This is a genomic window from Arthrobacter sp. P1_B9 (genome assembly GCF_056406495.1).
This window is the reverse complement of sequence record NZ_JBFUAA010000004.1, coordinates 170,863-281,919: the sequence shown is the minus strand read 5'-3', so window position 1 is coordinate 281,919 and position 111,057 is coordinate 170,863. Positions and strand designations below refer to the sequence as shown.

The following is a 111,057-nucleotide window of genomic DNA, read 5'->3' as shown; positions in this document are numbered from 1 at the left end:
CTCGAGGCAATGAAGGACATGCTGGAGCATTTCGAGGCGCGCACCCTGGACGAGGCCGCGAGCATCGGGTGGGATGCGACCGATATGTGATTTTACCGGGAACCGGGAACCGGGTCGCCGCCGGCAGCGCGGCGCGCGTTCCCGCCGGCTAAGCGGCCTGCAGCGCCTCGAGTACGGCGGCCAACAGGACATCGTTCCGGCCCCAGACGGGATCGAAGATTTCCACGTACCAGGCATCCGCCAGGACCAGGGCCAAGGTCTCGTTGGTCTCGGCTGCCCAGTCCCTGAGCTGGTCCTCCCCAACGGGCCCCTCGCTGCTGCCGAGCAAGGTCGCGACGTCGTCGTCCTGTACGGTCACCGGGATGGAGACGCTGCTCGCCTCACCGGGGTCGTGGACGACCGTCACCAGACCGGTCCTTGCGGACAGGGCCAGGAGTGCCGTCGCCGCCTCCGGGCCGCAGAAGGCCGTCACGTAGGCGCGCTGCGCGTGGCCCCCGGCCTGAACGCCCGGCTGCGATTCCTTGGTGAAGAGCCCGTTGCGGTTTAGCCGGGCGAGCTCTCCGGCGATGGTCGCGGTCTCCTCGTCGAACCCGGGCGCGAAGACGCCCGGCTGGTATTGGCTGTTGCCCTCCAGCCAACGGGCGGTCAGTTCGCCGGCCGCCGGGATGGTGGAGGCCTGCCGCCAGACTTCGCGGTCCGCGAGAAGCCGGCCGAAGCTGTCCCGTTCCGTCGTGAACCTGGCCTCTGACATTTAGGCCTCCTGTGCTGTGGGGTGCGGGGTGGACTGCGCCGTGAGATGTGGGGTGGGGTGCGCCTGCGGGGCGTGGTGCTGCAGGAGTACGGACAACCGTTCGCAGCTGATCCGCAGCGCCTGCAGTTCACGCCGGCTGTAGTCCTCGATGATCGCACGGATCCGCTCGGTGAGGTGCTCGTCGTCGACCTCGAACTCGTGGTTCAGCGTGACCACGGAGAGCCCGTCCGCCGGCCGGATCTCCCAGTCGCCGCCGAGCTCCCGGAACGGGGGCTCGAGGTCCAGCTGGTGGAACTGGGCGCGGTGGCTGGCGGTGTCAAAGACGCGCCAGCAGTGGCTTGAACTGAGTGAGCCGTTGGACACCACGGACGTGCGCAGCTCGTGGCCGGCGTCGTCGCCGCTGACGCGCTCCGAGTACACCGTCAGGCCCTCGAGATAGGGCCAATGTGAGGCGTCGCGCAGCATGCTGAAGACAAGGTCCGCCGGGGCGTTGATGCCGAGCCGGTGCGTGGTCCGGTGCGTTTGCTGGTGCGTGCTCACTGACAAGTTCACCCCTCCTGTGTCGTGCTGTCACCTTGCAGGTCTTCTATGCAGGCTAGGGCAGTTGCGGCCTGCCGTGAACAATTCCGTCCCGTCGCGTCACGCAGGGCAATCTTCGGTAACACAGGGCGTCCGCAGGCAGCGTCCGCGGACGCCGGATGAACGGGTATTACCGCCTGTATCCCTTGGTTTCACCCGGTTTCACGGCGCTTTGACCGGCTCTCCCGGGCCCCGGATAGTTGCTGGCACCAGCACCATTTCAGTCCACTCTCAAGGGGAGAACATGTCCAGTCTTTCGTTTAAATCTGGCGCCGCGGTCGCGTTGGCGGCCACCACTGTCCTGGGTCTGGCGGCCTGCTCTGATCCCGGCGCCGCCGCTGCCGGCGGCCCGTCGGCAGCGGCGTCGTCGTCCACCGGGGTGAAGCAGTTCAACCTCTCGCCGCAGCAGGACCGCGTCAAGGCCACGGTGGATGCCGCGGCCGCCGCGCTCGTCCCGGAAGCCATTAAGAAGGACGGGAAGCTGACCGTGGCGGTGAGCCCGTTTGCGGCGCCGCTGGCCGTTTACGCCACGGACAACAAGACCCCGGTGGGCAACGAGGTGGATATCGCCGTCGCTCTGGCCGAGTCCCTGGGCCTGGAGGCAGACATTGTCCCGACGGCCTGGGCCGACTGGCCGCTCGGCGTCGATTCCGGCAAGTATGAGGCTGTGCTCTCCAATGTCACCGTCACGGAGGAGCGCAAGCTCAAGTTCGACTTCGCCAGCTACCGTGAGGACAAGCTCGGCTTCTACGCCAAGGCGGACAGCAGTGTCACCAAGGTCGAATCGGCCCCGGACGTCGCCGGCAAGCGCGTGATCGTCGGTTCCGGCACCAACCAGGAGGCAATCCTGCTGCGCTGGGATGAGGAGAACAAGAAAAACGGCCTCAAGCCCGTGGAGTTCCAGTATTACGACGACGACTCCGCCTCCCAGCTCGCCATCCAGTCCGGACGGGCGGACCTCACGTTCGGCCCCAACGCCACGGCGGCCTACAAGGCGGCCTCCGACGCCAAGACAAAGCTCGTCGGCCTGGTCGACGGCGGCTGGCCGCTGAAGGCCAGCATCGCCGTCACCACCAAGAAGGACAACGGGTTTGCCGCAGCGGCCCAGGCCGGACTGAACCATCTGATCCAGGACGGAAGCTACGCCAAGATCCTGGACCGCTGGGGGTTGTCCGCGGAAGCTGTCGCGAAGTCGGAGCTGAACCCGGCGGGCCTGCCGAAGAAGTAGGCCGCCCTAAATCCAACGCGGGGTCACATCGCGCCCATCCCGGAGAGGATTATGGGCGCGATGTGACCCCGCGTTGGTTGTCTGAACGGTGCCGAAAGCCAACGAATCCCCGCCGGGAACGTCTGCGGCGGGGACTCGTTGTGCCTGCGTGGTGAAGCAGCGGTGATCGTCTAGGCCTGTGCCGTGACCGAACCTGAATCGATGCCGGCCTCGACGCTGGCACCTGGGCGCACCGGGGTGGCCAGGCCGAGGTTCTCCCGCAGCGTGCTGCCCGCGTATTCCGTGGGGTACACGCCGCGCTCCTGCAGTTCCGGGACGAGGTGGTTGACGATGTCGTCGAGGCCGGACGGGATCAGCCAAGGCGAGATGTTGAAGCCGTCGACGGCACCGGTCCGGGCATACTCGCTGAGCCGGTCCGCGACCTCGGTGTACGAGCCGCTGAAGGTGGAGTCGCCCCGGCTGGTCTTGGCCGAGACGAATTGGCGGATGGACAGGCCCTTCTCCGTGGCCTCGGCCCGCCACTGGTCGGCCAGCTGGCGTGCCTTGGCGCCGTGGAATCCGCTGCCGCGCGTTTCGGAGGTTTCTTCGACCACGGGGTCGATGTCCGGCAGCGGGCCGTCGGGGTCGTAGCCCTGCAGTTCCCGGCCCCAGAACTGTTCGAGGTACGCGATGGCCTGCTGCGGGCCGATCTGCAGACTGCGGACCCAGGCCTTCTTTTCGAGGGCCTCCCGCGGCGTGGCGGCGAGGATGAACTCGCTGGCTGGCATGATCTTCACGTCCTGGGCGCCGCGGCCGGCCCGGAGGGTGCGCTCCACGATGTCGCGGCGGAACTCCAGGGCGTCATCGAGCTGCGGGTGCGCGGAAAAGATGACGTCCGCCTGCCGGGCGGCGAAGTCCCTGCCCTCGGGCGAATCCCCGGCCTGGAACAGCACCGGCCGGTACTGGGCGCTGCGCGGCAACCGCGGGGTGACGTCGACGGTGTAGTGCCGGCCGGTGTGGCGCACCCGCCGGACCGCGCCCTCCGCCGACCACCGCTCGGCGGAGGCTGAGCCCGCGACGGCGCCGTCGTCCCACGCGTCCCAGATCCGCTTGGCGGTTTCCACGAAGGCCTCGGCGTGGGTGTACCGGTCGGCGTGGTCCAGGTAACCGCCGCGCCGGAAGTTGGCGCCGGTCCAGGCGTTGTCCGTGGTGACGATGTTCCAGGCGGCGCGGCCACCGGACAGCAGATCCAGCGTGGAGAGCCGGTGCGCCAGGTCTGCGGGGTCGTTGTACGTGGTGTTCTGGGTTGCGACCAGCCCGATGTTGGTGGTCACCGCGGCCAAGGCGGCGAGGGCGGTCTGCGCGTCGGGACGGCCGGCGACGTCGAGCGCGTGCGGGCGGCCAAGATGCTCGCGCAGCCGCAGGCCTTCGCCGAGGAAGAACGCCGCGAACAGGCCGCGCTCGGCGGTTTGGGCGATGCGCCGGAATGATTCGAAGTCGGTCTGGGAGCCGGACTCGGCCGCCTTCCAGACGGTTCCGGAGTTGACGCCCTGGAAGAACACGCCCAGCTGGAGCTGACCAGAGGGGATGAACCCGGACGCGGTGAATTCAGCGGCGGGGTGGGTGCTGTGGCTCATGGTGGGCTCCTTAGTTTTCCGCGCCGGGGGCGCTGCATGCAGCGGCGTAGCGGCTGGCTGGCCGCGCCAGCCCCAGCTGATCGCGGAATGTGGCGTCCGGGCTGGTGGGGGCGAGGACCCCGCGCCGGCGCAGTTCGGGCAGCACCAGCCGCGTCAGTTCCTCAAGATCCGTGTCCAGCACGGCGGGGTGCAGGCGGACCCCTTCGGCCCAGGCCAGCACCTCGGTGAGCAGATCGGCAAGCCCGGCCGCCGAGCCGATGAACTGTGCGCGCGGGCTCTGCCACGGGGTGTGGCCGTTCAGCCCGGCCAGCCGCTGGGCGGCGGCCTGGCCGCGGGAGTCCAGCACGACGTCGAGCTCGGCGATCAGCGCAGGACCGTTGCCGCCGGCGGCGAGTCCTGCACGCGTCGCCGCGAGCTCGGCGGCCAGGAGCCCGGGCGTCGGGGCCGAGACCAGGAGCGCGTCGGCTGCCCCGGCCGCGACGGCCTCCGCGGCGAGGAGCCCGGCCAGGGCCAGGACGGGCAGCTGGCCCTGGGGCGGCCGCGGAATGATCGACGGACCCTTGACGGAATAGCTGCCGTTTTCGACGTCGATGTAATGCAGCTTGTCGACGTCGAGGTAGCGCCCGGTGGGGACGTCGCGGATCACGGAGTTGTCCTCCCAAGAGTCCCAGAGCCTGCGGCTGACCTCGATCGCATCGGCGGCCTCGCGGGAGAGCCGGTCCCCGCGCAGGGTGTCGCGTCCGACGGCGGCGGCATCGGCCGCGCTTGATGAAGCGGCTACCAGCCAGCCGGCCCGTCCGCCCGAGACATAGTCCAGGCTGGCGAGCTGGGTAGAGATGTGGAACGGCTCGGTGTAGGCGGTGTCCACTTCCGGGATCAGGGCGAGGGAGCGGGTCACGGGGCCGGCGAACGCGGCGCGCTGCAGGGCGTTGAGCCGCGCCGCGGCGTCCGGGTGCCCGGGGTCCGGCAGGCCGGGGTCGGAAAACGTCGCCGCGTGGAATCCGGCGGACTCGGCGGCGAGCACGGCGCCGCGGAGTTGTTCCGGGCCCAGCACGGACGCGGGTGCTGCGCGGGAAACCCGCCACGCGGCCGGGTGGCTGCCGGCGCCGTCGAGCTCCAGCAGGAGCAGGCCGAGTCCGCGGGGCCTGTTCTGGGCGGGATGGGTGCTCATGATGCGTCCTGTCGTTCGTAGGGGATCTGTTCGCCGGCCTCGATGGGCACCGGCAGGCGGTTCTCGGCCGGCGGCAGCGGGCACGTGGCGAGGTCCGTGTAGGCGCACGGCAGGTTCACCGCCCGGTTGAAGTCGAGCCAGACCGTGCCGTGGGCGCCCGGAGCCGCCACGGTGAGCGAGCGGTTGGCCGCGTAGGTGCTCTTGCCCGAGGTCGCGTCAGTGAAAAGGACAGACAGCGTGCCCGGAGTGTGGCCGTTGAATGCGGTGAGGCTCAGGTCCTTGCCGCGGAGCCGGAAGTGGATTTCCCCCGGGGCCTCGTAGACGTGGTGGATTCCTTCGACCGCCGCGCCCACGGTGGTGGGCCGCGGTTCGGCGAACGGGACGAATATTCCTGAAATGGCATATTCAGGGGTGGGGGCGTAGGCGGGCGTCCCGCGGTAGCCGGTGAGCAGGGGGTTCAGGGGATGCCGCGGCCGCACGACATAGCGGCCGCCCCGCTTGGCGAGCTCGATTACGGTATGGCCGGCGCCGGCATCCTCCACCCGCAGATTCAGCCCGTCGCGCTCGGGAATCGGGCCGAGGAACACGGTAGCTCCGGTCCCGTCCGGGTTCAGTTCCTGCCCGCCGCGAAGGACGCGTTCGCCTGCCCCCAAAGCCAGGCGGACGACGTCGTCCTCGACGCTCCACGTGCCCGGCGCGCCGTCCAGCCGGGCGGGCGCGGCATCGAGCCAATGCAGGTGCGTAACGGCGAGGAAGCCGTGGGGGTCGGCACGGTGGCGTTCGTGCCCGGCATGCCAGTCCGCCCAGGCGGCTTGGAATTCATTGTCGGGACGGCGGTCGGGACGAATGTCAGGACGGCCGTCGGTGTCAGTGGGCGTGGACATGAGAGCTCCTGTGGTGGGTGTGGTCGGCCGTGACGCGGGCGGCGTCGGTCTCAGTAGTGCCGGCGAATGCAGGCCGGCCGGCGTACGGGTCGCCGTCGGCCCAGAGCGTGGTGGGCGCGGCGGCGCGGACGGCCGGAATGATTTCCAGGGCGAAGCGCTCGAGGATTTCCAGCTGCTGGGCGAAGGGCAGTGTGGTGGGCAGCGAGATGGACTGCAGGTCGTGGCCGTAGAGCGCGTGGTAGCTGAGGATCTTGTCGATCACCTGCTCCGGGCTGCCCACCAGGGCCGGACCGTCGGCGACGGCGTGGTCGATGTCCCGGTAGGGGGAGTTGTTGCCGGGAACGTTCCGGCCGGTCGTGAGGGCCTCGTAGACCGGGCCGAACTGCCGCTTGGCCTCCTGTGTGGTGTCCGCGATGAACACCCCGCCCGCGCCGGATCCGGAGCCCAGGTACTGGTGCCGGGGATCGTGGCCGTGGCGTGCGTATTCCTCGCGGTAGTGGTCAATGAGCACCTTGTAGTTTTCCCGCGGCTGGATCGCGTTGGCCGTGAACAGCGGATCGCCCCACTGCGCCGCCAGCGCCGCCGAGGCCAGGCTGGTGGCGGAGCCGTGCCAGACCCGCGGCGCCCCGGCGAAGGGCCGCGGCGTCGTGGTGGTGGGCTCCGTCAGCGCGGCGCGGAACCTCCCGGACCACGTGACGTTTTCCTCGGTCCAAAGCCGGCGGAGCAGGGCATATTTCTCCGCAAGGAGCTCCCACTGGTCCGCCAGGTCCAGGCCGAACAGCGGGTACTGCAGCACCTCATTGCCCTTGCCGATCACCAGTTCCAGCCGGCCGCGGCTGAGCTGGTCGATCGTGGCGTAGTCCTCGGCGACCCGCACCGGGTCCAGCACGGACAGCACCGTCACGCCGCTTTGCAGCCGGATCCTGGTGGTGACGGCGGCGATGGCGGCGAGCACGGTGGTGGGGGAGGAGGAGATGAACTCACCCGCGTGGCGTTCCCCGACGGAGAAGCTGTCGTAGCCGAGGCCCTCCGCCCGGCGCGCGGTCTCCACCACCTGGTTGAGCCGGTCCGCGGTGGAGACGATCTCCCCGGTGACCGGGTTCTTCAGGTGCGGGATGATGTCGAGGACCTGGAACCTCACTGGGTCTTCCCTGCAGGGGCTGTCCCGAAGTTGCCCTCAGTGACGGTCGTGGACTCGGGAAGGGCTTCCTCGGAGAGTCCCCAGCGGTCCAGGACCTTGGCGTAGGAGCCGTCCTTGATGGCGGAGTTCAGGGCGTCCGTGATGGCCGGGGCCAGGCCGTTGCCCTTGAGCGTGGTGGCCGCGACCAGGGTCTCGGACGGCCAGCCGGCGTTGACCTTGCCCACCACCTTGAGGTCGTCGCGGGTGTTTTCCCGGTACGTGACGGACGGGTAGGGCGCGAGGTTCAGGTCGGTGCGGCCGGAGGACAGCGCCAGGATGGTGTCGGCGTCGGAGGAGTAGTACTGCAGCACCGCGGGCGCCTTGCCCTTGGCCTCGAGCTCCTTGTTCCAGGCGATCAGGATCTTCTCCTGGTTGGTGCCCGAGCCCACCGAGATCTTCAGCCCGGAGATGTCGTCGGAGCCCTTGATGTTGTAGCCGGAGCTCTTCTTCGCCTCGAAGCCCATGTACGCGGCGCGGTAGCTGGAGAAGTCGAAGAGTTTCACGCGGGCGGCGTTGATGCCCACATTGGAGAACACGGCCTCGAAGTCGCCGGACTGGGTCTTCAACGGCCAGTTCTCCCAGGAGGTCACCTGGACGTCCAGGTCCAGGCCCAGCTTGTCCGCGACCAGCTGGGCCAGGTCCACCTCCACGCCGATCGGGGTCTTGTCGTCCGTGGCGTGGAAGGACAGCGGAATCGCGCCAGCCGTCGTCGCGACGGTCAGCTTGCCGTCCTTGCCGATCAGCGCGGGAACCTTCGCGGCCAGGGACACATCCTTCTCCGCCCGGATCCGCTGCTGGTCCGGCGAAGTGTTGTAGACGACGCCGTTGCGCGCCGCCGTCGTCGCCGGCTGCCCGCCGGATGCGGCAGACGCGCCGGGATCCGCGCAGCCACTCAGGGCCACGGTGCCGGACAGGGTGCCGATGAGGACGACGGCGGGAAGCGCCGCACGCGTCCGCCGGGGACCAGTACGGGGGCGGGCGGTGCGGAGGGCGGAGCTGATTGCCATGGGGTTCCTTAGATGTTGAAAGCGGGTTCGATGACTTTGGAGAAGAAGCTCCGGGTGCGAACTTCGCGCGGGTTGGTGAAAATTTCCTGGGGTGTGCCTTGCTCGACGATCTGGCCCTGGTCCATGAACACCACCGTGTCGGCGACGTCGCGGGCGAAGCCCATCTCATGCGTGACGATGATCAGCGTGGTGCCGGACTTGGCCAGCCCGCGGATGACGTCCAGGACCTCGTTGACCAGTTCCGGGTCCAGGGCCGACGTGGGCTCGTCGAAGAGCAGGATCTTCGGGTCCAGGGCAAGCGCCCGGGCGATCGCGACGCGCTGCTGCTGGCCGCCGGACAGCTGGCGCGGGTAGGCGCCGGCACGGTCCTTCAGGCCCACGCGGTCCAGCAGTTCCAGCCCGCGGTCGCGGGCCTCGGTCTTGGAGAGCCGGGGTTTTCCGGTCCGCGGCGCGACGATCGGTGCCTCGGTGACGTTTTCCAGCGCGGTCAGGTGCGGGAAGAGGTTGAAGTTCTGGAACACCATGCCGATCTCGGTGCGCTGCTTCAGGATGTTCTTTTCGCGCAACTCGTGGAGCCGGCGCCCGCGGACCTCGTAGCCCACCAGCGTGCCGTCGATCGCGATGAACCCGGCGTCGACCTTTTCGAGGTGGTTGATGGTGCGCAGGAGGGTGGATTTGCCGGATCCGGACGGTCCGACGATCACGGCGACACCCCCGGGCTCGACCGTCAGCGTGATGCCCTTGAGGACTTCCGCGGCGCCGAAGGACTTGCGGACCTTCGTGATCTCGACAAGGCCGCGGGTGGTTACGGCGTCCGTGGCAGCGGCCGCGGACGGGGTCTGGGTGGTCGTACGGAGTGCGGTGCTCATCGGGTGCCCCTTTCCTGGTTCGATTCCCGGGCGGCGGGCGTATGGATGGCGAGGAATTTGCGGGCCTTCTGCAGCGGGGTCAGGGGCAGCGTGCGGACCGCGCCCCTGGAGTAGTGCCGCTCGATGTAGTACTGGAAGACGCTCAGGACCGAGGTGATGACGATGTACCAGAGCGTGGCCACGAGCAGCAGCGGCAGGACCTGCTGGGTGCGGTTGTAAATGACCTGGACGGTGTAGAACAGCTCGGAATAGGCCAGGACGTAGACGATCGAGGTGCCCTTGACGAGGCCGATCACCTCGTTGAAGGCGGTGGGCAGGATGGCCCGCATGGCCTGGGGCAGGACGATCCTGGTGGAACGCCGCCAGGCCGGGATGCCCAGGGCGGTTGCGGCCTCGAGCTGGCCCTGGTCCACGGACAGGATGCCGCCGCGGATGATCTCGGCGGAGTAGGCGGCCTGGTTCAGGGTCAGGCCGAGGACTGCCGCGGCGAACTGGCTGATCAGGGTGGTGGTCTGCGCCTCAAAGAAGCGCACGTCCGTGAAGGGGAGCCCCAGGCTGATTTTCTCGTAGAGGTAGCCCAGGTTGTACCAGAGCAGCATCTGCACCAGCAGCGGCGTGGAGCGGAAAATCCAGGAGAACGTCCAGGAGACGGAGACCAGCAGGGGCGACGCGGACAGCCGCATCAGCGCCAGGATGAACCCCAGGATGAAGCCGAGCGCCCCGGAGATCGCCGTCAGTTTCAGGGTCTCCAGCAGGCCGTTCACGATCGACTGCGCGGTGAACCACTGCGCCACCACGCCCCACTCCCAGCGCGGGTTGGTGGCCAGCGACCAGGCAATGCCGGCCACGCCCACGGCGACGACGGCGGTGCCCACCCAGCGCCACGGGTGGCGGGCCGGGACCAGCCGGTAGTCGGCGTAGTCGGTTGCGGCCTTGCGGCCCACCGAACCGGAGCCGACTGTTCCGGCCGGTGCGCGCTCGCCGGCGGGTACGGGTCCTGCGGGCCGGACCTCCGCGGTCTCGGGTGCGGATTCGATGCCGGCGGACGCCGGCTCCGGGGCGGACTGTGCCACCGGGGTTGCTGTTGAACTCATGCGCCACCTCGCTTCTTCCAGTTGCTGTGGGGGTAGTTGGCTGCCAATCTAGGGCCGTGCGAAAACGCGCGGCAAGGCGGCAGGTTGCATACGTTCACGCAGGTTCGCACGGCGTCACACGACGAATTCTTGCCTCGATTTACGTCGCGTTACGCGGGGTGAACGGCCGTGACCGGCGCCTCGACCGGCTCCATTTCGGGTGCCTAGCATGAGGGCTCCGCACCCGAGCCAGGAGACCGTCATGCCAGTGAATGCCCGATCCGTGGTCCTCATCGGCGGCGGCCCGCGCGCGGCCGGGCTGCTGGAACGCCTCGCCGCCAACCGGCCGGAGCTGCTCGACGGCGCCCTGCAGATCCACGTCGTGGAGCCGCACACCCCGGGTGCCGGCAGGATCTGGCGTTACGAGCAGCATCCCGGGCTGATGCTCAACTCCGCGGCGGCGGACGTCACGATGTTCACGGATGCCTCCGTCCAATGCGAGGGACCCGCAGTCGACGGCCCCGGCCTGGCAAAGTGGGCCGCCGGGGTCCTGGACGGGTCCATCGCGGATGTTCCGGAGCTGCCGGCGGAACTCCGGCGCCAGCTGGCCGCCCTCACCGGTGCCACCTTCCCCACTCGGCAGCTGCAGAGTGTCTACCTGGAATGGTTCTTCCGCCGCTCCGTCGCCGCCCTCGGACCGGACACCACCGTCACCGTGCACCGGGACACGGCGTCCGCCGTCGAGCCGGTGCAGCATGAAGCCGACCAGGGTCCGGAACGCTACCGCGTCCGGCTGGCCGGTGGCGCGGTGCTGCCCGCCGACGTCGTGATCGCCTCCCTGGGGCACACGGATTCGCTGCCCAATGAGGAGTCTGCGGCGTGGGCCGGTTTTGCCGCCCGGCACGGTGCGTTCCACGCGGCGCCCAGCTACACCACCGACGTCGACTACTCACCCCTCGCCGCCGGCCAGGACGTGATTGTCTCCGGCATGGGCCTGGCCTTCGTGGACCTGCTGGTCCTGCTCATGGAGGGCCGCGGCGGCAGGTTCGAGGAGCTGCCAGGCGGCGGCCTGCGCTACGTGCCCTCCGGTGCCGAGCCGCGGCTGTGGGCCGGCTCCCGCCGCGGCGTGCCCTACCACTCCAAGATCACGTCCGCCCTGCGCGGCGACGCAGCGGGCGAGCCGGCGTTCTTCACGGCCGACGCCGTCACAGCGCTGCTGGATGCGCCCGGCGAGGTGGACTTCCGCGCCCAGCTGTGGCCCCTGATCGCCAAGGACGCCGGCTACGCGTACTACCGCGAGCTGTTCACCGGCTACCCGGAACGGGTCCGGATGGGCTGGCGGGAATTCGCCGAACGGTTCGCCGCTGCGGACTGGTACAGCCAGGAGCGCCGGCGGCTCGTCGCCGGGTCCGTCCCGGACGCAGGGCTCCACCTGGACCTCGAACGGCTGGACCATCCCTTCGCCGGCCGCGTTTTCGCCGGCCACGCAGACTTCCAGTCGGCGGTGGCAGCGTACATTGGCCGCGACCTTGAGCTGCGCACCGGGCCGGACCATTCGGAAACCCTGGCCCTGTTCACTTCCTTGCTGAAGTCCTACATGGACCTGGGCCGGCTGGTGCCGTCCGAGCGGCTGAACGCGCGGTCGCAGCGGGAGGTCCAGGGCTGGTGGCACGGCTTCTTCAGCTTCGTCGACTCCGGGCCGCCGCCGCGCAGGCTGCGGGAGATGCTGGCGATCCACCGGGCCGGTCTGCTGCAGTTCATTGGCCCGGGACTGGAGATCGAGGCCGCGGAGTACTCGGGCCGGTTCGTCGCCCGCTCGGCCCAATCCGGGATCAGCGTGTCAGCGCCGGCCCTGATCGAGGCCCGGCTCCCGGCGCCGTCGGTGGCCCGCTCCGCGAACCCGCTGCTGCGCCAGCTGCACGCCTCCGGGCTAGGCACTGAACAGCAGCTCCTCACTGCCGACGGCACGCACGCGACCGGACGGCTCCTGGTGTCCGCCCACAACGAGCTCATCAGTCCGGTGGGGGAGCGGCGCGAACGGCTGTTCGGCGTCGGGCCCGGTACTTCCGGCTGGGGCGCCGGCGCCTTCGCCCGGCCCGGCACCAACGCCGCGCCGTTCCGCGAAAACGATGCCCTGGCCCGGCGAGTCCTGAACCTGCTGGCGAACCCCAACAGCGGCCCGGCCGACAGCGGCCTGGCGAACAACGATCAAACGGACGCCGGCCGGGCGGTGCCGCAGGCCGCCGCCGGCGGAAAGGACCCGTCATGACCCCGTCCCCACTACACACCCCGCCCGTGGACACCCCGCCCGTGGACACCCCGCCCGTGGACACCGCCGCGCTGACGGTCCTCAATCTCCCCATGAGCGATCCCAGGGTCCGTCCGCTCCTGGACGAGCTCGCGGTCGAATACGACACCCGCTACGGCAGCCTCTTTGGCCGCGGGGCCGCCGCGGAGGAACTCAACCGTTACCCGGCCGAGGAATTCGCCGCGCCGGGCGGGGCCCTGCTGATTGTGCGCGAGAACGGCGAATCCGTGGCCGGCGGCGCGTTCCGCCGGCACGGCCCGCAGACCGCCGAGTTCAAGCGGATCTGGACGCATTCAGCGCACCGCCGCCGCGGACTGGCCCGGTTTGTCCTTGCCGAGCTGGAGGCGCTGGCCGGCCGTCGCGGCTACCGGAAGGTCTACCTGACAACCGGCCCGCGCCAGCCGGAGGCGAAACACCTCTACCTGAGCACCGGTTACGAGGCACAGTTCGATCTCTCCGCCGACCCGGAAACCATCGGGCCGCTGGCATTCACCAAGGACCTGCCCGCCGCAAACCCCGCCGCGAACCCCGCTGCGCTGCTTGGTCGGCGTGGGCCGGGAACCGGCGCTTCGGGCTAGAGTTCACACAGGGGGTCTGCCCTAAAACAACGTTTTCACGAGCCGCCGCGGACCCGGCGGAGAAACAGCCGGGAGTCATCAGTGCGGCCTGGATCCAAGCCCACCATCCGCGATGTCGCGCAGACGGCCGGGGTCTCCCTGACCACCGTCTCCTATGTGCTCTCCGGCCGCTCCGGCGGTACCACCCGGATCAGCGAAGCCACCCAGGACCGGGTGCACGCCGCGGTCCGCGAACTTGGCTATGTGGCCAACAGTGCCGCCCGGGGAATGCGCCGGGGCCGGACGGAGCTGGTGGCCGTGGCCGTCCCGGACCTCGAGCAGCCCCGGGACAGGGCCATCGCCACGGTGCTGGCCAGGATCCTGCCGGAGCACGGCTACCAGCCGGTCATCCTGCTGGGCGGGAACTGGCGGCAGTTCATGCTCTCCGGCGGAGCCGACGGCGTGATCCACACCAGCGCGCCGAAGACGGACGACGATTCCGGCGCCATGGCAGAGCCCGCTGGCCGCGGCACGCCCCACGTGTTCATCACGGACGACGCCGGGCCCGGCAGCCTTGCTGGCCAGGGCGGACACAAGGTGGTCCCCGCCGGCACGGACACCCCCGAGATCCTGGCCGGGCGCGCCGTCATTCTGCTGCTGGCACAGTTGCGGGGTTAGGAACCTTCGGCTTTCAGCGCGGCCTCCGGTGCCGTGTTCTGGGTTGCGGCCTCCGGTGCGGCTTCCGGGGTTGCGGCCTCCCGGAGGGGACGCCGGGCCAGCCACGCGGCCACGATCGCGCCGGAGACGTTGTGCCACAGGGAGAAGACCGCAGACGGCAGCGCCGCCAGCGCGCCGAAGTGCGCGGTGGCGAGGGTGGCGGCCAGGCCGGAATTCTGCATCCCGACCTCGAAGGCGAGGGCCCTGCGCGCCTTGTCATCCAGGCGCCCCAGCTTGCCGGCCAGGTAGCCCAGACCCAGGCCGAAGCCGTTGTGCAGCACCACGGCGAGGAACACGATGCCGCCCGCGGCGACGATCTTGCTGGCGCTGCCGGCCACGACAATCGCGACGATCAGGGAAATCACGACGGCCGAGGCCCACGGCAGCGCGGGCAGGACCTTGGCCACGAGCTTCTTGAGGAAGAGGCGGGCCAGCAGTCCGGCGATGACCGGCAGGAGGACGGTCTTGACGATGTCCTGGACCATGCCCCCGGCGTCGATGTTCAGGTACGAGCCGGCCAGGAACAGCACCAGCAGCGGCGTCACGATCGGCGCGATCAGGGTGGACACGGAGGCGACGGCCACGGACAGGGCGACGTCGCCCTTGGCGAGGAACGCCATCACGTTGGAGGCGGTGCCCGACGGCGCGCAGCCCACCAGGATCAGGCCCACCGCAAGCTCCGGCTCGAGGTGGAGGCCGACGGCGATCAGCCAGCCGGCCCCCGGCATGATGACGTAGTGCGCCACAATTCCCAGGGCCACGGCCCAGGGCCGCTTGGCCACCGACGCGAAATCGGGCGGCGTCAGCGTCAGGCCCATGCAGAACATGATGATGCCCAGCAGGAAGGGCACGCTGGGGGCGAGGGGTTTGAACGCGCCGGGGAGCAGGAAGCCGGCGAGTCCGGCCACCACCACAAGGACCGGGAAGACCGTCACCGCGATGCGGGCAATCTTTGCCTCGGCGGCGAGGGCGGGATTGGCCGGGACGTCGGCGGCAGTGCCCGCGTCCCGGGCGGTATTCGAAGTTTTAGTTGCCTCAAGCATCCAAGAATGGTGCCACCGGCGTCCACGGGGTGCCACTTCGTGACCACCTGTCGGACAAATATGTCAGATTTTTAGGCCGCCGTGCGGGCAGTGCGGGCGGGAATCCGACGGGTAGGGTTCATTGCGTGGGTGAGCCCGAAAGGCGAACTCCCCACCCCGGCGCGACGCAGCGCCCCACCTTCCCTGATTTCTGCACATTCTTTGACATCTGGAGGCCGTTCGGCCTCCTTGACCACGAACGGAGCCAGCGATGGCCACCAGTATCGACGCGCAGGCCCCGGCCGCCACGCCTGCGCAACTGCAATCGGTCCGAGGCGCCTTGACGTCCCCGCGACGGCTCAAGACCGAGGTTTTGGGCGGCCTCGTGGTGGCACTGGCGCTGATTCCTGAGGCGATCGCCTTCTCGATCATCGCCGGCGTGGACCCGAGGATCGGGCTCTTCGCGTCCTTCACGATGGCAGTGACCATCGCCTTCGTCGGCGGCCGTCCGGCGATGATTTCTGCGGCCACCGGCGCCGTCGCCCTGGTGATCGCCCCACTGGTGAAGTCCCACGGACTGGATTACCTTGTGGCGGCGGTGATTTTGGCCGGCATTTTCCAGATCGTGCTGGGCCTGTCCGGGGTGGCGAAACTGATGCGGTTCATCCCCCGCCCGGTCATGGTGGGGTTTGTGAACGCCCTGGCCATCCTGATCTTTCTGTCGCAGGTGCCCGAGCTGATCGGGGTGCCCTGGCTGGTCTACCCGCTCACCGCGCTGGGCCTGCTGATCGTCTTCGGCCTGCCCAGGCTCACCAAAGCCGTCCCCGCACCCCTCGTGGCCATTGTGGCCCTGACGCTCATCACGGTGACGGCCGCCGTCGTCGTTCCCACTGTGGGGGACAAGGGTGCACTGCCGGATTCGCTGCCCTCTTTGTCACTGCCCAACGTGCCGAACACGTTCGAAACGTTGCAGGTCATCTTCCCGTTCGCGCTGGCCATGGCCTTCGTGGGCCTGCTTGAATCCCTCATGACCGCGAAGCTCGTGGATGACGTCACGGACACGCGTTCAGTCAAGACCCGCGAGGCCTGGGGGCAGGGCGTCGCGAACATTGTCACCGGCATTTTCGGCGGCATGGGCGGTTGCGCAATGATCGGCCAGACCATGATCAACGTCAAAGCCTCCGGCGCCCGGACCCGGATCTCCACCCTTCTGGCCGGCGTCTTCCTGCTCATCCTCGTGGTGGCACTCGGAGACATTGTGTCCCTCATCCCGATGGCCGCGCTCGTGGCCGTCATGATTTTCGTATCAGTTGCCACCTTTGACTGGCACAGCATCCGGCCCGCCACCCTCAGGGCCCTGCCCAAGAGCGAAACCGCCGTCATGGCAGCGACGGTGGTGGTCACCGTTGCCACGCACAACCTGGCAATCGGCGTCGGCGTGGGCGTACTCGTCGCGATGGTCCTGTTCGCCAGGCGGGTGGCCCACTTCGTCACAGTCGAGCGCACCGTGACGGAACACGACGGCGGCCGGGCCACGTATCGTGTGGACGGCGAGCTGTTCTTCGCCTCCGCGAATGACCTCTACACACAGTTCGAGTACGCACTGGACCCCGAACGCGTCGTCATCGACATGCGCGACTCCCACCTGTGGGACACCTCCACGATCGCCGCTTTGGATGCCATCACGGAGAAGTACCGGCAGCACGGCAAGAGCGTCGACGTCGTGGGCCTGAACCAGGCCAGCGCCCTGATGCGCGAACGCCTGGCCGGCAAGCTCGGCGCGGGGAACTGACCGGGCGGCGCGACCGGTCGGGCCGATATTAGGTCACACGTTTGGGTCTTTTTGTTTGCCTTGGTGCGGCCTAGCGTGGATTTACGGCGCCGCCCGTCCGGGTGGCCGGAGCATGGAGGAAATCCAATGACGACGCACGTAGCCGACTGCAGCGTGAGCAATTGCTCCTTCAATGACCACTCCCACTGCAACGCGGCCGCCATTACCGTCGGCGGCGCCGCAGATCATGCCTCCTGCGCGACCTTCATAGACATCGGGGTGCACGGCGGGCTCCCCAAGGTGCTGGCCGACGTCGGCGCCTGCCAGCGTTCCGAGTGCACCCACAACGACCATCTGATGTGCAAGGCGCCCGAAGTTCATGTGGGTCCGGGCGTCGACAACGCCGACTGCCTCACCTACGCCCACACGTAGCCGCACCCGCCGTCCGCGTCCATCGAACATCCGCCCCGCTGGCGCTGAAATTCCCCACCTTTGGTCGCCGCACCCGGCGTGTCGGGCCGAACCGCCGGTGAGGCCCGGCGTCGCTGGTTCAAAGGTGGGGAGAATCGGTGGTGGCAGAGGGCATCCGCTGAGGCAGGCGCGCTAGCCCTGGGTGAGCCGGTACCGTTCGATCTGCTTGAGCCGCCGCAGGAGGCTGTCGCGCCGGGGGTGCGGGACGGCGTCGGCCGGCTCGGCGGTGAGCTCGATGTGTTCGGTGCCGTACTGCCACAGCAGCAGGTCATCGAGCAGCCGGTCCGGCCCGGGGGAGTAGCGGTGGTCCAGGGCCTTGCGGACCTCGGTGATCCGGTTGGCGCTAAGCAGCCCGGCGAGCTGCATGGTCTGGTTGAGGCCGTGGGCGGCCATGAGCTCCGCGGCCCAGCCCCAGTCGTCGTCGACCTTCCGGTCCACGTGCGGCAGCAGGGTCCGCCAGACGTCGCGGATCCGGTTGGGCGTCAGCTGCGCGGCACCCTCACCGTCCATGTCCCAGTAGCCGCGGACCTCCTCGTAGCGTTCGTGCAGGTCCGAGAACGCGCTCTCCACGGTCTCCAGCATGGCGGCCGTCGCGGTGAACTGGCGGTCGAAGTGCGGGGTCCAGGCCCGCGGGTCCTCGGCCTTGAACCGGATGTCGTGCTCGATCTCGCTCCAGGCGTGGGCGAAGACGGTGCGGATCTGGCACTCGAAGAAGTAGCTGCCGTTCGGCGGGACGTCCGGGTTGAAGGCCAGCTGGTAGTCCTTGACGGCCTCGTTCTGGATGGTCCGCAGGATCAGGTGCCGGCTGGAGTAGCCGTATGTGCCGGACTCGATCGAGCCGATGTCCTTTTCCCGGTCCCCCCGGCAGTCAAAGAGCTGGCGCTGGCGCTTGATCAGATTCGCCACCACCGCGTTTTCCGCCGGCAGCTTCGTGATCACACGGATTCCCACCATGTCATTCAGGGTCCGGAACGGGTCCGGGAACTTCAGCACGGGTGGCCCGCCCGGCTCCAGTGGTTCCTCAATGCGGGAAATCTTCTCGCGGAAGGATTCAACGGTCTTGGTGCGTCCGGTGACGAACAACGGCGTGACTTCGGTGTCCTTGAGCATGGTCCGCAGCGTGAGCAGGACCTCCCGGGTGACCAGCTTCAGGGCAGGCCGGACCCGCTCGTACAACTCCACGTTCTCCTGCACGGAATCGCGCAGGCTCACGTCCAAACGGTCCCAGTTGCTCGCCATGGATCCAGCTTACGGCGCACCAACGACACCGGCCCGCAGGCTGGCAACGCCGGGCACGCCCGCAGGCAAGGGCAGCGCAGCCGGCAAGGGCGGGGTCCGGCATGCGAGGGGTCCGGCCTGCGCTGGGCCGCTTGGTGCCCAAGGTAGGCTCAGCATATGGCTGAAATGCGGCGGCGGACTATGATCGCGGCCGCAGCGGCGGTGACTCTGGGGGCAGTCTCCGCCGCCTGTTCACCGGGCCCCAAGGAGGACGCTGTGAAGAGGCACAAGTACCAATATGGCGAGGACCCCAGCCAGTGGGGTGAGCTCTTCCTCCCGGATGTTGCCGCGCCCAAGGGCGTGGTGGTGGTGATCCATGGCGGGTACTGGCGTTCGCAGTACGGCGCAGAACTGGGGGAGCCCCTTGCCAAGGACCTCGCCGCGCACGGCATGGCGGCCTGGAACCTGGAGTACCGGCGGGCCGGCAACGGCGGAGGCTGGCCCAACACGTTCGCCGACGTCCTGGCCGGCATCGACAAGCTCGGTGAACTGGCCGACGAGCACGGGCTGGGACTGGACCGCGTGGTGGCCCTGGGCCACTCGGCAGGCGGCCACCTCGCCGTCTGGGCGGCGGGACGGCGCCGGCTCGCGGGGCTTGGTGCCCCGGACGCGGACCGCCAGCTGACGCGTCGGGGCGACGACGACGGCGCGGTGCAGCTCACCGGCGTCGTCAGCCAGTCGGGGGTACTTAACCTCGCGGCCGCCGAGCGGCTCAACCTCAGCAACGGTGCCGTCAGCAACTTCCTGGGCGGCTCGTCGGAGAAATATCCCAAACGGCATAAATTTGCCGACCCCATGAGTGCGGTGCCGCTGGGCGTGCCCGTTTATGCCGTTCACGGCACGGAGGACGATACCGTGCCGGTGAGCCAGTCCGAGACCTACGCCGGCGCAGCCAAGGCCGCCGGCGCGCCGGTCCAGCTGCTCAAGGTCCCGGGCGACCACTTCGCGCTCATCGACCCAAAGGCACCCGCGTACCGGAAATGCCGTGAACTCGTGCAGCAGCTGCTGGTCTGAAGTCCGCCCGGCGGCCGGGATGGGGCCCCGGTGTCCCTGACGGCATCCCCTGGCCGGCGAAAGCGAATAGACTGGAGCGCAGGTGCGCCGGGAAGTCTGGTCGGCATAGTTCCGTCGACCCCATTTTGAGGATCCCATGAGCGCCCTGCCCCCTTCGCCAACACCCTCTTCACCAACACCGCCTCCTCCTTCGCCGCCCCGCCTCACCATTTTCGGCCGCGGCAGCTATGCCGAGGCCCTGCGGATCGGCGAGATCCTCCGCAAGGAAACTGTGGGCGGCGCCCTGCTGGTCGCCGCGGCGATGGTGGCCCTTATCTGGGCCAACTCCCCGGCCTCGGAGAGTTACTTCGCGCTGCGCGACTTCACCATCGGCTACGCGCCCTGGCATCTGGACCTGAGCCTGGGCGCCTGGGCCGCCGACGGCCTGCTGGCCATCTTCTTCTTCCTGGTGGGGCTCGAACTCAAGCGTGAGTTCGTCGCCGGCGACCTGCGCGAGCCGAGCAAATCCGTGGTTCCGGTGGCCGCCGCCGTTGGCGGTGTGGCCGTTCCGGCGCTTATCTACGCGGCCATCAACCTCTCCGGTCCCGAAACGCTGCACGGCTGGGCCATTCCCACCGCCACCGACATCGCCTTCGCTGTCGCGGTGCTGGCGCTCATCGGTTCCCACCTGCCCAGTGCGCTGCGGATCTTCCTGCTGACCCTCGCCGTCGTCGACGACCTCCTGGCCATCGCCATCATCGCGATCTTCTACACCAGCGATCTCCACCCCGAGCCGTTCCTGCTGGCCCTGCTCCCGCTGGGCCTCTACACGTTCCTGGCGCACAAATACCGGCGGTTCTTCGGCACGCACGCAGCCGCAGCCTGGGTGATCCTGCTGCCGCTCGGCTTCGCGACGTGGGCCCTCGTGCACGCATCAGGCATCCACGCCACCGTGGCCGGGGTCCTGCTCGGATTTGCCATTCCCGTCAAACGTTCGAAGGCCAGCGGCGGCCCTGAAGCCGGCCCGGGCCTGGCGGAGATTTTCGAACACCGGTTCCGCCCCATCTCGGCCGGGATCGCCGTCCCGGTCTTCGCGTTCTTTTCCGCCGGGGTGGCCATAGGCGGCTGGCAGGGCCTCGGTGCCGCCCTGACGGACCCCGTGGCGGTGGGCATCATCGTGGCGCTGGTTGCCGGAAAGCCGGTGGGCATCCTCGGCACCACATGGCTCATCACCAAAGTCACGCGGGCCCGCCTGGACGGGTCCTTCAAGTGGATTGACGTCTTCGGCCTCGCCATCCTCGCCGGCATCGGTTTCACGGTCTCGCTGCTGCTTGCCGAGTTGAGCTTCGGCCAGGGCACTGCGCATGAAGACCACGCGAAGGTAGGGATCCTCGCGGCCTCACTGCTCGCCGCGCTCCTCGCCACCACGGTGCTCCGGACACGCAACCACCAGTACCGGCGTGCGGAGGAGGCGGAACAGGTCGACTCGGACCACGACGGCATCCCGGACGTCTACCAGCAGGACCGCCCCGCAGGCTAGGTTGGCAGGCCAGGCCGACGGGCTATATTTAGGGGTGTGGCGGGAGGGGCCGTCCGGAGGGTCAATGATACCCCAAGGGGTATCATGATTGAGCTGGAATACGCGCGCCGGGCCGTCTGGCGCCCGCGAAAGGAACAGGCATGAAGAGCATTTCCGTCAAGGACCTGGCCGCCCTGGGCGATGCCACCGAAATCGTCGATGTCCGCGAGGAAGACGAATACGTCGCCGTCCGCGTTCCCGGCGCCCGGAGCATCCCGCTCTCACGGTTCGTCCAGTCCCTCGCCGAGGTCCCGGCCAGCGGCACGGTCTACGTCATGTGCGCCGCCGGGGGCCGCAGTGCCCAGGCCGCCACCTACCTGGAGGACCAGGGATACGACGCCGTCAACGTCACCGGCGGGATCATGAAGTGGCAGGACGAGGGACACCCCGTCAACCGGGGCTGACCTTCAAGGGCTGACCGCACCGGAGGGACCATGGAAGTCATCGTCATCGAGACCCCGCAGCTCGGGGACCGCAGCTACCTGGTCCACGACGGCTCGGTGGCGCTGGCGATCGACCCGCAGCGCGACACGGACCGCATCGAGGCGGCCGCCCGTGACGCCGGGGTAGCCATCACGCACGTGGCCGAAACGCACATGCACAATGACTACATCACCGGCGGGCTGATCCTGGCCCGCGCCCACGGCGCCAGCTATCTCGTCAACGCCGCGGACGCCGTCGGGTTCGAGCGCACTCCCATCACGGACGGCCAAACGGTCCGCGTGGGCTCGCTTACGGTCAAGGCGGTCGCCACGCCGGGGCACACGCATACCCACCTGTCGTTCATCGTGGACGACGGCGGGAAGCAGGCCGTCTTCTCGGGCGGCAGCCTCCTGTATGGCTCGGTGGGCCGCACGGACCTTGTCGCCGAGGCGGACACCGTTGGCTTGACCCACGACCAGTACGCCTCGGTCCGTCGCCTCGCCGCCGAGGCCGGCCCAGACGCGGCGCTGTTCCCGACCCACGGATTCGGCTCGTTCTGCTCCTCCGGACCCGCCAGCGGTGCCCGGTCCTCCACCATCGGCGAGCAGCTTGCCGCCAACCACGCCCTGACGGACCCCGATGAGGACCACTTCGTCCGCCAGCTCATCGCCAACCTCACGGACCACCCCTCCTACTACGCGCACATGAGCCCGGCCAATGTCCGGGGCCCGGGCCCTGCCGAGCTGGCCGTTCCGGCATCGCTCGATGCCGCCGAACTCACCCGGCGCCTGGACGGCGGCGAGTGGGTGGTGGACCTGCGCCGGCGCGTGGCGTTCGCCAACAGCCACCTCAAGGGCAGCGTCAGTTTTGAGTATGGCTCCGGCTCCAGTTTCACCACCTATCTCGGCTGGGTGCTGCCGTGGCGCGAACCGCTGACCCTGGTGGGCTCGCGGGAAGACGTTGAGAACGCCATCCGCGACCTCGCCCGGATCGGCATCGAATCCCCCGACGCCGCGCTCGGTTCCGAGCCGCACGCCCTCGCCCCGCAGGCCGGCCTCGCCTCCTACCCGCGCGTGGGCTGGGACGGCATGCTCGCCGGCCGGGCGCCTGAGGACACTGTCCTGGACGTGCGCCGGGCCGACGAATTCGCTGCCGCCCGCGTGGTGGGCGCGGTCAACGTGCCGCTGCACGAACTGTTGCTGCGCCTCGGCGACATTCCCGCCGGGAAACTTTGGGTGCACTGCGGCTCCGGGTACCGTGCCGGGGTCGCCGCCAGCCTCCTGCAACGGGCAGGCCGGGACGTGGTCCACATCGACGCCAGGTTTGCCCATGCCGCGTCCGCGGGGATCGCGCTGGACACCACTGCGGCCTGAGCGCCGGCAGTGATGCCGGCAGTGACGCCGGCAGGGCGGAAGCGGGTCGGGGCGCAACACACGGCACCGGAGCGCATTCTCTGGCAGAGTATGGTCATGCTCACAGTTATTGGCGAGGGGCTGGTTGATGTTGTCCAGCGGTCCTCCGGCGTCCAGGCCCATGTCGGCGGCAGCCCCCTCAACGTGGCGGTGGGGCTGGCGCGGCTGGACCATCCGGTCCAGTTCATCGGCCGCTACGGCCGCGATGCGTATGGCGAGGCCCTGGCCGCGCACCTGAAGTCGAGCTCCGTGCTGCTCCCGCTGGGACCCGACGAGCTGCCCACCAGTGTGGCCTCCGCCCTGATCGACGACGCCGGCGCCGCCACGTACACGTTCGACCTCGCCTGGGAGCTTCCCGGCGTCGCGGCGCGACTGCCGTTCCTGCTCCAGGGAACCACGCTGCTGCACACCGGTTCGATCGCCACCATGCTGGCGCCGGGCGCCGCCGACGTGTTTGCCGCCGTCGAGCGCGCCCACCCGTCCGCCACCATCAGCTTCGACCCCAATTGCCGTCCCAGCATCATCCCGGACGTGGACTACGCCCGCGGGCAGGCCGAAAAGTTTGTGCGCCTCGCCGACGTTGTGAAGGCCTCCGACGAGGACCTCGAATGGCTCTACCCGGGCGTGGACCCGCTGGACTCGGCCCGCCGCTGGCAGGCGTTGGGCGGTTCCGAAGGGCCGGCAATGGTGGTGGTGACCCGCGGCAGCAAGGGGCCCTGGGGCATCAACGCCGCCGGTGAGGCGCAGTTCCCGGCCCCTGAGATCAACGTCGCGGACACAGTCGGCGCCGGGGATTCCTTCATGGCCGCGCTCCTGTCCGGCGTGGTGGATCTGGGCCTGGACGGGGCACAAAACCGCAAGGGCCTGCGCGAACTCTCCGCCGAAAGCCTCCGCGATGTCCTCGCCCATGCCTCCCGGGCAGCGGCGGTCACCGTGTCCCGCGCCGGCGCGAACCCGCCCACGCGCGCGGAACTGGCACGGATGGAAATGGGGGCCCAGCCCCTGCAGTGAGTGAAAGGCAGCCATGACACGGCACGATGTTCCGGTGTTCCCCGTCCGCAGTGAATCCTACGCGGAGGGCCAGACGCTCCCGGCCGCCCAACGCAGCGGCAAAATGCGCGCCGGCGGCCGGGACGAATCCCCGCAGCTGAGCTGGAGCGGCGCCCCGGCCGGCACCAAGGGCTACGCGGTGACGATGTTCGACCCTGACGCCCCGGGGCGCGGCGGCTTCTGGCACTGGGCCGTGCTGGACGTCCCCGCCGACGTCACCTCGTTGCCGGCAGGAGCGGGCGCCGAGGGCGGCAGGCTCCTTCCCGCGGGCGCCATCCAGTTGAAGAACGACGCCGGGTTCCATGGCTACCTGGGCGCCGCACCGCCTCCCGGACACGGGCCGCACCGGTACGTCATCACCGTCCACGCGCTCGACATCGCACCGTCCGGACTCAACGAGCACACCGCCCCGGGCAGCCTGGAGGCGAAGCTGTCGCAGCACACCCTGGGCCGGGGCACGCTGACCGGCATCTTCGAACGTCACTGAGGCCGCCGCCGCCCGCCGAGCCTGTCGCCCCGGCGCACGTAGACTGGCACTATGCGGCTGGTAGCAAGTGACATTGACGGAACGATCCTCGGCCATGACGGCAAAATCAGCGACCGGACCGTCCGCGCGTTCCACGCCTGCCGCGACGCCGGGCTGGAACTGGTGTTCGTCACCGGACGGCCGCCGCGCTGGCTCCACCCCCTGCAGGACCAGTTGGGGCATACCGGAACGGTCATCTGCTCCAACGGCGCCGTCGTGTGGGACCTCGAGGCCGACCGCCTGCTCTCGGCGCGGACACTGGACCTCGACGCCATGTTCGAGGCCCGCCGCATCATCAAGCGGCTGCGTCCGTCCGCGCTGTTTGCCGCCGAAACCCTGACCGGCTTCCATCTGGAACCGGGCTTTATCGAAAACGGCTCGAGCGAACTGCTCGCGGAATTCACCCCGGCCCCGCTTCACACCACCCTCACGGAGGCGGACGCCGTGGCGAAGTTCCTGGCCATTGTCCGCGAAGGCACCGCCGACGAGTTCCTCGCCGAGGTGACGCCCGCCGTCGCCCATCTGGCCGCCGCGACGCACTCGGCGCCGAACATGGCCCTCCTCGAGCTGTCCCTGCCAGGCGTGAACAAGGCCGTGGCCCTGGCTGAATATGCGTCGTCCCTCGGCATCGGCGCCGCGGACGTGGTGGCATTCGGGGACATGCCCAACGACATCGAGATGCTTCGCTGGGCCGGGCACGGCTACGCGATGGCCAGCGGCCACCCGGAAGCGATCCGGGCCGCCGGCCGGCAGGCCCCGCACTTCGACGACGACGGCGTCGCCCAGATCCTCGAGTCAAAGCTCGCCGAACTCGGCGTCCGGCTGCCCTAAAACCCCGGTCCCGCACCCGCTCCCCACGCCCGCCCCGGCCCCGGGTCCCACGCCCGGCCCAGGTCCCCCCACCGGTCGCCCGGTTCCCGGCGGACACCGGATTCCCAGCTCGCGGTCAACTGGCGTTCACCTTGGCCTCCTAGGCTGGAAGCTCGCGACGAAACGTTTGACCGAGAATGGGGACATCATGGCCAGGCACCGCATCAACAACACGGACGAACAACCCCTGCACCCGGTGGAACCGGACCGGCACTGGAGGCAGTTGCGCCAGGGCGACCGCGTCAGCGTCCGGCTCGCCCCGGGCCTTGAGACCGGCGGCCTTGTGGACGCCGTGACGGCGGACCACAGCGTCGTTTGGGTCGACCTCGACGGCGGCCGCGGCCGCACGCTGCTGCACTGCAGCGACGGCGTCGAAATCCGCCAGCAGGCTCCTGACACCCCGTCCCACTGAGGCCCACTGAGGCCCGCTGACCCGGCCCGCCAGTGCCGGCCCGCAAGCCCCGGTCCCGGCAGACCAAGGTACGCTTCAGGAGTGACTGACCTGCACCCCTACTTTGCCCCTCGCGGGGATCGCGACGGCGGCCCGGAGGGCGCCGCCACCCCGGCCTCTGGCAGTTCCCGGGCGCCGCTGGCGCTGGCCCACCGGGGCTTCTCACTGGACGGGCTGGAGAACTCGATGGCCGCGTTCCGCGCCGCCGTCGACCTCGGGTTCCGGCATCTGGAGACGGACGTGCACACCACGGCCGACGGCGTGTTGGTGCTCTTCCACGACAAGACCCTGGACCGGATCACGGAGGGTCGGGGCCAAATCGCTGACCTCCCGGCCTCAACCGTGGCCCGGGCCAGGATCGGCGGGACCGAACCGATCCCGCGGTTCGATGAGTTGATCGCTGCCTTCCCGGACGTCCGGCTCAATATCGACGTCAAGGACTGGAACTCCGTGGGCACCCTGGCCTCGGCGATCGAACGCCACGGACTGCACGACCGCGTGCTGGTGGCCAGTTTCTCGGACCGGCGGCGCCGGGCAGTGCTGAAGCAGCTGAGCCGTCCCGCCGCGAGCTCGGCCGGCATCGTGTCCAACGCCGTGTTCGTCCTGCTGGGCCCCGTGCTGCCGACGCCGCTGATGGCCGCCGTGGTGCGCCGGGCACTGCGCGGAGTCCACGCCCTGCAGGTCCCCGTCCGCTACGGCGCCGTGCCGGTGGTGACGCCGGGCTTCATCCGGCGGGCACACCGGCACGGGCTGCAGGTCCACGTCTGGACAATCAACGAGCCCGCGGAAATGCACCGGCTGCTTGACCTTGGCGTCGACGGGATTGTCACGGACCGCGCGGACCTGCTCAAATCGGTCCTCCAGGAGCGCGGGACCTGGTCCTGAAGGGTCGCTCCGCTCAGGCGGAGAGTTCCATCATGAGTGGCGGCAATTCGTCGGTGAGCTCCCGGGCGAGATAGCCCAGGCCGCCCAGCCGGCTGGCAAGGCGGTCTCCGGCCGCAGCATGCAGATGCGTTCCCCAGCAGGCGGCCTGCGCGTTGCCCGTTCCCCTGGCGCGGAGGCCGGTGATGGCGCCGGAGAGGACATCCCCGCTGCCCGAGGTGCCCAGCCCGCTGTGCCCTGTGGTGATCTCCCAGAGGCCGGCCCCGGACGTGGCAGCCCTGCCGGTGCTGCGGGGTTCTGCGATGGCCCCCTGACACGTGACCACGGCCCCGTATTTGTCGGCAACCTCAGGGAGCTGGCGGTGCAGGTCCTCGACCTCCCGCCCGAGCAGGATGCCCGCCTCCGTGACGTTCGGGGTCAGGATCAGCCGGCCGGCCCACGGCGCCAGTTCGGCTTCGAGCTCCGGGACGCTGGCCAGGGCAAAAGCATCCAGGACAATGCACGGCGGGCTGCCCGGGGTGGACTGAAGGAGTTCGCGCAGCAGCGCCGTGGTCTGGTCCTTGTCGTCCAGGCCCGGCCCCACCAGGACGGCGTCGGCGGTTTCCAGCTCGGCGGCCAGGGACCCGGCGGCGGAACCGACCACGGTCCCGGCCGTCGTTTCCGGCAAGCCAAGGACGCCGGCTTCGGGCAGGGCGATGGCGAGCGGCACCGCCACGGACTCCGCCACGGCCAGGGTCAGCCGGCCAGCGCCCGCGCGGAGGGCGGCGACGCCGGCGAGCAACGCCGCTCCGGGCGTCTTGCGCGCGCCGCCGATCACCAGCACGGAGCCGCGGTCATCCTTTCCGGAGCCGCCGTCGGGGAGCGGCCAGGCCCGCAGCAAAGCAGGGGTGACGGCCTCGGCCTGGGGGCGGCGTTTCGCTTGCCGGGAGTTAGCGGGGGTGGACATCGGCGTCTCCCGAGTGCTGGGTTACCGGGACACCTTCGCTCGTGAGGTGGTCGGCCATATTGAACCCCTCCAGCTGCCATTCCCCCCGGCCGCCGGGCCGGATGAAGCGGCTGACGGAGGCGTTGAGGATGGTGGACGCGGCCGCGATGTCCAGCAGCTGCTCCTCCGAGAGCCCCTCCAGGATGTAGCGGATGAGCAGGATCACGGCATCGTGGCAGATCAGCAGGACGCCCCCGCCCGGATGCCTGGTGTCGAGGTCGGCGAGCAGCGAGCGAAGCCGCAGCACGACGTCCGCCCAGGACTCGCCGCCCGGGGGCCGGTAGTAGAACTTGCCGAGCCACCGCCGCCGGCCGGCCTCCTCCGGGAGGCGGGCTTCCACCCCGGCCGAAGTGAGCATGTCCAGGATGCCGAGCTCACGGTCGCGCAACCGCTCATCGATCAGGATAGATGTTTGCCAGCCGCCGGTCTGGACGGCGAGTTCCGCGGTCTGGCGTGCGCGCAGGTAGGGCGAGGACCAGACTGGCGTGCGCCGGCCGTCCGGGTAGTCCGCGAGGAGTCTGCCCAGGGCCAGCGCCTGCTCCCGTCCCGTGTCCGACAATCCGACGTCCGCGTCCCGGGCCGGGACGTCAATGACATGCGCGCCGGCCTGCTGAGCCAGCGTGGCGGCAACGTTGCCCTGGCTTTCACCGTGCCGCACGAGCAGTAACTCGCTCACGCCCGGAACGCCGTGTCCATAGTGGCTCACCGTTCCCCCATCCGTTGCTTTCCAACGTCGTCCTCTGCCGGGCGGGCCCGGGCTGGAATATGTGTGGCAGAAAGGTTACTCCCGGTGGCGCGGATTTGTCCCCTGCACCGGCGATCGAGCAACACCGGGGCCGCCGGGCTGGCAGGATAGAGCCATGCGCATCCTCATCGCCCCGGACAAGTTCAAGGGCTCCCTCACCGCCGTCGAAGCCGCCGCGGCCATTGCCGAAGGCGCCCTGCGCGTCTACCCCGAGGCCGACGCCATCCAGTTTCCGGTGGCCGACGGCGGCGAAGGGACCCTCGAGGCGGCCGTCGCGGCCGGCTACGAGGAACGGCTCAACGCGGTCGTCGGCCCGATCCTGGCCCCGATCGGTGCCGCGTGGGCCATCCGGGCGGATGCTTTCGGCGGGGCCACCGCGGTGATTGAAACGGCGCAGGCCTCAGGGCTGGCGCACATGGAGCCCACACCGGCCAACGCCCTGCGCGCCCACAGCTACGGCTGCGGCCAGCTGATCGCCGCCGCACTGGACGCCGGTGCCACGGAAATCGTGCTGGGCGTAGGCGGTTCGGCCATGAGCGACGGCGGCAGCGGGGCCCTCCGCGCCCTCGGACTCAAGCCGTTGGACGCCGCCGGCAACGTGGTGCCCCTCGGCGGCGGGTCGCTTGCCGACGTCGCGTCCGTGGACATCAGTGGCCTCGACCCGCGGCTGGCCGGGGTGAAGTTCAGGATCGCCGTCGACGTCCAAAACCCGCTGTTCGGCAGCGACGGCGCGGCACACGTGTTCGGCCCGCAAAAAGGCGCCGACGCCGATGCGGTGGAACTGCTCGACGCCGGCCTGCGCAACTGGGCCTCGGTCCTGCGCCAGAGGACCGGCCGGGACGTCAACGTGCCCGGCGCCGGAGCGGCCGGCGGGTTCCCGGCGTCGTTCCTGGCCTTCAGCACGGCCGCCCTGGAAGGCGGCTTCGAGCTGGTGGCCGGCCTCACCGGGCTGGACGCGAAACTCGCGGTGGCTGATTTGGTCATCACCGGAGAAGGCTCCATGGACAGCCAATCGCTGACAGGCAAGGCGCCGATCGCCCTCGCCGATGCCGCCCAGGCCCTTGGCATTCCGGTGGTCGTGGTGGCCGGCCGGATCCTCGTCACCCCGGAGGACCTTGCCCGTCACGGCGTGGTGGCCGCGGCGCAGCTGCTGGACGTCGCCGGCAGCCCCCAGGACGCAGTAGCAAACGCCGCAAAGTACCTTACCTGGGTCACCAGCCAGGTCCTCGAAGGCGCCTGACGCCCCTGCTGGCCGGCTGCGCCGGCCAGCTTGCCGCCTAGGCGCCGGTCTCGTAGTGCGGTTCGGCCACGGGTTTGGACTCGGGGGAGCCCTTCTCGCGAAGGTAGACCGAGGCGCCCACCAGGACCGCGACGGCGAGGAACTCGCTTTGCCAGTTCTGGAAGGACTCGAACCAGAATCGGCTCGTCGCCAGATAGCCCAGCACCGTCACGGTGGGCTGGCCGTGCGCCTGCTGGTCACTGTTGTAGTCCTCCGCGCCGCCAACCGCGTGCAGGGCGATCGACGCCAGGAACAGCAGGAGGAACATGATCGAAAGCGAGTGTTCATAGAGCTTGAGGACCCAGCCGCCGCGCCGCACCGGCCACGGCGTGGACTCCTTGAGCTTTGCCTGCCGGGGATCCTCGTCTTGCGGGGCGGTCCGGCCCACCGGCTTGGACTCGGAGGACCCTTTCTGGAACAGGAAGACGGTGAGGATGACGTACATGCCCATCTGCAGGAATTCCGACTCCCAGTTCTCGAAAGTCGCCTCCAGGAAGTTCCCGGTGCCAAGGTACTGCAGGACGGTCACGGCAGGTTCGCCGTGGGCAAGCTGCTCGTCGCTGTAGGTGCTTGCCCCGCTCAGGACCATGCCGCCGAAAAACACGACGAACAGCCCGATGTTGGCCAGAAGCAGTCCATGTTCCTTGACCCACTTGCCCATGGTTCCCGTGCCTGCGGTGTGGCGCTCATGTGAAACGTTTGTCATAGCGACTCCTCTTTGCGGGCCCGTCGACGGATCCAGGCAGGGACAAGTACCAGCAGCAGCACCAGCACGGCGAGCAGCCCGACGCCGGCGATCACGCCCGCCGTCCGGCCTACGGTGACATCGAAGATCAGTGAGGTGGTGCCCACGCTCAGCAGCCCCACCCCGGTCAACGAAAACCTGACGATGATGTCCGCGCTGCTCACGAGGGCCTGCTTCAGCCCTTGCCGGAACAGCCGGCGGTGCACGCTCACGGGCAGCAGGATCGTGGCCGTGGTCAGGGCGGCCAAGACGACGTTGGCGAGATACAGGCGGGTCTGGTAGTCATCGAGCGTCTCGAAGCGCGACTGGAACGGCAGCGTCAGGAGGAAGCCGGCGAGAATCTGGACGCCGGTCTGCAGTACGCGCAGTTCCTGCAGCAGTTCGACCCAGTTGCGGTCCATCCGCTCCGCAACGGACTCGTCCCTGCCGTCGTTCTTCGGCACTACTGGGCCAGTCATCGGTACTCCTCGGCAAAATCCTGAAACCAAGGCCGCCACAACATGCGGCCCCACCCTCAACCTAGGCTTGAGAGTTGCCAAAAACAAGTTGGTACTAAGCTTGCTGACGATATTGTGGTTAGGGTAGAAACTGATTACTTCGCTGGGATGGATTCAGCGGGCCCAGGCCCCATGGGACCGATGAACATCCTGGAAACCGACACGTTGTTAGGCGGACTATGAGCGACTCAAGCGAACGGCAGGATCAGCCCAAGCAGCCCGAACAGCCGCGCGATCCGCGCGCCGGCTACCATTCCGGCCCGTTCCCGGAACAGGTCCAGAAGCAGCCCGGCCTCACCGCGCCCATGGAGCCCAAGCCGGACCACGGCGAGGAAAGCTACCGCGGCAGCGGTGCCCTGAGCGGCAAGGCCGCCCTGATTACCGGCGGCGACTCCGGGATCGGCAGGGCGGTGGCAATCGCCTTCGCCCGTGAGGGGGCCGACGTCGCCATCTCCTACCTGCCGGAGGAAGAAGACGACGCGCAGGACACCGCCGAGTGGATCCGAAAGGCCGGCCGCAAGGCCCTGCTGCTCCCCGGCGACGGCCGCAGCGAGGACTTCGCGGCGGACATCGTGAAGGCGACGCTGGCCGAATTCGGGCGCCTCGACGTCCTGGTGCTCAACGCGGCCTACCAGAAGAACCGCGAGAGCTTCGAATCACTGCCCACCGAAGAGTTTGATCGAGTTTTCAAAACCAATCTGTACTCCCTGCTCTGGACGGCCCGTGCCGCGGTCCCGCATCTGGAAGCGGGTGCGTCGATCATCACCACCGCGTCAATCCAGGCCTTCAACCCGTCCCCGGGGCTCATCGACTACGCCATGACCAAGGCGGCCCAGGTGGCTTTCACCAAAGCCCTGGCCCAGGAGCCCGGACCCAAGGGGATCAGGGTCAACGCCGTGGCCCCGGGTCCCATCTGGACACCGCTGATTCCGGCCACCGAATGGCCCGACAAGCTCCCGTCCTTCGGCCAGGACACGCCCCTGCAGCGGGCGGGGCAGCCGGCGGAGCTCGCGGCCGCCTATGTCCTTCTCGCCTCCGACCACGGTTCCTACATTTCCGGAGCCGTGCTTCCGGTCACCGGAGGCAAGGGTCTCTGAACCCGCTCCGGACCCGTCCACTGCCAGCTAGTCCCATTTCCAGCATCAGTTTCCAGCACCAGGAGGAATGACATGACTGAAAACCAGCAGGATCCCAAGACCGTCACCGAGGAAGCGGGCGGCTACGGCACGCCGACCGCCGAGCAGGAGATGGGCGGCGATGGGAAGAAATTTGCCCAGCCCCGCGAGGAGGAGGCCTTCGACGCCGCCGGGCTGAACCAGGACAGCCCCGACGGCGAGACGTATCCGGCCGGCGCGCCGGACCTGAGCCAGTTCGGTGCAGAAGACCAAGACAGTGCAGGAGAACCCGGAGCAGGACGCTTCGGAGGAGCGGAGGAACAAATGAGTTCAGAAAACGCCAGCGCAACCCCCGGCTTCGACCCGGACGCCTCGGAGAATTCCGAGGCGGCAGTGCCGTCGTCGGAAGCGGAGATGGACGGTGCCAACACGGAAGAGCCCGACGCCGGGCGGCCCTTCTCCTCTGAGTCCGGACAGGACGCGGCGGGGCTGCCGGACGGCTCCGGGACGGACCTGCCGGAGAACAAGTCGCCGAAGGACCGCGACGATGACAAGGACGCCTTCGACGCCGGCTAGTCCCGGGCCCGTCGCGCCCCGCCGCCACCGGCGCTGCCGGCCGTGACAGCGAAAAGGCCGGACTCCTGCCCCTGGGCGGAGTCCGGCCTTTCTCGTCGGGCGGGATTGCCCGCTCGCCGCGCGCTTCCGGGCGGCGTTCTTTAGCGGCGCTTCTTGGGGGAGCGCTTGACGGCTGCCTTGACCGCGGCCGTCGAAGCCGCGGCCGGCGTGGGATCTTCGGTTTCCGGTTCGGCCACCGTGCCGCGCACCTTCGCGATCGCCTTCATGCCGTGGTAGATCACCAGGGCGGCGGCCGAGCCGAGCGCAATCCCGGTGAACTTCAAGTCGCCGATGGTCCAGGTGTAGTCGGCAATCCCGACAATAAGGGCGACGGCGGCCGTGGTCAGGTTGATCGAGTTGGAGAAGTTCACCTTGTTCTGGACCCAGATTTTCACGCCCAGCACGCCGATCATGCCGTACAGCATCGTGGCCGCGCCGCCCAGGACGCCGGCGGGGACGGTGGCGATAAGCTCGCCAAACTTCGGCGAGAAGCTCAGGATCACCGCGAAGCCGCCGGCCACCCAGTACGCCGCCGTCGAATACACCTTGGTGGCGGCCATGACGCCGATGTTCTCGGCGTAGGTGGTCGTCCCGGACCCGCCGCCAAGACCGGCAAGTACGGTGGCGGCGCCGTCGGCCAGCAGCGCGCGGCCGGAGACGCCGTCGAGGTTCTGCCCCGTCATGGCGGACACGGATTTCACGTGGCCGATGTTCTCTGCCACCAGCACCAGTACGACCGGCACGAAGAGGCCCACGACGCCCAGGTGGAATTCGGGGGTCTGGAAATGCGGCAGGCCCACCCACCCAGCACTGTCCACCTTGGAGAAGTCCACCTCGCCCCGGATCATCGCAACAAGGTAGCCCACCAGGACACCCACCAGGATGCTCAGCCGGCCCAGCATGCCGCGGAACAGCACGCTGACCACGATGATGACGGCCAGGGTGATGAAGGCGGTGACGGGGGCCTGGTCGAAGTTGGCCTTCGCCGCGGGTGCCAGGTTCAGGCCGATCAGCGCCACGATCGCGCCGGTCACGATCGGCGGCATGACCCGGTTGATCCAGCCGGCGCCGAACTTCTGCACTACGGCGCCGACGACGGCGAGGGTCGCGCCCGCCAGGACCACGCCGCCGAGTGCCCCGGGGACGCCGAACTGCTGCTGGGAAGCCATGATCGGCGCGATGAACGCGAAGCTGGAACCGAGGTAGCTGGGCACCCGTCCCTGCGTGATGACCAGGAACAGGAGCGTGCCAATGCCGGAGAAGAACAGGGTGGTGGCTGGCGGCATGCCCGTGATGATCGGGACCAGGAAGGTGGCACCGAACATGGCCACAACATGCTGCATCCCGATCCCTACCGTCAGGGGCCAGGTGAGCCGCTCATCCGGCCTGACGACCTCACCGGGGCGGACGGACTTGCCGTTGCCGTGGAGCTTCCATTTGGTGCCGAGCATGCTCATGCCGGGAGCCTTTCAGAGAATGTGGGGCGGGCGGGAAGGAATCTTCCCGAGCAACTTTACCGCGCAGCATTTACCGGCCGTCCCGTCGGGCCGGCGTGCTGCGGGCCGGGCCGGTGTGCCCGAGGTCACAGGGCGCAGCGGGAAGCAGGCGCCGTCCGTTGAAGTTGCAACTATTGACAGCAGGAGACGCCGGCCGCCCAAGAGTGCGCCGGCCCAGCGAAAGGGATGCCCATGACACTCGCCCACGATGAAGCAGTAATCGAGGCAGCCGCCGTCGACGCCATCTTTGCCGAAGCCCGCACGGCGAACGCCTTCACCGGCGACGTTACCGACGAGCAGGCCCGCGCGATTTACGAACTGACGAAGTTCGGCCCCACGGCGTTCAACTCCCAGCCGCTGCGCGTTACGTACGTGCGCTCCGACGAAGCCCGCGCCACGCTTGTTGATGCGCTGGCCGCCGGAAACCGCGCCAAGACGGCATCAGCGCCGCTCGTCGCGGTCCTGAGCTACGACACCGCGTGGCAGGAGCAGTGGGACGCGTTCCTTCCCGGCTACAACGCCCCCAAGGCCATGTATGACGCCGCGCCGGATCTCGCCGCGGCCACGGGCAACAACAACGCCCACCTGCAGGCCGGCTACTTCATCCTCGCGGTCCGCACCCTGGGCCTCGCGGCAGGTCCCATGACCGGTGCCGACTTCGCCAAGATCGACGCCGCGTTCTTCCCCGACGGGAGCCAGAAGAGCTTCCTGGTGGTCAACATCGGCCAGCCCGGGGCAGACGCCTGGGGCGAAGCTAAGCCGAAATTCGCCTACGAGGACGTCGTCCGCACCGTCTAACAACCCCCGGCACCGTTCTCTCCGGCACTGTCCTCCCGCGGAGGTGCCTGCGGCACTGTCCTCCCGCGGAGGTGCCTCCGGCACCATGGGGGACAGGCCGGAGGCACGCGGGATGCGATTCTGCGGTTCAGCGCAAGGCCCACATCCAAGGCCACTTCCCATTTTAGTCCGCGCCGTCGCCGCCGGCACTGTGAGTTTGCGGCGCCTGCCCGGCCCCGGAGGCGCCGCGGCGTGGCACACTTTTCCCATGCGGAACCTGATCGCGGTGGCCTTCGTGGAACCAGTAGCCGAAGGGCTCGAGTTTCCCCGGGATGACTGGCCGCTGCATCTCACCCTGGTCAAGTTCGACGTGGTCAAGGCCGGCGTCGTGAAGTCCGACGTCGTCGAACCCGGCCAGGAAACCCGCGCCGAACCCGCGCCGGGCACGCCGCCGGCCGCGGGCGATCCGCTCGCCGACCACATCGCCGCCCTCATGGCGGACCCGGTGGCCGCTGCCCTGGGCTGCCGGATCAGCGTGGGCGGCGAAGCCGGGTTCGGGCGCGCAGGGTCAATCCCGGTCAACCTGATTGAACCCAGCGACGAGCTGCAGGTCCTCCACAACGAGCTGGTCCGGATCGTGGATCAGCTGCCCGGCCGGATCTCCACGCCTGCCTACACCCTGGAGGGGTACCGGCCGCACGTCTCGCACCACGGCGACAAGCGGCTCCGGCAGGGCGACACGTTCGCGCTTGACCGAATAGCGCTCGTGGACATGGCGCCCGACGGCGGGCACGCCACGCGCCGGATCCTGAAGTTGTGGACCGCCGGCCAGGCGTAGGCGAGGCGCCAGAACGGCGTCTTGGGAGGGCCCGGCGTCATATCCGCGACGCCGGCGCTGGATTCCTGCGGACCGGGTGCCATACTTGGGTCAACTTCGGCAGCTATTCGACGGTTATTCGAAGACGAAGTGAGTATTTCGGGCAAGTCACAGCGGACCGGGGGGACCACTAAATGATGCTTGACGCCGCGACACTGCGGGTTGCCTTGGCGCTTGTCGACCTCACACTGCTCATGCTTTTCTACTTCATTACGTTCCGGCGCACCCGGTCGCACTACAGCGGCTGGTGGTGCATGGCGCTCCTGCTGTTCCTGGTCGGCAACGCCGCGTACCTGCTGGAGGGTACGGCGCAGCAGGGGTGGGCCATCCCTGCCGGCAACGTCCTGCTGGTCGCCGGTGCCGCCAGCATCTGGGCCGGCGGACGATCCCTCCGTGCCCCCTCCCTCCGGCCTTGGCAGCTCGCGGCCGGTCCTGCCGCCACCGCCGTCGCTTCCTTCCTCGGCCACCCGGCCACCAACGTCTGGGCGGGAGGCCCGGTGTACCTGGGATTCATGGCCGTGTTGATCGGCCTGGCATCCCGGGAGCTGTTCCTGCTCGAGCGCGACTACTCGCGCGTCCACCGTCCCCTCGCCGTGGGCGCCGGCATCCTGGCCGTGTTCTACCTGGGCCGCCTGGTCGCTTTCCTGGCGAACGGACCGGACGGTGCGGTCTTCACGTTGGTGTTCGGCTCCGTCCCCATGACCGTCTTCTCGACGATCACGCTCGTGGTTGCTTCCTTCACCATGGCCGAGCTGAGCTACGAACAGCAGACCCAGGATCTCCGGGCACGGGCCACCGTGGACGGCCTCACGGGCCTGCTCAACCGTTCTGCGTTCCTGGACCTCGCCGAAAACGAACTGCGCCGTTTGCGCCGGACCGGCACCACGGCATCGATCATCCTCGCGGACCTGGACCACTTCAAGGCCATCAACGATCAGTTCGGCCACTCGGCCGGAGACTCCGCTCTGCAGGCCTTTGCCAGGGCCTGCTCCGGCACCGTCCGCTCCACCGACCTCGTGGGCCGTTACGGCGGCGAGGAATTCATCCTCCTGCTGCCTGGCGTCACGCCGGACCGGGCACGGGAAATCGCTGCCGACATCAGCGTCCGGCTCCATCAATCCGGCTCCGCAGTCATTCCCCGGCTGCCCACCGTGAGCTACGGTATCGCGTCCACCGGCGCCGGCCCGGGCGGCCTCGACGCCGCAGTGATCTCGGCCGACGCGGCCCTCTACCAGGCAAAGACGCTTGGCAGGGACCGCGCCGAGTTGGCCACCGGCGGCTGAACTACGAGATAACCCCGTCCACCAGCGCCTTCGCCTCGGCCTGGACCTGCTTGAGGTGCTCGGCACCCTTGAAGGACTCGGCGTAGATCTTGTAGACGTCTTCCGTGCCGGAGGGCCGGGCCGCGAACCAGGCGTTTTCGGTAACGACCTTGAGGCCGCCAATCGCGGCGCCGTTGCCCGGCGCCTCGGTCAGTTTGGCCGTGATCGTTTCGCCGGCCAGTTCGGTCGCGGTGACGTCCGACGGCGAGAGCTTGCCCAGCGCCGCCTTCTGCTCCCGGGTGGCGGCCGCGTCGATCCGGGCGTAGACGGGGTCGCCGAACTGGTCGGTGAGGCCCTTGTACAGCTGCGACGGTGATTTGCCCGTCACCGCCGTGATCTCCGAGGCCAGCAGAGCCAGCAGGATGCCATCCTTGTCGGTGGTCCAGACGCTCCCGTCCATCTTGTTAAAGGAGGCACCGGCGGATTCCTCGCCGCCGAAGGCGCCCTCTCCGGACAGCAGCCCGGGGACGAACCACTTGAAGCCCACGGGCACTTCAACAAGTTTGCGGCCCAGGCTCTCGGCCACGCGGTCGATGATGGATGAGGAAACCAGGGTCTTGCCGATCACGGACTGCGGGTTCCAGCCGGTCCGGTGCCGGTACAGATAATCGATGGCGACGGCGAGGTAGTGGTTCGGGTTCATCAGCCCGCCGTCCGGGGTGACGATCCCGTGGCGGTCGGCATCGGCGTCGTTGCCTGTGGCGACGTCGAACTTGGCGCCGTCGGACATGCGGTTGATCAGGGACGCCATCGCCGACGGCGAGGAGCAATCCATCCGGATCTTCTCGTCCCAGTCCAGCGTCATGAAAGCCCACTGCGGGTCGACGGTGGGGTTGACCACGGTGAGGTTCAGGTGGTGGCGCTCACCGATCTCGCCCCAGTAGTCCACCGACGCTCCGCCCATCGGGTCGGCGCCGATCCGGACGCCCGCCTCGCGGATCGCGTTGAGATCCAGTACCGAGGGAAGGTCGTCGACGTAGCTGCTCAGGAAGTCGAACTTGCCGGTGGTCCCGGCGGCCAGGGCCTCGGCCACCGGAATCCGCTTGACGCCGCGCAGGCCGTTTTCCAGCAGCTCGTTGGCGCGGTTGGCGATCCAGCCGGTGGCGTCGGTGTCCGCGGGGCCGCCGTGCGGAGGGTTGTACTTGAATCCGCCGTCGCCCGGGGGGTTGTGGCTGGGGGTCACCACGATGCCGTCGGCCTGCGGCGCGCCAGGGGCGGCATTGCGGTTGTGCGTCAGGATGGCGTGGCTCAGGGCAGGGGTGGGCGTGTAGCCGTGGCGGGCGTCGATGAGGACGTGCACGCCGTTGGCGGCCAGCACTTCAAGGGCGGAGTTTTGTGCGGGCTCGCTCAGGCCATGGGTGTCCTTGGCCATGTAGAGGGGGCCGGTGATGCCCTGGCCTGCCCGGTATTCCACGATCGCCTGCGTGATGGCGAGGATGTGGGGTTCGTTGAAGGACGCCTTCAGGCTCGATCCCCGATGCCCGGAGGTGCCGAAGGCCACCCGCTGGCCCGGGTCCGAGAGGTCCGGCGAAATGTCGTAGTACGCATCCAAAAGCGCAGTGAGGTCAACAAGGTCTTGGGGTTGGGCAACTGTGCCCGCGCGGCTAGCCATGGCACCAGCATGCCAGACGAGGGCGGGGTGCAACACGGTTTCGCGCCAAACCCGCTCCTGTGACGAAAGAAAACCAGCCAATAGGCCCGGTCCCAAGCCAACCGTGCGGCGGTACTCTGGATCCAGAGACTTCTTGAGGGGACAAGCCATGACTGAACAGCCAAAACAAGGCAAAGACGAGACCCCGGAGGGCTACCAGCCGACCCTGCGCCTCCCGGACCAGCAACCCGACGTTCCGCCGGGGCAGGCACCACCCGCCGGCCAGGACCAGGGACCGTCGGCGACGCAGCAGTTCGCGCAACCCGAATCCCCGCAGCAGCCCTACCCGGGCCAGCAGCCTCACGCAGGCCAGCAGCCCGACACGGGCGAGCAGCCCCACGTCGGACAGCAGCCCTACACCGGACAACAGCCCTACACCGGCCAGGCGGCACCTGACCGCGGCCAGTACTCAAGCCCGTACCCCCCGATCTACGGCCAGCCGGCCGCCCCGTACGGCCAGCCGGCCGCCCCGTATGGCCAGCCGTCGCCGTATGCCCAGCCGGGCAGCCCCAACGCCTACGGCCAGCCCGCGTACTACGGCGCGCCGCCGTCGCCCAAGAGTCTGAGCATCGCCAGCATGTGCTGCGGCATCGCGGCACTGGTGGGATTCGGATTCTTCCTGCTCCCACAGCTGGCCGCCGTGATCCTGGGGCACCTGGCCCTGCGGCGCGAACCGGCCGGCCGGGGCATGGCGATCGCCGGCCTGGTGATGGGTTACGTGGGCATCGCCGTCACGATCCTGGTCCTGGTCATTTTCGGACTGGTCATCGGCACCGCGCGCAACAGCGGGTACGGAGCCTAGGTCTGCCCAGTGGCGCCGGAGCCGCGCCTGGTCAGGCTGTCAGCGCAGCCACCAGGGGCTTCGCGTTGGCCTCAAGCCAAGCGCGCCGGCGGTTGATCTGGCCGCCCACGCCGTCCTGCCACATCCGCGCCCAGCCGCCGCCCAGGGCGGCGGCGTTGTGCCGCATCCGCTCGTAGCTGAGCGCCGCGGCGTCGATCCCGGCGCCGGGCAGCCGGCGTCGTTCATCCTCGCTCCAGCCGTAGGCATCGGCGAAGATGCGCAGCCGGCGGAACGGATTCTGGTCTTCCCAGCCCGGCCACCTATCTGACGGGTCGCGGAGCGGCACCCAGAGCATGGCGGTGTTGAGCGAATCGTGAAGTGCCGTGGCGGGTCCGGCGAGGTCGAAATCCACCAGTCCCGCGGCCAGGCCGCCCCGGACCACCACATTCTGGGGTGTCACGTCCAGGTGGCAGATGAGTCCGGCGGCGTCGGTGGGGTTCGGCCGGACCGGCCGGGGCGGAAACGCGTGGGCCCGCGGCACGAAGCCGGCGGACGCGGTGTGCAGACGCCGCACCAGGCGGGCCACGGAGGCCAGCAGGTCCTCGGACTGCACCCAGGATTCCGGCGGCGACCCGGCGCAGTCTCCCGGCACGAAGGTCAGGACGTCCCGGCCCTGCGGGTCGCGGCCGAGGAAGCGGGGGGAGCCCTCAAAACCGGCGTCGTCCAGCCAGTCGAGGTACTCGGCGACGGCGAGGGATTGCGGCTGGTGCGGGCGGCGGATAGTTCCGCCAACCCGCACCACGCCGTCGGTGACATCGCCTGCCGGCATGAGTTCGACGTCGGACGCCTCGCCGGGGGCGGGGGTGTAGACGCGCGAAGCAACCGGAACGCGATGGGCGGTGCTCATCGGGTCAGCGTACGCCGCCCATGAGCTTCTTGATCGCCGGCGAGGCGACCGCCAGGCCCACAGCCAGCAGCATTGCGGTTCCGCCGATGCCGATGAAGTAGGGCAGCTCGTCCTGCGGGTTGTACAGGCCGGACAGGATGCCGGCCAGGGTGGTGCCCAGGGACACCGAGAGGAAGAACAGTGCCACCATCTGGGTGTGGAAGGCCTTGGGCGCCAGCTTGGTGGTCACAGACAGGCCGATGGGGGAAAGGAACAGCTCTGCAAGCGTGAACAGAAGCAGGATTCCAACCAGAGCCAGCAGAGGGGTCTTGCCACCGCCGGCCAGCGGGATGAACGCCAGGAAAGCAAGGCCCATCACGAACAGGCCGATCGAGAACTTCAGGGCCGAACCGGGCTGCTTGCGGCCGAGCCGGGTCCAGAGGGCGGCCATGATGCCGGCGAAGATGATGATGAACACCGGGTTGATGGACTGGACCCAGGCGGCAGGCATTTCCCAGCCGAACAGGTTCCGGTCCAGCTTCTCCTCCGAGTACACGGCGATGAAGGTGAACTGCTGCTGGAACAGGGCCCAGAACGCCGCGGAGGCGATGTACAGCGGGATAAACGCTGCGACCCGTCCGCGCTCGGTGGGGGTGACCTTCTTGCTGCTGAAGATCAGCGCGAAGTACAGCACCGACGCGCCGATTGCGGCGTAGGCCATGGACATGGCCAGGTTTTCGGCGTTCACCGTGCCGGTCACGAGCAGCACTGCGATGATCACGGCGATGCCGGCGAAGACGAGGCCGTAGCGGGTGCGCTGGGCGGCCGGGAGCGGGTTCGGTACCCGGTGTGCTTCTTCGGGCAGCTTCTTGCGGCCCAGCGAGTAGATGACAAGGCCAATGGCCATGCCGACGGCGGCGGCGCCGAAGCCCCAGTGGAAGCCCTGGCTTTCCTGCAGCCAGCCGGTGACCAGCGGGCCGATCAGCGCACCGGCGTTGATGCCCATGTAGAAGATGGAGAACCCGGCGTCGCGGCGTTCGTCCTTCTCCCCATACAGGCTGCCGACGAGGGCGGTGGCATTGGCCTTCAGGCCGCCGGAGCCGACGCCCACCAGCACCAGCCCGGCGATCAGGCCGGGTATGCCGGGCACGAGTGCCAGCCCGATGTGGCCGGCCATGATCAGGACGGCCGCGCCGAACAGCACCCGCTCGGACCCGAAGAGCCGGTCCGCGAGCCAGGCGCCGAGGATTGTGGAGAGGTAGACGCCGCCGCCGTAGGCGCCGACGAGGCCGGCCGCCAAAGCTTGTGGAATCTCAAGGCCACCCTGGGCAGCCGTGAAGTACATGTAGTAAAGGAGGATCCCCTGCATTCCGTAGAAGGAGAAGCGCTCCCACATCTCTACGGAGAAAAGGCTGGCCAGCATCTTTGGGTGGCCAAAAAACGAGGTGTCGCCCGGTGTCTTGGTGGGGGGACGTAACGAGGGATCGCCCGGCGTTATAGCGGGGGGATTGGATAAATGAGTTGTGCTCATTTACTTAATGGTGACATTGTGACGCGCGATTGTCACATTCGAGCAGGCCCGAGGCAAGCAACCGCGGCCGTGTTTTGCCTCTCTTTCCGCCTGTTTCGCGGGGCGTTCCGGGCTGGGCTGCTGTGTCCTAGACGGGCTCGCCGGCGGGCTCCTGGGCGGGCTCGCTGGCGTCGAACATAATGATCTGCCGGATGGCGTGGCCGTCTGCCAGCTGGTCCATGGCCCGGTTGATATCGGCCAGGGCGATGCGGTCCGAGATCAGCTCCTCGACGGGCAGTTTCCCGTCCCGCCACAACTGGGCGTATTTCGGGATGTCCCGCGACGGGACGGCGGAGCCCAGATAGCTGCCCACGATCGTCCGGGCTTCGGCGGTGACGGTCAGCGGCGCCAGCTGGGCGCGGGCCTCGGGGGAGGGCAGTCCCGCCGTGACGGTGGTGCCGCCGGGGGAGGTGGCGGCAAAAGCGGTCTCGAACGCGCGGGGATTTCCCGCGCACTCGATCACGAACCTGGCTTTGACCCCGGCGTCGAGGACCTGCTGCGGGGTGTATGTCTCGTGGGCGCCGAGGCGGCGGGCGTGATCGAGTTTCTGCTCCAGCGTGTCCACAGCGACAATCCGCGAGATTCCTTGCGAGACGGCGGTGATGAGCGCCGCCATGCCCACCCCTCCGAGGCCGACGATCATGATGCTGTCCTGCGGGCGGGGCCGGGCCGCGTTGAGCACCGCGCCGCCGCCGGTCAGCACGGCGCAGCCCAGCACTGCCGCAATGTCCGCGGGGATGTCGTCGTCCACCGGCACGGCGGAAGCGCGGTCCACGACGGCGTGGGTGGCGAAGCCTGAGACGCCAAGGTGGTGGTGGACGGGCTCGCCGTCGCGGCTCAGGAGCCGGGATCCGTGCAGCAGGGTCCCGTCGTTGTTGCTCTTGGACCCTGCCGTGCAGGGCAGCCGGCCGTCCTCGGCGCAGTTCGCGCAGTTCTCGCAGCGGGGCAGGAAGGACATGACCACGCGCTGGCCGGGCTGCAGGTCCGTGACGCCGGAACCGACCGTCACGATGCGGCCCGCGGCCTCGTGGCCCAGCAGCATGGGAACGGGCCGGACCCGGTTGCCGTCGACGACGCTCAGGTCCGAATGGCAAATCCCGGCGGCCTCCATCCGGACAAGGATCTCGGTGGGCCCGGGAGCCGCCAGTTCCAGCTCGGAGATGCTGATCGGCCTGGACTCCGCGAAAGGGCGGGGGCGGCCGATTTCCTCAAGTACTGCACCGGTGATCTTCATCGATCCTCTTTCGCGGCCTGGTCGGGTTTGAGTGAACGATAGCCGCCTGCCGCCGCCAGCGTCCATTTGGGGGCTGGGGGGTACGACGGCGGCCGCGGGCTTGGGGTGCCCGGGGGTGCGTGTGTTGGCTGAGTTCCTGGGCCGCACCGGGGGACATGCCCGTTCTTGGTGCCCGGGGGTGTGCGTTGGCTGAGTTCCTGGATGCCTGCTGGGGACATGCTCATTCTTGGTGCCCGGGGGGGGGGTGAGTGTTGGCTGAGTTCCTGGGCCTCACCGGGGGACATGCTCATTCTTGGCGCCCGGGCGTGGACATGATGGCATTTTGTCCACCCGCCTCGGCCACGGGCGGATATGTCCGTGATGAGCGCTGGACATGTCCATTGCGCGGCGTGAAGGGCGGGCGGGTCCGGTGCGCGGCGTGCGGAATGGGCATGTCCCGACTGGTGGAGGACGGACATGTCCGGTGCCCGATGTGAGTTCCGGACATGTCCCCTGCGCGGCGTCAGGAGTGGGCATGCCCACGGGTGAGTGCCGGGTCCACGGCTAGAAGCCCAATTGGGCGGCCACCTGCAGCAGAAGCCCCTCGGAGCCCATCGGCCCGATCACCTGGATGCCCATCGGCAGGCCGGAACCAGGGGCGCCGCCGGTCCAGTGCACCGGGATGCTGATGGCCGGCAGCCCGCAAACGTTGACCATGGATGACCAGGGAGCGTACTCGCACTGTTTGCGGTAGTCGCCGTCGGCGTCGCCCGCCCATTCCGCGGCCGGCCAGTAGCCTCCGCCGTGGGTCGCGCCCGTGAACCAGCCCACCGGGCGGGGTGTCTGCGCCAGGGCCGGCGTCACTATGAGGTTCCATTGGGCGTACTGGACAATCGTGTCCTGCTGGAACTGCCGGAGGAACCCGAGGGATTCGTTGAGTTTGGCTGCACTGCGCTGCTGTGCCCGCCGGCGGAAAGTCCTGGTGAGCGGCGTCAGGAGCGCCTCGCGCTGCGGCGAGATGCGCGCGCTGCCAATGCCGGCCGTCCAGGCTGTGGTGAAAGCATCCGGGTAGCGGTTGTCGTAGCGAATCGCGGCTTCCATCGTCTCATGCCCCGCCGCCTCCAGCCGCGAGATGCCGTCCGCGAGTGCGTCGAGCGCCTCACTGTCCGGGATGAAGGGAAACTTCGCTTGCCACGGGCTGTCGAGACTTATGCCGATCCTCAGCGGGCGGGGCTCCCTGGCGGTCAGTTCGAGATAGCCGGCGTGCGCCCGGCCGCCCATGCCCGGACCGCCCGCACCCTGTTCGCCCGCACCCTGATTGTCCGGGCCCGGCACCAGAGCATCCAGCAGCAGCGCGGCGTCGGCGGCGGAGCGGGCGAGCGGTCCGGCAACCACGAGCTGCGCGGGATCGCCTGAGCTTTCCCCGGCCGGCAGAAGCCCACGTCCGGGCTTCAACCCGACCAGTCCGCATGCCGCGGCCGGGATCCGCACGGAGCCCCCGCCGTCGGACCCTGGGGCGAACGGCAACAGCCCCGCGGCCACCGCGGCAGCGCTGCCGCCCGAGGAGCCGCCCGAACTGCGGCTGAGTGCATACGGATTGCGCGACGGCGGGGCGATCCGGTTCTCGCTGTAGGCGGTCAGGCCGAACTCCGGGACCTGTGTCTTGCCCAGCGAGAGGACCCCGGCGGCCTTGAGCGCGGCGGGAACTGCGCCGTCGGCCAAGGCCGGCTTGCGTTCCAGGGCCGCGCTTCCATGCGTGGTGACGACCCCTGCCACATCCGTCAGGTCCTTGAAGGCGACCGGCATTCCGTGCAGCAGGGGCAAGGCGCCGCCGTTCCGGCTCCGGAGGGCGTAGCGCCGGTCAGCTGCCGTGGCGTCTTTCCGCGCCTGTTCCGCGGTGACCGTGATGAAGGCACCGAGGTGCGGATTCTCGGCTTCGATCCGGTCCAGGAAATGATCGGCGGCGGCCCTGGCGGACAGCTCCCCGGAACGGAGCGCATCGCGGAGCTCGACGGCGGAGAGTTCGTGGATTTCAGCCAAGGAGGCAGGACTCCGGCCGTACGTGGGGCCGCGCGGGCCAGCTGCCCGGGGGACATGCCCCTTCCTGGGTCCGGCGGAAGGACACGTTGGCATCATGCCCAGCGCGCGCGGCCAGGGGAGGGCATGTCCCGTGGCGGGGGCCGCGGACCGGCCGCTCCGCGGGGTGTTCGGCAGCCATGAGGTCTCCTTTGCGGTCCCCAGAAGCGTAACGTGCCGCCAGCGGGGGTGCGGTGCCAGCGGCGGGGGATACGCTGGGATCGGAGCTTGAATTCTGCGGAAAGGGTCAACATGAGCGACTTCCAGAGCGTAAGCGTGTCTGGCATCCCCGATGGTGCCAAGATCGTGGACGTCCGCGAGGACTATGAGTGGGCTGCGGGCCACGCCGAGGGTGCCCTGCACATTCCCATGGACCAGTTGCCGGCCCGGATCGAGGAGCTGGACCCGGACGAGGACGTCTACGTCATCTGCCGCACCGGCGGCCGCTCCTTCCGGGCCACCCAGTGGCTGGTCGGAATGGGATATTCCGCCGTGAATGTGGCCGGCGGCATGGACCAGTGGGTTGAGGCCGGCATGCCGCTGGTGTCCGATAACGGCCTCAAACCGGTTGTCCTGTAACTGAAGAAGGAAGAAACTGATGCCCGCACCGACGCTCACCTACACATTCCTCGGACCCGAGGGCACCTTTACCGAAGCGGCCCTGATGCAGGTCCCGGACGCGGCGGAGGCCATCCGCATTCCGTCCTCGAATGTGAACACGGCGCTGGACAAGGTGCGGGACGGCTCCGCCGATGCGGCCATGGTACCGATCGAAAACTCGGTCGAGGGCGGGGTCACCGCCACCCTCGACGCCATCGCCACCGGCCAGGAACTCCGGATCCTCCGCGAGGCCCTGGTGCCCATCAGCTTCGTCCTGGTGGCCAGGCCCGGCGTGGCGCTCGGGGACATCCGGCGCGTCTCCACCCACGGCCACGCCTGGGCCCAGTGCAGGCTCTGGGTGGACGCCAATATTCCCAATGCGGAATACATTCCCGGTTCTTCCACCGCCGCTGCCGCCATGGGCTTGCTGGATGGCGACGGCGCCCACTACGACGCCGCGATCTGCGCCCCGATCGTGGCCACCGAGCAGCCGGGCCTGAAGGTGCTGGCGGAAAACATCGGCGACAACCCCGGAGCCGTCACCCGGTTCGTGCTGGTGGGCCGCCCGGGCGAACTGCCGGCCCCCACCGGAGCCGACAAGACCACTGTCGTGGTGCCGCTGCCCGAGGACCGGCCGGGTGCGCTGATGGAGATCCTGGACCAGTTCGCCACCCGCGGCGTAAACCTGAGCCGGATCGAATCCCGGCCCACCGGGCAGTACCTGGGCCACTATTTCTTCAGCATTGACGCCGACGGCCATGTCGCCGACGCCCGGGTGGCCGACGCGCTCGCAGGTCTTCACCGGATCAGCCCGGCCACCCGCTTCCTCGGGTCCTACCAGCGTGCCGACGGCCACCGGACCAGCGTCGCGCCGCATACCTCCGACCAGGCATTCCGCGCCGCGCATGCGTGGGTGAAAGACATACTGGGCGGCGCATCCGCTGTGCCGGAATATACCCCGGGGGCTTCGCCCAGAGCGTAGGCAAATGCCATAGGGCGCACTTCCACGCCCTCCCAACTGTGCGTATGCTTACCTGATCCATATTGGGGAATTCCCCTACGGGAGGGAGCGGGTCATGTCAGGCACCAGCACAGAAAATGACGGCCAGGGAATGATTGTCAATCCCAAGCCGACAGCTGAAAATCAGGACTGGGACGGCGACGACGCCGACCGCGCGGACCGCCTGCGCTTCGAAGAGGAGCAGGCAATGATCCGTGAGCAGTCCGAAGCCCGGGCCGCCAAGGCTGCGGCCGAGGCGAAGAAGGCGGCAGAGGCCAAGAAGGCCGCCAGCGCCTAGTCCCTCGCTCCTGGCGCACTCCAGCCTGGCGCGCTCCAGCCGCCGTCGGCCTAGCGGCCTTTGGCGCCGTCCTTTACCCTCACCAGCAGGGATCCGGGGTCCACCTCGACGGTGACCATCGTGGCCTCGCCGGAAGGATCGCCGTCGACCTGGGTGGGCATAGGTTCCGGGCACCGGATGGTGATCTTGCCGCACCGGTAATACGTCATGACCGGCAGGTCCTTCTTGTGCTTCAGGACGATCTTTGTGTACATGGCCAGCCAGCCGATCGCACTGCGCGGGCTCATCACCACCACGTCCAGCATCCCGTCATCGATCATGGCCTGCGGGATGAAATCGATTCCCCCGGGGATCAGGCCGCAGTTCGCGAACAGGACGCTGCGGATCTTCCGGGCCTGCTCAGGCTGGCCATCCAGCGCGATGGAGACCTTCTTGCGGCGCCCCAGAAGGTGCCTGGCCCCGGCTTCCGTGTACGCCAGCCAGCCCACCGCCCTCTTCAGGCCGTCAAGGGTGTCGCTGACTACTTCGGCGTCCATGCCGATGCCCGCAATCACCAGGAACGTGTGTTGCGCTGACTCCCCGGTGAGGGAATTTTCCAGGGTGAGCCGCGCCGTATCGATGAACCGCTGGTGCCCGAACAGGGCGGCCTGCACGTTGCCGGGCAGGTCGTTGACCTCCAGATGCACATTGCGGGCCAAGAGGTTTGCGGTGCCCAGCGGGATCACGCCCATGGCGGTGTGCGTCCCGGCGAGGACCTCCGCCACCACACGCACGGTACCGTCGCCGCCGCCGGCCAGGACGACGTCGGCCCCGTAGGCCACCGCAGCCCGCGCCTGCGAGAAGCCGGGATCCTCTGCGGTGGTTTCAAAGACGCGGGGCGCCGGCCAGCCGGCCGCCGCGCACGCTGCCTCAATCAGGCCCCGGGCCTCGGCCGACTTGGCCTTGATGGGGTTCAGGACCACGGCCACCTTCTGGCGGCCCGGGCCCGGGCTGTGGGTTTCCTCCCACACGGCACGGCGGGTGTGCTTGGCCTTCAGCCGGCGCACCCCCCACCAGCTGGAGACGGCAAAGACCAGGGCCCCAGCGATGACGAGGTAGAGCAGCCAGTCGCGCATTGTGATCCAACAGTATCCCGCCAGCGCATGCAGGCCGGCTTGCCGGGCAACCGTGACCGGATTGGATACTCTTGTCTGGTGATCGACGTAAAAGACCTCAGCGAAAATCCGGACAAGTTCCGTGCCAGCCAGCGCGCCCGAGGCGCCGACGAATCCGCGGTGGACGCGATCATCGCAGGGGACTCGGCCCGGCGGGCAGCCCTGATCCGGTTCGAGAACCTGCGGGCCGAGCAGAATGCGTACGGCAAGAAGGTCGCGCAGGCCAAGGGCGAAGAAAAGCAGGCCCTCCTCGCCGAGGTCAAGGCTCTGGCGGCCTCCGTCAAAGCGGCATCGGCCGAGGCCGATCTCGTCCAGGCCGCCCAGGACGAACTCCTCCGGACCATCCCCAACCTGATCGAGGACGGCGTCCCGGCCGGCGGTGAGGACGACTACATTGTGGTCAAGACGGTGGGCACGCCGCGCGAATTCCCCGACTTCGAGCCGAAGGACCACCTCGAGATCGGTGAGCTGATCGGGGCCATCGACATGGAACGCGGGGCGAAGGTTTCCGGTTCACGCTTCTACTTCCTGCGCGGCGTCGGCGCCCGGCTGGAAATGGCGCTGCTCCAGATGGCCATGGAACAGGCGATCGACGCCGGTTTCGTCCCCATGATCACGCCCACCCTGGTCCGCCCGGAAACCATGCAGGGCACCGGCTTTGACGTCAAGCACGACGCCGAGATCTACCGTCTCGCCGAGGACGACCTGTACCTCGTGGGCACCTCGGAGGTGGCCCTCGCCGGCTACCACGCCGACGAGATCCTGGACCTTTCGGCCGGCCCCATCCGCTATGCGGGCCAGAGCTCGTGCTACCGGCGCGAGGCGGGCTCGCACGGCAAGGACACCCGCGGCATCATCCGGGTCCACCAGTTCAACAAGGTGGAGATGTTCATCTACACCACGGTTGAGGACGCTGCCGCCGAGCACGCCCGCCTGCTGGCATGGGAAGAGGAGATGCTGGCCAAGTGCGAGCTCCCGTACCGCGTCATTGACACCGCCGCCGGCGATCTGGGCAATTCCGCGGCCCGGAAGTTTGACTGTGAGGCCTGGGTCCCCACCCAGGGCGCATACCGGGAGCTGACCTCGACGTCGAACTGCACCACGTTCCAGGCGCGCCGGCTGAACATCCGGGAACGGGTTCTGAACGAGGACGGCGCGCCCAAGGGCACGCGGGCAGTCGCCACGCTCAACGGCACCCTGGCCACCACCCGCTGGATCGTCGCCATCCTGGAGCACCACCAGAACCCCGACGGCTCCGTCAACGTCCCCGCCGCCCTGCAGAAGTACCTCGGCGGCATGACGGTCTTCCCCGTCCTCTAACCCCGATCCGACCCCAGCCAGGCCTCCGATGGCCGCCGGGTAAACGCCCACAACGGGGACATTCCGTGGGTGTTTACCGCAAGTTCACGCCTCGCTGTGGCGTGTGTCCTAGCGGCAGTCGGGGGTCTCTGCTCTACTTGTGAGATGACAACAATGACTGAATCCTCAGTCGCCGGCAACGATGACCGGCGCACCACACACCAGAACACGACAGACCAGAACACGACAGACCAGAACACGGCGGCCCCGGCCAGCGCGGCCCGGGTGGGAAACTCCCGGAACCGGGCCGGCGACAAGATGCTGATCGCCCTGGACGTCGATGGCACCCTCGTGGACCACGACGGGCACATGTCGGTTCCCGTCCGCGAGGCCGCCCAGGCCGTGGTGGCCGCAGGCCACCACGTCATGATCGCGACCGGCCGCTCGCTCAACGCCACATTGCCCGTCATCGAACACATCGGGATCGAGAACGGTTACGCCGTGTGCTCCAACGGCGGTGTGATCCTGCGCGTCGACTCCGGCCTGCCCGAGGGCTACGAAATCCTCCACAAGGCAACGTTTGACCCCGGGCCGGTCCTTCGCGCGCTGCGCAAGCGGCTGCCCTCGGCCAAGTACGCGCTCGAGGACGGGGACGGCAACTTCCTGTCCACGGAACGCTTCCAGGACGCCAGCTTCGGCGTCGAAGCGGTCGGCGTCGACTTCCAGACCATGCTGGAGGCAACCGCCGTGCGCGTGGTGGTCTTCAGCTCGGAGAATACGCCCGAAGAATTCAACACCGCGATCCGCCACATCGGGCTCGCCGGCGTCACGTATTCGGTGGGCTGGACGGCGTGGCTGGACATCGCCGCTGCCGGTGTCACGAAGGCCAGCGCACTGGAACAGCTCCGCGACCGGCTCAGCATCGAAACGCACCGCACTGTCGCCGTCGGCGACGGCCGCAATGACATCGAGATGCTGACCTGGGCGCGCCGCGGCGTGGCCATGGGCCAGGCCCCCGTTGAGGTGATTGCCGCCGCTGACGAAGTGACGAAATCGGTCTACGACGACGGCGCCGCGCACGTGCTTCGCAGCCTCCTCTAAGGCCTCAAAGGCGCGGCCGGGTCGGGCGGTTCCGGGGAGGGGCCGGGACGGCTAGCGGACGTCGAGGATGAGGCCCAGGAGCCGCGCCGCAGCGGGCCGGGCCGCGTGTTCTTCATTCCACTGGGACCGGGCCACGGCCTTGCTCACGGCCTGGGTGGTGATCCCGAGTTCCTCTGCGACCGCCTTCTGCTGACCCCGCACCCCCGGGGTGAGCAAGTCCAGTACGCGCCATTCCGCGTGGCTGCGGTCGTGCACAATGTGGCCCAGGAGGCGCAGCACGGCTTCCGCCTCTGCGGCAAGATCGGCCAGCGGACCCTCCACGGCCACCCGGACGCGGTCCTTGTGGTTCCGGAGGCGATCCACCGCGCGCCGGGCATAGATCAGCCCGTGCCCGGAGGCGTCCTTGATCTGGTTCGGCAGGGGTTCATTGACCGGGCCCACGCCAATGCCCACGTACCAGCTGCCGCTGCGCAGGGCGATCATGGCCGCTTCCACCGTCTGATGCGGACAGTCCAGGATCCCCTGGACCTCATCCTCGACGGAACGGTCGAAATCAAGGCGCGCCGGAATGTGCCGCAGGTCCTTGAGGAGCTGCGGCACGCGGTCGCCGTCGCGCCGGCTGTCGGTTTGATTGATGGTCAGCGTGAACATTCTGATGACACACTACCTGCTGGCACTTGCGGGGCAAGTTGTTGGCGGGCGTGCTGTGCCGGGGCCGTAACAGAGGCGGTTACCGGGAAGCGAGGCCGGAAAGCTGGCCGGAGGGCAGGTGGATCCAGCCTTCGGTGAGGGCCGCCGCGGCGTGCCCGGGCCCGGGCCGCAGCGTCGCGCCGACGGCGACGGCCCGCGCGGACAGGGAGGCGATGAGGGCATCGAACATGTCATCGGACGCCGCAAGATCGGCCCGGTACTCCGCCAGGTCCAGCCACGGCGCCTTCACGGCCAGGTCCGCCACCGCTGAGGACAGCATTTCCGCCTCCGGCGCCCCGCGCCCCTTGTAGCCGCGGGCATGGATCCCCCAGAGCTTCAGCGACGCCGCCGGGTACACCTCGGCAAGCCGGCCGCTGCCGTCCCTGGCCTGCGGACCGTACTCCCTTGCGATCTTCGCCTGAATCACCGCGCAACGCATCGCCGGGTGGGCCAGCCGGTCCGCGGAGACGCTGAGCGGGATCATGCCGGTGTTGCCGGTGACGAAACGGTCGGTGTCGCGGTAGGCGAGCAGCCGGCGGCCCTCGATCCCGTCATGGTCCAGCACCGGATGGGGTTCGAAGCTCAGGTGCCCGGCGATGAAGGGAAGAAACGCGTCCGGCCAGCCGAGGGGGGAATCGATCCCCGTCATGGCGCTGGTGTCGAAGAGGCGGAGGATCTCCTCGTCGCCCACGTTCAACGACAGATGCGCCAGGCGCGCCGCACCGCCATCCCATTCGATGACGGCCGCCGCCGTCTTCTTCGCGGCGGCAGCGAGGTCGACGCCGAGAGTCCGCATCACCGCGCCCCAGCCACTTGAATGACCGCCAATCGAAAAACGCCCAACAAAAACGCGGGGTCACGTACCGCCCGTTCCGGAACCCCGGATGGGCGGTACGTGACCCCGCGCTGGAGTGCAGGAACGGTCAGTGGCCGGCTGCCGGAACGTAACGCTTGATGGAGGCCGCCAGTTCGGCTTCGGCGGCGGCACGGTCGCCCCAGCCCTCGGCCTTGACCCACTTGCCCGGCTCCAGGTCCTTGTAACGGGTAAAGAAGTGCTCGATTTCCTTGATCAGGAACTCGCTGACATCGCTGATCTCTTTGATGTGGTCGAACCGGGCATCGGTCGGGACGCACAGGACCTTGGCGTCGCCGCCGCCGTCGTCGGTCATGTTGAACACGCCGATCGGGCGGGACTCGACGATCACGCCGGGGTAGAGGTCGAAGTCCTGCAGGAGCACCAGCGCGTCCAGCGGATCCCCATCCTCACCCAGGGTGTTCTCGAAGAAACCGTAGTGGGTGGGGTACTGCATCGACGTGAACAGGACGCGGTCCAGGCGGACGCGGCCGGTCTCGTGGTCGACTTCGTACTTGACGCGCGATCCCTTGGGGATCTCGATGGTCACGTCATGCTTCATGGAATGCTCCTTGACGAATTCAGGGGGTTCGCGGCACGTGCATAAGGGCTGTCGGTGCCGCCGACTACTATTGAGGATATAGCGAGAGGCGCTGGTTTCAGGAACTAGTGGGGACATTTCAGGACTAAGGACCAGCAGCAGCATGAAACCGAGAACCAGCCGCGAGGGTACCCGGCCGGCGCCCGGCATGTGTCGCAGGATGCCCGCGCTGCTGCTCCAGACCCTCCTCGTGGTGGCCGTGGCAGTGCCCGCCGGCATCGCCATCGCCCCGGCATTCCTCGGCCATGACAGGTCCTCCGACGCCTCGCAGACAGCACCGCCCTGGCAGCAGATCCCCGCAACACTGAGCCCTCCCGGCAACAGTTCGGGGGCAGTCGGGCCCCTCAGCGCTTCCGCGCCGGTTCCGGCCGGGGCACCCCTCGCCGCGCAGCTGAACCAGACCCTTAAGCCCGACGGCGCCGGCACCTTCACCGGCATCGTCCAGGACGCCGCCACGGGGCAGGTCCTCTTCGACCGGGCTGCCGACGAGGCCCGCGTTCCGGCGTCGAACATGAAGCTCCTCACAGCCGGCGCGGCCCTGCGCGTCCTGGGCCCCGACCGCCGCTTCAGCACCCGGGTGCTGGCAGGGCCGACCCCCGGCTCAGTGGTCCTGACCGGCGGGGGCGATGTCCTTCTGGGCGCCGGGGAATCGGCCCCGGGCGCCGTTCTGGGCCGCGCCGGGCTGACCACGCTCGCGAAGGCCACTATAGATGCCCTCAAAGCCGGCGGCGTCACCGGCACGGTGAACGTCCTGCTGGATGACTCCCTCTTCAGCGGCCCCTCGCTCAGCCAGGCGTGGAGCCCAGAGGACGTCGCCGCCGGGGAGATGGCCCCGCTGTACCCGCTGGCGCTGAACTCCGCGAGGTTCGATCCCGCCAAGACCACCGGACCCCGCCCGCAGGACGCCGCCATGACCGCCGCCGAGGTGTTCGCCGCCCGGCTCACGGCGGCCGCGGCGGCCGGGGGGCTGTCCGTTGCCCCCGGCGTCGCCCGGGGCCGGACCGGTGACGCGCCGGAGGGCGGGCACGCCAAAGTCCTGGCCGAGGTCCAGTCCGCCACGGTGGGGCAGCAGGTGGACATGATGCTGCAGACCTCGGACAACTACCTCGCCGAGGTGATGGGACGGATGACCGCCCTCGGCGTCGGCCGGCCCGGCAGCAGCGACGACGCCATTGCCGCCGTGCTGCAGCAGGTCAAGGACATGGGCGTTCCCACTGACTCGCTCCGGGCCGCGGACGTCTCCGGCCTTGCCCTGGCCAACCGGGTCTCGGCCCGGCAGCTCACGGACGTGGTCCGGGCCATGACCTCGGGCACAGACCCCCGGCTGCGCGCCGCCCTGAGCGGGTTCCCGGTCGCCGGGCTCACCGGCACCCTGGGGGACCGCTACACGGATGCGGCCTCGGCCGCGGGCGCCGGGCTGGTCCGCGCCAAGACGGGCACACTGAACACGGTCATTGCGCTTAGCGGTTCCGTGGTCGACGCCGACGGCCGGCTCCTGGTCTTTTCCTTCGTCGGCAACGGGCTGACCCCCGGCGCCGCGAACAAGGCCGCACTGGACCGCTCCGCCGCCGTCCTCGCCGGCTGCGGCTGCCGCTGACGGCGCCGGCCGGCCGGGACCCCGCGCCGGTCTGGCCCTTCGCGCCGGTCTGGCCCTTCGCGCCGGTCTGGCCCTTCGGCCGGGGTTCATGGAGCCCCGGCCGGTTCGCCGGTCAGCGAAAATTAAGGCGCATTGTCGGGGCCCTGTGATCTGATGGACCCCATGGAGTCCTCTGCAAGCGAGACATCAAGCGAGACATCACCCAAGACGCCGAGTGCGGCATCGGTCCAGGTCCCGGATCTCATCAACTGGGAGCTCGCCGCATCCACGGCAGCCCGGCTGACGCCGGCAGGCCCCGTCCTGGGCAGCGCCGAGATCGGCGCCGCCGTCGAAAATCTGCGGCTCATGGCGGACATTTCCGTGCCGCACGTCCACCACATCACCGGACTGGACGCCGCCCGGGACCTGCGCGACTCCGAGGTCCTCGTCGTGGACCGGGCCTCATGGGCCAAGGCCAACACGCAGAGCTTCGCCGTCATGCTCAAGCCCGCCATGGGAAAGCTGCTGGAGGGCCGTGGTTCCCTCAGCCCCGGAGCTGCCGGGGTCAGCGCGGCCATCACCGGCAGCCAGCTCGGCGCCATCCTGGCCTTCCTTTCGAGCAAAGTCCTGGGCCAGTACGATCCCTTCTCCGCGCTGGCCGAAAACTCCACGGCCCCCGCTTCCGGACGGCTGCTGCTCGTAGCGCCGAACATCATCTCCGTGGAACGCGAACTGAAAGTCGAACCCGCGGACTTCCGGCTCTGGGTCTGCCTCCACGAACAGACCCACCGGGTGCAGTTCGCCGCCGCACCGTGGTTGCGGCACCACATGCTCCAGGAGATCGAAAACCTCAGCGGACTGTTGCTGGGCAATGTCGATTCCCTGATGGAACGGGCCTCGGCGGCCGCGAAATCGCTGAAGGACCGCGCGGCACCCGGCGCCGCGCCCGGACGCGGCGCCATCCTGGACCTGCTCCAGAACCCGGAGGAAAAGGCGGCCCTGTCCCGCCTGACTGCCCTCATGAGCCTGCTCGAAGGTCACGCCAATGTGGTCATGGACGCCGTGGACGCCAGCATCGTTCCCTCGGTGAAGACCATCCGGCAACGTTTCAACGACCGCGGCCAGGACCGCGGCATGATCGAGAAATTCATCCGCAACCTGCTCGGCCTCGACGCCAAGATGCGCCAGTACAGTGACGGCGCCAAGTTCGTCCGGGAAGTGGTGGCCGCCGCCGGCATGGGAGGCTTCAACAAAGTCTGGGAGTCCGCGGACCACCTCCCCAGCGAACCCGAGATCCACGACTCCCGGCTCTGGCTCGACCGGATGGGCCTCTAGCCGCCATGACTGCCCCCGACGGCGCCGGTTCGACCTCGATTTCCAGCGGACGACGCCGGCCCGGCCGCCTCGCGCCGGTGGTCGGCACGGCACGAAAAATGCTGCAGGACGCCCTCGCCGCGGCCGGCTACCCGGACCGCGTCCTGGTTGCCTGCAGCGGCGGGCCGGACTCGCTGGCTCTCGCCGCCGTCGCCGCCTATTTCGGGCGCCGGGGCCACGTGGACGGCCATCCTGTCTCTGTCGGCGCCGTCGTCGTGGACCACCAGCTGCAGCCGGGCTCGGCCGGGGTCGCGGCCACCACGGCCCGCACCCTCGAGGAGCTCGGGCTCTCTCCCGTGACGATCCGGGCTGTCGACGTCGCCTCCAGCGGCGCGGGCCCAGAGGCCGCCGCCCGGGACGCCCGCCATGCTGCCCTTGAGGCCGCCGCGGATGAGGCAGGTGCAACCGCCATCCTGCTCGGCCACACCCTCGATGACCAGGCCGAACAAGTGCTCCTGGGCCTGGCGCGCGGGTCGGGCACCCGGTCCCTCGCCGGGATGCGGCCGGCCCGCGGCCGGCTGCTGCGCCCGTTCCTGGGCCTGCGGCGTGCGGACACCCTGGAGATCTGCCGGGTGGAGGACCTCGAGCCCTGGCACGACCCGTCCAACACCGATCCCGTGTACGCGCGTTCCCGGACCCGGGTTGAGGTGCTGCCCCTGCTGGAGGACAAGCTTGGCCCCGGCGTTGCCGAATCGCTCGCCCGCACGGCCGCGATCCTGCAGCTCGACGCCGATTACCTGGAGGACGTGGCGAACGACACGTTCGAGCGGCTGCGCCAGCAGACAGGGGAGGAGATCAGCCTTCCGGAGGCCGGGCTGAGGGACCTGGCCCCGGCCGTGAGGTTCCGGGTGATCGCCAAGGCCGCCGCCGCCGTCGGCGGTCAGCAGCCCAGCTACCAGCGGCTGCTCGCGGCGGAAGCGCTCCTGCGCCGGCAGGGATCGGCCGGCCCGGTGGAGCTTCCCGGCGCGGTCAGCGTCTACCGGCTCTCGCTCGCGCAGCTCCTTGCGGCGGAGCCGTCCGCCGCAAGTGTTCCCCGCGAAGCCGCCCGCTGTGGGAAGCTTGTATTCCGGCCTCAACAGCCGCCCCGAAATTAGTCGCACCCCGCATCTACACAGGAGCCATTGGTGGATTCAAACGACGTCCAGGCAGACCTCAAACACGTTCTCTACACCAAGGAACAGATCCAGCAACGGATCACCGAACTCGCGGCGCAGATCGACAAGGACTACGAGGGCCGCGACCTCCTGATCGTGGGCGTGCTCAAGGGCGCCGTCATGGTCATGGCGGATCTGGCCCGTGCGCTGCACACCCACGTCTCCATGGACTGGATGGCCGTGTCCTCGTACGGCTCGGGCACGCAGTCCTCAGGCGTGGTCCGCATCCTGAAGGACCTCGACACCGACCTCATGGGCAAAGACGTCCTGATCGTCGAGGACATCATCGATTCCGGCCTCACGCTGTCCTGGCTCAAGACGAACCTGGAATCCCGCGGCACGGCGTCGGTGGAAATCTGCACCGCCTTCCGCAAGCCGACGGCCGCCAAGGTTAAGATCGACGTCAAGTACGTCGGCTATGACATCCCCAACGAGTTCGTGGTGGGCTATGGCCTGGACTACGCCGAGAAGTACCGCAACCTGGACTTCGTCGGCACCCTGGCCCCGCACGTCTACGAGTAAATCGTTCACGCGATGGCAACCCCGCCCGGGCCCCGGGCGGCCGGAGGCCCGGCCCCGCTACGCCCACAGGGAACTTTTGCCCTTTGCCGTGCGTGAGGTAGTGCGACGGTGTATAGCTAGAAGCTGACGCAGCACCACACGCGCGCAGACCGGTCGCCGTGCAGCACTACCAGGAGGGACGGGGCCAGCCCCGAACAGATGAAAGCTAAGAGTTTCTTCAAGGGCCCCGGCATCTGGATTGTCGTCGTGGTGGCCATGCTGCTGCTGGCATTTGCCACGCTTGCGCCGGGCGGCGCCAGCCGGATTGACACCGACAAGGGCCTTGAGCTGCTGACAGCCGGCGGCAAGGTTGAACAGGCCAAGATTTTTGACGCCGAGAACCGGGTGGACCTGGTCCTGAAGGACAACCTTCAGGTCGACGGGCAGGACAAGGGCAAGAACGTCCAGTTCTACTTCGTCAACGCCCGCGCCCAGGACGTCGTCAAGGCCGTCACGGACTCCAAACCGTCCGGCGGCTTCACCGACCAGCCGATCGAAAACAACTGGTTCTCCGGGCTCTTCTCCCTGCTGGTGCCCGTGCTGTTGCTCGGCGTCCTGTTCTGGTTCCTGCTCTCCCGGATGCAGGGCGGCGGGTCCAAGGTGATGCAGTTCGGCAAGTCCAAGGCCAAGCTCGTCAACAAGGACATGCCCCAGGTGACCTTCAGCGATGTCGCCGGCGCCGATGAGGCCGTCGAGGAACTCGAGGAGATCAAGGAATTCCTGCAGGAACCTGCCAAGTTCCAGGCCGTTGGCGCCAAAATCCCCAAGGGCGTGCTGCTCTACGGCCCTCCGGGCACCGGCAAAACCCTCCTGGCCCGCGCGGTTGCCGGCGAGGCCGGCGTACCCTTCTTCTCCATCTCAGGCTCCGACTTCGTGGAAATGTTCGTCGGCGTGGGTGCCTCCCGTGTCCGCGACCTCTTCGAGCAGGCCAAGTCCAACGCGCCGGCGATCATCTTCGTCGATGAGATCGACGCCGTCGGCCGGCACCGCGGCGCCGGAATCGGCGGCGGCAACGACGAGCGCGAGCAGACCCTGAACCAGCTGCTGGTGGAAATGGACGGCTTCGACGTCAAGACCAACGTCATCCTGATTGCCGCCACGAACCGCCCCGACGTCCTGGACCCGGCCCTGCTGCGCCCGGGCCGCTTCGACCGGCAGATCGGGGTTGAGGCCCCCGATTTGATCGGCCGCGACCAGATCCTGCAGGTGCACGCCAAGGGCAAGCCGATGGCTGCCGGCGTCGACCTCAAGGCTGTTGCCAAGAAGACCCCCGGCTACACGGGCGCGGACCTGGCCAACGTCCTGAACGAGGCCGCCCTGCTGACGGCCCGGTCCAACGCCAACCTGATCGATGACCGCGCCCTGGACGAGGCGATCGACCGCGTCATGGCCGGCCCGCAGAAGCGCAGCCGGGTCATGAAGGAACACGAACGCAAAGTCACCGCGTACCACGAAGGCGGCCACGCCCTCGTCGCGGCTGCCCTGCGGAACTCCGCCCCGGTCACCAAGATCACCATCCTGCCCCGCGGCCGTGCCCTCGGCTACACCATGGTGGTCCCGGAAAACGACAAGTACTCCATCACCCGCAACGAACTGCTCGATCAGATGGCCTACGCCATGGGCGGCCGCGTCGCCGAGGAACTCGTCTTCCATGATCCGTCCACGGGCGCGTCGAATGACATCGAGAAGGCCACCGGGATCGCCCGGAAGATGGTCACCGAGTTCGGCATGAGCGAACGGGTCGGGTCCGTGCGCCTCGGCCAGGGCGGCGGCGAGCCGTTCCTGGGCCGCGACGCCGGCCACGAGCGCAACTACTCGGACCAGATCGCCTACATCGTCGACGAGGAAGTGCGCCGCCTGATCGACGGTGCCCATGATGAGGCCTACGCCATCCTGACCGAAAACCGGGATGTCCTGGACGAGCTGGCGCTGGAACTGCTCGAACGCGAAACACTGAACCAGGCCGAAATCGCGCAAATTTTCACCAACATCCGCAAGCGCGACTTCCGCGACGTCTGGCTCTCCAAGGAGACCCGCACGCTTCAGACCGCCGGCCCCGTGGAGTCACGCCGCGAAAAGGCGGAGCGTGAAGCCCAGGAGGAAGCCACCCACGCCCGGCTCGAAGAGCCCTTGGATGCCCAGCCCCCGCATGCCCAGGGCGTCGGCGGGCAGGAGTCCTTCCAGGGCGGTGCAACAGATATCGGGACTGATGGTCATCCCGGCTAGGCTTCTTCTGTGACTTCTAACTTCGACGACGACGTTCCCGCCCCCGCCGCTGCTTCGGCGGGGGACGGGGGAGCCCCGCATTCAAAGTCCAAAGTGGACCGCCCCAGGATCGAAGCGGCAGTACGGGAAATCCTGCTGGCGATCGGTGAGGACCCGGACCGCGGCGGCCTCCTGGACACCCCGAAGCGGGTGGCCAAGGCCTACGTGGAAATGTTCGCCGGCCTGCACCACGACCCCGCCGAGATCCTGGCCACCACCTTCGACCTCGAGCACGAGGAACTCGTGCTGGTCAAGGACATTCCGTTCTATTCCACCTGCGAGCACCACCTGGTGCCGTTCCACGGGGTGGCGCATGTGGGCTACATCCCGTCCCACGACGGCAAGGTCACGGGCCTGAGCAAGCTGGCGCGCGTGGTGGACATGTTCGCCAAGCGCCCGCAGGTCCAGGAACGCCTGACCACCCAGATCGTCGAGGCCCTCGTCACGCACCTCAATCCGCGTGGCGCGATCGTCGTCGTCGAATGTGAACACCTGTGCATGTCCATGCGGGGAATCCGCAAGCCCGGCGCCAAGACCGTCACCAGCGCAGTGCGCGGGCAACTCCATGACCCGGCCACCCGTGCCGAAGCCATGAGCCTCATACTCGGAAGGTAAGAACACAGACCATGGACTCCCTAGCTGCAGCCCCGGGCACCGGCCCCGCCACTTCGCCCCTGCCCATCCTGCGCAAACCGCGCCCGGCGGCGAAGTTCCAGGACCTGCCCACGGACCGGACGCTGGTGATGGGAATCCTCAACGTCACCCCTGATTCCTTCAGCGACGGCGGAGCCCACGCGACGGCGGACACGGCGATCGCGGCCGGGCTGCGGATGTTCTACGCCGGGGCGGACATCATCGACGTCGGCGGCGAGTCCACCCGCCCGGGTGCCACGGCAGTCGGCGCTGACGAGGAACAGCGCCGGGTCCTGCCGGTCATAGAGGCCCTGGTCAAGGCCGGCGCCCTGGTCAGCATCGACACCACCCACGCCGCGACGGCTGCCGCGGCCCTGAAGGCCGGCGCCGCGATCATCAACGACGTCTCGGGCCTGACCATGGAACCGGAAATGGCCGAACTCGCCGCCCGCACCAAGGTCCCCTACATCCTCACGCACCGCCGCGGCGACGCCAGCACCATGAACTCCCTGACGGACTACCGTGACGTCGCCGGGGAAGTCGTGACCGAGCTCGCCGGCGTCCGCGACAAGCTGTACGCCGCCGGGGTCGCGCCGGAACAGATCATTGTGGACCCGGGACTGGGCTTTGCCAAGAATGAGGGCCAGAACTGGGAGCTCCTGCAGCACCTGGATGTCCTGCAGGCCATGGGCCACAAGGTCCTCGTCGCCGGCTCACGCAAACGCTTCCTCGGCAGCCTCCTGACCGTGGCCGGCAAGGCCGCCCAGCCGGTTGAACGCGACGCCGCCACCGCCGCCATGACCGCCATCAGCGCCTTCCGCGGCGCCTGGGCTGTGCGCGTGCACGACGTCGGCGCGAGCCTGGACGCCGTCAAGGTCGCCGCCCGCATGGTTCCCCCGGCACCGGCCGGTTCCGCCCACGCCGGCACCAACTGATCCGGCCGGCACCATGGATCAGATCACGCTGAGCGGCGTCACCGCCGTCGGCCATCACGGTGTGTTCGATTTTGAGCGCCGCGACGGGCAGCCCTTCGTCGTCGACGCGGTGCTGCACCTGGACTTCAGCAAAGCGGCCGCTTCCGACGACGTCCTGGACACCGCGCATTACGGCGAGGTGGCCAACTGCATCCGGGACTGGATCACGGGTGAGCCGCTGAACCTGATCGAGGCCCTCGCGGTGCGGATTGCCGAGGACATCCTGCAGAAATTCGCCGTCGACGCCGTGGACGTCACCGTGCACAAGCCCAAGGCCCCGATCGAAGTCGACTTTGGCGACGTCGCCGTCAGCGTGCACCGGAGGCGGACGTGAGCCCGCTCTACACCCGTGCCGTGATCGCGCTCGGCAGCAACCTGGGGGAGCGCAGCGACACCCTGTCCGCCGCCGTCGCAGACCTCGTCGACCCGCCGGAGGTGCGCCTGCTGGCCATCTCGCCGATCGTCCAGACCAAGGCCGTGGGAGGCCCGCCGGACCAGCCCGACTTCCTGAACATGGTGATTGCCGTCGAGACGTCGCTGCCGCCGCGCGGGCTGCTCGAGCACTGCCACGACGTGGAGCAGAAGCATTTGCGCGTGCGCGAGGTCCGGTGGGGGCCGCGGACCCTGGACGTGGACATCATCACGTACGGGGATGTGGTCAGCTCCGATCCCGAGCTCACCCTGCCTCATCCCCGGGCCGCGGAACGGGCGTTCGTGCTCTATCCGTGGTCGCTGATCGATCCCGCTGCGGAGCTCAACGGCGAACGCGTGGGCGACCTCGCGTCGAAAGCCGCCGATTTCGCCGGCCTTGCCACCTTTGACGGCTTCCAGAACCCCGCCGCAGCGGAAGTCACTGCCACGGAGATCACCGGCGTGCCCGGTGCGGCGGAGCGGCCGTGAAGCTGACCAGCCCCCTGCTCCTGCTGGCCATCTGCGTGGTCCTGGCCGTGGCCGGCTGGTTCGCCACCATGCTCTCCGGCCGCTACGGCCTGGCCACCCCGGTGCTGCCGCTGACGGGCCTGGTGACCATGGGCGTGATCGTGGCCCTCACGCTGGTGCTGGGCATCCGCGTGCTCCGGTGGCGCAACGGCAAGAAGAAGAAAATCCTCAACCCCATCCTGGCTGCCTGGACCCTGGTCCTCGCGCAGGCCTGCGCCTACACCGGGTCGGTCCTGCTGGGCTGGCACGCGGGAATCGTGGTGGAGCAACTGCGGCTGTGGAACCTGCGCAGCAACCAGGAGATCACCTGGCAGGCCCTGGCCATGGCTGGCGGCGGACTGATCATGGTGATCGTCGGGCTCGTCGTCGAGCGGTTCTGCCGGATTCCCCCCGAGGACGGCGACGCCGAATCCCGGCCCGGCGTGCAGGGAAAGCGCAGCAAGCCCTCGGCGGAAGGCGAATATGCCTACCGAAGCGATTGATCCTCCGGGCATCGACTGGCTCCGGGTCTCCCCGAAGTACGTCACGGTGCGCCTCGCGGGATGGGCGCTGGGAACCCTGGTCGCGATGGCCCTGCTGTCGCTTCCCCTAATCCTGGTGCTGACCGGCGGGTGGACCTGGCTGCCTGTCTGGCTGGCCGTCGCCCTGCCCGCTGTCGCGCTGCTGCTGGCCCTGTGGCGGCTCGCGCTGATTCCCCGGCAGGTGCGCTCGATCGGCTACGCCGAGCGTGATGATGACCTCCTGATCCGGCGCGGCATTTTCTTCCAGCGCACGCTCGTGGTTCCTTACGGGCGGATGCAGTACGTCGACATCGCGGTGGGCCCGGTCGAACGCCAGCTGGGCCTGTGCACACTGAAACTGCACACCGCGGCCGCCGCGACCAGCGCCGAGATTCCCGGGCTGCCCGCGAGCGAAGGCGCCCGGCTCCGCGAACAACTGTCCGCCCGCGGCGAAGCCCGGCTGGCCGGGCTGTGACGGGAAGGCCGTGACGGGATGGCGCTGACACCGGAGGATGCCGGGCGCGCCGCCGACGGAACCGCCGTCGGCTCCGGTATCGAAGGAACTGCCGACGCCGGCTGGCTGCGCGTGCACCCCGCGTCGCCCTTTGTCCGCGGCTGGGTGGCGCTGGCTGCACTGCTGTTCTTTTTTGGACGCGACAGTTTCGAACGGTTCCTGCAGGGCGGCCCGCTCTTCGACGAGCGGCTGGCCGGACGGGCGCCCTGGCTGCTGCTCGGCGGCGGCGCCCTGATTCTGCTGACCGTTCTCGGCTACGTCCTGAGCTGGTACTTCACCCGCTACCAGGTGGCCGGCGGCTACGTGCGCGTCAACACCGGTTTCCTGTTCAAGCAGCAGCGGCAGGCCAGGCTGGACCGGGTGCAGGCGATCGACGTCGTGCAACCCCTGCTGGCACGGATCTTCGGACTGGCTGAATTGCGGTTCGAAGTCGCCGACGCCGGCCAGTCCGCGGTGCGCCTGGCGTACCTGCGCGCGGACGAGGCCCGGCAGCTCCGCGCGACAATCCTGGCCCGAGCCTCCGGTGCCGCGGGCGGGACGCCGGCGCGGGAGCCGGGAGACCCGGAGTCCGGAGAGCCGGCGGCCGCCGCCGTGGAAGCCCCCGAACAGGCCGTGCTCACCGTGCCGCCGCCGCGCCTGGTGGGCTCGCTGCTCCTGAGCGAACAAAGTGTCGTGATCCTGGCTGGCGGCATTGCCTCGGTGATGCTCTCCGCCGTCACGGAAAACCGGAACTTCACGGTCTTCCTGATCCCAGCCGCAATCGGGCTCATCGCCTCCTACTGGTCCTCGTTCAACAAGGGCTACAACTTCACCGCCGCCATTTCCCCGGACGGCATCCGGCTGCGCTACGGCCTGCTGGACACGCAGGCGCAGACCGTTCCGCCGGGCAGGATCCAGGCGCTGAAGGTCAGCCAGCCGCCGCTGTGGCGGATGTTCGGCTGGTACCGGATCCAGGTCAACGTGGCCGGCTACGGCCTGGCCGGCAGCGCCGGCGAAGGATCGGCCCGGACAACGCTGCTTCCGGTGGGATATCTTGGCGACGTCATGGACATCCTCTCCCTGGTGCTCCCGGATCCCGGGACCCAGGACCCGGTGGGGCTGTTCACCGCGGGGATCACCGGCCTCGCGGACCCTGCCGGGACCCCGGGCAGCCCAGCAGGGAAGGCCGCCGACGGCGGCTTCGTCACCAGCCCGCGCCGGGCCCGGTTCCTGGCGCCGCTGGGCTGGCGCCGCAACGGCTTCGCGGCAACGGAGACCGCCCTGCTCCTGAGGTCGGGCCGCTGGTGGCGGAACTTCGTGGTGGTGCCGCACCAGCGCACCCAGTCCATGGCGCTCCAGCAGGGCCCGCTCGCCCGGCGGTTCCGGGTGGCCGACCTGGTCCTGCACACCACGGCGGGTCCGGTGGCCCCGCGGCTCATCCAGGCCGGCCTCGACGAAGCCCGGGCCCTGTTCGATGCCCAGTCGGCCCGTGCCCGTGCCGCGCGCAAGCACCAGAAGAGCGAACACTGGCTGGAGCCGGCGGCCCAGCCGGCCGCACCACCCGCAGAAGGCCACCAGGAAGGCCCGCATCATGGCTAAACCAGGACGCCTCGGCGTCGGAATTATTGGCGCGGGGAAGGCCGGCGCCGTCCTGGGGGCGGCGCTGCGCGGAGCCGAGCACGCCGTCATCGGGGCGTCCGCCGTTTCGGACGCCAGCAAAGAACGCGTCGAAACGCTCCTGCCCGGCGTCCCGATCCTGGACGTGCAGGACATCGTGGAGCGGGCCGAACTGGTCCTGCTCGCCGTCCCGGACGATGCCCTGGGCCCGCTGGTGAACGGATTGGCCAAGCTCGGCGCCTGGCAGCCAGGCCAGCTCGTGGCGCACACCTCCGGGCGCTTCGGCGTCGGGATCCTGCATCCGGTCCGCGCCGCCGGTGCCGTGCCGCTCGCGCTGCACCCGGCCATGACGTTCACGGGCATGAGCCTGGACCTCACCAGGCTCCTGGACTGCACCTTCGGCGTCACGGCCGACGCCGCGATGCTGCCGATCGCCCAGGCACTCGTCGTCGAAATGGGCGCCGAGCCCGTCGTGATCGCCGAGGCCGACCGCGTCCTCTACCACGCTGCCCTCGCGCACGGCTCCAACCACCTGGTCACGCTCGTGGCGCAGGCCTCGCAGCTGCTCCGCGACGTCGGCGTCGAGGCCCCGGACCGGATGCTGGGCCCGCTGCTGCGCGCCACCCTCGAGAACGCCCTCGCCTCCGGCGAAACGGCCCTGACCGGGCCCGTGGCCCGCGGCGACACCGGCACGGTGGCCGCGCACGCCGGCGCCCTCCGCGAGTACGACGGCGGCGCCGCCGGCGATATTCTTGAGGCGTACCTGGCCATGGCCCGGGCGACAGCCCGCCGGGCAGGAAGCCGCGGACTGCTGAAGCCGGAACAACTCGACGGCATCGAACAGGCGCTCGGCGGCCCCGGCCAGAACGGGACGCCCGCCCCGGAAGGACCCTGACATGGCAATCCAACTCGTCACCACTGCTGCCCAGCTCCGCGCCGCAAGCGCCCGGCTGCTGGCACAGAAAGGCGGCACGTCCCAGGGCCTCGTGCCCACCATGGGCGCCCTGCACGAGGGACATGCCCAGCTGGCCCGGACGGCCGTCGCCCAGAACGACGTCGTGGCGGCCACCATCTTCGTCAACCCGCTTCAGTTTGGCGAGGCCGCGGACCTCGAACGCTACCCCCGGACGCTCGACGCCGACCTCGCGCTGCTCGACGCCGAAGGGGTGGACCTGGCGTTCGCGCCGGGTGTTGAGGAGGTCTACCCCGGCGGGGCACCCCTCGTGCGGATCACGGCGGGACCCCTGGGCGAAAAATGGGAAGGCGCGTCCCGGCCAGGGCACTTCGACGGCGCGCTGACCGTCGTCGCGAAACTGCTCCACTACGGCATCCCTGGGGCCGGCGTGCCCGGTGGCGGCCAGCCCGCGTACCGCGCCTATTTCGGCCAGAAGGACGCGCAGCAGCTGGCCCTGGTCCAGCGCATGGTGGCTGACCTGAATTTTCCCGTGGAGATCGTGCCGGTGCCCATTGTGCGCTCGGCCGACGGCTTGGCGCTGTCCAGCCGCAACCGCTTCCTCTCCGAAGACCAGCGCGAGGCGGCCCTGGTGCTCTCCCGCGCACTGCGGCTCATCGAGGAGCGCGCCAACGCCCATGAGCCGCTGGACATCGAATCGGCGCAGACCCTCGTCCGGTCCCAGCCGCTCGTGGAGCTGGACTATTTCGAGGTAGTGGATCCGCGCACCCTCGAGCCCCTCGCGGAGAACTGCCGGGACACCCCGTTCCGCGGCGAGGGGCTGGCGATTATCGCCGCCACGGTCGGCCCCGTCCGCCTCATCGACAACGTGCCCCTGAATTCCTAGCCCCAGCCCCACCACAAAGCAACGCGGGGCCAGATACGGCCCATGCCGCCGCCCGTCATGGGCCGTAACTGACCCCGCGTTGCTTTCGCGGTGACGGGAATGCCCCCGGGCCCTAGACTGTTGGAACCTGCAGCAGCGCCGACGCTCGCCGGACCCACACCAAACTCCCTGAGGGAATTCCCATGTCAACAGACGTCTCTTCCAACGCCTCTGGCGATCCCGCACCGGGCGGTGCCCCCGCCGTCGCCGGATCGGCCACCCCGGCCGCGCCGGCCGCATCCAGCGCGCCCACTGCGCCGGCAAAGATGCCCCGGGAGTCCGTGGCCATCATCGCCACGCTGCTGGTGGCCACCTTCGTCGTGATCCTCAACGAGACCATCATGAACGTGGCCCTGCAACGGCTGATGGTGGACCTGAACATCGATGCGCCCACCGTGCAATGGCTGTCCACCGGTTTCATGCTCACCATGGCCGTCGTGATCCCCACCACCGGATTCATCCTGCAGCGGCTGACCACCCGTGCCGTGTTCATGCTGGCCATGGGACTGTTCTCCGGCGGCACCCTGCTGGCCGCCCTCGCGCCGGGCTTCGAAGTCCTGCTGCTGGCCCGCATCGTCCAGGCCGGCGGCACCGCCATCATGCTGCCGCTCCTGATGACCACCATCCTCACGCTCGTGCCGCTGGAGCGCCGCGGCGCTGTCATGGGCAACGTCAGCATCGCCATTTCGGTTGCGCCGGCACTCGGCCCGACAGTTTCCGGCCTGATCCTCCAGCATTTTTCCTGGCGGTTCATGTTCGTCTTCGTGCTGCCGATCGCCCTAGCCGCGCTGGCCATCGGGGCCAGGTACCTGACCAACATCGGTGAGACCGAGAAAACCAGGCTCGATGCCCTCTCCGTGGTGCTCACGGTCCCCGCCTTCGGCGGCCTGGTGTACGGCTTGAGCCAGATCGGCGGCGGCCAGGCCGGCTCCCGCACCCCCGCCGTGGTGGCACTGGCCGTTGGCGTGCTGGCCCTGGCAGCGTTCGTTCTGCGCCAGCTGAAGCTGCAGAAGACCGGCGGCCCCCTGCTGGACCTGCGCGCCTTCACCTTCCGGATGTTCACCGTATCGGTGCTGCTGCTGGTCGTGGCCATGATCGCGCTCTTCGGCGCGGTGATCCTGCTGCCGTTGTACCTGCAGGAGATCCGCGGCCTGACGTCCCTCGAGACCGGCCTGGTGCTGCTGCCCGGCGGCCTCGCCATGGGCCTGCTGGGGCCCTTCATCGGCCGCGTATTCGACAGGGTCGGGCCCCTCCCACTGACAGTGACGGGCTCGATCATGATGGTGCTGTCCCTCTGGCAGTTCTCCATGCTGGACGCCACGTCGCCGCTGGGGTGGATCATCGCCCTGCACGTGGCACTGAGCCTGGGCCTGGCGCTGCTGTTCACCCCCGCCTTCACGACCGGGCTGAACCCGCTGCCGCCGCACCTGTACTCCCACGGCTCGGCCATCATGAGCACACTGCAGCAGGTGGCCGGTGCCGCCGGCACGGCGCTGCTGGTCTCGATCTACGCTTTCGTGGCCGTTGCCTCGGGCATGGTCGCCGGCATGCATGCTGCCTTCCTGACGGCGGCCGTCATAGCCATCGCCGCCGTCGTGCTGTCCACCATGATGCGCAAAACCGAAGGCGCGGCACACCCGGCCGCCCACTAGCTGCAATTAACAAACAACGCGGGGTCACTTAGCGCCGGTCTGGACCTCCGGAATGGGCGCTACGTGACCCCGCGTTGCTTGTAGGGCGTTGCGTGTTGCGGGTCAGCCTGCGTAAAACGCGCTGAGCTCGGCGATCAGCTTGTCCGGCGCCTTGTTGACACCGTCATGTCCCATGCCGGGCAGGATTGTGTAGCTGGAGCCGGAGAGGACATCGTGGATCTGGGCGCAGGCCACCCCGAAATAGGCCGGGCTCTTCTCGCCCACGATGATCAGCGTTTCCAGCGGCAGTTCCAGGAAGGGTTCGGCCGGCATGTCCGCGGCGATGATCGCCTTGATCTCGCGGACGCCGGTCTGCATGAGGTCGCGCAGCTGCTTGCCGATCGGGGTGCCAGCCGAAAGCTTGTTCGCCAGCGTCAGCATGGACAGCGGCATCCGGGACAGGGCGCTGCCGGTCTCCAGGCCCTTGAGCAGGACGGCGAGGGCGCGGTCGTCGTCGCCGGCTGCGGTCGCCCGCTCGTATTCGGGCGTCCAGTCCGCCGTGACGCTGTGGTTGACGGACACGGCGGGGTCGTACACGGCCAGCCGTTCCACCGGCAGGGTGCGGGCCGCGTGCAGGGCCACTGCCCCGCCGAAGCTGTGGCCGAAGACGTCCGTGCTGGCGGTGTGCTTCATGACGGCGTCGAGGTCGTGGATGTCCACGTCGAGGGTGTAATCCTCAGGCTGCGGGGAGGACGAGCCGCGGCCGCGACGGTTGAAGGTGTGCACCGGCCGCCCCAGTGACGCGCTGAGTTTCTGCGCGAAACGGGTGTAGTCGGCGGCCGTCACCATCGAGGCCGGCACGACGACGATGCCCGAACCCGCCGAGGCGAGCTCGGCGCCCGTGCTCAAAAGCTCGATCGTTCCGCCGTTGGGGGTTCTGATGTTCTCGCGGGTCATGCTCCGAGCCTAGCCGAGGCCACGCCCCAGTGCAGTAAGCCGCGGTGCACTATGGCGCCAGTCAAGTAGGGCGCAGTCCACTATGACCGCAGTCCAGTATGACCGCAGTTCAGTTGTGGTCCCGTCGCAGTGGCGCTGCATGATCGCGCCGGCGCTAGTTGCCCAGCCGGCCGCCGGAGACCTCGAGGTAGCAGGCGCCGCAGAGCGACTCGTACCAGACGTCCTGGCCATCGATCGCAACCTGGTTCCCGTCGAACACCACGTGGTCCCCGATCCGGCGCGTGTTGAAGATGGCCTTCCGTCCGCAGCGGCAGATGGTCTTGAGCTCTTCGAGGGTGTGCGCGATCTCCAGCAGGCGCAGGGAACCGGGGAACGCGCGGGTCCGGAAGTCGGTGCGGATGCCGTAGGCGAGGACGGGGACGTTGTCCAGGACCGCGATGCGGAAGAGGTCGTCCACCTGCTCCGGTTCCAGGAACTGGGCCTCGTCCACCAGCAGGCAGGCCACCGGCGGGGTGTCCACGTGCTGCAGCAGGGCGTCGGGATCGTCGCCGTGGGCCTGGGCGGTGAACAGGTCGCGGGCCGACGCGCCGGCGGGGATCAGGAAGTCCACCGAACGGGTCATGCCCAGGCGGGACACGACGTCGGAGTCGCCCTTGGTGTCCACGTCCGGCTTGGCCAGCAGGACCCGCTGGCCGCGTTCCTCATAGTTGAAGGCCGCCTGCAGAAGCCCCGTAGATTTGCCGGAGTTCATGGCGCCGTAGCGGAAGTAGAGCTTGGCCAAGGGGGTCCTTTCGAAAGGGTCGCCCCCGATTCTAGCGGTCGGTCGCGTCGCAGCCCTCAGCGGCCGGGCCCACTGCGCCGCCACCGGGCCGGCACGCCCGCGGCTGCAAGGCTGCCGGCCAGGCTGACGGGCGGCGGGGTCGCTGCCCCGGGCCCGCCGTGGAGGAACCGGGCCGTGCGGAGGGCCAGCCGGCTTCCCGGCCGGATGGGGCCTTCGTGGAGCTGCCCTGGGACCACGGCGAAGCTGACCGCGGGGACGGCGTCGGCAAGCTGGTGGCTCGTGTCGGCGAAGTAGCCGGGGCTCCAGCCGCCGCTGAGCATGAGGGTGGGGGTGGTGATGGCGGCAAAATCCTCGAGTTCGGCGTCGGCATCCAGTACCGCGCGCATCTCGGCGACGGCCGTGGGCAGCAGTTGCCGCATTTCGGCGCCGAGCCTGGTCCGGGCCGAGAGGATGCTGAGCATGCGCAGCGCGCCCAAGGGCAGCATGGACACCGGGCCGGCCGTCTCCAGGCCTTGCACCAAATGCGCCCAGGCGTGGTCGAGTTCGCCGGCAGCCACGGACCTTTCCAGTTCGGGCCGCCAGCGCTGGGTGAGGTTCCCGGAGAGGCTCACGGCGGCGTCGTAAGTCACCATCCTGCGGATCGGCAGGCGCCGGGCGGCCTCGAGGGCCACGAACCCGCCATAGCTGTGGGCCACGACGTCGCTGGCGCCGGTCTCGCGGAGCACGGTTGCCAGGTCGGCCACCTCGGTGGCGGCGGAATAGTCGGCTGGCTGGTGCGAGGAACCTGCGCGTCCGCGGCGGTTGTAGCAGTGCACCGGCTGGTCCAGCAGCCGGCAAAGTTTTCGGGCAAAGGACCGGTAGAGCGCATCGGTGATCAGGGTCCCGTGCACGACGACGACGCCGGATCCTTCGCCGCGGGACGCCACGGCGGCGTCGGACGCGGCTGTTCTGCCCGGTGCGTGCCCCGCCGGGCGGATGGTGTGCAGCTCAAGGTGTCCCTTGCCGTCGTCGGTCCTCACTGTCCATGTCTCCACAACTTCGAGTCTATTCCCGCACCCCGTCCGCCTGGCTGCCGCCCGGGCAGAACCGGGCCGGGACCTTCCCGGACGCAAATCGACGGTAAACTTGGGGATTGTGACTTCCCAAAACACCCCCACCCCGAACAACGCCGCCGAGCCGCATGATGCCAGCGAACAGACCCGCATCCGCATGGAGAAGCGCGCGAAGCTGATCGAACGCGGCGTCGAGGCATATCCGGTGGGTGTCGAACGCACGCACTCGCTCACGGAAATCCGGGAGAAATACGCCTACCTGCAGGCCGATGAAACAACTGGCGACGCCGTTGGCGTGACCGGCCGCATCGTCTTCATCCGCAACACGGGCAAACTCTGCTTCGCCACCCTCCAGGAGGGCGGCCTGGACGGGAAGGCCGTGCGGCTGCAGGTCATGCTGAGCCTGGCCAACATCGGTGAGGAGGCGCTCGCGGAGTGGAAGTCTCTCGTGGACCTCGGCGATCACGTCTTCATCAAGGGCGAGGTCATTTCCTCACGCCGCGGCGAACTCTCCGTCATGGCGGATTCCTGGACCATGGCCTCGAAGGCGCTGCGCCCGCTGCCCGTGCTGCACGCCGGGCTGAACGAAGAAACGCGTGTCCGCCAGCGCTACGTGGACCTCATTGTCCGAGACGAAGCCCGCGAGATGGTGTACACCCGCGCCGCGATCACCCGCTCCATCCGCGAAACCCTGCACCGCCAGGGCTACGTTGAGGTGGAAACCCCCATGCTGCAGCTGGTTCACGGCGGCGCCACGGCCCGTCCCTTCGAGACGCATATGAACGCCTTCGACCAGAAGATGACGCTGCGCATCGCTACCGAGCTCTACCTCAAGCGCACGGTGGTCGGCGGGATCGACCGCGTCTACGACATGGGCCGGGTCTTCCGCAACGAGGGCGTGGACTCCACGCACAGCCCCGAGTTCACCACCCTGGAGTCCTACGAGGCGTGGGCGGACCAGTTCGTCATGGCGGACCGGATCAAGGAGATCATCCTGGACGCCGCCGACGCCGCCGGTGTGGGCCGCGTGCTGCAGACCGAAGCCGGGGAGATCAACCTCGACGGCGAATGGACCTGGCTGGCGGTCTACCCGGGACTGTCCGACTTCGTGGGCCAGGAAGTAACCCCCGACACCCCGGTTGCCGAGCTGCTGGAGCTGGCTGCCAAGCACGAGGTCAAGGTCGACGCCGCCTGGGAAGCCGAGAAGCTCGTCGTCGAACTCTTCGGTGAACTGGTGGAGCCGACGTTGCTCAACCCCACGTTCGTCTACGACTATCCGCCGTCCGCGCAGCCGCTGGCCCGCCAGCACCGCGAAGACGGCCGCCTGATCGAGGCCTGGGACCTCATCATCGGCGGCATGGAGCGGGGCACGGCGTTCTCCGAACTGATCGACCCGGTCATCCAGCGCGAACGCCTCACCGAACAGTCCCGCCGTTCCGCCGCGGGTGACGTGGAGGCAATGCAGCTGGACGAAGACTTCCTCCGTGCGCTCGAGTATGGCGCGCCGCCCATGGGCGGGATCGGCCTCGGCATCGACCGGCTCGTGATGCTCTTCACCGGAGCCGGCATCCGCGAAACGATCCTCTTCCCCCTGTTGAAGCCCGAAGGACACTGAGCATGGACTATATCGCCGTATTGCTGCCCCCCATCGTGGTGGGCCTGCTTTTCTGGTTTGCCATGAAATCCATATTCAATGCCGACAAATCAGAGCGGCAGGCAGAAGCCCGCGCCCATGCCGAGGCCGAAACTAGGGCCAAAGGACCGGAATCCGGGACCCTGGGAAGCTAATTACCCGAAAGAAGTAATAGTTCCCTATTGCCGCCTTAGGTTTTCCTTTGGACAGAGTTTTGCGCTTTGACTCCCTGCTGTAACGCGGAGGATACTTATTCCAGATACATCCTGCTTTTCTAAACGCTCGATCTTTGGAAAGAGAGTCCTTTATGGCACAGAAAGTAAAAATCATCCTCGTTGATGATCTGGATGGGGGATCCGCGGACGAAACTGTCCGGTTTGGCCTTGACGGCGTCAGCTACGAAATTGACCTGTCGTCAAGCAATGCATCAGAACTGCGCTCCGCGGTGGACCGATTTGTGACGCACGCGCGCAAAACGTCAAGCGGACGCGCCACGCGCACGAAAATTTCCAGCGGACGGAATCAGGACTCTGCCCAGATCCGCCAGTGGGCACGGGACAACGGCTATGCGGTAAACAGCCGCGGACGCATCCAGGCTGAAATTCAGGAAGCCTACCAAAAGGCTAATTCCTAGCAGGGCCCGGCGTCAGGCCGCAGTGCCGGGCCCGGCATGTGGGCGCAGTATCAAGCCGCAATCACGTTTCATGCCGTCGTAATCGAGCGTCTGTCAAATGCCAATGCCCCCGTTATCTGACGGGGGCATTGCCATGCCGGCGTCGGTGCGCCCGTCCGGCAGATCGGCCCGCCCGTCCGGCGATGAACAGGCTCCGCCGCCCATGTTCCTCCCCTGCAGCATTTCCAGGCATATGTCCCGCACGAAGTGAACCATTTGCCGACGGTGGCCGCTATGGGGCCAGGCTTAGCGGCCATCTTCGTCAATTCGGGCACCTTTGCCATGCCGACGGCGCCCTTCCGGCGGTGCGCCCGTCCACCCGGCTGGCCCGCTTAGCGGCCGGTTGCGCCCGTCCGGTGGGGTTCCGGGCGGTTCTTGCCCCTTGTCCGGGACCCGGTCCTGGCGCGGTTGCGCAACCCTCCGGTTTCCCCTGTGGCGAACAAGCCCCAAATCTGGAACCCGGCCACGTAGCATCAAAGTACGTCGTAGCTAGGAGTGTGGCGAAATGTTTGAGCGATTTACGGACCGTGCCCGTCGCGTAGTTGTGCTTGCCCAAGAAGAGGCACGCATGCTGAACCACAATTACATTGGTACCGAACACATCCTCTTGGGTCTGATCCATGAGGGTGAAGGTGTTGCCGCCAAAGCCCTTGAATCCTTGAGCATTTCGCTCGACGGTGTCCGCGAGCAGGTCCAGGAGATCATCGGCCAGGGCCAGCAGGCGCCCTCCGGCCACATCCCCTTTACCCCCCGCGCCAAGAAGGTCCTGGAGCTCTCGCTGCGCGAGGCGCTGCAGCTGGGCCATAACTACATTGGTACCGAGCACATCCTCCTCGGCCTTATCCGGGAGGGCGAAGGCGTTGCCGCCCAGGTGCTCGTCAAGCTCGGCGCAGACCTGAACCGGGTCCGCTCGCAGGTCATCCAGCTGCTCTCGGGTTACCAGGGCAAGGAAGCCACGGGCGCCGGTGTCGGCCCCGGGCAGGCTGAGGGGACCCCGGCCGGGTCCGTTGTCCTGGACCAGTTCGGCCGCAACCTGACCCAGGCGGCGCGCGAGAACAAACTGGACCCCGTGATCGGCCGCGAGCAGGAAATGGAACGCGTCATGCAGGTCCTTTCCCGCCGCACCAAGAACAACCCCGTGCTGATCGGTGAGCCCGGCGTCGGCAAGACCGCCGTCGTCGAGGGCCTGGCCCAGGCGATCGTCCGCGGGGACGTCCCGGAGACCATCAAGGACAAGCAGCTGTACACGCTGGACCTCGGGTCCCTCGTGGCCGGCTCCCGCTACCGCGGCGACTTCGAAGAGCGCCTGAAGAAGGTCCTCAAGGAGATCCGCACCCGCGGCGACATCATCCTGTTCATCGATGAGATCCACACCCTGGTGGGCGCCGGTGCCGCCGAAGGCGCCATCGATGCGGCCTCGATCCTGAAGCCCATGCTGGCCCGCGGCGAACTCCAGACCATCGGTGCCACCACGCTGGACGAATACCGCAAGCACATCGAGAAGGATGCCGCGCTGGAGCGCCGCTTCCAGCCGATCCAGGTCAAGGAACCCTCCGTCGCGCACGCGATCGAGATCCTCAAGGGCCTCCGCGACCGGTATGAGGCACACCACCGCGTCACCATCACCGACGGCGCCCTCGCCTCGGCGGCGGCCCTTTCCGAGCGCTACATCTCGGACCGCTTCCTGCCGGACAAGGCAATCGACCTGATCGACGAGGCCGGTGCGCGGCTCCGCATCCGCCGCATGACTGCCCCGCCGGAGCTCAAGATCATGGACGAGAAGATCGCCGCCATGAAGCTGGAGAAGGAATCCGCGATCGACGCGCAGGACTTCGAAGGCGCCGCGTCGCTGCGCGACAAGGAGCAGAAGCTCATTGCCGAGCGCGCCGAAAAGGAACGCCAGTGGAAGACCGGCGGCATGGACGACATCTCCGAAGTTGATGAAGACCTCATCGCTGAAGTGCTGGCGAACTCCACCGGCATCCCGGTCTTCAAGCTGACCGAGGAAGAGTCCTCGCGCCTGCTGAAGATGGAAGACGAGCTCCACAAGCGCGTGGTCGGCCAGAACGAGGCCATCAAGGCCCTGTCCCAGGCGATCCGGCGCACCCGTGCAGGCCTCAAGGACCCCAAGCGTCCGGGCGGCTCGTTCATCTTCGCCGGCCCCACCGGCGTCGGCAAGACCGAACTGGCCAAGGCCCTCGCCGAGTTCCTGTTCGGCGAGGAAGACGCCCTGATCACCCTGGACATGTCCGAGTACTCGGAGAAGCACACGGTGTCGAGGCTCTTCGGTGCCCCTCCGGGCTACGTGGGCTACGAGGAAGGCGGCCAGCTGACCGAGAAGGTCCGCCGTCGTCCGTTCTCCGTGGTCCTGTTCGATGAAGTGGAGAAGGCGCACGCCGATCTCTTCAACTCGCTCCTGCAGATCCTGGAAGACGGCCGCCTGACCGACTCCCAGGGCCGCGTGGTGGACTTCAAGAACACCGTGATCATCATGACCACGAACCTCGGCACCCGGGACATCTCCAAGAGCGTTGCCACCGGCTTCCAGTCCGGCACGGACACGCAGACCGGCTACAACCGGATGCGGGCCCGGGTCACGGAAGAGCTCAAGCAGCACTTCCGCCCCGAGTTCCTGAACCGTGTTGACGATGTTGTGGTCTTCCCGCAGCTGACGCAGGACGAGATCATCGAGATCGTGGACATGTTCGTCGCCCGCCTGGAGAAGCGCCTCAAGGACAAGGACATGGGCATCGAGCTCACGTCCGCGGCCAAGGTGCTCCTGGCGACCCGCGGCTACGACCCCGCCATGGGTGCCCGGCCGCTGCGCCGCACCATCCAGCGCGAGATCGAGGACCAGCTCTCCGAGAAGATCCTCTTCGGCGAACTGCACTCCGGCGACATCGTCGTGGTGGACGTCGAAGGCGAAGGCGACGACGCGAAGTTCACCTTCGCCGGCAACGCCAAGCCGCGCATCCCGGAGATCGCTCCGAGCGTCTAAGCACCATCAACAACGGCCCCGCTGCCCCGAAAGGGACGGCGGGGCCTTTGCGTTGCCCGCCGTCGTGAACCATTTGCCAGAGATGGCCGCTATGGGACCTGGCTTAGCGGCCATCTTCGGCGGGCGGTGGGCGGTGTCCGTGCTGAAGCGCCAGGGCCCGTCCCGCATGATTCGGGAGCCCTATCTGAAAGCAATGTTTCACTCTTAGTGAACGTTTTGTGATCGATGCCACATACGGTGTTGAATCGGTGCATGGCTGCTAAGGACTCAGAGACCCTGAGCGAACAACCCGAGACCCCCTTCCACGATCTGGACCACTACCTCGCGATCCCCAGAGTGAGCGGTTTGACGCTGAGCCCGGACGGCGCCCGGCTGGTGACCACAGTGGCGACACTCGGCGCGAAGGGCGCCGAATACTGCACCGCGCTGTGGGAGGTGGATCCGGGCGGGGCCAAACAGGCCCGCCGGATCACGCGCAGCGCCAAAGGGGAAGCCGGTGCGGTGTTTGCCGCCAACGGCGACCTGTACTTCACCTCGGCCCGTCCCGATCCGGAGAGCCCCGAGGCCGACCCGGTGAACGCCCTCTGGATCCTGCCGTCCGACGGCGGCGAAGCCCGGGTGGCCTTGTCCCGGGCCGGCGGAATCGGCGGGGTCCACGCCGCCAAGGACGCCGACACCGTGGTGGTCGCGGCCTCGGTCCTGGCCGGCTCCACGGACGAGGACAATGACGAGGAACGCCGGAAAGCGCGCAAGGACAACAAGGTCGCGGCCATCCTGCACAGCGGCTACCCAGTCCGCTACTGGGACGCGGACCTGGGCCCGGCGCAGCCGCGGCTGTTCGCCGTCGAACCCGGAGGCCCGTTGGAGGCCGGAAAGCCGGCCACCGTCGACGCCGCGCCGCCGCTGAATCTGCGCAACCTGACGCCCGACGCCGGAACGCGGCTCAGGGACGCCGAATCGGTGCTCAGTCCGGACGGCACGACGATCTACAGCAGCTTCGCCAAGCCCCTCGCCAACGCCGATTCACGTTCCGTGCTGGTCGCCATCGACGTCGCCACCGGCACCCGCACGGTCCTGCTGGACACGGAAGGCCTGAGCTACTTCCCGGGCCCGGTCAGCCCGGACGGCCGGAGCCTGGTGGTGGTCAGCGAAAGCGACACCACGCCGCTGGCGGCGCCGCAGGTCAAGCTGCACCTCCTCCACGTCACTGGCCCGGCGGCAGGGGGCAGCGCCCTGACGCCGCTCGCCCATGACTGGGACCGCTGGGCCCGCCCCGCCGCATGGCTGCCGGACGGATCGGCCCTGCTGGTCACCGCCGACGAGGACGGCGCATCGCCGGTATTCCGGATCGGTGTGGCCGGAGACCCGGACGGGGCGGCCCAGGTACTACGCCTGACGGCCGACGCCGCGGCGTACACCGACGTCGTCGTCGCACCGGACGGACGCAGCGCCTACGCCCTGCGCAGCTCCTACGAATTCCCCGCCGAACCTGTGCGGATCGACCTCGCCTCCGGTGACGTCGTCCGCCTGCCCGCGCCCGCGGAACGCCCGCACTTCAAGGGCACGCTGGAGCGCGTGGAGACGACGGCGGCCGACGGCGCCCGTGTGCCCGCGTACCTGGCCCTGCCCGAGGGCGCGTCCGCCGCGGCCCCGGCCCCGCTGCTGCTCTGGATCCATGGCGGCCCGCTGGGATCCTGGAACGCCTGGACGTGGCGCTGGAACCCGTGGCTGCTGGTGGCGCGCGGCTACGCGGTGCTGCTCCCGGACCCTGCCCTTTCCACCGGCTACGGTCAGGACCACATCCAGCGGGGCTGGGGGGAATGGGGCAAGGCTCCGTTCACCGACCTGATGGCCATCACCGACGCCGTCGTGCAGCGCTCCGACATCGACCAGACGCGCACGGCCGCCATGGGCGGCTCGTTCGGCGGGTACATGGCCAACTGGGTGGCCGGGCAGACGGACCGCTTCAAGGCAATCGTCACGCACGCCAGCCTCTGGGCCCTGGACCAGTTCGGCCCCACCACCGACGCCGCGCAGTACTGGCTCAAGGAGATGACGGCAGAGATGGCGCTGGAGAACTCCCCGCACCTGCACGTGGAGAACATCCGCACTCCCATGCTGGTCATCCATGGCGACAAGGACTACCGCGTGCCGATCGGCGAGGGACTCCGGCTCTGGTACGAGCTGCTCGCCAAGTCGCAGCTGGCGGCGGACGGAAACGGTGAAACGGACCACCGTTTCCTGTATTTCCCGGACGAGAACCACTGGATCCTGCAGCCGCAGCACGCCAAGGTCTGGTACGGCGTCGTGGAGCACTTCCTGGCCAGGAACCTGCTGGACAAGGACGTTCCCGTCCCCGACGAACTAGGTCTCTGACGGCCCGGGGCCGTGCCGGCAGGGAGCCGGCCGCGCCCGGGGCACCCGTAAGATTGGGCTGTGACTGAGACCGTGACTGAGACCGCCACTGAGACGATCCGCATCCGCCCCGCCCGCACCGACGACGTTGGCGCCATCAAGACCCTCGTGGCGCCGCTGGCTGACCAGCGGATCCTCATGGCCAAGGAAACCGTGGCCTATTACGAAAGCCTGCAGGAGTTCCGGATCGCAGAATCCGAAGACGGCGAGGTGATCGGCTGCGGGGCGCTGCACGTCATGTGGGAGGACCTCGCCGAGGTCCGCACACTGGCGGCCTCGGACGCCTGGCGCGGCAAGGGCGTGGGCCACGCGCTGGTGGAGCGCCTGCTGGAGGATGCCCGCGCGCTGGGAGTCTCCCGGGTCTTCTGCCTGACGTTCGAAGTGGAGTTCTTCAAGAAGCACGGCTTTGACGTCATGGCTGACCAGACCGCCGTCGACCCCGTGGTGTATTCCGAGCTCCTGCGCTCGCACGACGAAGGCGTGGCCGAGTTCCTGGACCTGGCGCGGGTTAAACCGAACACGCTGGGCAACACCAGGATGATCAAGGAGCTGTAGCCCCCGCCGGGTTGCGGCTGCGCCCGGGCCAGCGAGGGCTGCGCCCCGGCCGGCGAGGGCGGCCCCGGTCGGCGAAGGCGGCGTCCCGGCCGGCGAAGACGGCGCCGGCGTCGGCGGCCGCCAGGAACTCGACGTCCACGCAGGGCTTCCCTTCAATAAATTTGATGGATAAACTGATGCCGGCCCAGGGGGTGGGCCGCCATACTTCCGGAGGCAAAAAATTGCACAAAGCCGTGATTTTTCCCGATCTCTCCGCAATCCACAGGTCAATCGCCAGCGCTCCGGCAGGGCCGCCGGACCAGCCGCTGGAAGCGCTGCCGCCCGAGCCCGCCAACCACTCCTCGCCCGGCGCCGGCGCCGGCGTGACGGGGCAGACCGCCGGGGCGGTATCTGCCGCGTCAGGACCGCCGGCCGCGTCCCGCGCCCGCAAGGGCCGGCTCACCGCGCCGCCGTTCTCATGGCTGGGCGTGGATGCCTGGCCGCATTCTCCGGCGTGGGCCGACCAACAAGCCTGAAGCGCGTGGGTTCGGAACGCACGGCCACAACCCCGCCGCCCCGGGATTCGCAGCCCGCCAGGGAGCCCGGGCCGGGGGAACGGGGAGCCTACCGCCGGCCGTGCCCCGGTAGTAGGGTCTAAGCAAGCAGCCAGGACACCATCCAGGGAGCACCGCCATGAAGAAACTCATCAATGATCCCAAAGCCGTGGTCGACGAGTCAGTGGAAGGGTTCGGGCTTGCTCACGCCGACCTCGTGACCGTCTTCCCGGACCCGAAGTACATCGTGCGCAAGGACGCTCCCGTCGCAGGGAAAGTCGGGCTCGTCTCCGGCGGCGGCAGCGGACACGAGCCGCTGCACGGCGGGTACGTGGGCCTGGGTATGCTCGACGCCGCCGTCCCGGGCGCCGTGTTCACCTCTCCCACTCCGGACCAGATCCTGCCGGCCACGCTGGCCGTAAGCGCCGGCGCCGGCGTCGTGCACATCGTGAAGAACTACACCGGTGACGTCCTGAACTTCGAAACCGCCGCCGAACTCGCGCAGGCCGAAGGCGTCGAGATCCGCACCGTGCTCGTCAACGACGACGTCGCCGTGGAGGATTCGCTGTACACGGCCGGGCGCCGGGGCGTTGGCGGCACCGTCCTGGTCGAGAAAATCGCCGGTGCGGCCGCGGAGCGCGGTGACAACCTGGACGCCGTCGCCGCGATCGGTGACCGCGTCAACCAGAACGTGCGCAGCATGGGCGTGGCGCTGTCCGCCTGTACCGTTCCGCATGCCGGGGTGCCCAGTTTTGAGCTCGAGGAAAACGAGATCGAGATCGGCATCGGCATCCACGGCGAACCGGGACGGCACCGCATCCCGATGGAAAACGCCGACGGCATCACCGACCGGCTCCTGGATCCGGTGGTCAGCGACCTCGGCCTTGCTTCCGGGGACCAGGTGCTCCTGTTCGTCAACGGCATGGGCGGCACCCCGCAAAGCGAGCTGTACATCGTCTACCGCAGGGCCGCGCAGAAACTGGCCGAGCAGGGCGTCACCGTGGCCCGCTCCCTGGTGGGCAACTTCATCACCTCCCTCGAAATGCAGGGCTGCTCCATCACTGTCCTGCGCCTCGATGACGAGATGACAACGCTCTGGGACGCTCCAGTGCACACTCCGGCCCTTCGCTGGGGCGTCTGACCGTGGGCTTGGACGTCGGCTGGGCGGTGCGGTGGCTGACGCTTTCGGCGCAGGCCATGGCGGAACACCGGGTGGAACTGATCGAGCTGGACCGGCCCATCGGGGACTCGGACCACGGCGAGAACATGGACCGCGGCTTCAGGGCCGTGATGGACAAACTTGCCGAGGCGCCGCCGGAAACCCCGGCCGCGGCGCTGAAACTGACGGCCATGACGCTGATGTCCAAGGTTGGCGGGGCGGCCGGCCCGCTTTACGGCACGGCGTTCCTGCGGGCCGCCACGGCCCTGGGTGAGAGCTCCGACGTCGACGCCGCCACCCTCGCCGCCGCGCTGCAGGCCGCCCGCGACGGGATCGTCGCCCGCGGCAAGGCCGAATCCGGCGACAAGACCATGGTGGACGCCTGGACTCCCGCGATCGAGGCGGCCGCCGCAGCGGCTGGCGACGGCGACGGGGACGTCAGAAAGGTGCTGCTTGCCGCGGCGGAAGCCGCCGAAGCCGGCGCCGTGTCCACGGATCCGATGCTCGCCCGCAAGGGCCGGGCCAGCTACCTGGGGGAGCGCAGCATCGGCCACCGCGACCCCGGAGCGGTCTCCAGCGCGCTGATTCTGCGCGCCGCGGCCGGAGCGGCCGAATGACAGTCCGGCTTGTGGTCGTCTCGCACAGCTCCAAGATCGCGGACGGCGCCGTCGAACTCGCCGCGCAGATGGCTCCCGACGTCCTGATCCTCCCCGCCGGCGGCACCGACGACGGCCGCATCGGCACGAGCCTGGACAAGGTCATGGCGGCCCTGGAGCAGGCTGCCGGTGACGGTGTGGTGGTGCTCGCCGACCTCGGCTCCGCGGTGATGACGGCCGAGTCCGCTGCGGAGTTTGCAGCCGATCCAGGCTCGGTGCTGATTGCTGACGCGCCCATCGTCGAAGGACTCGTCGCGGCCGCGGTGGCTGCCCAGGCAGGGGCCGAAGCGGCAGCGGTGAAGGACGCGGCCGAGGCCGTCTACCGGCCCCCCGCCCATCCCGCGGAGGCGGGGCATGTGCACCAGCAGCCGCCGGACGCCACCGGGGACTTTGTGCTCGTCAACCAGACCGGCATGCATGCCCGGCCGGCAGCGAAGATCGCCGGAGGCCTGTCCGCCATGGACGCCGAGGTGACCGTGAACGGCGCCGATGGCGCCTCCATGACCGAGCTCATGATGCTTGCCGCCGGCAAGGGAACCGTCCTGCACGTGGAGGCCAGCGGCCCGGACGCCGCCAAGGCTGTCGACTACCTTGAACGCCTGGTCGGCTCGGGGTTCGGAGAACCGTAAGCGCTAGGGTGCCTGGCGGAGGCCGGCCGCGTCGAGCACCACGCTGGCGGTGATGAAGGTTCCGCACTGCTCACCAAACGGGTGTGCCGCCCGGGGCGTGAACGCCGCGGTCCTGGCCGGCAGCGGGTTCCCGGCGGTGTCCGTGCCCGTGGCCGTCACCTCGATCCGGCTGGCGCTCAGCGTCTCCATCATCAGCATTCCGGTCAGGGTGCCGTCGGGCGAAGAAGTGGCCGAGCAGACGCCGTCGCCGCCGTAGGGGCCCGGCTCGCAGCCTTGGTCCACGGCCGTGCTCCCGGGAACCAGTTCGAGGTCCGCCTCCTTGCAGCGGCCGTCCTGGCACGCGGCCAGATGGATGGTCCGCACTGACGGGGCGTACTCCCGGTCCACCGTGAGCGACACAACGGGCGCCTGGGCGATCGCCGGGCAGGCGGCCTCCGGCCGGCACGCGACAGCCACGACTGCGGTGAGGACCAGCACGGCCGCGGCCGCCAGCTTGCGCATGCTCCAGCGTAGATCCTCAGCCCGGGAGCCGGAAGCCGCCCTGGTGCAGTTCGGCGAGGCCGTCGCCCAGCAGCCCTGCCATCGCCCGTTCCAGCTGCTCGGGGGCCGCGTTGAGCCGGTGCAGGGCCGCGAGCGGAATGCCGATGCCCTGCGGTTCGAAGCCCAGGTCCGCGGGAGCCTGGTGGAACAGGACCGGCGCCACGGGCTCCTCGGCCGCCCGCAGGACGGCCATCACGGCGCCGCGTACGTGCCGGTCCGTGCCGTGCCAGGCCTGTCCCTTGGGCGTGTACGTCGGCGCCGGCTCCCCGGCCGCCAGCCAGGCGCAGGACTCCCGGACAGGGCACTGGCCGCACTTGGGGGTCCGCGCAGTGCAGACCAGGGCGCCGAGTTCCATGACGGCGGCGTTCCAGCGCACCGAGGCGCCGGGGCGTTCCGGAAGCAGCGATGCCGCCAGCCGCATTTCGGCGGCGGTCAGGGCCTGCGCCGGCAGGGCAGAGCCGGTGACCAGCCGCGCGTGGACCCGGCGGATGTTCGTGTCCACCACCGTTTCGCGGCATCCGTAGGCGAACGCGGCGACGGCCGCGGCCGTGTAGCTGCCCACGCCCGGCAGGTCCAGGAGCTCGGTGTAGGTGCCGGGGACGGCCCCGCCGTGGCTGTCCCTGATGGCGACGGCGGCAGCATGAAGGCGCAGGGCGCGCCGGGGATATCCCAGCCGGCCCCAGGACCGGACGGCCTCCCCGGCGGGTTCGCCGGCCAGATCTGCCGGTTCCGGCCAGCGGCGCAGCCACTCCTCCCAGACCGGCAGGACCCGGACCACCGGCGTCTGCTGGAGCATCACTTCGCTGACCAGCACACCCCAGGGCGAGCAGTCCGCGGCCCGCCACGGCAGATCCCTGGCGTTGGACGCGAACCAGTCATCCAGGGCCGCATGGAGCGCTGGGAGATTGTCGGCACGGCCGGGCGCCCCGGCGGGCAGGGGGTCCCGCGGTGCCGCGGCGGATACGGGGGGCGTGGGGGTTAGAGTTTCGATCCATTCAGCGTAATAGATCGGGGTAACGGATCGGGACGGCGTCAGGTCCCGCGGCGTGGTCGGGCGCCATAGCCCGCGCGGTTCTCTAGGCTAGAAGAATGGTCAGGCAAGGCACTTCAGGTACGGGCGGTTCGCGGCCGAAAGGTTCGGCCCCGGGGCAATCCGGGCGCAAATCCGGACGGCCCCCGCTGCGCCGGGTCTACCGCCGCCGCCGGCTGTTTGCAGGGGTGGTCCTGCTGCTCGTCATCGCCGTAGCCTTCGGCGGCTTTGTGGCGGTCTCGAATGCCATGGGCGGAGGCCAGTCTGCCGGCGCCCAGCCGTCCGGGGCAGGAGCGTCGCCGGCGGCCAGCCCGGCTGGCTCCGCGTCGGGGAGCCCGACGGCGTCCGGGGAGGCTTCGGCCTCACCCACGGCCACATCGGGGGAGGGCTGCGAGCAGAATCTGATCACCGTTACGGCCGCCACCGACAAACAGGCTTACGCCGCCGGTGAGAAGCCGCTGCTGAGCCTCACGGTGACCAACAACAACAAGGTCCCGTGCGAGGTCAACATCGGGACGTCGCAGATGGAGTACATGATCACCAGCGGCTCGGACCGGATCTTCTCCTCCAAGGACTGCCAGGCGGAGAGCGCGGACCTGATGAAGACCATTGCTCCGGGCAAGAGCGAGACGGCGAACTTCCCGTGGCAGCGCAACCGCACGGTGCAGGGCTGCGAGCCCGTCGAGGCCACGCCCGGTGCCGGCGGCGCCTACTACGTCTTCACCGCGCGGCTGGCGAACAAGAACAGCCCCAAGGCCGTGTTCCAGCTCAGCTGACCCGCATAACTCCTGTTACCCCCCCGATTACCCCCCGGTGGGCTTGTGGAGGGGGTTAGAGGAAGCGGTCCAGCAGGCTGGCCTCGGCCATGCGGCTCAGGCCCTCCCTGACGGTCCTGGCACGCTGGTCACCGATCCCGTCGACGGTCATGAGGTCATCGATTGTTGCCGCCATCAGGAACTGCAGGCCGCCGAAGTGGTCGACGAGCCGGTCGGCGACGGCCTTCGGCACGGCCTTGAGCCCGGAGAGCAGGCGGTAGCCGCGCGGCTGCACGACGGCGTCGAGGTTGGCCTCGCCGCCGGCGAAGCCGACGATCCCGGCGATCTTGCCCAGGTCGATCAGCTCGGTTGGGCCCAGGCTGACGAGGGCCTTGACCGCTTTGTCGATGTCCTCCGCTGTTGCGGCCGGCCCGGAGTAGTCGCGGATGATGACGTCGCTGCCCGGGCCGCGGCCGACGGTGAGCTCGTCCAGCTGCAGCGAGAGCAGGCGGCCGTCCTCGCCCAGTTCCAGGACGTACTGGGAGATTTCCTCGGAGATCCTGCGCACCATTTCCTGGCGCTGCAGGGTGACCGCGACGTCACGGACCGTCACCATGGCCTCGATTTCCAGGGCCGAGAGCGAGCTGGTGACCTGGTCCAGGCGCGAGCGGTAGCGTTCCAGGGTTGCCAGGGCCTGGTTGGCGCGGGCCAGTACCTTTTCGGAGCCCTCCAGGACGTGGCGCAGCCCGTGCACGTACAGCGCGATGATCTGCATTGACTGGCTGACCGAAATGACCGGGACGCCCGTCTGGATGGCCACGCGTTCCGCGGTCCGGTGCCTGGTGCCCGATTCCTGCGTTTCGATGCTCGAATCCGGGACGAGCTGGACCGCCGCGCGCAGGATGTTGCTGGCATCCTTGTCGCAGACGATGGCGCCGTCCATCTTCGCCAGTTCCCGCAGCCGGGTGGGGGAGAAGTCGATGCCGATCTCGAAGCCGCCCGAACAGATGGACTCGATGGTCCTGTCGATGCCCAGCACGATCAGCGCGCCGGTCCGGCCGCGGAGGATGCGTTCCAGGCCGTCGCGGAGGGCTGTGCCCGGTGCCACCCTGGCCAGGGTCGCCTTGAGCGCATCTTCAGGGCTCCGAGCCATAGATTTCCCTTCAAAGGTGCAGGGACGAGCCTGCAAGTGCGCCGGATTCCAGGGTCTCCCGGCAGGATCAAAGTACTCAGTTCCCCGCTCTCCCCATGATAGGGGTAAAGCAAGGCCACTTCCGCACAGGCAAGCCTTAAAGTGGTCCATTGCGGCGTGCCGCCGCGGCCCTCCTGAAGGGCTGCCCGGGGCGCCGTCCGTGACGGCATTTTGGCGCCGCAAGGCCGCAGCTTCGCGCCCGGGCCTCGCGCGGCTTCATGCGCGGTCCGGCCGCAGCTTCGACCGTGGTCCGCGGCCTGCGATAAACTTGGATCCTTGGGTGTACCGCGGGCTCTCCGCGCCGTGACCCGTCCACTGTCGCAGCGAAAGTAGCATCGTGTCTCAAGAAGTCCTCAGCCCCGCCCGAGTCCAGGAGATTCACAAGCAGGCGGCCCGGCGCCGGACTTTCGCGGTCATTTCGCACCCCGACGCCGGCAAATCCACCCTGACGGAGGCCCTGGCGCTGCACGCAAAGGTGATCGGCACGGCCGGCGCCTCCAGCGGAAAGGCCAACCGCAAGGAGACGGTCTCGGACTGGATGCAGATGGAAAAGGACCGCGGCATCTCCATCAGCTCTGCCGCTTTGCAGTTCGCCTACCGGGACACCGTCATCAACCTTCTGGACACCCCGGGCCACGCCGACTTTTCCGAGGACACCTACCGCGTGCTCGCGGCCGTGGACTGTGCCGTCATGCTGGTCGACGCAGCGAAGGGCCTGGAAACCCAGACCATGAAGCTCTTCGAGGTCTGCAAGCAGCGCAACCTGCCCATCATCACTGTCATCAACAAGTGGGACCGGCCCGGCCTGGACGCCCTGGCGCTGATGGACGAGATCACCGAGCGCACCGGCCTGCAGCCGATGCCGCTGACCTGGGCTGTTGGCATCTCCGGCGACTTCCGCGGCGTCTGGGACCTGCGCAACGACCGCTTCGCGCAGTTCAAGCGCAACAACGCCGGCGCCAACATCGCCCTCACCGAATACTTCACCCCCGACGAGGCCGCCGCCAGCCAGGGCGACGATTGGTCCAACGCCGTGGACGAGGCCGGGCTGGTCATCGAATCCAACCTGGCGTTCGACGTCGCGGCCTTCCACGCCGGCAAGGCGACGCCGATCCTGTTCAGCTCGGCCGCGCTGAACTTCGGCGTCAAGGAAATCCTCGACGCCCTCGTCGACTTCGCCCCGCCCGCTGCCCCGCGGCCCGACGTCGACGGCGACCCCCGCCCCGTGGATGCCCCGTTCGCCGGGTTCGTCTTCAAGGTCCAGGCCGGCATGAACAAGGCCCACCGCGACCACGTTGCCTTCATCCGTGTCTGCTCCGGCATGTTCGAGCGCGGCATGGTGGTCACCCAGACCCGGACGGGGAAATCCTTCGCCACCAAGTACGCCCAGCAGGTTTTCGGCCGCGAACGCGAGGTGATCGACGAGGCCTTCCCGGGCGATGTGGTGGGGCTCGTGAACGCCTCCTCCCTCCGGGTGGGGGACAGCCTGTTCCTGGACCAGCCCGTGGAGTTCCCGGCGATCCCGCTGTTCGCCCCGGAACACTTCCAGGTGGCGCGCTCCAAGGACCCGAGCCGGTTCAAGCAGTTCCGCCGCGGCATCGAACAACTCGAGCACGAGGGTGTCATCCAGGTGCTCCGCTCCGACATCCGCGGTGACCAGGCGCCCGTTCTTGCCGCCGTCGGCCCCATGCAGTTCGAAGTGGTCGAGGACCGCATGGCGCACGACTTCAGCGCCCCGATGCGGCTGGAGCGGCTCCCGTATTCCATGGCCCGGATCTCGACCGCCGACGCCATGCCGGCGCTGGCCAACGTCCCCGGCGCCGAAGTCCTGTTGCGCTCCGACGGGGAATACCTGGCCCTGTTCAACGACGTCTGGGCCCTGCGCCGGATCGAAAAGAACCACCCTGACCTCACCCTGGTGCCGATCGGGACCCACAACCCCGCAAAATAGCCCAAGGCGGCGGACCGAAAGGGTCCCGGGAAGTCTTCCGGAATCCGGTTTCCGCGTTATGATAAGTAAGCTTGCTTATGGTGCGGGTGCCGGGATTTGTCCCGGCTTTGGACTGATCCGCCCGCTTCCAGCGGCGGCCCCATTAGAGGGACCACGTAGACCTTTGACAACCATGGACCCCGGTTTCCTGCTCAGCGGGCGCTACCGGATCGAAGAACTCATTGGCAGGGGCAGCCAATCGAGCGTGTACCGTGCCACGGACGAGGTCCTGGGGCGTGAAGTGGCAGTCAAACTCTTCCGCGACGGGACAGTGGACGAAGAGCGGACCCGCAGGCAGGCCGATGAGGTGCGGATCCTGGCGGGGATGGCCCACCACGCCCTCGTGACACTGTTCGACGCCGGCACGGACCTTAGTGACCCGACCCGCCGGCTCAGTTATCTGGTGATGGAACTCGTCCGCGGCCCCGACCTGCGCCGCCGCTCGGCCGAGGGCCCGCTGTCGGCGGCCCACATGGCGCTGATCGGACACGATCTCGCCGACGGTCTTGCGCACATCCACCACCACGGCATCATCCACCGGGACGTCAAGCCGGCCAACATCCTGCTCGTGGACTACAGCGTCGAGGACCGGCGCGCCCGCGCCAAACTCAGCGACTTCGGTGTGGCCATCACCATCCGCGAAGGCCACCACGGCGACCCCGATGACAGCTCCGGCACCCCGGCCTACCTCAGCCCCGAACAGGCGGCCGGCGAACCGGCTGGCCCCGCCAGCGACATCTATTCGCTGGGGCTGGTCCTGCTGGAAGGCCTGACCGGGAAAATGGCCTATCCCGGCGCGCCGGTGCAGTCCGCCCTTGCCCGGCTGCTCCACGACCCGGACGTCCCCGAAGACATCGCGCCCATGTGGGCGGCCCTGCTGACCTCCATGCTGGACAGGGATCCGGCCGCCCGCCCGCCGGCCCGGGAAGTGTCCCTGGCCCTGCGCCAGGAAGTCATCAACGGCACAGGACGCCGCCGCCGGGACCCGGCCGCGCTGTTGACCGACGAAGAAGGGCGCATGCGTGCGGTCGAGCGGTACCGGATCCTGGACACTCCCGCGGACGGCGTCTTTGACCGGATCGCGGCGTTGGCCGCACGCATGTTCTCGGTGCCCGTGGCGATTGTCAGTGTTGTGGACCATGACCGCATCTGGTTCAAGTCCCACCACGGCACGGATGTCACGGAAATCGGCCGGGACCCCGGATTGTGCGCCTCCGCCGTCCTGCAGGGCGATGCCTGGATTGTCCGGGACGCCGTCAACGATCCCCGGACGCTGGCCAACCCCCTCGTGGCAGGCGAGTTCGGCCTGCAGTTCTATGCCGGGGTGCCGCTGCGCACTCCGGACGGCTACAACCTGGGCACCTTCTGCATCCTGGACCGTGAACCCCGCGAGTTCAGCGATGAGGACACTGCCGCGCTGGAGGACCTGGCGGCGCTCGTGATGCACGACCTGGAGCTGCGGCTCCACAGCCGGCGGGCGCTCGCCGGGTAACCTGCGGTCCGCCGGCGGGCGCTCGCCGGGTAACCTGCGGTCCGCCCGACGGGCTTGGCCTACCGCCGGCCGGCGTGCAGGGCCAGTTCGAGTTCGAAGCGCGCCGTTGGGTCCTCGAGGGCGTCGCCAAAGAGCTCGCGCAGCTGCGCTGCCCGGTAGCCCACGGTCTGCGGGTGGATCCCGAGCTCGGCGGCCACGGGCGCCCGCTGGCCCCAGTGGCGCAACCAGGAGAGCAGGGTTTCGGCGAGCCGGTCGCGCTGTGCGGGCCGGAGCCCTTCCAGCGGCGCGAGCCGGCGGTTGGCGAGTTCGGTGATCGCCGAGGGTTCTGCACCGAGAATCACCTGCGCCAGGTGCTCGTCGGCCCAGATCGGGGGGTCATCCGGTCCCTCCCGCGGAGGCAGTGCTGCGGCGGCCAGCACGGCCAGCCGCAGCGAATCCGGAACCCTCTCCCAGCCCCCGGCCGGTCCCACGGAAGCGCCGCGCCCCTTCAGGGCACGGTCCAGGTCGTCCCGGGCGGAGCGCGACATCCGCGCCGGCACCAGGGCGACAACATCGGTCTCGCGCTCAATCACAAGGGTGCCCGGGCCCAGGCGCAGCCGCAGCCCGGCCGCGCGGTCCAGCGGCAGCGTCACCACCGCCATGCGCTGGGGCAGGGACCAGTCCGCCATCGCCGCCGTCTGGCGCAGCGCCGCCTCGTCGGCCTGGCCGAGCAGGAGCAGGTCCAGCAGTTCGGTGCGCCGCCGGTCCACTGCTCCGGCCCGTTCGGACTGCTCAAAGGCGTAGGCCTCGGCGCTGACCGCCGACAGCTCATCGATGTACGCGAGGATCGATTCGCCCAGATCCACCACGACGCCCTGGCCCAGATGATGTTCCACTGAGACTTTGGACATCTCCCGGAACGTCACGCGGGCGCCCATCCGGTAGGCGCTCAGGAGCGCGTCCATGCTCCGCCCCTGCCGGAACTCGCCGCTGCCCAGCCCGGCCACCAGGTCCCGGCTTTCCTCGGACAGCGCCGGCAGCCGGGTCCCGGGCAGTTGCAGGAAGCGGTCCAGTGCCGCGGCCACGCCCCTGCGCAGCCCCCTGCCAAAGCGCCCCTCGATCGGCCTGGCGTACGCCGGGACGAGCTGCGGGACGGCTTCGATGATGGCCTCCACAATGCCGGGCATCCGCGGCCGCAGCATGTCGCTGACCTCCCGCGGCAGGGCCAGCCAGGGAGGATCGTAGGCGGGGGTGGGGCCGGCAGGCTCCCGGGCAGGGGATGTGTTCATGAACAGTCCGATGAGTTGTTGCGGCGGGATAGTTTTCTTGAGTCGATCGTATGCCTTGGGTGAAGAAGTATGGCGCAATCTGACATAAGCTTGATGAATGATCCGGCTCCGTAAGCTGGCGCGCGCCGCATCTCTACTGACCACCCCACTAGCTCCAGAAGACATTCTGTCGCTGTTCAATCCTGTGTTTTCCGCCCGCCAATTGCGCGGCGTAGTCACCAGGGTGGTTCCAGAAACGGCCGATTCCGCCACCATTTTCTTCCGTCCCGGCCGCGGCTGGCAAGCACATCTTGCCGGCCAGTGGGCCCGTATTGGCGTCGAGCTCGACGGTGTCCGCCACTGGCGGTCCTACTCGCTCAGCGCCCCCGCCGGACAGGACCCGGCAATCACCGTGACCGACATGGGCGCCGTCTCCGGGGCCCTCGTGCGCGGCACCAAGCCCGGCGACGTCCTGTTCCTGGCGCCCCCGCAGGGCGATTTCGTCCTGCCCGAGCATCCGCGGCCGCTGCTCATGCTCACGGCCGGCAGCGGGATCACCCCGGTGATGTCGATGATCCGCACGCTCGTTCCGCACCGCCCGGATTCGGACGTCGTCCTGATCCACACAGCCCGCACCGCCGCGGACACCATCTTCCGTGAAGAACTCGCCGAGCTCGCCGACCAGTTCCCCAACCTGCGCGTCACGCACTGGTTCACCGGTGAGAGCGGACGGCTGGACTTCACCTCGGCCGCCGACCTGGACCGGCTCTGCCCGGACTGGCGCCAGCGCGCCGCCTACGCATGCGGTCCGGAAGGGTTCCTCAACGACGCCGAGGCGCTGTGGGAGGCCGAAGCGGAGGACGCCCAGCAGGCCGCGGCCAGCTCGGGCACCCTGACCATCGAACGCTTCAGCACCAGCCTCGCCGGCGGCGCCGGGCACGACGGCGGCCTGGTCACCTTCGAGGCCTCCGACCGTGAAGTCGAGGCCGATGGCGACACCCCGCTGCTCGATGTCGGCGAGGACGCCGGCATCCTCATGCCCAGCGGCTGCCGGATGGGTATCTGCCACAGCTGCCTCATCCCGCTGCGGGCCGGCCACGTCCGTGACCTGCGCACCAACGAAGTGCACGGCGAGCCCGGCCAACTAATCCAGACGTGCGTGTCGGCAGCCGCCGGCCCCGTTAACCTCGACCTCTGAGGAGTATCACCGCATGACGATTGTTTCCAACAAACCGGACCTTTCCGACGCCGACACCCCCGCCACCAGCGGTTCAGCCGACACAGCGAAGGTCGTCACGGTCGCGAAGACGCGGCCCGGCGCCCTCGCCGAGACCGGCAGCCCGCTGCTGCGTCCACCCGCGGCCGCCCACCTCTCCGACGAGCAGGTGGCGGAGCTGGGGCGCGAACTCGACGCCATCAAGGATGACATCCTCGCCAAGCGCGGGTCCGCCGATGCCGCCTACATCCGCCGCATGATCAAGATCCAGCGCGGCCTGGAGCTCTCCGGCCGTGCCCTGCTCCTTGTCAGCAAGAAGAAGCCCGCCTGGTTCGCCGGCACCGCGCTGCTGAGCTTCGCCAAGATCCTGGAAAACATGGAACTTGGGCACAACATCCTGCACGGGCAGTGGGACTGGATGCGGGACCCGGACATCCACTCCACCACCTGGGAATGGGACTTCGTCACCCCCGCGCGCTCCTGGCAGCACACCCACAACGATCTCCACCACCGCTGGACAAATGTGGTCGGCAAGGACAACGACATCGGATACAACCTGCTGCGGATGGATCCGGACCAGAAATGGACGCCCTTCAACCTGGGCAACCCGCTGTACAACGCGCTGCTGGCACCGGTCTTCGAGTGGGGCATCGCGATCTACGACCTCGAACTGGTGGACTACAAAGAGGGCCGGAAGTCCAAGGAAGCCCTGACCAAGGACCTGAAGGCCCTCGGCCGCAAGGCACTGACGCAGTTCACCAAGGACTACGCCGCCACTCCCGCCGTCGCCATGCTGACCGGTTCCGGCAAGCAGGCCCTCTACGGCACGCTGACCGCCAACGCCGTCCGCAACGTGTGGGCGCACGCAGTGATCTTCTGCGGCCACTTCCCCGAAGGCACCGACACCTTCACCGAGGAAATGGTAGAGGGCGAGACCCGGGGTGACTGGTATGTGCGGCAGATGATCGGCTCGGCCAACATCTCCGGCTCCAAGTTCATGCACCTCATGACCGGCAACCTCTCGCACCAGATTGAGCACCACCTGTTCCCGGACCTGCCCTCGAACCGCTACGCGGAGGTGCAGCCGAAGGTGCAGGAGATCTGCAAGCGCTACGGACTGCCGTACACCACGGGTCCGCTGCTGAAGCAGGTCGGCTCCACGTGGGCGAAGATCTTCAAGCTGGCCCTGCCGCCCAAGAAGGCCTAGCAAATCCAGGCCGGCTCAGCCGGAGCGAAATCATGAGAGGGGTGTCTGCCATCGGGGCAGGCGCCCCTCTTCGTTGTGCCGGGGCGGGGTCAGGATTTGCCCGCCATGCCGAGGACGTGGGCCAGCCGCGGATTGCCGGGAAGCACCGAAAAGCCGAAGCGCTCGATGCCCTGCACGCTCAGGCCTGCCGCGGCGATCATGGCTGCGGTGTCACGGTTCGGGTGGCATCCGCCTGCCATCCGGCCCCACAGCGGTGTGAGCAGGTCTTCGGCGGCCCCCAACAGGCGGTGCGCTGAGCGGACATGTTCGTAGAACAGCAGCAGGCCGCCGGGGCGCAGGACCCGGACCACCTCCGCCAGGGCGAGGGGCGGGTCCGCCACGCTGCAAAGCACCAAACTGGAGACGACGACGTCGGCCGAGTCATCCGCCGCCGGCAGCGCTTCCGCCACGCCGTCCCTCACCGTGACGGGCACAGGCGCCTTTCCGGCGGCGGCGAGGGCCAGCGCACGGAGCGTGGGGTCCGGTTCGAGGGCCAGCACGCCGGACACCGTGGAAGGGTAGAACGGGAAGGTGGCCCCGTAGCCCGCCCCGATTTCGATGACGAAGCCGTGCGCCGGCGCGACGAGCCGGCGGCGGTGCTCTGCTGCGCCGCGGGCGTCCATCCGCGGACCCACCCGGGCATACGATCTCCCGAATGATGACTCACGGCGGGTGGTTTCCGGCATGGGGGCCTCCGCCAGCTCAGCTGACCGCGGCCGGGTTGAGCTTGAGCCTGCGCAGCAACTGGGCGTTCAGGGCAACCACAATGGTCGACGCCGACATCATCACGGCGCCCGCGGCGGGGGACAGGACAATTCCGGCGAAGGCGAGGACACCGGCAGCCAGCGGCACCGAGATGATGTTGTATCCGGTGGCCCACACGAGGTTTTGCCACATCTTCCGGTAGCTCGCCCTGGAAAGATCGAGCATTGACAGCACGGCCCGCGGATCGTTGCCGGCCAGGACCACACCGGCGGATTCCACGGCCACGTCCGTGCCGCCGCCAATCGCGATCCCCACCTCCGCCCGTGCCAGCGCGGGGGAGTCGTTGACGCCGTCGCCCACCATGGCCACCTTCAGCCCGCGGCCCTGGAGCTCCGCCACTTTCTTGTCCTTGTCGGCGGGGAGCACCTCGGCGAACACTTCGTCGATGCCGAGCTCGGCGGCGACGGCGTGCGCCACCTGCCGGGCGTCGCCGGTGACCATGGCCACCTTGATGCCGCGTGCCTGCAGGGCCCGGACGGCCTGGCGGGACTCGGGCCGCACGGCATCCTCGAGGCTGACAGCACCCAGGACCCTGCCGCCGTCCACGACATGGAGCACCGCTGCGCCGCGCTTCAGCCAGGCGCCGGTCGTGGCGGCCAACTCCGGCGGCTCCTGCAGACCCAGCTCCCGGAGCAGGGCCGGACCGCCCACCTGGACCGTGCGGCCGTCGACCGTGGCGCGGACTCCGCGGCCGGTCAGCGACGTGAACCCGTCCGCCGTCGGAAGCTTCAGTCCCCGTTCCCGGGCGGCGGCAACGATTGAGCGGGCCAGGGGATGTTCGCTGTCGGCCTCCACGGCGGCCGCGAGTGCCAGCACCGTATCCTGCGCGGCGTCTTGGCCGGTTGTTCCCGCGTCTGCGGCGCCGACTTCCTTGAGTTCCGGTTCGCCCCTGGTCAGGGTTCCGGTCTTGTCGAACAGCACCACATCGACTGTCCGCATGCGCTCCAGCGCCATCCGGTTCTTGATCAGGACGCCCGCCCGGGCGGCGCGCTCGGTGGAAATGGCGATGACGAGCGGGATGGCAAGGCCGAGGGCGTGGGGGCAGGCGATTACCAGGACCGTCACGGTGCGGGTGACCGCGTCTCCTATGCTGCCCATCAGGGTCCAGAAGATGAACGTCAGGACGCCGGTGCCGGCTGCGAAGTAGAAGAGGAAGGCCGCAGCCCGGTCGGCCAGGGCCTGGGCCCGGGAGGAGGACGCCTGCGCCTCGGCCACGAGGCGCCGGATCCCGGCGAGGGCCGTGTCCTCGCCGATGGCCGACACCCGGACCCGCACGGAGTTGTCAGTGGCGATGGTTCCGGCCACCACGGGATCCCCCGGGGCCCGCAGGACGGTTTTTGATTCGCCCGTGATCATGGATTCGTCGAATTCGGCCTGCCCGCCGCTGACGGTGCCGTCGGCCGGCATCCGGCCGCCGGGGCGGACCAGGATGGTGTCCCCGGCGCGGAGTTCGGCGAGGCTGACGGTCTCCGTGCCGGCGGCCGTGACGCGTTCCGCTTCGTCGGGCAGCAGCGCCGCCAGGGCATCCAGCGCACCCTGCGCCGAGCCGAGGGCGCGCATCTCGATCCAGTGGCCCAGCAGCATGATGGGGACCAGCAGCGCCAGCTCCCACCAGAAGTCGAGATCGAAACCGCCGATGCCGAGGCTGGTCACCCACGAGGCGATAAAGGCGACGCTGATGGCCATGGCAATCAGCAGCATCATCCCCGGTTTTCGCGTCTTCAGTTCATTGAGTCCGCCCTTGAGGAACGGACGGCCGCCGTAGAGGTAGATCGCCGTGCCGAACACCGGCGGGATCCACGCTGAGCCGGGGAAGGCGGGAGGAGCGTAGCCCAGGAGTTCCGCGAACATGGGGCTGAAGAAGACCACCGGCACGGCCAGGGCCAGTGACAGCCAGAACCTGTCCCTGAACATCGCGACGCTGTGCCCGGCATGCTGGCCGTGGCTGTGTACCGTGTGCTCATCCGCGGCGGAGCCCACGGCATGGTTGCCGTGCGGCGTCCCGCCCGGGCTGTGGTTCCTGAGGCCCTGGTCCGCGCCGGGGCTGCTGTGCCGGTGTTCCATGGTGTGTGCTCCTGACGGATGCTCAGTCATCTGCGGCTACGCCAAACATACCCCCGGGGGGTATCTTTGGCAAGAGGGCATTTCCAGCCTCAGCGGACCTCGATAACGCCCATCATCCCGAGGTCCCAGACCACCAGACCACCCGGCATTTGCGGCGTCAGCTGATCAGCAGTCCCAGGGCCTCGGCCAGGTGGCCGACCTCGCGGACCGAGAAGCCCGCCGGAACCGGTCCGTGCCCGTTGGGGCTGGCCGGTACCACGGCATGGGTGAAGCCGAGCCGGTGCGCCTCCTGGATGCGCTGGTTGATGCCGGGCACCGGGCGGACTTCGCCCGCCAGGCCCACCTCGCCGAAGGCTATGAGCCGCTGGGGGAGCGGCTTCCTGGCCTTGGCCGAAGCCACCGCCAGGGCCACTGCGAGGTCCGTGGCGGGTTCGCTGAGCTTGACCCCGCCGACCGTTGCCACGTATGAGTCGTCCTTGTTCAGCAGGCAGCCGGCGCGCTGCTGCAGGACGGCCAGCAGCATCGCGACGCGCGAGCTGTCGAGCCCGCTGGTGGCGCGGCGGGGCTGGGAGCTGGCGCTCTCGGCGAGCAGCGCCTGCACCTCGGCCAGCAGCGGCCGGCGGCCCTCCAGCGTGACCGTGATGCAGGTTCCCGAAACGGGCTCCTTGGTCCGGGAGACGAACAGCCCACTGGGATCGGCGAGGCCCTCGATGCCGTCCTCGTTCAGATCGAAGCAGCCGACGTCGTCGGTGGGTCCGTAGCGATTCTTGACCGCGCGCAGCAGCCGCAGCCGCGAGTGCCGTTCGCCTTCGAACTGGCAGACGACGTCCACGAGGTGTTCCAGCAGCCGGGGCCCGGCGATGGAGCCGTCCTTGGTCACGTGCCCGACCAGCAGCGTGGTCATGTTGCGGCGCTTGGCCGCGGCGATCAGGGACGCCGCCACCTCGCGCACCTGGGACACGCCGCCGGCGCTGCCCTCGACGTCGGCGCTGCTGAGGGTCTGCACGGAGTCCACCACCAGCAGGCGCGGCTCCAGCTTCTCCACCTGCCCCAGGGCCTGCCCCAGGTCAGTTTCGGCGGACAGGTACAGGGATTCGGCGACGGCGTCGATCCGGTCCGCGCGGAGCTTGACCTGGGCCGCGGATTCCTCACCGGTGATGTAGAGGACGTCCTGCGCCGTGCGGGCGAACTTGGCCGCAACGTCCAGCAGCAGCGTCGACTTGCCCACCCCGGGCTCGCCCGCCAGCAGGATCACGGCGCCTGGCACCAGCCCGCCGCCGAGCACACGGTCGAGTTCATCCACGCCGGTGGGCAGGAAAGCGGCGGTAGTGGCGTCGACGTCGGCGATCCGGCGGGCCGGTTCCAGGACCGTCGTGGCCGCCGTCGTCCGGGCGACGGCGGTGCCGGTCTCCTCCACGCTGCCCCACGCCTGGCACTCGCCGCAGCGGCCCACCCACTTGGCCGTCGTCCAGCCGCATTCGGCGCATTTATAGCCGGGCGCCTTCGGCCCCCGGGAAGTCTTCGTAGCCATTGGTCCACACTATCGGGGGCCAGCGACAACAAGCGCGCCGTGCGCCAGCTGCAGCAGCTACAGCGGGGGCAGGATGTCCCGGGCTTCCTTGGAATCCAGTCCCGCGGCCTCGAGCAGGTCCACCATGAGCGGGCGGAACAACATGACCACCGTTTCGCCCTCCAGCCGCTGGACGTCCAGTATCCGCGGATGCAGCCGGACGGCGATCTCGCGCAGCTCCGAGCGTGCTGTCCGCAGGTGGGCGCGGCGGGCGCCGTCGTGGACTTCCGCCAGGCCGAGCGAGAGTTCGTCGACGGCGGCGGCCGTCTCCTGCAGGACCTCGGCGATGTTCTGGGTGGCCTCGTCCGAGAGCGCCGCATGGTTGATGGCGCTGGTCAGGCGGCGCGCAAAGACCCGGCTGTTGCGCAGCGCAAGATCGATGTAGTCCAGCGACTGCTCCATCTGGTCCAGCTCGTCCCGGTGCCGCCGGTAGGCTGGGGCCAGGGTTGCCACTTCGCCGGAGGCACGCAGCGACTGGCGCATGGCGTCGACGAGCGGCTGGCAGTTCCGGCCCCGGATGAGGGCATGCCAGGCCTGGGTGGAATCGCTGTAGCTCAGCGCCGAGGCGCATTCCCGCAGCACCTCGGCGAGCTCGTGCAGGAGCTTCTTGACGTCGCTGCGGGGTTCACGCCGCGGATCCTTGGGAACGAGGACGGTCATCAGCAGCGCGAACACTCCGCCCACCACGGCGTCGATGCTGCGGGTGAACGGGCCCCCGATCGGTGCGGGCAGGAGCACCACGAGGACCGACTGCAGGCCCAGTTGCGTCGTGAAAATCGTCCCGCTGTCCAGGAACCTGGCCAGCAGGATGGAGAAAAGGAGCACGACGGCGGCCTGCCAGATTCCGGAGCCCAGCCAGTGCAGCAGCAGGTCTCCGACCACGATTCCGAGCGTGCAGCCCAAGCCCACCTCGATGACGCGGCGCAGTCTGGGGTCGCGGGAAAAACCGAGCGCAATAAGGGATGACGTGGCCGCAAACAACGGCCCGCTGTGACCCAGGACGTATTCTGCGAAAGCGTAAGCGCCCACGGCGCAAGTGGTCATCTGGATGGCCGGGCCCAGGGAGTTCCGGCTCCGGACAAAGCCGGTGCGGACCCGGCCGCGCAGGAATCGTGCGCTTGCGGAGAGTCCAGTCGCGGAGGCCATGCCCTCCAGTCTATTTGCTGCGCCGGGACGGCCGGCACGGCAGGACACGGCACGGGCCGCGGGCCGCGGGCACTGTGTGGCTGATACGACTGTGACGCACAGAACACAATGGCGGCCCGGCATATGTAAGCCAATAGTCCCGCGTCGTTCACCGGCCGTTCACTTTGGTCCGCAATTCTCTTCACCTGGGCCACTTACGGTCGGTAAAGGTACAAACCCGTACGCATCCCTGCGGGCCTTCTCCAGGCCCGGCACTCACAGCCCTGGAAGGGGTACAACTCAGTGAAGGCTCTCCGCTTCGGCCGCAACGCGGCTATCGCTGTAATCGCCGTCGGCGCACTTGCGCTGACCGCCTGCGGTTCGGACAACGCAACCAACACGGCCCAGACCGCGGCGCCGTCCGCCTCGGGTCCCGCGGTCACCGGCACCCTGACCGGCATCGGTTCTTCCGCCCAGGGCGCAGCCATGGATGTCTGGAAGACCAACTTCGCTACCGCGAACCAGGGCGCAACTGTGCAGTACTCCCCCGACGGTTCCGGCGCCGGACGCAAGGCGATCCTCGACGGCTCGGCCCAGTTCGCCGGCTCCGATGCCTACCTCAAGGATGACGAACTCGCCAGCTCCAAGGAAAAGTGTGGTCCCGACGGAGCCATTGACATTCCGGTCTACATTTCCCCGATCGCCGTCGCCTTCAACGTCCCTGGCATCACGGACCTGAAGCTCGACGCCGCCACCGTCGCAAAGATCTTCCGCGGCGAGGTCGCCAACTGGAATGACCCCGCCATCGCGGCCATGAACCCGGGCGTCCAGCTGCCGGACCTCAAGGTCACACCGGTGAACCGCTCCGATGACTCGGGCACCACCACCAACTTCACCGACTACCTGTCCGCCGTAGCCCCCTCCGTGTGGACCGACAAGGCAGCCGGCGTCTGGCCCGCCAGCCTGAAGGGCGAGAACGCCAAGGGCACCTCCGGCGTCGTCAAGACTGTCACCGACACCCCCGGCGCCGTGACCTACGCCGACGACTCCGCTGTCAGCGGCAAGCTCGGCACCGCGCAGATCAAGGTCGGCGACTCCTTCACGAAGATCTCCGCCGAGGCAGCTTCCAAGGCAGTCGACCAGGGCAAGCCGGTCGAGGGCCGCAACGCCAACGACCTCGCCATCAAGCTGGACCGCACCACCACGGTCGCGGGTGCCTACCCGATCGTCCTGGTGTCCTACCACATCGTCTGCACCAGCTACGACACGCAGGCCACCGCTGATCTGGTCAAGGCCTTCGTCAAGTACGCCGCCTCCGACGCGGGCCAGCAGGCCGCCGCCGACGCCGCCAAGTCGGCGCCGCTGTCCAAGACCCTTCAGGACAAGGCAATGGCTGCCGTCGACACCGTCAAGGCCAAGGCCTAGGGATACGCTGCGCCGCGAGGCGAAGTGGAAAAAGGCATAGTGGAAACACAGGCCTGATCGAGGTTCCCTGCATCATGGCGGCCGTCACCGGCGGCCGCCATGGAGCAGGGAACTGACGCGTTTGTTCCATACATCAAGATTTGCCGGGCACCGGCCGCGGAGGCCTCCGCACCCGGCGCCCGGATCCCATCCAAACCGAAGGACCGTGAAGTGACCACCACCTCCCTGACCAAGTCCCGGGGCGCAGGCCACGCCGGTGACAAAGTCTTTTCCGCAGCCACCTTGGCAGCAGGGTGTTTGATCCTCGTCGTGCTCTTCGGCGTGGCACTGTTTCTGGTGATCCAGGCGCTTCCCGCCCTCGTGGCTCCGGCGGACAAGATCCAGGGCGGCGAAGGATTCTTCACCTACATCTGGCCGCTCGTCATCGGCACCCTCATCGCCTCGGTGATCGCTCTCGTGATCGCGACGCCGATCGCGATCGGCGTCGCGCTGTTCATTTCGCACTTCGCGCCGCGCAAGCTCGCCTCCGGCCTGGGTTACGTGATTGACCTCCTCGCCGCCATCCCGTCCGTTGTCTACGGCGCCTGGGGCGTCGCGTTCCTGGCCAAGGAAATCTCGCCGTCGTACAACTGGCTGGCCGAGAACATGGGCTGGCTGCCGATCTTCCAGGGCCCCGCCTCCGCCACCGGCAAGACCATCCTGACGGCCGGCATCGTGCTCGCCGTCATGGTCCTGCCGATCATCACCTCCCTGACCCGCGAAATCTTCCTGCAGACCCCCAAGCTGCACGAAGAGGCCGCGCTGGCGCTCGGGGCCACCCGCTGGGAGATGATCCGGATGACCGTGCTGCCGTTCGGCCGGCCGGGAATCATCAGCGCCGTGATGCTGGGACTGGGCCGGGCCCTCGGCGAGACCATGGCCGTCGCGCTGGTGCTGTCCTCCGGAGCCCTGACCGCCAGCCTGATCCAGACCGGCAACCAGACCATCGCCGCCGAAATCGCCCTGAACTTCCCCGAGGCCAGCGGGCTCAAGGTCAGCACGCTGATCGCCGCGGGCCTGGTGCTGTTCGTCATTACCCTCGGAGTGAACATGATTGCCCGGGGAATCATCAGCCGGCACAAAGAATTCTCGGGAGCCAACTAAATGACCTCCACCCTGACTCCGGTACGCAAGCGCTCGGCGCTGACCAGGGGCCAACTGCCCAAGGCCGCGCCGTACATCGTCCTGGCCGTTGCCTTGATCCTCGGCGCCGCGATCCTCGCGCTGATCGGCTTCAATGCCTTCGGCTGGGGAATCGTCTCCGCCATCCTCTTCGCCGCCGGCCTGGTGGGCTGGAGCCTTATTGTGGAAGGCGCCCGCAAAGCCAAGGACAAGCTGGCCACCTGCCTGGTTGTGGGGGCCTTCCTGGTTGCCCTGCTGCCCCTGTTCTCGGTGATCTGGACCGTGCTGATCAATGGGCTCCCCGGGCTCCTGGATCCCGGTTTCCTCACCACCTCCATGAACGGTGTCACCGGCGCCTTTGACAACAAGACGGTCGAGGAAGGTGCCCCCCTGCTGGGCGGCATCTACCACGCGCTCATGGGCACCTTGCTGATCACGGTGCTCGCCACCCTCATCTCGGTCCCCGTGGGCCTGCTGACCGCGATCTACCTCGTGGAATACGGCGAGGACCGCGCACTGGCCCGGGCCATCACCTTCTTCGTGGACGTCATGACCGGCATCCCCTCGATTGTCGCCGGCCTGTTCGCCGCCGCCGCGTTCTTCGCGGTGGTCGGCCCGGGCACCAAGACCGGCGCCGTCGCCGCCGTCGCACTGTCGGTGCTGATGATCCCGGTGGTGGTCCGCTCCAGCGAGGAAATGCTCAAGATCGTGCCCAACGAACTCCGCGAGGCCGCCTACGCCCTCGGCGTCCGCAAGTGGCGGACCATCCTCAAGGTGGTTCTCCCGACGGCGATCTCCGGCATCGCGTCCGGCATCACCCTGGCGATCGCCCGCGTGATCGGCGAAACCGCGCCGATTCTGGTCACCGCCGGATTCGCGACCACCATCAACACCAACGTGTTCAGCGGCTGGATGGCCTCGCTGCCGACCTTCATCTACACCCAGATCCTGAACCCCACCTCGCCGTCCAACCCGGATCCGTCCTCCCAGCGGGCCTGGGGCGCGGCCCTCGTGCTCATCATCCTGGTGATGCTGCTCAATCTTGGCGCCCGCCTGATTGCCCGCATGTTCGCCCCCAAGACAGGCCGCTAGGCCACGGCCGCGTCCGCCGCCCCTACCTCCAGCAAGTGAAGGAATACCATGTCTAAGCGCATCGACGTCAAGGACCTGAACGTCTACTACAGCAAATTCCTGGCCGTCGAAGGCGTCAACATCAACATCGACGCCAAGTCCGTCACGGCCTTCATCGGCCCCTCGGGCTGCGGCAAGTCCACCTTCCTGCGCACCCTGAACCGCATGCACGAGGTCATTCCCGGTGCGAGGGTTGAGGGCGAAGTGCTGCTGGACGGGGACAACCTGTACGGCCCCGGCGTCGATCCGGTCACCGTCCGGTCCCAGATCGGCATGGTGTTCCAGCGCCCCAACCCGTTCCCCACCATGTCCATCCGGGACAACGTGCTGGCCGGCGTGAAGCTGAACAACACGAAGATCTCCAAGGGCGAGGCCGATGTCCTGGTGGAGCGGTCCCTGCAGGGGGCCAACCTCTGGAACGAGGTCAAGGACCGTCTGGCCAAGCCCGGCTCCGGGCTCTCCGGCGGCCAGCAGCAGCGCCTGTGCATTGCGCGCGCGATTGCCGTTGAACCCCAAGTGATCCTCATGGACGAGCCCTGCTCCGCCCTGGACCCGATCTCGACGCTGGCCATTGAGGACCTCATCAACGAGCTCAAGGACCAGTACACGGTGGTGATCGTGACGCACAACATGCAGCAGGCGGCCCGCGTGTCGGACAAGACGGCCTTCTTCAACATTGCCGGCACCGGCAAGCCGGGCAAGCTGATCGAGTTCGGCGACACCCCCACGATCTTCAGCAACCCGACCGAGAAGGCCACCGAGGACTACGTCTCCGGCCGCTTCGGATAACCAACCGAGTCCTACAGGCCGGCCACCGTCGAGAGCGCCAACTGCAGGACGAACGCGGCGGCGGCGGTGACAACCGGGGTCGCTACCCAGAACACCAGGATGCGGATCACCAGCCGCCGGTCGGTGCCCGGGAAACTCTGGTTGGCGCCGGCGCCAAGGGTTGCCGCCGTCACCGTGTGCGTGGTGGAGACGGGCCAGTGCAGCCCGATCGCGCCCACCAGCAGCATCACCGCGCTGTACATCTGCGCGACGAATCCGCGCAGGGGATCGACCCGGGTCAGCCGGTAGCCGATGGTGTAGGAAATCCGCCACCCGCCCGCCAGGGTTCCCGCCGACAGCAAGACGGCCGTCAGCAGGGCCACCCACGCCGGCACTGAACCGCCGTCGGAGAGACCGGCCGCCAGCAGCGCCAGGATCACCACGGCGCTGGTGCGTTGGCCGTCCTGCAGCCCGTGCCCGAAGGCGACGGCGCCCGCGGCAATGGCCTGGGCCCGCCGGGAGCGGGTGTTGACGACATTGGGCGGCGTGTACCGGGCCGCCCAGCCCGCGGGCCAGACCAGCAGGAACGACCCCGCATAGGCGATCACCGGTGAGATCAGCAGCGGGAGCACCACCTGGGACAGGAGCGAGGCGTCAACGCCCATGACGGGGTTTCCGCCGACGGCGACGCTCGCGACCCCCGCCCCGGCGAGGCCGCCGACCAGGGCATGGGTGGAGGACGAGGGAATGCCGCGCCACCACAAGTAGACGCCCCAGAGGATGGCGCTCAGCAGCGCGGCCAGCAGAATCGTCAGGCCGTTTGTGCCCGGCGGCAGCGACAGCCACGCCTGGCTGACGGCCAGCGCCAGGACGGCGCTCAGCCCGGCACCGATGAAGTTGAACAGGCTGGCCAGAATCACCGCCACAGTTGGGGTCAGCGCCCGCGTCCGCACGGCCAGCGCCACCGACGAGGACGCGTCCCTGAACCCGTTGAGGAATGCAAAGGCCCCGGCGCAGAGCAGCACCAGGGCAAGGAAGAAGAGCACCACGTCAGGATTCCTTGACGATGATGCTGCCCACCTGGGTGGCGATCCGGCGCATGTCCTTCGTGACTTCCACGAGCTGGTTCGCGACGTCGCGGTTGCGCGCGTACTGCATGGCCTTCATCTCGTGGAGCATGTCCGCGACCCAGACCCGGTGCGTGCGCTCGGCACGCTTGGCCAGGCGCAGGATCTCGATCCAGTAGTCCTCGAGGTCGTCCAGATTGTTCAGCCGCCGCATCGCATCGACCGTTAGTTCGGCCTGGCGGCTGATGATTTCCAGCTGGTCGGCGGCCCGCCTGGGCAGCCGTTCGAGCTTGTAGAGGGAGACGAGCTCGGCGGCGGCGTCGAGCTTCTCCATGGCCTCGTTGAGGAACCGGGACAGCGTGTACATGTCCTCGCGCGGCAGCGGGTTCACGAAGCTGGTGCGCATGTGGGTCAGGAGGGCAAAGTGCAGCTCCGCGGATTTGGCCTCGTGGTTGTGCATGTCCTCCACCAGCCGGGCATGCTCGCTGGCCGGGGCGCCGAGGATCTCCGAGAGTGTTCCGGTCCCCAGCACGATCTGGCGCGCCATTTGGGAGAGCAGGTTCAGTCCGGCGGACTCCTGGGGGAACAGGCGCAGCTTCACGTGGTGTCACCGGTCTTCCGGGAGGAGGTTCGCGGGTGGAGCCGGCCGGCCGTGTGACTTGACGGTGACCAGTGCATACGCATCACTTTACCGTCCCCGGCGGGTCCGGCCCGGCCCGACGCGGCGTGTGACGGCGCAGGTGAAAACCGGGCGAACATCAGGGTAAGAAGGCATGAAAATGGTGCCGAACCGGATACGCCTCTCGGCGGTAGGCCGCTCTAGGCGGCTAAATGTTGAAGCCCGGGGGTTTCGCGGTTCGGCACCGCTTTTAGTTTTCTACGTAGGTTCATGCAAGTCAACATTGACAGCCTGCCCGCGTCGTGCGTGTCCTGGGTGCTGCGGGCCCGTCATCCGGGCCCCTGCCGCCAGGCCCCTCAGTCCAGCTCGCCCAGCCGCCACGCGTTGGCGGCGTGCTCGAGGTCCTCGGCCGTCTTGACGAGCAGATGCGAGTTGCGGGTGAGTTTGCTGGCGTGGTTTTCGTTGCTGTGCTCGGCGTTATCCGCAAGCGTTGCCTGGCCCAGGGCCACCACGCGGCAGAACGCTGCGGAGCGTTCCAGGGCGACGTCGAATTCGCCGTCGAACGCCCCGGAGAGGATGGCGTCCGCCATGGATTTCATCTCATCGGCGCCGGGCGGTTCGGCCGCGCCGGCGACCACATGCGAAACCTGGGCCGTGTCCTTGCCCGCCTTGAAGTAGACGGAGATCCGCTCGGGATCCTGGATGGTGGCGGCCCGCAGGGCGTACAGACGCCACAGCGCGCCGGGGAGGGACCGGGCGGGGCTTTCGGCCCACATTTCGGCGATTGCTTCCAGGCCCTGCTCATCGGCGAGTTTGACGAGCCGTTTGGTGACTTTAGGATCGTCGCTGTCCCGGCCGCGGCGCACGAGAGCCTGCGCGGCCAGATGGGCCGCCTCCGAGACGCGGGCAGGATCGGCCCCTCCGGCGAAAGGCTCAAAGTCGATCGGTGCGAAGGGTTTCGGCTTGTGGTGCCGCGGGCCGGGGGCGCTTGATCCTGCTTGCTCGCTCATGCCCCCACGCTACTCCAGTGCCGCAAGGGAATCGAGGATCGGTGCGCGCTGCTGCCGCAGACGCCGGGGGCCGACGCCGCCGGTGCGGCCAACGTGAAAAAAGCCGGCCCGGGTCTGGGGTACAGTGTTAACGTCCAGAAATGGACTGGGCCGAAACGCGCTGCATCAGCGGATTTATCCGCTGGTTCGGGGCTGTCGGCTGGGGCCTTTAGCTCAGTTGGTAGAGCATCGGACTTTTAATCCGTGGGTCGTGGGTTCGATCCCCACAGGGCCCACTCTTTTAGCGAAGAGTGGAAAAACCCCGGTTTCCTGGCAACAGGAGGCCGGGGTTTTTTTGTGCCCGCCGCCGGGGTCCAGTCCGGGCGGTTCGGGGCCCTAGCCGCCAGGGCTCCGGGGCCCTGGGGCCGTGTGGCTGCAGCCACCCGGATTGCACGGCTGGCTAGTTACCAGTTCCGCTAGGCTTGGCGAATGGACTCCCACGGCGCCTCCGGATACTGGTATGGCCCCGATGACAGCCTGGATCCTCCGGCGGCGATCCTGCAGGCCCTCCGCGACTATCGGATCTCGGAGGTGGCGACCAGGCGGTCCACCCGCGATTCGATGGGCATGGGTGAGACGGACCTGCTGGCTTTGCGCTACCTGCTGCGGGCTAAGGCGACAGGCGAACGGGTTGGCCCGAAGGATCTCAGCCGCGTCCTGGGCATCACCACCGCTTCCACAACGTCCCTGATCGACCGGCTGGTAGCAAGCGGGCATGTCCGGCGGGAGCCGCACCCGACGGACCGGCGCTCCCTTGTGATCGTGCCGACGGTGGCGACGGACTCCGAAGTCCGCGCCACGCTTGGACACATGCACCGGCGCATGATGGAGGTGGCAGAGTCCATGAGCGCGGAGGACGCCCGCGTGGTCATTACTTTCCTCCGCCGGATGAGCGCGGCCATCGGCGCCGAGCGGCATAACTAGCTCGTTTAACTAGTTATATGTATGCTTACTACTTGTTTTTTAGATCTCAACGAGAGTAGGCGCCGTGGCTGAATCCGCAACCCTGACCGGGGACCCTGCGACAGTGCTCCCGCCCGGCGCCCCGCTGCACTGCGGCGCACCCATGCAGTGGACCTCGCCGGAGCCGGCGATGCCCTCCTACTCGTTCGGGCCCGCGGACCCGTCCCTCGATCTTCCGGCCCTGTGGCGCTGTCCCTGTGGCTTCCAGCTCGACGGCGGTATCCAGCCGGGGGACGGACTCCACTTCGCCGACGGTTTCCAGGCGGAGAGCGTGTTCCAGCCGGAGGGAGGGTTTCAGTTGGGCGGGATCCAGCTGGATGGGGGCGAACAGGGCGTCCATCAGGCTGCTGCGGGGCTTGCCGCGGCCTGCTGACCCGGCGGCCTGCTCTTCGCCGCAGCACCGCGTCAGCCGGGCGCCGGCTCCTCACCCCCGGTGCGCCAGCCGGGGCCGGGCCGGCACCAGCGCCGTGGGGGAGGCCACCTGCAGCCGGTCCGCAGGGATACCCGGCAACCCTGATGCCGCGTCCAGAGGAAACGTCACGATGTCGCCGGAGCGTTCGTGGGCGACGTGCAGCAAGCCGTCGCGGACCACGTGGTGCCGGGGCCAGTCGCCGCCGCTGGGGACGTCGGCCACCGGACGCAGCGCCGCGCCCCCGGCCTCCACCTCCAGCACGCAGACCCGGTTCGAACCGCGGACGCCCACATAGGCGTACCTGCCGTCGGCCGCCAACGCGATCTCTGCCGCCGAATCATCCGGCTGCGCCCCGGCGGCGCCGGCGGGCCCGACGAATCCGAGCCGGAAGTCCCCGGAGTCCGGCGACAACCCGGCCACAGCCACCTCGATTGAATACTCGGTCACCACAAAGACATGGCCGCCCTGATGCTGGACCAGGTGCCGGGGGCCGCTGCCCCGCGGCAGGACCACCTCGTGGTCCAGGGCCGGCCCCAGAGCCAGCCCCGGTCCGGATCCGACATTCCAGATCCGCAGCAGGTCGTGGCCGAGGTCGGTGGTCATCACCCTGCCGTCGGCCAGCATAAGTGCCGCATGAGCGCGGCTCGGCCGTTTTTCCCGTTCGCCGGGGCCGCCGCCGGGAGTCTCACCGTACGGGTCGCGCGATTCGACGCCGGCCGTCCGGTCAACAATGCCGCCGTCGGCGTCGAGCTCATAGAACAGCACCCGGCCGTCGCCCCAGCAGCAGACAACGAGGAAACGGCCGGAAGGCTCGACGGCGACATGGCAGGCCGCGTCACCGGCCGGCCACGCCGGGCCCGCGGGCTCCAGTCCAAACGCGCCGGCCCGGCGGTAGGCCCGGACGGTCCTGGCCTGCTCGGCCACGGCATAGACCACAGGGAGAGACGGGTGGACCGCCAGGAAGGACGGCGAGTCGGCCGCCGCCGCAACACCCAACCAGCGCAATGTGCCGTCGGCCGCCGCGGCAACCGCGCCGATCCCCGTGCCGCGGCCGCCGGAATCTGCCGTGTAGGAGCCGGTCCAGATGAGATCGTGGGCAGGGAGGGAGTCCATGCTGCCATCCTGCCAGCCGCCGCCGCCAAGGCATCCCAAGCAGGCGTCACAATCCGCCGCCGCAGTCCGCCGCAAAACCCGGACTAATCACAGCAGACCCAATCACAGCTGGCCGCGGGCGGCTTCGGTAGCATGGGGCAATCGAGCAACTGCAGCAAAAGGAGGTGGGTCCCGTTCACGCAAGTCCAGAAAGGATGCCCGCCCAGCAGTGCCGGCCTCGGCCAGCTCACGGTGAGGGCGTCTGACACCCGACCGAAAGGCGCACCCATGCCAGTAATCCGCCATCTTTCCCCGCACGAGATACTCACGGCCAGGCTCCGGGCAGCCGGCTGCGTGTTTGCCGAAGACGAGGCCCGTCTGCTGATCGACGCGGCCCCGACCCCGGAGGCGCTCGAACGGATGGCCGGCCGGAGGGTCGCCGGCCTTCCCCTTGAACACATTCTCGGTTGGGCGGAATTCTGCGGACTCCGCATCGCGGTCGACACCGGAGTCTTCGTGCCCCGCCGCCGGACGGAATTCCTCGTCCGGCAGGCCGCTGCGCTGCTGGACGCAAGCCGCATGGCGCGGGGCGACGCCCCGGCACCGGTCGTGGTCGATCTGTGCTGCGGGTCCGGCGCTGTCGGTGCGGCGCTCGCGGCCCTCGCCGGCCCCGCCGAACTCCACTGCGCCGATATCGACCCCGCGGCTGTGTCCTGTGCACGCACCAACGTCCTGCCCCTGGGCGGGGAGGTCCACGAGGGTGATCTCTATGCTCCCCTCCCGGCGGGCCTCCGGGGCCGGGTCCGGCTGCTGGCCGTCAACGCCCCCTACGTTCCCTCGGCAGACATCGAAACCATGCCGCAGGAAGCGCGCGTCCACGAGCCGCGGGCCTGCCTCGACGGCGGCGCCGACGGGCTTCAGGTGCAGCGGCGGGTCGCCGCCGGCGCACGGCAGTGGCTGGCGCCCGGCGGCCACGTACTGATAGAGACCAGCCGCCGGCAGTCCGCGCAGACGGCCGGAATCCTCCGCGGGCACGGACTGGCGGCCCGGGTGCTGCGCTCGGAGGAACTGGGGGCCACCGTGGTGGCCGGCGAGCTGCCGCCCTCCGGCGGGCGGTAGCCGGCAGGGGCGGCGACGGTGGCCCCTCAAAGAACCCCTAGGGCAGTTTGTCCCCGTCCACGTTGGTGGCGGGGCCCGCCGGGGTGGCACCGCCCTCGTCCGACCAGTCCTGGCCCGTCTGGTCGGTGAGCGCAGGGTCGGAATGGACGTCGCGGGCCGCGGGTGCCGGCGTTCCGGGCGTGGCTGCTCCCGGTTTTCCTGGCGTGGCCGCAGACGTGCTTCCGTGGCCGGCATCGCGGTGGACAGCGGAGCTTATGACGGTACCAGCGCGGCGCGCGGCTTCGCCGAGATGCTCGGAGACCTCGGGGGCTTTGTCTTTGACCGTTTCTGCTGCCGCGGCCACCTTGTCCTGGACCGGCTTGCTGTGCCAGAGCTCTGCCGACCTGGCCTTGAGCTTGTCATAGGCTGCGCGGCCTGACCGCGATCCCAGGACGTACCCTGCTGCCAGTCCGGTGGCGAAAAGAAATTTGCCCTTCATGCTGTGCTCCTGCTCCCTGACGTAGGTGAAAAGTAGACGTTGTTGAACAGTTCGTGGACAGTGGGTGGCAGTGCCGGACCATGCGGCCGGCGGGCCGCCTTGCTGTCAAAATAGTGCAAAAAACCGGCCCCGGGAATAACCCAGGGCCGGTTTCCGGTCAGCTTCCGTGTTAGCGGGCTGAGCGCTTGCTGATCATGCCGTAAACGAGCAGGACGATGATCGCACCGCCGATGGCCAGCAGCCAAGTCGACAGCGAGAAGAACTCGTTGATGCCCACGCCGAACAGTGCGCTGCCAATGAATCCGCCGAGCAGGGCGCCGACGACGCCCAGGATCAGAGTGATGATGATGCCACCGCCCTGACGTCCCGGGAGGATAGCCTTAGCGATGGCGCCGGCGATGAGGCCCAGAATCAGAAATGCGAGAAAACCCATTTTTCGTTCCTTCTTCTTTCATAGAGGAGGCACCCGGATCGCCGGGTGCGCTACATCCTTCTGCCCTAATACTAATCATGCTTAGTATCAAAGAGCCACCCGACACCCGTGGGTTCGCCGGGCGGGGTGCCAAAACAGCCGACTGCGCCCTACCATGCGTAGTCTTCCGGAGCCGTCCTGTGGCCCGGGAAGATCTCGTCGAGGCGCTTGAGTGCATCGGTGTCGAGCTTCAATTTGTGCGCCCTGACGGAGGCTTCGAGCTGCTCGAGGGTACGCGGGCCGATGATCGGGGCGGTGACTGCCGGCTGGTGGAGCAGCCACGCGAGTGCCACGTCCGCGGGTTCCTGACCCAGTTCGGCGGCGAATTCCTCGTATCGCCGGATCTGTTTCTGGTGCGACTTGAGCGCCTCGAGGGCCCGGCCCGCGATGCGCCGGACGCCGTCGTTCTCCTTCTTCAGCACTCCGCCGAGCAGGCCGCCGTGCAACGGCGACCATGGCAGGATCCCCAGGCCATACTGCTGGGCGGCCGGGATGACCTCCAGTTCCACGTCCCGGGTCAGCAGGTTGTAAATCGACTGCTCGCTGACCAGCCCGTTGTAGTTGCGGCGGCCGGCGGTT

At 68.7% G+C, this 111,057-nt stretch carries 108 protein-coding genes and 1 tRNA gene (2 of these 109 cut by a window edge); 66 read left to right on the top strand and 43 right to left on the bottom strand.

Annotation, left to right across the window (positions count from 1 at the left end; translation table 11 throughout):
- Nucleotides 1–90: the 3' end of an antibiotic biosynthesis monooxygenase family protein gene (locus AC1D1A_RS08515; protein WP_028275943.1), read on the top strand. The gene continues 240 nt to the left of window position 1, outside the view; 90 of the gene's 330 nt are visible here — the last part of the coding sequence; its start codon lies beyond the left edge, outside the window; its stop codon occupies nucleotides 88–90.
- 58 nt (nucleotides 91–148) lie between these two features.
- Here the strand turns inward: AC1D1A_RS08515 and AC1D1A_RS08510 are convergent, their stop codons facing one another.
- Together AC1D1A_RS08510 and AC1D1A_RS08505 are read right to left on the bottom strand one after the other, a co-directional pair.
- Nucleotides 149–751 carry a DUF6919 domain-containing protein gene (locus AC1D1A_RS08510; RefSeq protein WP_476947516.1) on the bottom strand — a complete coding sequence of 201 codons (603 nt, stop codon included), beginning with the start codon at nucleotides 749–751 and terminating at the stop codon, nucleotides 149–151.
- Nucleotides 752–1,291 (bottom strand): SRPBCC family protein, encoded by a 540-nt coding sequence (locus AC1D1A_RS08505; protein WP_476947515.1) that lies wholly within the window; start codon nucleotides 1,289–1,291, stop codon nucleotides 752–754.
- A gap of 283 nt (nucleotides 1,292–1,574) precedes the next feature.
- On the opposite strand from AC1D1A_RS08505, the gene AC1D1A_RS08500 reads away from it, so the two are divergent.
- Nucleotides 1,575–2,558, top strand: coding sequence for an ABC transporter substrate-binding protein (locus AC1D1A_RS08500; protein WP_476856081.1), 984 nt, complete (start codon nucleotides 1,575–1,577; stop codon nucleotides 2,556–2,558).
- Between the two features lie 170 nt (nucleotides 2,559–2,728).
- Here AC1D1A_RS08500 and AC1D1A_RS08495 read toward each other — a convergent pair whose 3' ends face one another.
- The 7 genes from AC1D1A_RS08495 to AC1D1A_RS08465 are packed head-to-tail and all read right to left on the bottom strand — an operon-like array spanning nucleotide 2,729 to nucleotide 10,379.
- Nucleotides 2,729–4,174: an NtaA/DmoA family FMN-dependent monooxygenase gene (locus AC1D1A_RS08495; protein WP_476947514.1), complete on the bottom strand. Its 1,446-nt coding sequence runs from the start codon at nucleotides 4,172–4,174 to the stop codon at nucleotides 2,729–2,731.
- Between the two features lie 10 nt (nucleotides 4,175–4,184).
- Nucleotides 4,185–5,345 (bottom strand): LLM class flavin-dependent oxidoreductase, encoded by a 1,161-nt coding sequence (locus tag AC1D1A_RS08490; protein WP_476947513.1) that lies wholly within the window; start codon nucleotides 5,343–5,345, stop codon nucleotides 4,185–4,187.
- Entirely contained in the window at nucleotides 5,342–6,229 is an 888-nt protein-coding gene (locus AC1D1A_RS08485; RefSeq protein ID WP_476947512.1) for a DUF1684 domain-containing protein, read from the bottom strand. Before AC1D1A_RS08485 ends, AC1D1A_RS08490 begins: the two co-directional genes overlap by 4 nt.
- A complete protein-coding gene (locus AC1D1A_RS08480; RefSeq protein WP_476859544.1) occupies nucleotides 6,213–7,370 on the bottom strand; it encodes an LLM class flavin-dependent oxidoreductase in 1,158 nt (385 codons plus the stop codon). The genes AC1D1A_RS08485 and AC1D1A_RS08480 overlap by 17 nt, the downstream gene beginning before the upstream one ends.
- A complete protein-coding gene (locus AC1D1A_RS08475; RefSeq protein WP_476947511.1) occupies nucleotides 7,367–8,416 on the bottom strand; it encodes an ABC transporter substrate-binding protein in 1,050 nt (349 codons plus the stop codon). The genes AC1D1A_RS08480 and AC1D1A_RS08475 overlap by 4 nt, the downstream gene beginning before the upstream one ends.
- Before the next feature lie 8 nt (nucleotides 8,417–8,424).
- The gene (locus AC1D1A_RS08470) at nucleotides 8,425–9,285 is read right to left on the bottom strand and encodes an amino acid ABC transporter ATP-binding protein (RefSeq protein WP_476859542.1); all 861 of its coding nucleotides are present in this window, start codon (nucleotides 9,283–9,285) and stop codon (nucleotides 8,425–8,427) included.
- Complete coding sequence (locus AC1D1A_RS08465; RefSeq protein ID WP_476947510.1) at nucleotides 9,282–10,379, bottom strand: amino acid ABC transporter permease; 1,098 nt, start codon at nucleotides 10,377–10,379, stop codon at nucleotides 9,282–9,284. Before AC1D1A_RS08465 ends, AC1D1A_RS08470 begins: the two co-directional genes overlap by 4 nt.
- Nucleotides 10,380–10,620: 241 nt before the next feature.
- Between AC1D1A_RS08465 and AC1D1A_RS08460 the strand changes: the two genes are divergently transcribed.
- From AC1D1A_RS08460 to AC1D1A_RS08450, 3 genes are all read left to right on the top strand, one after another.
- The gene (locus AC1D1A_RS08460; RefSeq protein WP_476947509.1) at nucleotides 10,621–12,627 is read left to right on the top strand and encodes an FAD/NAD(P)-binding protein; all 2,007 of its coding nucleotides are present in this window, start codon (nucleotides 10,621–10,623) and stop codon (nucleotides 12,625–12,627) included.
- Entirely contained in the window at nucleotides 12,624–13,244 is a 621-nt protein-coding gene (locus tag AC1D1A_RS08455) for a GNAT family N-acetyltransferase (protein WP_476947508.1), read from the top strand. Before AC1D1A_RS08460 ends, AC1D1A_RS08455 begins: the two co-directional genes overlap by 4 nt.
- Before the next feature lie 81 nt (nucleotides 13,245–13,325).
- The gene (locus tag AC1D1A_RS08450; RefSeq protein WP_476947507.1) at nucleotides 13,326–13,901 is read left to right on the top strand and encodes a LacI family DNA-binding transcriptional regulator; all 576 of its coding nucleotides are present in this window, start codon (nucleotides 13,326–13,328) and stop codon (nucleotides 13,899–13,901) included.
- Here AC1D1A_RS08450 and AC1D1A_RS08445 read toward each other — a convergent pair.
- Nucleotides 13,898–14,983: a bile acid:sodium symporter family protein gene (locus AC1D1A_RS08445; RefSeq protein ID WP_476947506.1), complete on the bottom strand. Its 1,086-nt coding sequence runs from the start codon at nucleotides 14,981–14,983 to the stop codon at nucleotides 13,898–13,900. The genes AC1D1A_RS08450 and AC1D1A_RS08445 overlap by 4 nt on opposite strands.
- 250 nt (nucleotides 14,984–15,233) lie before the next feature.
- On the opposite strand from AC1D1A_RS08445, the gene AC1D1A_RS08440 reads away from it, so the two are divergent.
- The gene (locus tag AC1D1A_RS08440) at nucleotides 15,234–16,754 is read left to right on the top strand and encodes a SulP family inorganic anion transporter (protein WP_476947505.1); all 1,521 of its coding nucleotides are present in this window, start codon (nucleotides 15,234–15,236) and stop codon (nucleotides 16,752–16,754) included.
- A gap of 126 nt (nucleotides 16,755–16,880) precedes the next feature.
- Nucleotides 16,881–17,165 carry a DUF1540 domain-containing protein gene (locus tag AC1D1A_RS08435; RefSeq protein ID WP_028275954.1) on the top strand — a complete coding sequence of 95 codons (285 nt, stop codon included), beginning with the start codon at nucleotides 16,881–16,883 and terminating at the stop codon, nucleotides 17,163–17,165.
- A gap of 171 nt (nucleotides 17,166–17,336) precedes the next feature.
- Here the strand turns inward: AC1D1A_RS08435 and AC1D1A_RS08430 are convergent, their stop codons facing one another.
- Nucleotides 17,337–18,443 (bottom strand): GTP pyrophosphokinase, encoded by a 1,107-nt coding sequence (locus AC1D1A_RS08430; RefSeq protein WP_223914734.1) that lies wholly within the window; start codon nucleotides 18,441–18,443, stop codon nucleotides 17,337–17,339.
- A 255-nt stretch (nucleotides 18,444–18,698) separates the two neighbouring features.
- On the opposite strand from AC1D1A_RS08430, the gene AC1D1A_RS08425 reads away from it, so the two are divergent.
- The 9 genes from AC1D1A_RS08425 to AC1D1A_RS08385 all read left to right on the top strand — a co-directional run bounded on the left by AC1D1A_RS08425 (nucleotide 18,699) and on the right by AC1D1A_RS08385 (nucleotide 26,671).
- Nucleotides 18,699–19,496, top strand: coding sequence for an alpha/beta hydrolase (locus AC1D1A_RS08425; protein ID WP_223914733.1), 798 nt, complete (start codon nucleotides 18,699–18,701; stop codon nucleotides 19,494–19,496).
- A 136-nt stretch (nucleotides 19,497–19,632) separates the two neighbouring features.
- Entirely contained in the window at nucleotides 19,633–21,015 is a 1,383-nt protein-coding gene (gene nhaA / locus AC1D1A_RS08420) for a Na+/H+ antiporter NhaA (protein ID WP_476947504.1), read from the top strand.
- Nucleotides 21,016–21,155: 140 nt separating this feature from the next.
- Nucleotides 21,156–21,458 (top strand): rhodanese-like domain-containing protein, encoded by a 303-nt coding sequence (locus AC1D1A_RS08415; protein ID WP_028275958.1) that lies wholly within the window; start codon nucleotides 21,156–21,158, stop codon nucleotides 21,456–21,458.
- Nucleotides 21,459–21,488: 30 nt separating this feature from the next.
- Nucleotides 21,489–22,850 carry an MBL fold metallo-hydrolase gene (locus tag AC1D1A_RS08410; RefSeq protein ID WP_476886778.1) on the top strand — a complete coding sequence of 454 codons (1,362 nt, stop codon included), beginning with the start codon at nucleotides 21,489–21,491 and terminating at the stop codon, nucleotides 22,848–22,850.
- Between the two features lie 96 nt (nucleotides 22,851–22,946).
- A complete protein-coding gene (locus AC1D1A_RS08405; RefSeq protein WP_230010142.1) occupies nucleotides 22,947–23,900 on the top strand; it encodes a carbohydrate kinase family protein in 954 nt (317 codons plus the stop codon).
- Nucleotides 23,901–23,913: 13 nt separating this feature from the next.
- Nucleotides 23,914–24,426, top strand: a complete 513-nt coding sequence (locus AC1D1A_RS08400) for a YbhB/YbcL family Raf kinase inhibitor-like protein (RefSeq protein WP_223914728.1) — start codon at nucleotides 23,914–23,916, stop codon at nucleotides 24,424–24,426.
- A gap of 51 nt (nucleotides 24,427–24,477) precedes the next feature.
- Nucleotides 24,478–25,296 (top strand): HAD family hydrolase, encoded by an 819-nt coding sequence (locus AC1D1A_RS08395; protein WP_476849937.1) that lies wholly within the window; start codon nucleotides 24,478–24,480, stop codon nucleotides 25,294–25,296.
- A gap of 187 nt (nucleotides 25,297–25,483) precedes the next feature.
- On the top strand, nucleotides 25,484–25,747 hold the full coding sequence (locus AC1D1A_RS08390; protein WP_476849936.1) for a hypothetical protein: 264 nt from the start codon (nucleotides 25,484–25,486) through the stop codon (nucleotides 25,745–25,747).
- Nucleotides 25,748–25,828: 81 nt separating this feature from the next.
- Nucleotides 25,829–26,671 carry a glycerophosphodiester phosphodiesterase family protein gene (locus AC1D1A_RS08385; RefSeq protein WP_476849935.1) on the top strand — a complete coding sequence of 281 codons (843 nt, stop codon included), beginning with the start codon at nucleotides 25,829–25,831 and terminating at the stop codon, nucleotides 26,669–26,671.
- A gap of 13 nt (nucleotides 26,672–26,684) precedes the next feature.
- Here AC1D1A_RS08385 and AC1D1A_RS08380 read toward each other — a convergent pair whose 3' ends face one another.
- Together AC1D1A_RS08380 and AC1D1A_RS08375 are read right to left on the bottom strand one after the other, a co-directional pair.
- Entirely contained in the window at nucleotides 26,685–27,614 is a 930-nt protein-coding gene (locus AC1D1A_RS08380; RefSeq protein ID WP_476947503.1) for an NAD(P)H-hydrate dehydratase, read from the bottom strand.
- Entirely contained in the window at nucleotides 27,598–28,329 is a 732-nt protein-coding gene (locus tag AC1D1A_RS08375) for a histidine phosphatase family protein (protein ID WP_476947502.1), read from the bottom strand. Before AC1D1A_RS08375 ends, AC1D1A_RS08380 begins: the two co-directional genes overlap by 17 nt.
- 184 nt (nucleotides 28,330–28,513) lie before the next feature.
- Between AC1D1A_RS08375 and AC1D1A_RS08370 the strand changes: the two genes are divergently transcribed.
- A complete protein-coding gene (locus AC1D1A_RS08370; protein ID WP_028275966.1) occupies nucleotides 28,514–29,638 on the top strand; it encodes a glycerate kinase in 1,125 nt (374 codons plus the stop codon).
- A 37-nt stretch (nucleotides 29,639–29,675) separates the two neighbouring features.
- Here AC1D1A_RS08370 and AC1D1A_RS08365 read toward each other — a convergent pair whose 3' ends face one another.
- Nucleotides 29,676–30,383 carry a DUF6766 family protein gene (locus AC1D1A_RS08365; protein ID WP_476849932.1) on the bottom strand — a complete coding sequence of 236 codons (708 nt, stop codon included), beginning with the start codon at nucleotides 30,381–30,383 and terminating at the stop codon, nucleotides 29,676–29,678.
- Nucleotides 30,380–30,880: a DUF6328 family protein gene (locus AC1D1A_RS08360; protein ID WP_028275968.1), complete on the bottom strand. Its 501-nt coding sequence runs from the start codon at nucleotides 30,878–30,880 to the stop codon at nucleotides 30,380–30,382. The genes AC1D1A_RS08365 and AC1D1A_RS08360 overlap by 4 nt, the downstream gene beginning before the upstream one ends.
- A gap of 218 nt (nucleotides 30,881–31,098) precedes the next feature.
- Between AC1D1A_RS08360 and AC1D1A_RS08355 the strand changes: the two genes are divergently transcribed.
- Nucleotides 31,099–32,016, top strand: coding sequence for an SDR family oxidoreductase (locus tag AC1D1A_RS08355; RefSeq protein ID WP_476947501.1), 918 nt, complete (start codon nucleotides 31,099–31,101; stop codon nucleotides 32,014–32,016).
- 72 nt (nucleotides 32,017–32,088) lie between these two features.
- Complete coding sequence (locus AC1D1A_RS08350; RefSeq protein WP_028275970.1) at nucleotides 32,089–32,610, top strand: hypothetical protein; 522 nt, start codon at nucleotides 32,089–32,091, stop codon at nucleotides 32,608–32,610.
- Between the two features lie 140 nt (nucleotides 32,611–32,750).
- Here AC1D1A_RS08350 and AC1D1A_RS08345 read toward each other — a convergent pair whose 3' ends face one another.
- The gene (locus AC1D1A_RS08345) at nucleotides 32,751–34,106 is read right to left on the bottom strand and encodes a uracil-xanthine permease family protein (RefSeq protein ID WP_476856100.1); all 1,356 of its coding nucleotides are present in this window, start codon (nucleotides 34,104–34,106) and stop codon (nucleotides 32,751–32,753) included.
- Between the two features lie 231 nt (nucleotides 34,107–34,337).
- Between AC1D1A_RS08345 and AC1D1A_RS08340 the strand changes: the two genes are divergently transcribed.
- From AC1D1A_RS08340 to AC1D1A_RS08330, 3 genes are all read left to right on the top strand, one after another.
- Nucleotides 34,338–34,943, top strand: coding sequence for a malonic semialdehyde reductase (locus AC1D1A_RS08340; protein WP_476849928.1), 606 nt, complete (start codon nucleotides 34,338–34,340; stop codon nucleotides 34,941–34,943).
- A gap of 247 nt (nucleotides 34,944–35,190) precedes the next feature.
- Nucleotides 35,191–35,760 carry a hypothetical protein gene (locus AC1D1A_RS08335; RefSeq protein WP_476932403.1) on the top strand — a complete coding sequence of 190 codons (570 nt, stop codon included), beginning with the start codon at nucleotides 35,191–35,193 and terminating at the stop codon, nucleotides 35,758–35,760.
- Nucleotides 35,761–35,933: 173 nt separating this feature from the next.
- Nucleotides 35,934–37,082 (top strand): GGDEF domain-containing protein, encoded by a 1,149-nt coding sequence (locus AC1D1A_RS08330; protein ID WP_476932404.1) that lies wholly within the window; start codon nucleotides 35,934–35,936, stop codon nucleotides 37,080–37,082.
- A gap of 1 nt (nucleotide 37,083) precedes the next feature.
- Here the strand turns inward: AC1D1A_RS08330 and pgm are convergent, their stop codons facing one another.
- Nucleotides 37,084–38,733 carry a phosphoglucomutase (alpha-D-glucose-1,6-bisphosphate-dependent) gene (gene pgm, locus AC1D1A_RS08325; protein WP_476849925.1) on the bottom strand — a complete coding sequence of 550 codons (1,650 nt, stop codon included), beginning with the start codon at nucleotides 38,731–38,733 and terminating at the stop codon, nucleotides 37,084–37,086.
- 148 nt (nucleotides 38,734–38,881) lie between these two features.
- Between pgm and AC1D1A_RS08320 the strand changes: the two genes are divergently transcribed.
- Nucleotides 38,882–39,574: a DUF4190 domain-containing protein gene (locus AC1D1A_RS08320; protein ID WP_476859522.1), complete on the top strand. Its 693-nt coding sequence runs from the start codon at nucleotides 38,882–38,884 to the stop codon at nucleotides 39,572–39,574.
- Between the two features lie 31 nt (nucleotides 39,575–39,605).
- Here AC1D1A_RS08320 and AC1D1A_RS08315 read toward each other — a convergent pair whose 3' ends face one another.
- The 4 genes from AC1D1A_RS08315 to AC1D1A_RS08300 form a co-directional block, all read right to left on the bottom strand.
- Nucleotides 39,606–40,460: a phosphotransferase gene (locus AC1D1A_RS08315; protein ID WP_476947500.1), complete on the bottom strand. Its 855-nt coding sequence runs from the start codon at nucleotides 40,458–40,460 to the stop codon at nucleotides 39,606–39,608.
- 4 nt (nucleotides 40,461–40,464) lie between these two features.
- Nucleotides 40,465–41,970: a peptide MFS transporter gene (locus AC1D1A_RS08310; protein WP_218670209.1), complete on the bottom strand. Its 1,506-nt coding sequence runs from the start codon at nucleotides 41,968–41,970 to the stop codon at nucleotides 40,465–40,467.
- A gap of 127 nt (nucleotides 41,971–42,097) precedes the next feature.
- Entirely contained in the window at nucleotides 42,098–43,243 is a 1,146-nt protein-coding gene (locus tag AC1D1A_RS08305; protein WP_476947499.1) for an alcohol dehydrogenase catalytic domain-containing protein, read from the bottom strand.
- 543 nt (nucleotides 43,244–43,786) lie between these two features.
- Nucleotides 43,787–45,262, bottom strand: a complete 1,476-nt coding sequence (locus tag AC1D1A_RS08300; protein WP_476947498.1) for an amidase — start codon at nucleotides 45,260–45,262, stop codon at nucleotides 43,787–43,789.
- Between the two features lie 288 nt (nucleotides 45,263–45,550).
- Here AC1D1A_RS08300 and AC1D1A_RS08295 point away from each other — a divergent pair, with 288 nt between their 5' ends.
- From AC1D1A_RS08295 to AC1D1A_RS08285, 3 genes are all read left to right on the top strand, one after another.
- Nucleotides 45,551–45,877, top strand: a complete 327-nt coding sequence (locus AC1D1A_RS08295) for a rhodanese-like domain-containing protein (protein ID WP_476947497.1) — start codon at nucleotides 45,551–45,553, stop codon at nucleotides 45,875–45,877.
- A 19-nt stretch (nucleotides 45,878–45,896) separates the two neighbouring features.
- Nucleotides 45,897–46,880 carry a prephenate dehydratase gene (gene pheA, locus AC1D1A_RS08290; protein WP_230009146.1) on the top strand — a complete coding sequence of 328 codons (984 nt, stop codon included), beginning with the start codon at nucleotides 45,897–45,899 and terminating at the stop codon, nucleotides 46,878–46,880.
- Nucleotides 46,881–46,974: 94 nt separating this feature from the next.
- Entirely contained in the window at nucleotides 46,975–47,196 is a 222-nt protein-coding gene (locus AC1D1A_RS08285; RefSeq protein WP_018774949.1) for a hypothetical protein, read from the top strand.
- Between the two features lie 50 nt (nucleotides 47,197–47,246).
- Here the strand turns inward: AC1D1A_RS08285 and AC1D1A_RS08280 are convergent, their stop codons facing one another.
- Nucleotides 47,247–48,311: a diacylglycerol/lipid kinase family protein gene (locus tag AC1D1A_RS08280; RefSeq protein ID WP_476947496.1), complete on the bottom strand. Its 1,065-nt coding sequence runs from the start codon at nucleotides 48,309–48,311 to the stop codon at nucleotides 47,247–47,249.
- 78 nt (nucleotides 48,312–48,389) lie between these two features.
- On the opposite strand from AC1D1A_RS08280, the gene serS reads away from it, so the two are divergent.
- Together serS and AC1D1A_RS08270 are read left to right on the top strand one after the other, a co-directional pair.
- Nucleotides 48,390–49,670, top strand: a complete 1,281-nt coding sequence (gene serS, locus AC1D1A_RS08275) for a serine--tRNA ligase (protein WP_476886759.1) — start codon at nucleotides 48,390–48,392, stop codon at nucleotides 49,668–49,670.
- Between the two features lie 144 nt (nucleotides 49,671–49,814).
- Nucleotides 49,815–50,750, top strand: coding sequence for an HAD family hydrolase (locus AC1D1A_RS08270; protein WP_476849918.1), 936 nt, complete (start codon nucleotides 49,815–49,817; stop codon nucleotides 50,748–50,750).
- Between the two features lie 51 nt (nucleotides 50,751–50,801).
- On the opposite strand, the gene AC1D1A_RS08265 is transcribed toward AC1D1A_RS08270, so the two are convergent.
- The 3 genes from AC1D1A_RS08265 to AC1D1A_RS08255 all read right to left on the bottom strand — a co-directional run bounded on the left by AC1D1A_RS08265 (nucleotide 50,802) and on the right by AC1D1A_RS08255 (nucleotide 52,855).
- The gene (locus tag AC1D1A_RS08265; protein WP_223915353.1) at nucleotides 50,802–51,401 is read right to left on the bottom strand and encodes a hypothetical protein; all 600 of its coding nucleotides are present in this window, start codon (nucleotides 51,399–51,401) and stop codon (nucleotides 50,802–50,804) included.
- A 79-nt stretch (nucleotides 51,402–51,480) separates the two neighbouring features.
- Nucleotides 51,481–52,236, bottom strand: a complete 756-nt coding sequence (locus AC1D1A_RS08260) for a DUF429 domain-containing protein (protein WP_476873316.1) — start codon at nucleotides 52,234–52,236, stop codon at nucleotides 51,481–51,483.
- Between the two features lie 127 nt (nucleotides 52,237–52,363).
- The gene (locus AC1D1A_RS08255) at nucleotides 52,364–52,855 is read right to left on the bottom strand and encodes an inorganic diphosphatase (protein ID WP_018774943.1); all 492 of its coding nucleotides are present in this window, start codon (nucleotides 52,853–52,855) and stop codon (nucleotides 52,364–52,366) included.
- A gap of 142 nt (nucleotides 52,856–52,997) precedes the next feature.
- Here AC1D1A_RS08255 and dacB point away from each other — a divergent pair, with 142 nt between their 5' ends.
- The 15 genes from dacB (at nucleotide 52,998) to AC1D1A_RS08180 (ending at nucleotide 68,470) form a co-directional block, all read left to right on the top strand.
- Nucleotides 52,998–54,491, top strand: a complete 1,494-nt coding sequence (gene dacB / locus AC1D1A_RS08250) for a D-alanyl-D-alanine carboxypeptidase/D-alanyl-D-alanine endopeptidase (RefSeq protein WP_476870205.1) — start codon at nucleotides 52,998–53,000, stop codon at nucleotides 54,489–54,491.
- A 153-nt stretch (nucleotides 54,492–54,644) separates the two neighbouring features.
- Nucleotides 54,645–55,805: a zinc-dependent metalloprotease gene (locus tag AC1D1A_RS08245; protein ID WP_476849915.1), complete on the top strand. Its 1,161-nt coding sequence runs from the start codon at nucleotides 54,645–54,647 to the stop codon at nucleotides 55,803–55,805.
- A 98-nt stretch (nucleotides 55,806–55,903) separates the two neighbouring features.
- The gene (gene tilS / locus AC1D1A_RS08240; RefSeq protein ID WP_476947547.1) at nucleotides 55,904–56,938 is read left to right on the top strand and encodes a tRNA lysidine(34) synthetase TilS; all 1,035 of its coding nucleotides are present in this window, start codon (nucleotides 55,904–55,906) and stop codon (nucleotides 56,936–56,938) included.
- A gap of 30 nt (nucleotides 56,939–56,968) precedes the next feature.
- Entirely contained in the window at nucleotides 56,969–57,520 is a 552-nt protein-coding gene (hpt, locus tag AC1D1A_RS08235; RefSeq protein WP_018774939.1) for a hypoxanthine phosphoribosyltransferase, read from the top strand.
- Between the two features lie 198 nt (nucleotides 57,521–57,718).
- Entirely contained in the window at nucleotides 57,719–59,785 is a 2,067-nt protein-coding gene (gene ftsH / locus AC1D1A_RS08230; protein WP_223914706.1) for an ATP-dependent zinc metalloprotease FtsH, read from the top strand.
- A gap of 9 nt (nucleotides 59,786–59,794) precedes the next feature.
- A complete protein-coding gene (gene folE / locus AC1D1A_RS08225; protein ID WP_476947495.1) occupies nucleotides 59,795–60,439 on the top strand; it encodes a GTP cyclohydrolase I FolE in 645 nt (214 codons plus the stop codon).
- A gap of 11 nt (nucleotides 60,440–60,450) precedes the next feature.
- The gene (gene folP / locus AC1D1A_RS08220; RefSeq protein ID WP_230007205.1) at nucleotides 60,451–61,392 is read left to right on the top strand and encodes a dihydropteroate synthase; all 942 of its coding nucleotides are present in this window, start codon (nucleotides 60,451–60,453) and stop codon (nucleotides 61,390–61,392) included.
- A gap of 13 nt (nucleotides 61,393–61,405) precedes the next feature.
- Nucleotides 61,406–61,765 (top strand): dihydroneopterin aldolase, encoded by a 360-nt coding sequence (folB, locus tag AC1D1A_RS08215; RefSeq protein WP_230007206.1) that lies wholly within the window; start codon nucleotides 61,406–61,408, stop codon nucleotides 61,763–61,765.
- Nucleotides 61,762–62,331 (top strand): 2-amino-4-hydroxy-6-hydroxymethyldihydropteridine diphosphokinase, encoded by a 570-nt coding sequence (folK, locus tag AC1D1A_RS08210; RefSeq protein ID WP_230007207.1) that lies wholly within the window; start codon nucleotides 61,762–61,764, stop codon nucleotides 62,329–62,331. The genes folB and folK overlap by 4 nt, the downstream gene beginning before the upstream one ends.
- Nucleotides 62,328–62,852, top strand: a complete 525-nt coding sequence (locus tag AC1D1A_RS08205) for a DUF3180 domain-containing protein (protein ID WP_223914701.1) — start codon at nucleotides 62,328–62,330, stop codon at nucleotides 62,850–62,852. Before folK ends, AC1D1A_RS08205 begins: the two co-directional genes overlap by 4 nt.
- A complete protein-coding gene (locus tag AC1D1A_RS08200) occupies nucleotides 62,833–63,345 on the top strand; it encodes a PH domain-containing protein (protein WP_476947494.1) in 513 nt (170 codons plus the stop codon). Before AC1D1A_RS08205 ends, AC1D1A_RS08200 begins: the two co-directional genes overlap by 20 nt.
- 18 nt (nucleotides 63,346–63,363) lie before the next feature.
- Nucleotides 63,364–64,962, top strand: a complete 1,599-nt coding sequence (locus tag AC1D1A_RS08195; RefSeq protein ID WP_476947493.1) for a PH domain-containing protein — start codon at nucleotides 63,364–63,366, stop codon at nucleotides 64,960–64,962.
- Nucleotides 64,955–65,875 (top strand): Rossmann-like and DUF2520 domain-containing protein, encoded by a 921-nt coding sequence (locus tag AC1D1A_RS08190; RefSeq protein ID WP_476947492.1) that lies wholly within the window; start codon nucleotides 64,955–64,957, stop codon nucleotides 65,873–65,875. Before AC1D1A_RS08195 ends, AC1D1A_RS08190 begins: the two co-directional genes overlap by 8 nt.
- A 1-nt stretch (nucleotide 65,876) precedes the next feature.
- The gene (gene panC, locus AC1D1A_RS08185) at nucleotides 65,877–66,779 is read left to right on the top strand and encodes a pantoate--beta-alanine ligase (RefSeq protein WP_476947491.1); all 903 of its coding nucleotides are present in this window, start codon (nucleotides 65,877–65,879) and stop codon (nucleotides 66,777–66,779) included.
- 182 nt (nucleotides 66,780–66,961) lie between these two features.
- Entirely contained in the window at nucleotides 66,962–68,470 is a 1,509-nt protein-coding gene (locus tag AC1D1A_RS08180; RefSeq protein ID WP_476947490.1) for an MDR family MFS transporter, read from the top strand.
- A gap of 102 nt (nucleotides 68,471–68,572) precedes the next feature.
- Here the strand turns inward: AC1D1A_RS08180 and AC1D1A_RS08175 are convergent, their stop codons facing one another.
- The 3 genes from AC1D1A_RS08175 to AC1D1A_RS08165 all read right to left on the bottom strand — a co-directional run bounded on the left by AC1D1A_RS08175 (nucleotide 68,573) and on the right by AC1D1A_RS08165 (nucleotide 71,221).
- On the bottom strand, nucleotides 68,573–69,406 hold the full coding sequence (locus AC1D1A_RS08175) for an alpha/beta fold hydrolase (RefSeq protein WP_028276921.1): 834 nt from the start codon (nucleotides 69,404–69,406) through the stop codon (nucleotides 68,573–68,575).
- A gap of 154 nt (nucleotides 69,407–69,560) precedes the next feature.
- Nucleotides 69,561–70,187, bottom strand: a complete 627-nt coding sequence (locus AC1D1A_RS08170) for a thymidine kinase (protein WP_028276920.1) — start codon at nucleotides 70,185–70,187, stop codon at nucleotides 69,561–69,563.
- Between the two features lie 56 nt (nucleotides 70,188–70,243).
- On the bottom strand, nucleotides 70,244–71,221 hold the full coding sequence (locus AC1D1A_RS08165) for an alpha/beta fold hydrolase (protein ID WP_459383604.1): 978 nt from the start codon (nucleotides 71,219–71,221) through the stop codon (nucleotides 70,244–70,246).
- 100 nt (nucleotides 71,222–71,321) lie between these two features.
- On the opposite strand from AC1D1A_RS08165, the gene lysS reads away from it, so the two are divergent.
- The 10 genes from lysS to dhaM all read left to right on the top strand — a co-directional run bounded on the left by lysS (nucleotide 71,322) and on the right by dhaM (nucleotide 82,490).
- Nucleotides 71,322–72,854: a lysine--tRNA ligase gene (lysS, locus tag AC1D1A_RS08160; protein ID WP_223914694.1), complete on the top strand. Its 1,533-nt coding sequence runs from the start codon at nucleotides 71,322–71,324 to the stop codon at nucleotides 72,852–72,854.
- 2 nt (nucleotides 72,855–72,856) lie between these two features.
- Complete coding sequence (locus tag AC1D1A_RS08155; protein ID WP_223914693.1) at nucleotides 72,857–73,027, top strand: hypothetical protein; 171 nt, start codon at nucleotides 72,857–72,859, stop codon at nucleotides 73,025–73,027.
- A 152-nt stretch (nucleotides 73,028–73,179) separates the two neighbouring features.
- Nucleotides 73,180–73,506 (top strand): histone-like nucleoid-structuring protein Lsr2, encoded by a 327-nt coding sequence (locus AC1D1A_RS08150; protein WP_028276918.1) that lies wholly within the window; start codon nucleotides 73,180–73,182, stop codon nucleotides 73,504–73,506.
- A 544-nt stretch (nucleotides 73,507–74,050) separates the two neighbouring features.
- A complete protein-coding gene (locus AC1D1A_RS08145; protein WP_028276917.1) occupies nucleotides 74,051–76,543 on the top strand; it encodes an ATP-dependent Clp protease ATP-binding subunit in 2,493 nt (830 codons plus the stop codon).
- Nucleotides 76,544–76,795: 252 nt separating this feature from the next.
- A complete protein-coding gene (locus AC1D1A_RS08140) occupies nucleotides 76,796–78,919 on the top strand; it encodes a S9 family peptidase (RefSeq protein WP_476947489.1) in 2,124 nt (707 codons plus the stop codon).
- Nucleotides 78,920–78,979: 60 nt separating this feature from the next.
- A complete protein-coding gene (locus tag AC1D1A_RS08135; protein ID WP_476947488.1) occupies nucleotides 78,980–79,513 on the top strand; it encodes an amino-acid N-acetyltransferase in 534 nt (177 codons plus the stop codon).
- Nucleotides 79,514–79,746: 233 nt separating this feature from the next.
- A complete protein-coding gene (locus AC1D1A_RS08130) occupies nucleotides 79,747–80,028 on the top strand; it encodes a hypothetical protein (protein ID WP_476859503.1) in 282 nt (93 codons plus the stop codon).
- Between the two features lie 157 nt (nucleotides 80,029–80,185).
- Entirely contained in the window at nucleotides 80,186–81,187 is a 1,002-nt protein-coding gene (gene dhaK, locus AC1D1A_RS08125) for a dihydroxyacetone kinase subunit DhaK (RefSeq protein ID WP_476947487.1), read from the top strand.
- 2 nt (nucleotides 81,188–81,189) lie between these two features.
- A complete protein-coding gene (dhaL, locus tag AC1D1A_RS08120) occupies nucleotides 81,190–81,822 on the top strand; it encodes a dihydroxyacetone kinase subunit DhaL (RefSeq protein ID WP_223914688.1) in 633 nt (210 codons plus the stop codon).
- Nucleotides 81,819–82,490, top strand: coding sequence for a dihydroxyacetone kinase phosphoryl donor subunit DhaM (dhaM, locus tag AC1D1A_RS08115; RefSeq protein WP_476849900.1), 672 nt, complete (start codon nucleotides 81,819–81,821; stop codon nucleotides 82,488–82,490). The genes dhaL and dhaM overlap by 4 nt, the downstream gene beginning before the upstream one ends.
- Before the next feature lie 3 nt (nucleotides 82,491–82,493).
- On the opposite strand, the gene AC1D1A_RS08110 is transcribed toward dhaM, so the two are convergent.
- Both AC1D1A_RS08110 and AC1D1A_RS08105 read right to left on the bottom strand, forming a co-directional pair.
- On the bottom strand, nucleotides 82,494–82,991 hold the full coding sequence (locus tag AC1D1A_RS08110; RefSeq protein ID WP_476849899.1) for a hypothetical protein: 498 nt from the start codon (nucleotides 82,989–82,991) through the stop codon (nucleotides 82,494–82,496).
- Nucleotides 82,992–83,007: 16 nt separating this feature from the next.
- A complete protein-coding gene (locus AC1D1A_RS08105) occupies nucleotides 83,008–83,844 on the bottom strand; it encodes an HhH-GPD family protein (protein ID WP_476947486.1) in 837 nt (278 codons plus the stop codon).
- Nucleotides 83,845–84,119: 275 nt separating this feature from the next.
- On the opposite strand from AC1D1A_RS08105, the gene AC1D1A_RS08100 reads away from it, so the two are divergent.
- Nucleotides 84,120–84,836, top strand: a complete 717-nt coding sequence (locus tag AC1D1A_RS08100) for a hypothetical protein (RefSeq protein WP_476947485.1) — start codon at nucleotides 84,120–84,122, stop codon at nucleotides 84,834–84,836.
- Nucleotides 84,837–84,891: 55 nt separating this feature from the next.
- On the opposite strand, the gene disA is transcribed toward AC1D1A_RS08100, so the two are convergent.
- Nucleotides 84,892–85,968, bottom strand: a complete 1,077-nt coding sequence (gene disA / locus AC1D1A_RS08095; RefSeq protein ID WP_018774911.1) for a DNA integrity scanning diadenylate cyclase DisA — start codon at nucleotides 85,966–85,968, stop codon at nucleotides 84,892–84,894.
- A gap of 376 nt (nucleotides 85,969–86,344) precedes the next feature.
- Between disA and AC1D1A_RS08090 the strand changes: the two genes are divergently transcribed.
- Both AC1D1A_RS08090 and AC1D1A_RS08085 read left to right on the top strand, forming a co-directional pair.
- Nucleotides 86,345–87,958: a peptide chain release factor 3 gene (locus AC1D1A_RS08090; protein ID WP_028276909.1), complete on the top strand. Its 1,614-nt coding sequence runs from the start codon at nucleotides 86,345–86,347 to the stop codon at nucleotides 87,956–87,958.
- A gap of 172 nt (nucleotides 87,959–88,130) precedes the next feature.
- Complete coding sequence (locus AC1D1A_RS08085) at nucleotides 88,131–89,489, top strand: protein kinase domain-containing protein (RefSeq protein ID WP_476947484.1); 1,359 nt, start codon at nucleotides 88,131–88,133, stop codon at nucleotides 89,487–89,489.
- A gap of 59 nt (nucleotides 89,490–89,548) precedes the next feature.
- Here the strand turns inward: AC1D1A_RS08085 and AC1D1A_RS08080 are convergent, their stop codons facing one another.
- A complete protein-coding gene (locus AC1D1A_RS08080; RefSeq protein WP_476859499.1) occupies nucleotides 89,549–90,757 on the bottom strand; it encodes a PucR family transcriptional regulator in 1,209 nt (402 codons plus the stop codon).
- Nucleotides 90,758–90,854: 97 nt separating this feature from the next.
- On the opposite strand from AC1D1A_RS08080, the gene AC1D1A_RS08075 reads away from it, so the two are divergent.
- Together AC1D1A_RS08075 and AC1D1A_RS08070 are read left to right on the top strand one after the other, a co-directional pair.
- Nucleotides 90,855–91,934 carry a ferredoxin reductase gene (locus tag AC1D1A_RS08075; protein WP_028276907.1) on the top strand — a complete coding sequence of 360 codons (1,080 nt, stop codon included), beginning with the start codon at nucleotides 90,855–90,857 and terminating at the stop codon, nucleotides 91,932–91,934.
- Nucleotides 91,935–91,947: 13 nt separating this feature from the next.
- Complete coding sequence (locus tag AC1D1A_RS08070) at nucleotides 91,948–93,159, top strand: fatty acid desaturase family protein (RefSeq protein WP_243178328.1); 1,212 nt, start codon at nucleotides 91,948–91,950, stop codon at nucleotides 93,157–93,159.
- Between the two features lie 89 nt (nucleotides 93,160–93,248).
- Here the strand turns inward: AC1D1A_RS08070 and AC1D1A_RS08065 are convergent, their stop codons facing one another.
- From AC1D1A_RS08065 to AC1D1A_RS08050, 4 genes are all read right to left on the bottom strand, one after another.
- Nucleotides 93,249–93,884, bottom strand: coding sequence for a class I SAM-dependent methyltransferase (locus AC1D1A_RS08065; RefSeq protein ID WP_476849893.1), 636 nt, complete (start codon nucleotides 93,882–93,884; stop codon nucleotides 93,249–93,251).
- A gap of 16 nt (nucleotides 93,885–93,900) precedes the next feature.
- Nucleotides 93,901–96,027: a copper-translocating P-type ATPase gene (locus AC1D1A_RS08060; RefSeq protein ID WP_476947483.1), complete on the bottom strand. Its 2,127-nt coding sequence runs from the start codon at nucleotides 96,025–96,027 to the stop codon at nucleotides 93,901–93,903.
- A 157-nt stretch (nucleotides 96,028–96,184) separates the two neighbouring features.
- On the bottom strand, nucleotides 96,185–97,558 hold the full coding sequence (radA, locus tag AC1D1A_RS08055) for a DNA repair protein RadA (RefSeq protein WP_223914678.1): 1,374 nt from the start codon (nucleotides 97,556–97,558) through the stop codon (nucleotides 96,185–96,187).
- Between the two features lie 57 nt (nucleotides 97,559–97,615).
- Nucleotides 97,616–98,743 (bottom strand): FUSC family protein, encoded by a 1,128-nt coding sequence (locus AC1D1A_RS08050; protein ID WP_230007454.1) that lies wholly within the window; start codon nucleotides 98,741–98,743, stop codon nucleotides 97,616–97,618.
- A 282-nt stretch (nucleotides 98,744–99,025) separates the two neighbouring features.
- Here AC1D1A_RS08050 and pstS point away from each other — a divergent pair, with 282 nt between their 5' ends.
- From pstS to pstB, 4 genes are all read left to right on the top strand, one after another.
- Nucleotides 99,026–100,147 (top strand): phosphate ABC transporter substrate-binding protein PstS, encoded by a 1,122-nt coding sequence (pstS, locus tag AC1D1A_RS08045; RefSeq protein ID WP_476947482.1) that lies wholly within the window; start codon nucleotides 99,026–99,028, stop codon nucleotides 100,145–100,147.
- 210 nt (nucleotides 100,148–100,357) lie between these two features.
- Nucleotides 100,358–101,290, top strand: a complete 933-nt coding sequence (gene pstC, locus AC1D1A_RS08040; RefSeq protein WP_223914675.1) for a phosphate ABC transporter permease subunit PstC — start codon at nucleotides 100,358–100,360, stop codon at nucleotides 101,288–101,290.
- Nucleotides 101,291–102,400, top strand: a complete 1,110-nt coding sequence (pstA, locus tag AC1D1A_RS08035; protein WP_476947481.1) for a phosphate ABC transporter permease PstA — start codon at nucleotides 101,291–101,293, stop codon at nucleotides 102,398–102,400.
- Between the two features lie 48 nt (nucleotides 102,401–102,448).
- Nucleotides 102,449–103,228: a phosphate ABC transporter ATP-binding protein PstB gene (gene pstB, locus AC1D1A_RS08030; protein WP_018774898.1), complete on the top strand. Its 780-nt coding sequence runs from the start codon at nucleotides 102,449–102,451 to the stop codon at nucleotides 103,226–103,228.
- A gap of 11 nt (nucleotides 103,229–103,239) precedes the next feature.
- Here the strand turns inward: pstB and AC1D1A_RS08025 are convergent, their stop codons facing one another.
- The 3 genes from AC1D1A_RS08025 to AC1D1A_RS08015 form a co-directional block, all read right to left on the bottom strand.
- Nucleotides 103,240–104,256: an inorganic phosphate transporter gene (locus AC1D1A_RS08025; protein ID WP_230008137.1), complete on the bottom strand. Its 1,017-nt coding sequence runs from the start codon at nucleotides 104,254–104,256 to the stop codon at nucleotides 103,240–103,242.
- A 1-nt stretch (nucleotide 104,257) separates the two neighbouring features.
- Nucleotides 104,258–104,875, bottom strand: coding sequence for a DUF47 domain-containing protein (locus AC1D1A_RS08020; protein ID WP_028276610.1), 618 nt, complete (start codon nucleotides 104,873–104,875; stop codon nucleotides 104,258–104,260).
- Between the two features lie 374 nt (nucleotides 104,876–105,249).
- Nucleotides 105,250–105,903, bottom strand: a complete 654-nt coding sequence (locus AC1D1A_RS08015; protein ID WP_018774895.1) for a hypothetical protein — start codon at nucleotides 105,901–105,903, stop codon at nucleotides 105,250–105,252.
- Between the two features lie 202 nt (nucleotides 105,904–106,105).
- On the opposite strand from AC1D1A_RS08015, the gene AC1D1A_RS08010 reads away from it, so the two are divergent.
- The 3 genes from AC1D1A_RS08010 to AC1D1A_RS08000 all read left to right on the top strand — a co-directional run bounded on the left by AC1D1A_RS08010 (nucleotide 106,106) and on the right by AC1D1A_RS08000 (nucleotide 107,278).
- Nucleotides 106,106–106,178: transfer RNA gene (locus AC1D1A_RS08010), tRNA-Lys, on the top strand.
- Nucleotides 106,179–106,371: 193 nt separating this feature from the next.
- A complete protein-coding gene (locus AC1D1A_RS08005) occupies nucleotides 106,372–106,866 on the top strand; it encodes a MarR family winged helix-turn-helix transcriptional regulator (RefSeq protein ID WP_028276609.1) in 495 nt (164 codons plus the stop codon).
- 64 nt (nucleotides 106,867–106,930) lie between these two features.
- A complete protein-coding gene (locus tag AC1D1A_RS08000; RefSeq protein ID WP_476849886.1) occupies nucleotides 106,931–107,278 on the top strand; it encodes a hypothetical protein in 348 nt (115 codons plus the stop codon).
- A 51-nt stretch (nucleotides 107,279–107,329) separates the two neighbouring features.
- On the opposite strand, the gene AC1D1A_RS07995 is transcribed toward AC1D1A_RS08000, so the two are convergent.
- The gene (locus AC1D1A_RS07995) at nucleotides 107,330–108,430 is read right to left on the bottom strand and encodes a lactonase family protein (protein ID WP_476873302.1); all 1,101 of its coding nucleotides are present in this window, start codon (nucleotides 108,428–108,430) and stop codon (nucleotides 107,330–107,332) included.
- 267 nt (nucleotides 108,431–108,697) lie between these two features.
- On the opposite strand from AC1D1A_RS07995, the gene AC1D1A_RS07990 reads away from it, so the two are divergent.
- Nucleotides 108,698–109,528 carry a putative protein N(5)-glutamine methyltransferase gene (locus AC1D1A_RS07990; RefSeq protein WP_476870190.1) on the top strand — a complete coding sequence of 277 codons (831 nt, stop codon included), beginning with the start codon at nucleotides 108,698–108,700 and terminating at the stop codon, nucleotides 109,526–109,528.
- A 37-nt stretch (nucleotides 109,529–109,565) separates the two neighbouring features.
- Here the strand turns inward: AC1D1A_RS07990 and AC1D1A_RS07985 are convergent, their stop codons facing one another.
- From AC1D1A_RS07985 to AC1D1A_RS07975, 3 genes are all read right to left on the bottom strand, one after another.
- The gene (locus AC1D1A_RS07985) at nucleotides 109,566–110,006 is read right to left on the bottom strand and encodes a hypothetical protein (RefSeq protein ID WP_476947480.1); all 441 of its coding nucleotides are present in this window, start codon (nucleotides 110,004–110,006) and stop codon (nucleotides 109,566–109,568) included.
- A 169-nt stretch (nucleotides 110,007–110,175) separates the two neighbouring features.
- Nucleotides 110,176–110,439 carry a GlsB/YeaQ/YmgE family stress response membrane protein gene (locus AC1D1A_RS07980; RefSeq protein ID WP_018774889.1) on the bottom strand — a complete coding sequence of 88 codons (264 nt, stop codon included), beginning with the start codon at nucleotides 110,437–110,439 and terminating at the stop codon, nucleotides 110,176–110,178.
- Between the two features lie 149 nt (nucleotides 110,440–110,588).
- Nucleotides 110,589–111,057, bottom strand: partial view of an aldo/keto reductase gene (locus AC1D1A_RS07975; protein WP_476873300.1) — the 3' portion only. It continues 503 nt past the right edge of the window; the window shows 469 of its 972 coding nt (coding positions 504–972); the start codon falls outside the window, past its right edge; it ends in the stop codon at nucleotides 110,589–110,591.

Excerpts from the sequence above, each read along its gene's own strand:
- AC1D1A_RS08355 (WP_476947501.1), top strand. The coding sequence starts at position 31,099 with ATGAGCGACTCAAGCGAACGGCAGGATCAGCCCAAGCAGCCCGAACAG.
- dhaM (WP_476849900.1), top strand. The coding sequence starts at position 81,819 with ATGACAGTCCGGCTTGTGGTCGTCTCGCACAGCTCCAAGATCGCGGAC.
- AC1D1A_RS08260 (WP_476873316.1), bottom strand. The coding sequence starts at position 52,236 with ATGCGGACTCTCGGCGTCGACCTCGCTGCCGCCGCGAAGAAGACGGCG.
- AC1D1A_RS08050 (WP_230007454.1), bottom strand. The coding sequence starts at position 98,743 with ATGGCCTCCGCGACTGGACTCTCCGCAAGCGCACGATTCCTGCGCGGC.
- AC1D1A_RS08015 (WP_018774895.1), bottom strand. The coding sequence starts at position 105,903 with ATGAGCGAGCAAGCAGGATCAAGCGCCCCCGGCCCGCGGCACCACAAG.
- AC1D1A_RS08200 (WP_476947494.1), top strand. The coding sequence starts at position 62,833 with ATGCCTACCGAAGCGATTGATCCTCCGGGCATCGACTGGCTCCGGGTC.
- disA (WP_018774911.1), bottom strand. The coding sequence starts at position 85,968 with ATGGCTCGGAGCCCTGAAGATGCGCTCAAGGCGACCCTGGCCAGGGTG.
- AC1D1A_RS08400 (WP_223914728.1), top strand. The coding sequence starts at position 23,914 with ATGACACGGCACGATGTTCCGGTGTTCCCCGTCCGCAGTGAATCCTAC.
- AC1D1A_RS08350 (WP_028275970.1), top strand. The coding sequence starts at position 32,089 with ATGACTGAAAACCAGCAGGATCCCAAGACCGTCACCGAGGAAGCGGGC.
- AC1D1A_RS08310 (WP_218670209.1), bottom strand. The coding sequence starts at position 41,970 with ATGAGCACAACTCATTTATCCAATCCCCCCGCTATAACGCCGGGCGAT.
- AC1D1A_RS08345 (WP_476856100.1), bottom strand. The coding sequence starts at position 34,106 with ATGAGCATGCTCGGCACCAAATGGAAGCTCCACGGCAACGGCAAGTCC.
- AC1D1A_RS08485 (WP_476947512.1), bottom strand. The coding sequence starts at position 6,229 with ATGTCCACGCCCACTGACACCGACGGCCGTCCTGACATTCGTCCCGAC.
- AC1D1A_RS08445 (WP_476947506.1), bottom strand. The coding sequence starts at position 14,983 with ATGCTTGAGGCAACTAAAACTTCGAATACCGCCCGGGACGCGGGCACT.
- AC1D1A_RS08295 (WP_476947497.1), top strand. The coding sequence starts at position 45,551 with ATGAGCGACTTCCAGAGCGTAAGCGTGTCTGGCATCCCCGATGGTGCC.
- pgm (WP_476849925.1), bottom strand. The coding sequence starts at position 38,733 with ATGGCTAGCCGCGCGGGCACAGTTGCCCAACCCCAAGACCTTGTTGAC.
- AC1D1A_RS08150 (WP_028276918.1), top strand. The coding sequence starts at position 73,180 with ATGGCACAGAAAGTAAAAATCATCCTCGTTGATGATCTGGATGGGGGA.
- AC1D1A_RS08305 (WP_476947499.1), bottom strand. The coding sequence starts at position 43,243 with ATGAAGATCACCGGTGCAGTACTTGAGGAAATCGGCCGCCCCCGCCCT.
- dhaK (WP_476947487.1), top strand. The coding sequence starts at position 80,186 with ATGAAGAAACTCATCAATGATCCCAAAGCCGTGGTCGACGAGTCAGTG.
- AC1D1A_RS08255 (WP_018774943.1), bottom strand. The coding sequence starts at position 52,855 with ATGAAGCATGACGTGACCATCGAGATCCCCAAGGGATCGCGCGTCAAG.
- AC1D1A_RS08270 (WP_476849918.1), top strand. The coding sequence starts at position 49,815 with ATGACAACAATGACTGAATCCTCAGTCGCCGGCAACGATGACCGGCGC.
- AC1D1A_RS07995 (WP_476873302.1), bottom strand. The coding sequence starts at position 108,430 with ATGGACTCCCTCCCTGCCCACGATCTCATCTGGACCGGCTCCTACACG.
- AC1D1A_RS07985 (WP_476947480.1), bottom strand. The coding sequence starts at position 110,006 with ATGAAGGGCAAATTTCTTTTCGCCACCGGACTGGCAGCAGGGTACGTC.
- panC (WP_476947491.1), top strand. The coding sequence starts at position 65,877 with ATGGCAATCCAACTCGTCACCACTGCTGCCCAGCTCCGCGCCGCAAGC.
- AC1D1A_RS08435 (WP_028275954.1), top strand. The coding sequence starts at position 16,881 with ATGACGACGCACGTAGCCGACTGCAGCGTGAGCAATTGCTCCTTCAAT.
- folB (WP_230007206.1), top strand. The coding sequence starts at position 61,406 with ATGGATCAGATCACGCTGAGCGGCGTCACCGCCGTCGGCCATCACGGT.
- AC1D1A_RS08195 (WP_476947493.1), top strand. The coding sequence starts at position 63,364 with ATGGCGCTGACACCGGAGGATGCCGGGCGCGCCGCCGACGGAACCGCC.
- AC1D1A_RS08330 (WP_476932404.1), top strand. The coding sequence starts at position 35,934 with ATGATGCTTGACGCCGCGACACTGCGGGTTGCCTTGGCGCTTGTCGAC.
- AC1D1A_RS08005 (WP_028276609.1), top strand. The coding sequence starts at position 106,372 with ATGGACTCCCACGGCGCCTCCGGATACTGGTATGGCCCCGATGACAGC.
- pstA (WP_476947481.1), top strand. The coding sequence starts at position 101,291 with ATGACCTCCACCCTGACTCCGGTACGCAAGCGCTCGGCGCTGACCAGG.
- AC1D1A_RS08510 (WP_476947516.1), bottom strand. The coding sequence starts at position 751 with ATGTCAGAGGCCAGGTTCACGACGGAACGGGACAGCTTCGGCCGGCTT.
- AC1D1A_RS08490 (WP_476947513.1), bottom strand. The coding sequence starts at position 5,345 with ATGAGCACCCATCCCGCCCAGAACAGGCCCCGCGGACTCGGCCTGCTC.
- AC1D1A_RS08190 (WP_476947492.1), top strand. The coding sequence starts at position 64,955 with ATGGCTAAACCAGGACGCCTCGGCGTCGGAATTATTGGCGCGGGGAAG.
- pstB (WP_018774898.1), top strand. The coding sequence starts at position 102,449 with ATGTCTAAGCGCATCGACGTCAAGGACCTGAACGTCTACTACAGCAAA.
- nhaA (WP_476947504.1), top strand. The coding sequence starts at position 19,633 with ATGAGCGCCCTGCCCCCTTCGCCAACACCCTCTTCACCAACACCGCCT.
- AC1D1A_RS08080 (WP_476859499.1), bottom strand. The coding sequence starts at position 90,757 with ATGAACACATCCCCTGCCCGGGAGCCTGCCGGCCCCACCCCCGCCTAC.
- AC1D1A_RS08495 (WP_476947514.1), bottom strand. The coding sequence starts at position 4,174 with ATGAGCCACAGCACCCACCCCGCCGCTGAATTCACCGCGTCCGGGTTC.
- ftsH (WP_223914706.1), top strand. The coding sequence starts at position 57,719 with ATGAAAGCTAAGAGTTTCTTCAAGGGCCCCGGCATCTGGATTGTCGTC.
- AC1D1A_RS08465 (WP_476947510.1), bottom strand. The coding sequence starts at position 10,379 with ATGAGTTCAACAGCAACCCCGGTGGCACAGTCCGCCCCGGAGCCGGCG.
- AC1D1A_RS08065 (WP_476849893.1), bottom strand. The coding sequence starts at position 93,884 with ATGCCGGAAACCACCCGCCGTGAGTCATCATTCGGGAGATCGTATGCC.
- AC1D1A_RS08460 (WP_476947509.1), top strand. The coding sequence starts at position 10,621 with ATGCCAGTGAATGCCCGATCCGTGGTCCTCATCGGCGGCGGCCCGCGC.
- AC1D1A_RS08285 (WP_018774949.1), top strand. The coding sequence starts at position 46,975 with ATGTCAGGCACCAGCACAGAAAATGACGGCCAGGGAATGATTGTCAAT.
- AC1D1A_RS08430 (WP_223914734.1), bottom strand. The coding sequence starts at position 18,443 with ATGGCGAGCAACTGGGACCGTTTGGACGTGAGCCTGCGCGATTCCGTG.
- AC1D1A_RS08140 (WP_476947489.1), top strand. The coding sequence starts at position 76,796 with ATGGCTGCTAAGGACTCAGAGACCCTGAGCGAACAACCCGAGACCCCC.
- AC1D1A_RS08370 (WP_028275966.1), top strand. The coding sequence starts at position 28,514 with ATGCGCATCCTCATCGCCCCGGACAAGTTCAAGGGCTCCCTCACCGCC.
- AC1D1A_RS08245 (WP_476849915.1), top strand. The coding sequence starts at position 54,645 with ATGGACCCCATGGAGTCCTCTGCAAGCGAGACATCAAGCGAGACATCA.
- AC1D1A_RS08475 (WP_476947511.1), bottom strand. The coding sequence starts at position 8,416 with ATGGCAATCAGCTCCGCCCTCCGCACCGCCCGCCCCCGTACTGGTCCC.
- tilS (WP_476947547.1), top strand. The coding sequence starts at position 55,904 with ATGCTGCAGGACGCCCTCGCCGCGGCCGGCTACCCGGACCGCGTCCTG.
- AC1D1A_RS07980 (WP_018774889.1), bottom strand. The coding sequence starts at position 110,439 with ATGGGTTTTCTCGCATTTCTGATTCTGGGCCTCATCGCCGGCGCCATC.
- AC1D1A_RS08315 (WP_476947500.1), bottom strand. The coding sequence starts at position 40,460 with ATGAGCACCGCCCATCGCGTTCCGGTTGCTTCGCGCGTCTACACCCCC.
- AC1D1A_RS08280 (WP_476947496.1), bottom strand. The coding sequence starts at position 48,311 with ATGCGCGACTGGCTGCTCTACCTCGTCATCGCTGGGGCCCTGGTCTTT.
- AC1D1A_RS08410 (WP_476886778.1), top strand. The coding sequence starts at position 21,489 with ATGGAAGTCATCGTCATCGAGACCCCGCAGCTCGGGGACCGCAGCTAC.
- AC1D1A_RS08265 (WP_223915353.1), bottom strand. The coding sequence starts at position 51,401 with ATGTTCACGCTGACCATCAATCAAACCGACAGCCGGCGCGACGGCGAC.
- AC1D1A_RS08110 (WP_476849899.1), bottom strand. The coding sequence starts at position 82,991 with ATGCGCAAGCTGGCGGCCGCGGCCGTGCTGGTCCTCACCGCAGTCGTG.
- pheA (WP_230009146.1), top strand. The coding sequence starts at position 45,897 with ATGCCCGCACCGACGCTCACCTACACATTCCTCGGACCCGAGGGCACC.
- AC1D1A_RS08070 (WP_243178328.1), top strand. The coding sequence starts at position 91,948 with ATGACGATTGTTTCCAACAAACCGGACCTTTCCGACGCCGACACCCCC.
- AC1D1A_RS08360 (WP_028275968.1), bottom strand. The coding sequence starts at position 30,880 with ATGACTGGCCCAGTAGTGCCGAAGAACGACGGCAGGGACGAGTCCGTT.
- radA (WP_223914678.1), bottom strand. The coding sequence starts at position 97,558 with ATGGCTACGAAGACTTCCCGGGGGCCGAAGGCGCCCGGCTATAAATGC.
- AC1D1A_RS08440 (WP_476947505.1), top strand. The coding sequence starts at position 15,234 with ATGGCCACCAGTATCGACGCGCAGGCCCCGGCCGCCACGCCTGCGCAA.
- AC1D1A_RS08100 (WP_476947485.1), top strand. The coding sequence starts at position 84,120 with ATGGTCAGGCAAGGCACTTCAGGTACGGGCGGTTCGCGGCCGAAAGGT.
- folP (WP_230007205.1), top strand. The coding sequence starts at position 60,451 with ATGGACTCCCTAGCTGCAGCCCCGGGCACCGGCCCCGCCACTTCGCCC.
- AC1D1A_RS08155 (WP_223914693.1), top strand. The coding sequence starts at position 72,857 with ATGGACTATATCGCCGTATTGCTGCCCCCCATCGTGGTGGGCCTGCTT.
- AC1D1A_RS08320 (WP_476859522.1), top strand. The coding sequence starts at position 38,882 with ATGACTGAACAGCCAAAACAAGGCAAAGACGAGACCCCGGAGGGCTAC.
- AC1D1A_RS08500 (WP_476856081.1), top strand. The coding sequence starts at position 1,575 with ATGTCCAGTCTTTCGTTTAAATCTGGCGCCGCGGTCGCGTTGGCGGCC.
- AC1D1A_RS08470 (WP_476859542.1), bottom strand. The coding sequence starts at position 9,285 with ATGAGCACCGCACTCCGTACGACCACCCAGACCCCGTCCGCGGCCGCT.
- dacB (WP_476870205.1), top strand. The coding sequence starts at position 52,998 with ATGAAACCGAGAACCAGCCGCGAGGGTACCCGGCCGGCGCCCGGCATG.
- AC1D1A_RS08085 (WP_476947484.1), top strand. The coding sequence starts at position 88,131 with ATGGACCCCGGTTTCCTGCTCAGCGGGCGCTACCGGATCGAAGAACTC.
- AC1D1A_RS08060 (WP_476947483.1), bottom strand. The coding sequence starts at position 96,027 with ATGGAACACCGGCACAGCAGCCCCGGCGCGGACCAGGGCCTCAGGAAC.
- AC1D1A_RS08145 (WP_028276917.1), top strand. The coding sequence starts at position 74,051 with ATGTTTGAGCGATTTACGGACCGTGCCCGTCGCGTAGTTGTGCTTGCC.
- AC1D1A_RS08340 (WP_476849928.1), top strand. The coding sequence starts at position 34,338 with ATGACACTCGCCCACGATGAAGCAGTAATCGAGGCAGCCGCCGTCGAC.
- AC1D1A_RS08415 (WP_028275958.1), top strand. The coding sequence starts at position 21,156 with ATGAAGAGCATTTCCGTCAAGGACCTGGCCGCCCTGGGCGATGCCACC.
- AC1D1A_RS08175 (WP_028276921.1), bottom strand. The coding sequence starts at position 69,406 with ATGACCCGCGAGAACATCAGAACCCCCAACGGCGGAACGATCGAGCTT.
- AC1D1A_RS08390 (WP_476849936.1), top strand. The coding sequence starts at position 25,484 with ATGGCCAGGCACCGCATCAACAACACGGACGAACAACCCCTGCACCCG.
- AC1D1A_RS08180 (WP_476947490.1), top strand. The coding sequence starts at position 66,962 with ATGTCAACAGACGTCTCTTCCAACGCCTCTGGCGATCCCGCACCGGGC.
- AC1D1A_RS08395 (WP_476849937.1), top strand. The coding sequence starts at position 24,478 with ATGCGGCTGGTAGCAAGTGACATTGACGGAACGATCCTCGGCCATGAC.
- AC1D1A_RS08365 (WP_476849932.1), bottom strand. The coding sequence starts at position 30,383 with ATGACAAACGTTTCACATGAGCGCCACACCGCAGGCACGGGAACCATG.
- AC1D1A_RS08405 (WP_230010142.1), top strand. The coding sequence starts at position 22,947 with ATGCTCACAGTTATTGGCGAGGGGCTGGTTGATGTTGTCCAGCGGTCC.
- AC1D1A_RS08075 (WP_028276907.1), top strand. The coding sequence starts at position 90,855 with ATGATCCGGCTCCGTAAGCTGGCGCGCGCCGCATCTCTACTGACCACC.
- AC1D1A_RS08335 (WP_476932403.1), top strand. The coding sequence starts at position 35,191 with ATGCGGAACCTGATCGCGGTGGCCTTCGTGGAACCAGTAGCCGAAGGG.
- AC1D1A_RS07990 (WP_476870190.1), top strand. The coding sequence starts at position 108,698 with ATGCCAGTAATCCGCCATCTTTCCCCGCACGAGATACTCACGGCCAGG.
- AC1D1A_RS08380 (WP_476947503.1), bottom strand. The coding sequence starts at position 27,614 with ATGTCCACCCCCGCTAACTCCCGGCAAGCGAAACGCCGCCCCCAGGCC.
- AC1D1A_RS08455 (WP_476947508.1), top strand. The coding sequence starts at position 12,624 with ATGACCCCGTCCCCACTACACACCCCGCCCGTGGACACCCCGCCCGTG.